106 protein-coding genes, 1 tRNA gene and 1 pseudogene (1 of these 108 running past the window's edge) are annotated in these 115343 nt (G+C 57.2%); 62 read left to right on the top strand and 46 right to left on the bottom strand.

Features of this window, described 5'->3' with window-relative positions; all coding sequences use genetic code 11:
* From bglA to ATO67_RS11295, 3 genes are all read left to right on the top strand, one after another.
* On the top strand, positions 1-1385 hold the 3' portion of the coding sequence (bglA, locus tag ATO67_RS11305; protein WP_067648589.1) for a beta-galactosidase BglA. Its footprint begins 292 nt before the window's first position; 1385 of the gene's 1677 nt are visible here — the last part of the coding sequence; the start codon falls outside the window, past its left edge; it ends in the stop codon at positions 1383-1385.
* 21 nt (positions 1386-1406) lie between these two features.
* Positions 1407-2495, top strand: coding sequence for an ABC transporter ATP-binding protein (locus tag ATO67_RS11300; RefSeq protein WP_067648586.1), 1089 nt, complete (start codon positions 1407-1409; stop codon positions 2493-2495).
* A 301-nt stretch (positions 2496-2796) separates the two neighbouring features.
* Positions 2797-3153 carry a hypothetical protein gene (locus ATO67_RS11295; RefSeq protein WP_067649062.1) on the top strand — a complete coding sequence of 119 codons (357 nt, stop codon included), beginning with the start codon at positions 2797-2799 and terminating at the stop codon, positions 3151-3153.
* Between the two features lie 9 nt (positions 3154-3162).
* Here ATO67_RS11295 and ATO67_RS11290 read toward each other — a convergent pair whose 3' ends face one another.
* From ATO67_RS11290 to ATO67_RS11265, 6 genes are all read right to left on the bottom strand, one after another.
* A complete protein-coding gene (locus ATO67_RS11290) occupies positions 3163-3528 on the bottom strand; it encodes a nuclear transport factor 2 family protein (protein WP_067649059.1) in 366 nt (121 codons plus the stop codon).
* An 8-nt stretch (positions 3529-3536) separates the two neighbouring features.
* The gene (edd, locus tag ATO67_RS11285; protein WP_067648583.1) at positions 3537-5357 is read right to left on the bottom strand and encodes a phosphogluconate dehydratase; all 1821 of its coding nucleotides are present in this window, start codon (positions 5355-5357) and stop codon (positions 3537-3539) included.
* A gap of 110 nt (positions 5358-5467) precedes the next feature.
* Positions 5468-6166, bottom strand: a complete 699-nt coding sequence (gene pgl, locus ATO67_RS11280; RefSeq protein WP_067648580.1) for a 6-phosphogluconolactonase — start codon at positions 6164-6166, stop codon at positions 5468-5470.
* Positions 6167-6178: 12 nt separating this feature from the next.
* Positions 6179-7654: a glucose-6-phosphate dehydrogenase gene (gene zwf / locus ATO67_RS11275; RefSeq protein ID WP_067648577.1), complete on the bottom strand. Its 1476-nt coding sequence runs from the start codon at positions 7652-7654 to the stop codon at positions 6179-6181.
* A gap of 148 nt (positions 7655-7802) precedes the next feature.
* Positions 7803-9089, bottom strand: coding sequence for an NAD(P)/FAD-dependent oxidoreductase (locus ATO67_RS11270; protein ID WP_067648574.1), 1287 nt, complete (start codon positions 9087-9089; stop codon positions 7803-7805).
* A 10-nt stretch (positions 9090-9099) separates the two neighbouring features.
* Positions 9100-10536 carry a glutamine synthetase family protein gene (locus tag ATO67_RS11265; protein ID WP_067648571.1) on the bottom strand — a complete coding sequence of 479 codons (1437 nt, stop codon included), beginning with the start codon at positions 10534-10536 and terminating at the stop codon, positions 9100-9102.
* 128 nt (positions 10537-10664) lie between these two features.
* Between ATO67_RS11265 and ATO67_RS11260 the strand changes: the two genes are divergently transcribed.
* Together ATO67_RS11260 and ATO67_RS23715 are read left to right on the top strand one after the other, a co-directional pair.
* On the top strand, positions 10665-11849 hold the full coding sequence (locus ATO67_RS11260) for a BaiN/RdsA family NAD(P)/FAD-dependent oxidoreductase (protein ID WP_067648568.1): 1185 nt from the start codon (positions 10665-10667) through the stop codon (positions 11847-11849).
* Positions 11850-11991: 142 nt separating this feature from the next.
* A complete protein-coding gene (locus tag ATO67_RS23715) occupies positions 11992-12123 on the top strand; it encodes a hypothetical protein (RefSeq protein WP_280940022.1) in 132 nt (43 codons plus the stop codon).
* A gap of 59 nt (positions 12124-12182) precedes the next feature.
* Here ATO67_RS23715 and ATO67_RS11255 read toward each other — a convergent pair whose 3' ends face one another.
* Both ATO67_RS11255 and aceA read right to left on the bottom strand, forming a co-directional pair.
* Positions 12183-12428: an SMc00767 family acetate metabolism repressor gene (locus ATO67_RS11255; protein ID WP_042619072.1), complete on the bottom strand. Its 246-nt coding sequence runs from the start codon at positions 12426-12428 to the stop codon at positions 12183-12185.
* 29 nt (positions 12429-12457) lie between these two features.
* Positions 12458-13747, bottom strand: a complete 1290-nt coding sequence (aceA, locus tag ATO67_RS11250) for an isocitrate lyase (RefSeq protein WP_067648564.1) — start codon at positions 13745-13747, stop codon at positions 12458-12460.
* A gap of 237 nt (positions 13748-13984) precedes the next feature.
* On the opposite strand from aceA, the gene ATO67_RS11245 reads away from it, so the two are divergent.
* The 5 genes from ATO67_RS11245 (at position 13985) to ATO67_RS11225 (ending at position 19605) form a co-directional block, all read left to right on the top strand.
* Complete coding sequence (locus ATO67_RS11245) at positions 13985-15403, top strand: helix-turn-helix domain-containing protein (RefSeq protein WP_067648561.1); 1419 nt, start codon at positions 13985-13987, stop codon at positions 15401-15403.
* A 133-nt stretch (positions 15404-15536) separates the two neighbouring features.
* On the top strand, positions 15537-16634 hold the full coding sequence (locus ATO67_RS11240) for a polyamine ABC transporter substrate-binding protein (protein WP_067648558.1): 1098 nt from the start codon (positions 15537-15539) through the stop codon (positions 16632-16634).
* Between the two features lie 76 nt (positions 16635-16710).
* Positions 16711-17868, top strand: coding sequence for an ABC transporter ATP-binding protein (locus ATO67_RS11235; protein WP_067648555.1), 1158 nt, complete (start codon positions 16711-16713; stop codon positions 17866-17868).
* Between the two features lie 13 nt (positions 17869-17881).
* Positions 17882-18790, top strand: a complete 909-nt coding sequence (locus ATO67_RS11230; protein ID WP_067648552.1) for an ABC transporter permease subunit — start codon at positions 17882-17884, stop codon at positions 18788-18790.
* 2 nt (positions 18791-18792) lie between these two features.
* The gene (locus tag ATO67_RS11225; RefSeq protein WP_067648549.1) at positions 18793-19605 is read left to right on the top strand and encodes an ABC transporter permease; all 813 of its coding nucleotides are present in this window, start codon (positions 18793-18795) and stop codon (positions 19603-19605) included.
* A 206-nt stretch (positions 19606-19811) separates the two neighbouring features.
* On the opposite strand, the gene ATO67_RS11220 is transcribed toward ATO67_RS11225, so the two are convergent.
* Positions 19812-21416, bottom strand: coding sequence for an ABC transporter permease (locus ATO67_RS11220; RefSeq protein ID WP_082760247.1), 1605 nt, complete (start codon positions 21414-21416; stop codon positions 19812-19814).
* A 192-nt stretch (positions 21417-21608) separates the two neighbouring features.
* Complete coding sequence (locus tag ATO67_RS11215) at positions 21609-25253, bottom strand: ATP-binding protein (protein WP_067648547.1); 3645 nt, start codon at positions 25251-25253, stop codon at positions 21609-21611.
* 398 nt (positions 25254-25651) lie between these two features.
* On the opposite strand from ATO67_RS11215, the gene ATO67_RS11210 reads away from it, so the two are divergent.
* The 3 genes from ATO67_RS11210 to ATO67_RS11200 all read left to right on the top strand — a co-directional run bounded on the left by ATO67_RS11210 (position 25652) and on the right by ATO67_RS11200 (position 28183).
* Positions 25652-25728 (top strand) — tRNA-His (locus ATO67_RS11210).
* 198 nt (positions 25729-25926) lie between these two features.
* Entirely contained in the window at positions 25927-27456 is a 1530-nt protein-coding gene (locus ATO67_RS11205; protein WP_245303960.1) for a Ppx/GppA phosphatase family protein, read from the top strand.
* 1 nt (position 27457) lies between these two features.
* Positions 27458-28183, top strand: coding sequence for an RlmE family RNA methyltransferase (locus ATO67_RS11200; protein WP_067648541.1), 726 nt, complete (start codon positions 27458-27460; stop codon positions 28181-28183).
* 48 nt (positions 28184-28231) lie between these two features.
* Here ATO67_RS11200 and ATO67_RS11195 read toward each other — a convergent pair whose 3' ends face one another.
* The gene (locus ATO67_RS11195) at positions 28232-29629 is read right to left on the bottom strand and encodes a DHA2 family efflux MFS transporter permease subunit (protein ID WP_067648537.1); all 1398 of its coding nucleotides are present in this window, start codon (positions 29627-29629) and stop codon (positions 28232-28234) included.
* A 214-nt stretch (positions 29630-29843) separates the two neighbouring features.
* Here ATO67_RS11195 and ATO67_RS11190 point away from each other — a divergent pair, with 214 nt between their 5' ends.
* The 4 genes from ATO67_RS11190 to ATO67_RS11175 all read left to right on the top strand — a co-directional run bounded on the left by ATO67_RS11190 (position 29844) and on the right by ATO67_RS11175 (position 34006).
* Positions 29844-30827, top strand: a complete 984-nt coding sequence (locus tag ATO67_RS11190; RefSeq protein ID WP_106404944.1) for an MBL fold metallo-hydrolase — start codon at positions 29844-29846, stop codon at positions 30825-30827.
* Between the two features lie 174 nt (positions 30828-31001).
* Positions 31002-32507, top strand: coding sequence for an IMP dehydrogenase (guaB, locus tag ATO67_RS11185; RefSeq protein ID WP_067648534.1), 1506 nt, complete (start codon positions 31002-31004; stop codon positions 32505-32507).
* A gap of 88 nt (positions 32508-32595) precedes the next feature.
* Positions 32596-33021, top strand: a complete 426-nt coding sequence (locus ATO67_RS11180) for an MAPEG family protein (RefSeq protein ID WP_103087501.1) — start codon at positions 32596-32598, stop codon at positions 33019-33021.
* A 106-nt stretch (positions 33022-33127) separates the two neighbouring features.
* On the top strand, positions 33128-34006 hold the full coding sequence (locus tag ATO67_RS11175; protein WP_067648531.1) for a dienelactone hydrolase family protein: 879 nt from the start codon (positions 33128-33130) through the stop codon (positions 34004-34006).
* A gap of 43 nt (positions 34007-34049) precedes the next feature.
* Here the strand turns inward: ATO67_RS11175 and ATO67_RS11170 are convergent, their stop codons facing one another.
* Complete coding sequence (locus ATO67_RS11170; protein ID WP_067649047.1) at positions 34050-35000, bottom strand: LysR substrate-binding domain-containing protein; 951 nt, start codon at positions 34998-35000, stop codon at positions 34050-34052.
* Between the two features lie 193 nt (positions 35001-35193).
* On the opposite strand from ATO67_RS11170, the gene ATO67_RS11165 reads away from it, so the two are divergent.
* Positions 35194-35475: a YjiS-like domain-containing protein gene (locus ATO67_RS11165; RefSeq protein WP_067648528.1), complete on the top strand. Its 282-nt coding sequence runs from the start codon at positions 35194-35196 to the stop codon at positions 35473-35475.
* 103 nt (positions 35476-35578) lie between these two features.
* On the opposite strand, the gene ATO67_RS11160 is transcribed toward ATO67_RS11165, so the two are convergent.
* The 6 genes from ATO67_RS11160 to ATO67_RS11135 form a co-directional block, all read right to left on the bottom strand.
* A complete protein-coding gene (locus ATO67_RS11160) occupies positions 35579-36952 on the bottom strand; it encodes a glutamate--cysteine ligase (RefSeq protein ID WP_067648525.1) in 1374 nt (457 codons plus the stop codon).
* A 140-nt stretch (positions 36953-37092) separates the two neighbouring features.
* Positions 37093-37830 carry a 16S rRNA (uracil(1498)-N(3))-methyltransferase gene (locus ATO67_RS11155; protein WP_067648522.1) on the bottom strand — a complete coding sequence of 246 codons (738 nt, stop codon included), beginning with the start codon at positions 37828-37830 and terminating at the stop codon, positions 37093-37095.
* Positions 37831-37870: 40 nt separating this feature from the next.
* Positions 37871-39379, bottom strand: coding sequence for an inorganic phosphate transporter (locus tag ATO67_RS11150; protein WP_245303959.1), 1509 nt, complete (start codon positions 39377-39379; stop codon positions 37871-37873).
* A 63-nt stretch (positions 39380-39442) separates the two neighbouring features.
* A complete protein-coding gene (locus ATO67_RS11145) occupies positions 39443-39907 on the bottom strand; it encodes an NUDIX hydrolase (RefSeq protein WP_067648519.1) in 465 nt (154 codons plus the stop codon).
* Positions 39908-40152: 245 nt separating this feature from the next.
* Positions 40153-40893 carry an HAD-IIB family hydrolase gene (locus ATO67_RS11140; protein ID WP_067648516.1) on the bottom strand — a complete coding sequence of 247 codons (741 nt, stop codon included), beginning with the start codon at positions 40891-40893 and terminating at the stop codon, positions 40153-40155.
* Positions 40890-42227 carry a glycosyltransferase family 4 protein gene (locus tag ATO67_RS11135; protein ID WP_067648513.1) on the bottom strand — a complete coding sequence of 446 codons (1338 nt, stop codon included), beginning with the start codon at positions 42225-42227 and terminating at the stop codon, positions 40890-40892. The genes ATO67_RS11140 and ATO67_RS11135 overlap by 4 nt, the downstream gene beginning before the upstream one ends.
* Positions 42228-42437: 210 nt before the next feature.
* Here ATO67_RS11135 and ATO67_RS11130 point away from each other — a divergent pair, with 210 nt between their 5' ends.
* The 3 genes from ATO67_RS11130 (at position 42438) to glcF (ending at position 46589) form a co-directional block, all read left to right on the top strand.
* A complete protein-coding gene (locus ATO67_RS11130) occupies positions 42438-43877 on the top strand; it encodes an FAD-linked oxidase C-terminal domain-containing protein (RefSeq protein ID WP_067648510.1) in 1440 nt (479 codons plus the stop codon).
* 5 nt (positions 43878-43882) lie between these two features.
* Positions 43883-45076: an FAD-binding protein gene (locus ATO67_RS11125; RefSeq protein WP_067649042.1), complete on the top strand. Its 1194-nt coding sequence runs from the start codon at positions 43883-43885 to the stop codon at positions 45074-45076.
* A 205-nt stretch (positions 45077-45281) separates the two neighbouring features.
* Positions 45282-46589 carry a glycolate oxidase subunit GlcF gene (glcF, locus tag ATO67_RS11120; protein ID WP_067648508.1) on the top strand — a complete coding sequence of 436 codons (1308 nt, stop codon included), beginning with the start codon at positions 45282-45284 and terminating at the stop codon, positions 46587-46589.
* Between the two features lie 181 nt (positions 46590-46770).
* Here glcF and ATO67_RS11115 read toward each other — a convergent pair whose 3' ends face one another.
* Positions 46771-47481: a L,D-transpeptidase gene (locus tag ATO67_RS11115; protein ID WP_067648505.1), complete on the bottom strand. Its 711-nt coding sequence runs from the start codon at positions 47479-47481 to the stop codon at positions 46771-46773.
* Between the two features lie 189 nt (positions 47482-47670).
* On the opposite strand from ATO67_RS11115, the gene ATO67_RS11110 reads away from it, so the two are divergent.
* Together ATO67_RS11110 and ATO67_RS11105 are read left to right on the top strand one after the other, a co-directional pair.
* A complete protein-coding gene (locus ATO67_RS11110) occupies positions 47671-48300 on the top strand; it encodes a DNA-3-methyladenine glycosylase I (RefSeq protein ID WP_067648502.1) in 630 nt (209 codons plus the stop codon).
* The gene (locus ATO67_RS11105) at positions 48297-48740 is read left to right on the top strand and encodes a hypothetical protein (RefSeq protein ID WP_067648499.1); all 444 of its coding nucleotides are present in this window, start codon (positions 48297-48299) and stop codon (positions 48738-48740) included. Before ATO67_RS11110 ends, ATO67_RS11105 begins: the two co-directional genes overlap by 4 nt.
* Positions 48741-48761: 21 nt before the next feature.
* On the opposite strand, the gene copM is transcribed toward ATO67_RS11105, so the two are convergent.
* Genes copM through relB form a run of 5 tightly spaced genes read right to left on the bottom strand, consistent with a single transcriptional unit; the run spans position 48762 to position 50832 of the window.
* Positions 48762-49133, bottom strand: coding sequence for a CopM family metallochaperone (copM, locus tag ATO67_RS11100; RefSeq protein ID WP_067648496.1), 372 nt, complete (start codon positions 49131-49133; stop codon positions 48762-48764).
* 56 nt (positions 49134-49189) lie between these two features.
* Positions 49190-49555: a hypothetical protein gene (locus ATO67_RS23100; RefSeq protein ID WP_103087489.1), complete on the bottom strand. Its 366-nt coding sequence runs from the start codon at positions 49553-49555 to the stop codon at positions 49190-49192.
* A 41-nt stretch (positions 49556-49596) separates the two neighbouring features.
* On the bottom strand, positions 49597-50361 hold the full coding sequence (locus ATO67_RS11090) for a hypothetical protein (protein ID WP_067648490.1): 765 nt from the start codon (positions 50359-50361) through the stop codon (positions 49597-49599).
* Positions 50358-50621, bottom strand: coding sequence for a type II toxin-antitoxin system RelE family toxin (locus ATO67_RS11085; protein ID WP_067648487.1), 264 nt, complete (start codon positions 50619-50621; stop codon positions 50358-50360). Before ATO67_RS11085 ends, ATO67_RS11090 begins: the two co-directional genes overlap by 4 nt.
* Entirely contained in the window at positions 50605-50832 is a 228-nt protein-coding gene (gene relB / locus ATO67_RS11080; protein ID WP_067648484.1) for a type II toxin-antitoxin system RelB family antitoxin, read from the bottom strand. The genes ATO67_RS11085 and relB overlap by 17 nt, the downstream gene beginning before the upstream one ends.
* A 155-nt stretch (positions 50833-50987) precedes the next feature.
* Between relB and ATO67_RS11075 the strand changes: the two genes are divergently transcribed.
* The gene (locus ATO67_RS11075) at positions 50988-52649 is read left to right on the top strand and encodes a histidine--tRNA ligase (protein WP_067648481.1); all 1662 of its coding nucleotides are present in this window, start codon (positions 50988-50990) and stop codon (positions 52647-52649) included.
* A 17-nt stretch (positions 52650-52666) separates the two neighbouring features.
* Here the strand turns inward: ATO67_RS11075 and ATO67_RS23460 are convergent.
* Positions 52667-52824 (bottom strand): annotated as a pseudogene (locus ATO67_RS23460) (bifunctional diaminohydroxyphosphoribosylaminopyrimidine deaminase/5-amino-6-(5-phosphoribosylamino)uracil reductase RibD); the annotation flags it as partial.
* A gap of 26 nt (positions 52825-52850) precedes the next feature.
* Here ATO67_RS23460 and ATO67_RS11070 point away from each other — a divergent pair.
* The 3 genes from ATO67_RS11070 to ATO67_RS11060 are packed head-to-tail and all read left to right on the top strand — an operon-like array spanning position 52851 to position 55135.
* Positions 52851-53972 carry an ATP phosphoribosyltransferase regulatory subunit gene (locus ATO67_RS11070; protein WP_067648478.1) on the top strand — a complete coding sequence of 374 codons (1122 nt, stop codon included), beginning with the start codon at positions 52851-52853 and terminating at the stop codon, positions 53970-53972.
* Positions 53969-54664 carry an ATP phosphoribosyltransferase gene (hisG, locus tag ATO67_RS11065; protein WP_067648475.1) on the top strand — a complete coding sequence of 232 codons (696 nt, stop codon included), beginning with the start codon at positions 53969-53971 and terminating at the stop codon, positions 54662-54664. The genes ATO67_RS11070 and hisG overlap by 4 nt, the downstream gene beginning before the upstream one ends.
* A 57-nt stretch (positions 54665-54721) precedes the next feature.
* Entirely contained in the window at positions 54722-55135 is a 414-nt protein-coding gene (locus ATO67_RS11060; RefSeq protein ID WP_067649039.1) for a GFA family protein, read from the top strand.
* Between the two features lie 52 nt (positions 55136-55187).
* On the opposite strand, the gene ATO67_RS11055 is transcribed toward ATO67_RS11060, so the two are convergent.
* From ATO67_RS11055 to groES, 3 genes are all read right to left on the bottom strand, one after another.
* Positions 55188-55634 carry a DoxX family protein gene (locus tag ATO67_RS11055; RefSeq protein WP_067648472.1) on the bottom strand — a complete coding sequence of 149 codons (447 nt, stop codon included), beginning with the start codon at positions 55632-55634 and terminating at the stop codon, positions 55188-55190.
* Between the two features lie 203 nt (positions 55635-55837).
* Complete coding sequence (groL, locus tag ATO67_RS11050; protein ID WP_067648469.1) at positions 55838-57472, bottom strand: chaperonin GroEL; 1635 nt, start codon at positions 57470-57472, stop codon at positions 55838-55840.
* A gap of 64 nt (positions 57473-57536) precedes the next feature.
* Positions 57537-57833, bottom strand: a complete 297-nt coding sequence (gene groES / locus ATO67_RS11045; protein ID WP_045229730.1) for a co-chaperone GroES — start codon at positions 57831-57833, stop codon at positions 57537-57539.
* Positions 57834-58005: 172 nt separating this feature from the next.
* Here groES and chrA point away from each other — a divergent pair, with 172 nt between their 5' ends.
* The 5 genes from chrA to ATO67_RS11020 all read left to right on the top strand — a co-directional run bounded on the left by chrA (position 58006) and on the right by ATO67_RS11020 (position 65253).
* The gene (gene chrA / locus ATO67_RS11040) at positions 58006-59334 is read left to right on the top strand and encodes a chromate efflux transporter (protein WP_067648466.1); all 1329 of its coding nucleotides are present in this window, start codon (positions 58006-58008) and stop codon (positions 59332-59334) included.
* Between the two features lie 89 nt (positions 59335-59423).
* Positions 59424-60272 carry a TIGR01459 family HAD-type hydrolase gene (locus ATO67_RS11035; protein WP_067648464.1) on the top strand — a complete coding sequence of 283 codons (849 nt, stop codon included), beginning with the start codon at positions 59424-59426 and terminating at the stop codon, positions 60270-60272.
* A gap of 28 nt (positions 60273-60300) precedes the next feature.
* Complete coding sequence (locus tag ATO67_RS11030) at positions 60301-61281, top strand: bifunctional riboflavin kinase/FAD synthetase (RefSeq protein WP_067648457.1); 981 nt, start codon at positions 60301-60303, stop codon at positions 61279-61281.
* Positions 61282-61533: 252 nt separating this feature from the next.
* Positions 61534-64500: an isoleucine--tRNA ligase gene (gene ileS, locus ATO67_RS11025; protein WP_067649035.1), complete on the top strand. Its 2967-nt coding sequence runs from the start codon at positions 61534-61536 to the stop codon at positions 64498-64500.
* Positions 64501-64626: 126 nt separating this feature from the next.
* Entirely contained in the window at positions 64627-65253 is a 627-nt protein-coding gene (locus ATO67_RS11020; RefSeq protein ID WP_245303969.1) for a hypothetical protein, read from the top strand.
* 182 nt (positions 65254-65435) lie between these two features.
* Here ATO67_RS11020 and ATO67_RS11015 read toward each other — a convergent pair whose 3' ends face one another.
* On the bottom strand, positions 65436-65891 hold the full coding sequence (locus ATO67_RS11015; RefSeq protein ID WP_067648456.1) for a nucleoside deaminase: 456 nt from the start codon (positions 65889-65891) through the stop codon (positions 65436-65438).
* Between the two features lie 72 nt (positions 65892-65963).
* Here ATO67_RS11015 and ATO67_RS11010 point away from each other — a divergent pair, with 72 nt between their 5' ends.
* The 10 genes from ATO67_RS11010 (at position 65964) to ATO67_RS10965 (ending at position 76237) form a co-directional block, all read left to right on the top strand.
* Positions 65964-68015, top strand: coding sequence for a pseudouridine synthase (locus tag ATO67_RS11010; RefSeq protein WP_067648452.1), 2052 nt, complete (start codon positions 65964-65966; stop codon positions 68013-68015).
* The gene (rsmD, locus tag ATO67_RS11005) at positions 67996-68553 is read left to right on the top strand and encodes a 16S rRNA (guanine(966)-N(2))-methyltransferase RsmD (RefSeq protein ID WP_067648449.1); all 558 of its coding nucleotides are present in this window, start codon (positions 67996-67998) and stop codon (positions 68551-68553) included. Before ATO67_RS11010 ends, rsmD begins: the two co-directional genes overlap by 20 nt.
* Positions 68554-68730: 177 nt before the next feature.
* Complete coding sequence (locus ATO67_RS11000; RefSeq protein WP_067649029.1) at positions 68731-69591, top strand: patatin-like phospholipase family protein; 861 nt, start codon at positions 68731-68733, stop codon at positions 69589-69591.
* A gap of 90 nt (positions 69592-69681) precedes the next feature.
* Entirely contained in the window at positions 69682-71028 is a 1347-nt protein-coding gene (locus ATO67_RS10995) for a TldD/PmbA family protein (protein ID WP_067648438.1), read from the top strand.
* Positions 71029-71109: 81 nt separating this feature from the next.
* Positions 71110-71913, top strand: a complete 804-nt coding sequence (locus ATO67_RS10990) for a 3'(2'),5'-bisphosphate nucleotidase CysQ (protein WP_067648435.1) — start codon at positions 71110-71112, stop codon at positions 71911-71913.
* Positions 71914-72090: 177 nt separating this feature from the next.
* Complete coding sequence (locus ATO67_RS10985; RefSeq protein ID WP_067648433.1) at positions 72091-72327, top strand: DUF4170 domain-containing protein; 237 nt, start codon at positions 72091-72093, stop codon at positions 72325-72327.
* A 304-nt stretch (positions 72328-72631) separates the two neighbouring features.
* Entirely contained in the window at positions 72632-73948 is a 1317-nt protein-coding gene (gene waaA / locus ATO67_RS10980) for a lipid IV(A) 3-deoxy-D-manno-octulosonic acid transferase (RefSeq protein ID WP_067648431.1), read from the top strand.
* Between the two features lie 2 nt (positions 73949-73950).
* Positions 73951-74691 carry an HAD family hydrolase gene (locus ATO67_RS10975; RefSeq protein ID WP_106404943.1) on the top strand — a complete coding sequence of 247 codons (741 nt, stop codon included), beginning with the start codon at positions 73951-73953 and terminating at the stop codon, positions 74689-74691.
* Between the two features lie 101 nt (positions 74692-74792).
* Positions 74793-75815: a tetraacyldisaccharide 4'-kinase gene (lpxK, locus tag ATO67_RS10970; protein WP_067648422.1), complete on the top strand. Its 1023-nt coding sequence runs from the start codon at positions 74793-74795 to the stop codon at positions 75813-75815.
* A 98-nt stretch (positions 75816-75913) separates the two neighbouring features.
* Positions 75914-76237 carry a hypothetical protein gene (locus tag ATO67_RS10965; protein ID WP_067648420.1) on the top strand — a complete coding sequence of 108 codons (324 nt, stop codon included), beginning with the start codon at positions 75914-75916 and terminating at the stop codon, positions 76235-76237.
* Positions 76238-76286: 49 nt separating this feature from the next.
* Here the strand turns inward: ATO67_RS10965 and ATO67_RS10960 are convergent, their stop codons facing one another.
* The 3 genes from ATO67_RS10960 to mutL form a co-directional block, all read right to left on the bottom strand.
* The gene (locus tag ATO67_RS10960; protein WP_067649026.1) at positions 76287-76784 is read right to left on the bottom strand and encodes a YciE/YciF ferroxidase family protein; all 498 of its coding nucleotides are present in this window, start codon (positions 76782-76784) and stop codon (positions 76287-76289) included.
* A gap of 128 nt (positions 76785-76912) precedes the next feature.
* Positions 76913-77149 (bottom strand): DUF2093 domain-containing protein, encoded by a 237-nt coding sequence (locus ATO67_RS10955; protein WP_067648418.1) that lies wholly within the window; start codon positions 77147-77149, stop codon positions 76913-76915.
* 74 nt (positions 77150-77223) lie between these two features.
* Positions 77224-79041, bottom strand: coding sequence for a DNA mismatch repair endonuclease MutL (gene mutL, locus ATO67_RS10950; RefSeq protein ID WP_067648416.1), 1818 nt, complete (start codon positions 79039-79041; stop codon positions 77224-77226).
* A 334-nt stretch (positions 79042-79375) separates the two neighbouring features.
* On the opposite strand from mutL, the gene ATO67_RS10945 reads away from it, so the two are divergent.
* The gene (locus ATO67_RS10945) at positions 79376-81040 is read left to right on the top strand and encodes a response regulator (protein WP_067648414.1); all 1665 of its coding nucleotides are present in this window, start codon (positions 79376-79378) and stop codon (positions 81038-81040) included.
* A 140-nt stretch (positions 81041-81180) separates the two neighbouring features.
* Positions 81181-82542, top strand: a complete 1362-nt coding sequence (locus ATO67_RS10940; RefSeq protein WP_067649023.1) for a putative bifunctional diguanylate cyclase/phosphodiesterase — start codon at positions 81181-81183, stop codon at positions 82540-82542.
* Positions 82543-82630: 88 nt separating this feature from the next.
* Here the strand turns inward: ATO67_RS10940 and ATO67_RS10935 are convergent, their stop codons facing one another.
* Genes ATO67_RS10935 through ATO67_RS10920 form a run of 4 tightly spaced genes read right to left on the bottom strand, consistent with a single transcriptional unit; the run spans position 82631 to position 85853 of the window.
* Complete coding sequence (locus ATO67_RS10935) at positions 82631-83518, bottom strand: SMP-30/gluconolactonase/LRE family protein (protein ID WP_067648411.1); 888 nt, start codon at positions 83516-83518, stop codon at positions 82631-82633.
* A 3-nt stretch (positions 83519-83521) separates the two neighbouring features.
* Positions 83522-84151 carry a 2-dehydro-3-deoxy-6-phosphogalactonate aldolase gene (locus ATO67_RS10930; protein ID WP_067648408.1) on the bottom strand — a complete coding sequence of 210 codons (630 nt, stop codon included), beginning with the start codon at positions 84149-84151 and terminating at the stop codon, positions 83522-83524.
* An 11-nt stretch (positions 84152-84162) separates the two neighbouring features.
* The gene (locus tag ATO67_RS10925) at positions 84163-85080 is read right to left on the bottom strand and encodes a 2-dehydro-3-deoxygalactonokinase (protein ID WP_067648404.1); all 918 of its coding nucleotides are present in this window, start codon (positions 85078-85080) and stop codon (positions 84163-84165) included.
* Positions 85080-85853 carry an SDR family NAD(P)-dependent oxidoreductase gene (locus tag ATO67_RS10920; protein ID WP_067648402.1) on the bottom strand — a complete coding sequence of 258 codons (774 nt, stop codon included), beginning with the start codon at positions 85851-85853 and terminating at the stop codon, positions 85080-85082. The genes ATO67_RS10925 and ATO67_RS10920 overlap by 1 nt, the downstream gene beginning before the upstream one ends.
* Before the next feature lie 115 nt (positions 85854-85968).
* On the opposite strand from ATO67_RS10920, the gene ATO67_RS10915 reads away from it, so the two are divergent.
* The 13 genes from ATO67_RS10915 to ATO67_RS10855 all read left to right on the top strand — a co-directional run bounded on the left by ATO67_RS10915 (position 85969) and on the right by ATO67_RS10855 (position 100140).
* Positions 85969-86757 carry an IclR family transcriptional regulator gene (locus ATO67_RS10915; RefSeq protein ID WP_067648399.1) on the top strand — a complete coding sequence of 263 codons (789 nt, stop codon included), beginning with the start codon at positions 85969-85971 and terminating at the stop codon, positions 86755-86757.
* 174 nt (positions 86758-86931) lie between these two features.
* On the top strand, positions 86932-87672 hold the full coding sequence (locus ATO67_RS10910; RefSeq protein WP_067648396.1) for a helix-turn-helix transcriptional regulator: 741 nt from the start codon (positions 86932-86934) through the stop codon (positions 87670-87672).
* Between the two features lie 77 nt (positions 87673-87749).
* Positions 87750-88973, top strand: coding sequence for an ABC transporter substrate-binding protein (locus ATO67_RS10905; RefSeq protein ID WP_067648393.1), 1224 nt, complete (start codon positions 87750-87752; stop codon positions 88971-88973).
* A 102-nt stretch (positions 88974-89075) separates the two neighbouring features.
* A complete protein-coding gene (locus ATO67_RS10900) occupies positions 89076-90197 on the top strand; it encodes an Mrp/NBP35 family ATP-binding protein (RefSeq protein ID WP_067649020.1) in 1122 nt (373 codons plus the stop codon).
* A 402-nt stretch (positions 90198-90599) separates the two neighbouring features.
* On the top strand, positions 90600-91577 hold the full coding sequence (gene corA / locus ATO67_RS10895; protein WP_067648389.1) for a magnesium/cobalt transporter CorA: 978 nt from the start codon (positions 90600-90602) through the stop codon (positions 91575-91577).
* 93 nt (positions 91578-91670) lie between these two features.
* Positions 91671-93509 carry a potassium transporter Kup gene (locus ATO67_RS10890; RefSeq protein WP_245303968.1) on the top strand — a complete coding sequence of 613 codons (1839 nt, stop codon included), beginning with the start codon at positions 91671-91673 and terminating at the stop codon, positions 93507-93509.
* 149 nt (positions 93510-93658) lie between these two features.
* Positions 93659-94828 (top strand): cell wall hydrolase, encoded by a 1170-nt coding sequence (locus ATO67_RS10885; RefSeq protein ID WP_067648383.1) that lies wholly within the window; start codon positions 93659-93661, stop codon positions 94826-94828.
* 270 nt (positions 94829-95098) lie between these two features.
* Entirely contained in the window at positions 95099-95464 is a 366-nt protein-coding gene (locus tag ATO67_RS10880) for an AtpZ/AtpI family protein (RefSeq protein ID WP_067648380.1), read from the top strand.
* A 67-nt stretch (positions 95465-95531) separates the two neighbouring features.
* Complete coding sequence (locus tag ATO67_RS10875) at positions 95532-96281, top strand: F0F1 ATP synthase subunit A (RefSeq protein ID WP_067648377.1); 750 nt, start codon at positions 95532-95534, stop codon at positions 96279-96281.
* Between the two features lie 70 nt (positions 96282-96351).
* Positions 96352-96579, top strand: coding sequence for a F0F1 ATP synthase subunit C (locus ATO67_RS10870; RefSeq protein WP_027673924.1), 228 nt, complete (start codon positions 96352-96354; stop codon positions 96577-96579).
* A 78-nt stretch (positions 96580-96657) separates the two neighbouring features.
* Positions 96658-97296, top strand: a complete 639-nt coding sequence (locus ATO67_RS10865; protein ID WP_067648374.1) for a F0F1 ATP synthase subunit B — start codon at positions 96658-96660, stop codon at positions 97294-97296.
* Position 97297: 1 nt separating this feature from the next.
* On the top strand, positions 97298-97783 hold the full coding sequence (locus ATO67_RS10860) for a F0F1 ATP synthase subunit B (RefSeq protein WP_067648371.1): 486 nt from the start codon (positions 97298-97300) through the stop codon (positions 97781-97783).
* 524 nt (positions 97784-98307) lie between these two features.
* Positions 98308-100140: a HAMP domain-containing methyl-accepting chemotaxis protein gene (locus ATO67_RS10855; RefSeq protein WP_067648368.1), complete on the top strand. Its 1833-nt coding sequence runs from the start codon at positions 98308-98310 to the stop codon at positions 100138-100140.
* Here the strand turns inward: ATO67_RS10855 and ATO67_RS10850 are convergent.
* Positions 100137-100799 (bottom strand): ribonuclease HII, encoded by a 663-nt coding sequence (locus ATO67_RS10850; protein WP_067648366.1) that lies wholly within the window; start codon positions 100797-100799, stop codon positions 100137-100139. The two genes, ATO67_RS10855 and ATO67_RS10850, sit on opposite strands and share 4 nt — an antisense overlap.
* A gap of 287 nt (positions 100800-101086) precedes the next feature.
* Positions 101087-102244: a PA0069 family radical SAM protein gene (locus ATO67_RS10845; protein ID WP_067648364.1), complete on the bottom strand. Its 1158-nt coding sequence runs from the start codon at positions 102242-102244 to the stop codon at positions 101087-101089.
* 202 nt (positions 102245-102446) lie between these two features.
* Here ATO67_RS10845 and ATO67_RS10840 point away from each other — a divergent pair, with 202 nt between their 5' ends.
* On the top strand, positions 102447-102965 hold the full coding sequence (locus tag ATO67_RS10840) for a glycosyltransferase family protein (protein ID WP_067648361.1): 519 nt from the start codon (positions 102447-102449) through the stop codon (positions 102963-102965).
* On the opposite strand, the gene moaB is transcribed toward ATO67_RS10840, so the two are convergent.
* From moaB to ATO67_RS10820, 4 genes are all read right to left on the bottom strand, one after another.
* The gene (gene moaB / locus ATO67_RS10835; protein WP_067648356.1) at positions 102966-103511 is read right to left on the bottom strand and encodes a molybdenum cofactor biosynthesis protein B; all 546 of its coding nucleotides are present in this window, start codon (positions 103509-103511) and stop codon (positions 102966-102968) included. It lies immediately after the preceding gene.
* Positions 103508-104398: a 4-(cytidine 5'-diphospho)-2-C-methyl-D-erythritol kinase gene (locus ATO67_RS10830; RefSeq protein ID WP_067648353.1), complete on the bottom strand. Its 891-nt coding sequence runs from the start codon at positions 104396-104398 to the stop codon at positions 103508-103510. The genes moaB and ATO67_RS10830 overlap by 4 nt, the downstream gene beginning before the upstream one ends.
* 6 nt (positions 104399-104404) lie before the next feature.
* Positions 104405-106243, bottom strand: a complete 1839-nt coding sequence (locus ATO67_RS10825; RefSeq protein WP_067649017.1) for a tetratricopeptide repeat protein — start codon at positions 106241-106243, stop codon at positions 104405-104407.
* Positions 106244-106505: 262 nt separating this feature from the next.
* Positions 106506-107522: a polyprenyl synthetase family protein gene (locus tag ATO67_RS10820; RefSeq protein ID WP_067649014.1), complete on the bottom strand. Its 1017-nt coding sequence runs from the start codon at positions 107520-107522 to the stop codon at positions 106506-106508.
* A 116-nt stretch (positions 107523-107638) separates the two neighbouring features.
* Between ATO67_RS10820 and ATO67_RS10815 the strand changes: the two genes are divergently transcribed.
* The 4 genes from ATO67_RS10815 to ATO67_RS10800 all read left to right on the top strand — a co-directional run bounded on the left by ATO67_RS10815 (position 107639) and on the right by ATO67_RS10800 (position 109843).
* A complete protein-coding gene (locus ATO67_RS10815) occupies positions 107639-107869 on the top strand; it encodes a putative signal transducing protein (RefSeq protein ID WP_067648352.1) in 231 nt (76 codons plus the stop codon).
* Positions 107870-107875: 6 nt separating this feature from the next.
* Complete coding sequence (locus tag ATO67_RS10810) at positions 107876-108670, top strand: tRNA1(Val) (adenine(37)-N6)-methyltransferase (protein ID WP_067648349.1); 795 nt, start codon at positions 107876-107878, stop codon at positions 108668-108670.
* A gap of 106 nt (positions 108671-108776) precedes the next feature.
* Complete coding sequence (locus ATO67_RS10805) at positions 108777-109634, top strand: S49 family peptidase (RefSeq protein WP_067648347.1); 858 nt, start codon at positions 108777-108779, stop codon at positions 109632-109634.
* 14 nt (positions 109635-109648) lie between these two features.
* Positions 109649-109843, top strand: coding sequence for a hypothetical protein (locus tag ATO67_RS10800; RefSeq protein WP_067648344.1), 195 nt, complete (start codon positions 109649-109651; stop codon positions 109841-109843).
* Positions 109844-109862: 19 nt separating this feature from the next.
* Here ATO67_RS10800 and ATO67_RS10795 read toward each other — a convergent pair whose 3' ends face one another.
* From ATO67_RS10795 to ATO67_RS10780, 4 genes are all read right to left on the bottom strand, one after another.
* Entirely contained in the window at positions 109863-111779 is a 1917-nt protein-coding gene (locus tag ATO67_RS10795; protein WP_067648341.1) for a DUF2207 domain-containing protein, read from the bottom strand.
* 20 nt (positions 111780-111799) lie between these two features.
* Positions 111800-113062, bottom strand: coding sequence for a 3-phosphoshikimate 1-carboxyvinyltransferase (gene aroA / locus ATO67_RS10790; RefSeq protein WP_067648338.1), 1263 nt, complete (start codon positions 113060-113062; stop codon positions 111800-111802).
* A 42-nt stretch (positions 113063-113104) separates the two neighbouring features.
* The gene (locus ATO67_RS10785; protein WP_067648336.1) at positions 113105-113656 is read right to left on the bottom strand and encodes a LemA family protein; all 552 of its coding nucleotides are present in this window, start codon (positions 113654-113656) and stop codon (positions 113105-113107) included.
* A gap of 85 nt (positions 113657-113741) precedes the next feature.
* Positions 113742-114698 carry a glycine--tRNA ligase subunit alpha gene (locus tag ATO67_RS10780; protein ID WP_067649011.1) on the bottom strand — a complete coding sequence of 319 codons (957 nt, stop codon included), beginning with the start codon at positions 114696-114698 and terminating at the stop codon, positions 113742-113744.
* Between the last annotated feature and the right edge of the window lie 645 nt (positions 114699-115343).

Here is a 115343-nt window from a genome sequence, read left to right as displayed (position 1 = left end):
TCGATGGCTTGATTGCCGAAGCGCATCGCCTCGGCATCCGCGTCATGATCGACCTCGTCCTGTCGCACACGTCCGACCAGCATCCATGGTTCGTGCAGAGCCGCTCGAGCCGCCAGAACCCCAAGGGTGATTGGTATGTGTGGAGCGACGGCAAGCCGGATGGCACGCCGCCCAACAATTGGCTGTCCATCTTCGGTGGTTCCGGCTGGCAGTGGGATCCGACGCGTATGCAATATTACATGCACAACTTCCTCACCTCACAGCCGGATCTCAACCTGCACAATGAAGACGTGCAGCAGGAGTTGCTGAACATCACCCGCTTCTGGCTGGAGCGCGGTGTCGATGGCTTCCGTCTGGATACCATCAACTTCTATTTCCACGACAAGGAACTGCGCAACAACCCGGCGCTCGCACCGGAGCGCCGCAATGCGTCCACCGCGCCTGCTGTGAACCCCTATAATTTTCAGGAACACATCTACGACAAGAACCGCCCTGAGAATATCGAGTTTCTGAAACGCTTCCGCGCAGTATTGGATGAATTCCCTGATATTGCCGCAGTCGGTGAAGTCGGCGACAGCCAGCGTGGTCTCGAAATTGTCGGTGAATATACCTCCGGCGATGACAAGATGCAGATGTGCTACGCTTTCGAGTTTCTGGCACCTGACGCCTTGACGCCGCAACGCGTGGCCGATGTGCAGGCGGATTTCGCCAAAGCGGCGCCCGAGGGTTGGGCCTGCTGGGCCTTCTCCAACCACGATGTCACCAGGCATGTCAGCCGCTGGGGCGATGTGGTGGAAGACAAGGACGCTTTTGCCAAGGTTCTCTCGGCCCTTCTGATGACGCAGCGCGGTTCTGTCTGCATCTATGAAGGCGAAGAGCTTGGCCTGACGGAAGCCGATATCGCTTTTGAAGATTTGCAGGACCCCTACGGCATCCAGTTCTGGCCGGAATTCAAGGGCCGTGACGGCTGCCGCACGCCGATGGTGTGGGATGCGGGCCATGCGCAGGCAGGCTTTTCCACATCTGACAAGACGTGGCTTCCCATTCCGACCGAGCACAAGCAGCGCGCCGTCAGCGCCCAGCAGGGCGATGAAACCTCCGTGCTGGAACATTACCGCCGCTTCCTCGCCTTTCGAAAGATCCATCCGGCCTTTGCCAAGGGCGGCATAAAGTTCCAGCCTGTAGAGGGCACCGTTTCCAGCTACACGCGCACGCTTGGCAATGAAACCGTGTTGTGCCTCTTCAACCTTTCAGCAGAGCCGTCCCACGCGACATTGCCGGACGGTGATTGGGAGGTTCTAGACGGCCACGGCTTTACGTCAGAGTTGAGTGGCAATGAGGTCAAGTTACCGGCTTGGGGCGCTTTTTTCGCCCGTTACGCCTGAAAATACAGGGAGGAACACCACATGACTGGCGTTATTCTGAAGGATATCCGCAAAGCCTACGGGCAGGTCAAAGTCCTGCACGGTATCGACTTGGATATAAAGCAAGGTGAGTTCATCGTGTTCGTCGGCCCCTCCGGCTGCGGCAAGTCCACGTTGCTGCGCATGATTGCCGGTCTCGAGGAGATCACCGGCGGTGAGATGTATATCGACGGCCAACTGGTCAACGAAATCCCGCCCTCACGGCGCGGCATCGCCATGGTGTTCCAGTCCTACGCGCTCTATCCGCATATGACGGTTTACGACAACATGGCTTTCGGCATGAAGATCGCCAAGGAAAACAAGCAGGAAATTGACCGTCGTGTGCGCGCCGCTGCCGATATTCTGCAACTGACGCAATATCTGGAACGCCTGCCGAAGGCACTCTCCGGCGGTCAGCGCCAGCGCGTTGCCATCGGCCGTGCCATTTGCCGAAACCCCAAGGTCTTCCTGTTCGATGAACCCTTGTCGAACCTCGATGCCGCGCTTCGTGTCGCCACCCGTATCGAGATCGCCAAGCTCGGTGAACAGATGGCCGATACGACCATGATCTACGTCACGCACGATCAGGTCGAGGCTATGACACTGGCCGACCGCATTGTCGTGCTGAACGGCGGTCGTGTCGAGCAGGTCGGTGCACCGCTGGACCTTTACGAGAACCCCGGCAATCTCTTCGTTGCCAAATTCATCGGCTCACCGGCCATGAATATCATTGCAGCCACGGTCAAGGCAACGGGCGCGCATACGGCCATCGAACTTGTTGGCGGCAAGACGCTGTCCGTCGATATAGCAACCCCGTCGGGAGAAGAGGGCAAGGCCGCATCCTTCGGCGTGCGTCCGGAAGACCTTGCTGTTGTCACCGGTGACGACTATCTTTTCGAGGGCAAGGTTTCCATCGTGGAGGCGTTGGGCGAAGTCACCCTGCTGTATCTTGAAGCGCCCGCAGGACAGGACCCGATTATCGTCAAAATCCCTGGAATCGCTCAGGCCAAAAAAGGTCAGATTTTGCGCTTCTCCGCACCGTCCCAAAAGCTGCATCTCTTTGACGCTGAAGGCCAGACTTACCGCCGCTAGAAGGGTCTTTGCAACGGTTTATTAAACATAAAAAGAAGCCGTTCAGCTGTGTCATAATTATTTCACATGCTCTAAAATGATTTTAGATCAATAGTTTGGCGTGAGTGCGGGTATGCTGGTGGTGAGTGGGCGTTGTTATCCACAGCCAGAATTGGCATGTGTTTCATATCGAAACGCAGAGATGAATTCTTAATGACTTCTGGCTAGTCTTTATCAATGAAAAATAACAAAGAGGATTGCGGCAGTGAACGCCCGGGCGGACATCGGTAAACCCACCTATCTCAGCAAGGAAGAATCTTTCATGTATGACCGCGAGGCGCGGTTCAAGATGGAAGATACGATGAATGCCGCACGCATCGAATATACCGAAAAAGCCGTCATGAACATGGCCTCGCGCCGGTGCGATGTCCTCAAAATTTCCCAGTCCGAAGCCGTACTGGCGCTTCTGACGCAATATAATCTGCCGAGACAATTTTATCTCGATATTCCAGACGCACGTATTACCAAGATTGGTTGCGTACTGATGAAGGTCAATCCGAACAACACCATTCAGGTCCGATTCCTGCATATCCTTAGCAAGAAGGACATGGATCGCATTTTCGTGTTCAGCACCCACCCGAAACACCGCGACCGCAAGCTCGATATCAGGGCCTGGTAGGCTGGAACGTCAGCTGTACAATCTGGCAGTGCCGATCTTGAACCACGCCTTGGCGATTTTGCCATCCACTATCTCATAGACGCAGATAACGTCCAGCTCTCCTGGTCCATCAGGGAAAGTGCGCGTTACCGTTTCGTGGTCAACCACAGTGTTGCCCAGCACGATGCGGTGCAGCAGCTTGCCGTGCAGATTTGGCTCCCTAAAGCGCTCTATATGTCTGTCACGTATTTCCTCAGCGCTCTTGGCGACGAGTTGATCTGGAAAGACGTAATATTGGCAATCGCTTGCCCACCACGGCATGAAGGCATCGATATCGCGAGCGTTATACGCCTCCAACTGCATCTGGACAGGGTAGGCTGCGTCCTGCGGATTCATGTCCAAACTCAATTCGAAAAGACGCTTGCGCCATGGTCAGCCGCTCCGACGCTGCGGCGGAAAGGCGCGAACAGCTCGCGGCCCATGCCCCATTCATTTTCGGATAGATCTGCCGTTGCGGGTGCGCGGGCCGCAAGCTCCGTGGCCGATACCAGCACCTGAATCGTGCCGGTGATCGCATCGAGCCTGATGATATCGCCGTCCTGAATGCGAGAAATCGGACCGCAATCGACTGCCTCCGGCGTCATATGGATGGCAGCAGGCACCTTGCCGGATGCGCCGGACATGCGGCCGTCTGTGACCAAAGCCACCTTGAAGCCACGGTCCTGCAACACGCCAAGCGGTGGTGTGAGTTGGTGTAGTTCAGGCATGCCATTGGCCTTAGGTCCCTGAAAACGAACCACAGCTACGAAGTCGCGGTTCAGCTTGCCTTCCTTGAAGGCAGTCTGGAGGCTTTGCTGATCGTGGAAAATGATCGCAGGCGCTTCGATGATGTGGCGCTCAGGCTTCACGGCAGAAATCTTGATGACGGCCTTGCCGAGATTGCCGGTCAGCATCTTCAGGCCGCCGGTGGGCTGGAACGGCGTTTCGACGCTGGCCAGAACCTTTGGATCATGGCTTACCTCCGGCGAGGATGTGCGGGCCACGGCACCGTTTTCATCCAGTGTCGGCTCAATCGTATAGGCCTCTAGCCCATGCCCGAACACGGTGCGCACATCATCATGCACGAAGCCCTGTTTCAGAAGTTGTTTGATGAGGAAGCCCATGCCACCAGCTGCGTGGAAGTGGTTTACGTCTGCCAGACCGTTCGGGTAGACCCGCGCCAGAAGCGGCACCACATCCGAAAGATCAGAAATATCCTGCCATGTCAGCACGATGCCGGCTGCCCGCGCCATGGCGATGAGGTGCAGCGTGTGGTTGGTGGAGCCGCCTGTGGCATGCAGACCGACGACGCCGTTGACCACGGAACGTTCATCGATCATCTCGCCCGCAGGCGTAAACTCGTTGCCCTGCGCAGTAATTGCCAGCGCCCGCTTCGTCGCTTCACGCGTCATCGCATCGCGAAGCGGCGTGTTGGGATTGATGAAGGACGACCCGGGCATATGGAAGCCCATGATTTCCATCAGCATCTGGTTGGAATTGGCAGTGCCGTAGAAGGTGCATGTGCCGGGGCCGTGGTAGGATTTGGATTCGGCTTCCAGCAACTCGGCGCGCCCGACCTTGCCTTCGGCGTAAAGCTGGCGAATGCGCGACTTCTCGTCATTCGGCAGGCCAGAGGTCATCGGTCCGGCTGGAATGAAGATGGATGGCAGATGGCCGAAGGAAAGAGCCGCAATCACCAGACCCGGCACGATCTTGTCGCAAACGCCGAGAAAGACAGCTGCATCGAACATATTGTGCGACAGGCCGATGCCTGCCGCCATGGCAATCGCATCACGCGAAAACAGCGACAGCTCCATGCCGGGCTGGCCCTGCGTCACGCCATCACACATGGCTGGAACGGCACCCGCAACCTGCGCAATGCCGCCCGCTTGCTTGGCCGCATCCCGGATCATGGCCGGGTAAACCTCAAAGGGCTGATGGGCTGAGAGCATGTCGTTATAGGCAGTTATGATGCCGAGATTGCCGACCCGATCGCCGGCAAGGATATCCTTGTCGGCGGGGGAACAGACCGCAAATCCGTGCGCCAGATTGGCGCAGGACAGGACGGAACGATGTACGCCCTTGGTGACCTGAAGCCGAAGCCTTTCGAGATAAATCTCGCGGTAAGGTTTCGAGCGCTCGACGATACGGGCCGTGATAGCCTGAATACGAGGGTCGGCAGCCATGGGCGTTATCCTGTCCTTCTGAAGACCATCGGCCGGGAGCTTGGGAACGTCGGCCGGTGATCATGTTGCTGTTTCAAGCGCTGGGCGCGGCTCCCGCAAAGCGGAGAAGCCTATGGCGCCCAGTAGATATGCACGGGTGATTCCGCACGGTTAAGAACGGCCCGGACGGGCATGTCCTCTTCGTCCAGATCGGACTTGGCCTTTTCAAGCGTTTCCTTCTTCACGGCACCTTCGATGTGCAGCACCAGAAAACGGGCATCGTGAAGCGCGGAGAGATTAAACGTCAGCCGTTCTTCGCCAGCCGTTTCGGCCGCCATCGGCAGCACTGCGCGTTCTTCATCCAGATCGAGTGCTTCTTCGAGATTGTCACCACCGGGGAAGAACGAGGCGGTATGACCGTCCGTGCCCATGCCGAGGATGACGACATCGAAGGGATCGCAGATCGCTTCCGTCTTAACGGTCGCCAGCGTCGCAGCGTCATCAGGCGTTGCGAAAAACTGATAGAGCGGCACGAAATAGGCATAAGTCGCTGCGTTCTGCAGCAGGTGGTCGACCACCAGCTTATGGTTGGAACGGTCGCTTTCCGGCGGTACGAAACGCTCGTCCACCAGCGTTACGCTGATGTTCTTCCAGTCCAGTTCATGTTTGGAAAGTGCCTGAAAGAAAAGCTTTGGCGTTGAGCCGCCAGAAACGGCGATACTTGCCGTCCCCCGCTCTGCAACACCCCGTTCAAGGCGTTCTGCAACATTTTTTGCAAGCGTTTCCGCCAGCTCGGCGCCATTTGCGAAGATATGCTCCTGTCCAATCATCTGCATATCCCCTTAATCGGCTTCGTGCCATGTGCGGCCATCGCGTTCGATCAAAGCAATAGAGCCGCTTGGTCCCCATGTGCCGGACGTGTAACCCTGAACGCCCTGGCTCACGGTTTCCCAGCTTTTAAGGATAGGATCGACCCATTTCCATGCCGCTTCGACTTCGTCGCGGCGCATGAACAGGGCCTGATTGGAGCGGATGGTATCCATCAACAGTCGTTCATACGCATCGGGGCTGCGCACATTAAAGGCTTGTGCAAAGCTCATATCAAGCGAAACCTGACGCAGGCGCATGCCGCCTGGACCCGGGTCCTTGATGAGAAGCGACTGTTTGACGCCTTCATCCGGTTGCAAGCGAATGACCAGCTTGTTGGCTTCGACCTTGCCCGCCGCATCATCGAAGATCGAATGCGGGATCTGCTTGAAGGTAACGACGATCTCGGACACGCGGGTCGCAAGACGCTTACCGGTGCGGATGTAGAAGGGCACACCAGACCAGCGCCAGTTGGCGATTTCCGCCTTGATGGCAACAAAGGTCTCGGTGTTGGAAACGCCACCTTCCAGCTCTTCCAGATAGCCCTTGACCGGGCCGCCAGCGGACGCACCGGCGCGGTACTGGCCGCGCACTGTCAGCTTTTCGACATTGGACTGGTCGATCAGCTTCAGCGAACGCAGAACCTTTACCTTCTCGTCACGCACGGCTTCCGCATCCATGGAGGAGGGGGGTTCCATAGCCACAAGGCATAGCAGCTGGAGAATGTGGTTCTGCACCATGTCACGCAGCGCACCGGCCTTGTCGTAATAACCGGCACGGCCTTCGAGACCGACGGATTCGGCAACGGTGATCTGCACATGGTCGATATGCGCGGAGTTCCACAGCGGTTCGTAAAGTGCATTGGCAAAGCGCAGCACCATCAGGTTCTGCACGGTTTCCTTGCCGAGATAGTGGTCGATACGGAAGATCTGCTCTTCCTTGAAGACGTTACCCAGCGTGTCGTTGAGCTCCAGCGCAGAGGCCAGATCACGGCCAATCGGCTTTTCCACGACGATGCGGGTGGATTTGGTAATCAGCTTGTGGTCGCGAATCTTGAAGGCAATATCGCCAAAGATGCCAGGCGCAACGGCGAGATAAAAGGCCCGAATGCGGTCCTTGCCTTCGTCCAGCAGCTTTTTCAGCTTATCCCAACCATCGTCGGATTTCGCATCGACAGGGATATAATAAAGGCGGGCGCAGAACTTCGCGACCTGCGCGTCGTCGTACTCACCCTTTTTCAGATGCTCTTTCAGAGCATCCTGCGCGAATTTGCGGTATTCTTCATGGGTCATGACCGAGCGCGACGCACCAATAATGCGGGTCGGTTCTGTCAGCTGGTTTTCGACCTGACGGTGGTAAAGTGCAGGCAAAAGCTTGCGCTCGGCCAGATCGCCAGTGCCGCCGAAGACGACGCAATCGAAGGGCTCTACTGGAATGATTTGACTGCTCATACCGATTCTCTCGATCTTTCCGTGTTGAAGGCATCCATAATCTAATCGATTTAAAAATGCCAGACATGTTGTAAAAAATTATGAATTTTGCTTATAAGGCATTGTTTTTTCTAACCTTAAGCATGGCTGCCTATGGTCGTCAGTCTCATTAGAACCTGTCTCGTAAAGCATACCATGAAAGTGCAAGGAAAAGCAGTGGCGCACGCAATGCCATGCCGCCAGGAAACGATGGTACGTCCAGAGACGAAAACTGCTCCAGTGCCTTGTCCCGGTTGACAACCATATCCGCATAAAGTTTGCCGCAATAGTTGGACAGCATCACACCATGACCGGAATAACCGCCAATGGACATGACGCCCGCCATCACTTCACGCACGAAGGGCTGGCGGTTGAGCGTAATGCCGACAGACCCACCCCAGGCATGGGTCATCTCGATGTTTTCCAAAGCGGGATAAATTTCCGCGATCTGCTTGCGGATGTGTTTGGAAATGTCACGCGGCGAATCCGCCGTATAGGCCTCACGCCCGCCAAACAGCAATCGGTTATCAGGCGTCTTGCGGAAATAGCGCACCACGAAACGGCTGTCGGCAACCGCTTCCTTCCCGGGAATGATGTTCGGAAAATCGTCCAGCGGCACGGTCGCGCCGATGAAGGAGCGGATCGGCATCACATGCGCCGCCGTTACCGGCTCCAGATTGCCGATATGGGCATTGGTGGCGATCAGCACGCGGTCAGCCGTGATGGTGCCGGAAGACGTTTCGATCAGCGTCTTGCCACCCGTTTGGCGGATGGATTTGGCGGGCGTCATCTCGAAGATTTGTGCGCCTGCCGCTTGTGCAGCTTTTGCCAGACCGACGATGAGCTTCAGCGGCTGGATGTGGCCGGTGCCGGTGTCGCGAACGCCGAAATGGTAATGATCTGAACCCAACCGTTCCGCTGTTTCAGCTTTTTCCATGAAGGAGACGTGGCTGTAACCGTAGCGGCTTGTCATGGCTTCGACGCTTTTGCGATAGTCTTTTTCGTAAGACGCCTTGTGCAGCACATTCAATTGGCCCGGCAGGAACTCCATGTCGATGTCATGTTCGCGGGCGAAATCCAGCACATAGTGCTTGGCACGTTCCGCGATATCGAACAGCGTCTTGGAGCGCTCCAAGCCTATGTCCTTTTCCAGATCATCCGGCCATGCGCGCTGGCCGGTTCCGAATTGTCCGCCATTGCGACCGGATGCGCCATCGCCGAAACGATAACCTTCGACAAGCGCGACCGAAACGCCAGCCTTTGCAAGATTATAGGCCGCCTGCAAACCGGTGAAGCCGCCGCCGATCACGGCTACGTCCACCGTGCGCGAACCATCCATTGCGGCATATTCGGGCCGCTCGCTCAGACTGTCCTGATACCAGGACATGCCGGGCGCAATCGGGCTTTGCCATGTCATGTGCAAACCCTCATACGTTCAACAGCAGGAATTCCCGCTCCCACGGGCTGATCACCTGCATGAAGGTCTCGAATTCGCCACGCTTTAATCCGGCGTAGAGGCCAACGAATTCATGCCCGAAAACACGCTCCAGCTGCGGCTCGCCTTCTAGCAGAGCCACTGCTTCCAAAAGCCCGCGTGGCAACTCGATTGAGCCTTCGTTTGCCGTCTCATAGGTCGGCTCAGTCGGTTCGATATTGTTGACGATTCCAAGCCAGCCGCAGGCCAGTGAGGCCGCAATCGCCAGATATGGGTTGGCGTCTGAACTCGGCAGACGGTTTTCCACACGCCGCGCCGAAGGGCCGGAGATCGGCACGCGAAACGCCGTCGTGCGATTATCGTAACCCCAGGCATTGTTGACCGGGCAAGCCATGTCAGGCGTCAGGCGGCGGTAGGAATTGACGTAAGGCGCCAGCATAACCAACGCATTCGGCACATAACGCTGCATGCCGCCGACGAAGGCGAAGAATTCCTTGGACGGGCTGCCATCCTTGTTGGAAAACACATTGTCGCCGGTCTCGATATCCACCACCGACTGGTGAATATGCATGGCCGAACCTGGCATGCCCTGCATGGGCTTGGCCATGAAGGTGGCATAGATGCCATGCTTCAACGCCGCTTCGCGGATCGTGCGCTTGAACAGGAACACCTGATCGGCAAGCTCGATGGGATCGCCGTGGCGCAGGTTGATTTCCAGCTGCGCCGGACCTTCTTCGTGTATGAGGGTATCGATCTCCAGACCCTGCTTTTCCGAGAAGTGGTAGATATCGTCGATCAGCTCGTCGAATTCATTGATACCGGCAATCGAATAGCTCTGCCCACCGACGATGGAGCGGCCCGAGCGGCCCTTTGGCGGATGCAACGGGTAATCCGGGTCGTCATTCATGGCGACGAGATAGAACTCGATTTCCGGGGCGACGACCGGTTTCCAGCCTTTTTCCTTGTAAAGGTCGAGCACGTTTCTGAGCACGTTGCGTGGCGTGTAGGGAACGAAATTGCCTTCCTGATCCACGACATCGCAGATGACCTGCGCGGTGGGATCGCTTTCCCACGGCACGACGCAGAGCGTGGAAAGATCGGGCACCAGCTTCAGGTCGCTATCGCGTGGCTCATAACGGAAGTTCGCAGTTTCGTCGGGGTATTCGCCAGAAATCGTATGACGGTAGAGCGCGGACGGCAGTGCCAGCGATGTATCGCCGGTGAATTTGGATGTCGGCATCATCTTGCCGCGAGGAACGCCCGCAAGATCCGGGGTGATGCATTCGATGTCTTCGATGCCGCGAGCCTTGAGCCACTGTGCGGCCTCACGCCATGTGGAGCAACCGCGTGTCGGAGAGACATCAACTTGTATTTTCTTCGCCATGTTTGCCGGTTTTTTCGGATGGAGCATGGTTTTCTTGGGAGGCATAAATCACCGGCTTTGTGTTTCGATTGACACTATCATAGCCAGACTTTGTCATTTGGCAAAAGGGGGGGCGCCATTGACAACGGACCTGACTTCTAAAAGAGGAAGTACACCGAAACTAGGGAAACTCCATGACGGAAAAATGTAACGTGCTGATTTTGGGGGCGGGGGCCGCTGGCATGATGTGTGCCATACGCGCCGGTCAGCGCGGCCGTTCCGTCATTATCCTCGATCACGCCAAGGCGCCGGGCGAAAAAATCCGCATTTCCGGCGGCGGGCGCTGTAATTTCACCAATGTGCATGCGGCCCCGAAAAACTATCTCTCCAACAATCCCCATTTCGCCAAGTCGGCGCTGGCCCGTTACACGCCACGCGATTTCATCGTCCTTGTCGAAAAGCACCGCATTGCGTTTCACGAAAAGACGCTCGGCCAATTGTTCTGCGATGACAGCGCCAAGGATATCATCCGCATGTTGCTGGCCGAAATGCAGGCCGTTGGTGCAAAACTCAAATTGCAAACGGACATTACGTTGGTGGAAGCCATTCCAACCGGCGGCTTCCGCGTATCGACTTCCGCGGACGTCATCGAGGCTGACAGTCTGGTTTTGGCCACCGGTGGAAAGTCCATTCCCAAAATGGGCGCGACCGGCTTTGCCTACCGCATTGCCGAGCAATTCGGCCTCGGCATTATCGAAACCCGCCCGGGCCTCGTGCCGCTGACGCTCGAACCGACGCAGTTGGAAAAGCTGTCCGCGCTGTCCGGCATCGCCGTTCCAGCTGAAATTTCCCACGGCAAGACATCGTTCAATGAAGCGCTGCTCTTCACCCACAGAGGATTGAGCGGCCCGTCGATCCTGCAAATCTCATCCTACTGGCGCGAGGGTGACGAGGTTCGCCTCAAGATGGAGCCCGATCTGGATATTCTTGGCCATCTGAAGGCGGCAAAAAAGACCAACGGCCGCCAGTCTCCCCAAACCGCGCTTGGCGAAATCCTGCCGAAGCGTCTGGCACAGCATGTGGTGGAGCGGGCAGGCGTTACCGGCAATCTCGGCGACATGTCGGATAAGACACTGTCTACGCTGACCGCCGCCGTTCAGGAATGGTCCATAAAGCCCTCCGGTTCCGAAGGATACCGCACAGCCGAAGTCACGCTCGGCGGCGTGGACACGACCGATCTCGACTCCAAATCCATGCAGGCGAAAACCATCCCCGGCCTTTATTTCATAGGCGAATGCGTGGATGTGACAGGCTGGCTCGGCGGCTATAATTTCCAATGGGCATGGGCATCCGGCCACGCTGCCGGGGAATCTGTTTGAACCCTCGACATCTTAATGCCTTATTAAGAGCCGCGGAGTCATGCTGATCGAATGCCAGCACAACGTAAGTTGATACATGATGTCCAGCTGGACGCCGGAACCCGGCATCGATCGGTTATGTTTCTCGTTCAGGAAGCCGCTCATGATGATGTCCAAAAAACGCCCCCGCGCCATCGCGATCGCTCGCACCGCCAATGACAACGCCGTTTACGCCTTCCGCCTGAGCCTGATTTCGGCTGGCGCTATTGCTGCGTTTCTGGTGCTGCTGTTCTAATATTCCCGTTCCGCCATACCGGATAAAGCCCGGCATGACGGATGTTTGATGGGCAGCTCTTAAGCCGCCGCCTTGCCCTGTGCGACGATAACAGGGATCAGCAAATCTCCCCAGTTCCCGTCACCGCCGTGGTGGCGGGCGGAGCGGACGAGTTCGACCGAGACACCGGCCTCGACGGCGTTCATGACCGCCTGGTTGAGACGGTGCAAGTCATTGGCCAGCATGCGGATGGCGCTTTGCTGATCCTGGCTCATAGATGAGGATTGCTCCTCGCTGCGTTCTTTAACTCTTGAAATCGAAGCCATTGTTTTTCCTCCGTTCAATGGGTTGTTTCTTATTCCGCAGCAGGGCGGAACTGGTCGTGTTCGGTCGATTCCTTCATCGCCGTGGTGGATGAAGTGCCACCCGAAATGGCGACGGAGACCGCATCGAAATAGCCGGTGCCAACTTCGCGCTGGTGCTTGGTGGCAGTGTAGCCGTTGATCTCGGCGGCGAATTCCGCTTCCTGAAGCTCCGAATAGGCGGCCATCTGCCGGTCCTTGTAGCCGCGTGCCAGTTCGAACATGCCGTAGTTGAGTTGGTGGAACCCGGCAAGGGTGATGAACTGGAACTTGTAGCCCATGGCACCCAGTTCGCGCTGGAACTTGGCAATTGTTGCGTCATCAAGATGTTTCTTCCAGTTGAAGGACGGCGAGCAATTATAGGCGAGCTTCTTACCCGGATGCACCTTGTGTACACCCTCTGCAAACCTTTTCGCCTGCTCCAGATCCGGCTTGGATGTCTCGCACCAGATAAGATCGCAGTATGGCGCATAGGCATTGGCGCGGGCGATGCAGGGTTCCAGTCCATTCTTCACCTGATAGAAGCCCTCGACCGTGCGTCCGGCATCGTAATCCACGAAGGGCTGGTCGCGCTCATCGATGTCAGAGGTCAGAAGCTTGGCGGCTTCCGCATCCGTGCGGGCGATGACCAGTGTCGGCGTTCCCATGACGTCTGCGGCAAGACGCGCCGCTGTCAGGTTGCGGATGTGAGCGGCTGTCGGGATCAGAACCTTCCCACCCAGATGGCCGCACTTCTTTTCAGACGCCAGTTGGTCTTCGTAATGAACGCCCGCAGCCCCCGCCTCGATAAAGGCTTTCATGATCTCAAAGGCGTTGAGCGGGCCACCGAAACCGGCTTCCGCATCGGCAACGATGGGTGCAAACCATGTATCGACGGACAGGCCCTTGCCTTCGGCGGTTTCGATCTGGTCGGCGCGCTGCAAGGTCTTGTTGATGCGTTTTGCCAGTTCCGGTGCTGCATTGGCCGGGTATAGCGATTGGTCCGGGTACATCGAAGATGCGGTGTTGGCATCCGCCGCAACCTGCCAGCCGGACAGATAGATCGCCTTCAGACCGGCCCGAACCATCTGCATGGCCTGATTGCCGGAGAGCGCTCCTAGAGCGTTGATATAGCTCTCTTCATTGATGAGCTTCCACAACCGGTTCGCGCCCATTTCTGCCAGCGAGTGCCGGATGATGACGGAGCCACGCAGTTTTTCCACATCGGCTGCCGTATAGGTGCGCTCGATACCATCGAACCGACCCTGTGGCGCGTTTGGAACCAGTTTGTAAAAATCAGTCATGTCTCTCTCCCGTATCAGAAATGCAAATCCTTCCACACATCTATACTACAATATGATGTGTGCTCCGATGTGACTGAATTTACAGTTTCGATGATTTTTATGCCAGATAAAAAGGAAAATCAGTGACTTGAAAGAGGTCATGCTGTATCGTCTTTGACAGGGTGGAGTTGTAAAACTGTAAATTTTGTAAAAGAAGAACACGCCGTATTTTGTATGGATTTTGTAAAGGGAGGAGATTTGGTGGAGGCCAAGATATTTGCAGGGCCGCGGGTGCGGCGCGTACGCAACGGGTTGGGTCTGACGCAGACGGCCATGGCCGATGCGCTGTCGATCTCGCCATCCTATCTCAATCTCATCGAGCGCAACCAGCGTCCGCTCACTGTGCAACTGCTGCTGAAGCTCAGCTCCGTCTATAAGATCGATCTGGATGACTTGCAGGGCGAAAGCGGGGGCATTGCCAGCCAGTTGCGCGAAGTGTTTGCCGATCCGCTGCTGGCGGGCGAGGTGCCTTCGGGGCAGGAGCTAGTCGAGGTGGCGGAAGCGGCACCCAATGCGGCAAGCGGCATCACCAAGCTTTATCGGGCCTATAAGGAACAGGCGCAGCGCCTGAGCGATCTATCAGACCTTCTGGCACGGGAAGGGCATCAAACCACGCTATCCTCCGCGCGCCTGCCGATTGATGAAGTGCGGGAAATCTTTGAGCGGCGGCCCGCCCATTTTGCTCAGCTTGATTTGGCGGCTGAAGGGTTTCATGCCGTCCTCAAGCCGGGCGATGATCTGGCGCAGGCGCTGAAAAGCTGGCTTCAGAAAAACCACGGCATCGTCGTGCGCTCCATGCCCGTTCACGCCATGCCCAACCTTCGCAGACGTTATGACCGCCATTCCATGCGGCTGTTTCTCTCCGAACGCCTGTCCCCGCAGGATCAGTTGAGGGAAATGGCAATGGAAGCCTGTCTTCTGGCGCTGACGGAGGAAATCGGCACGGAATTGCAAGCCCTTGCACTGTCGGGTGAGGAGGCAAAGCGCATCGCCCGCTTCGAGCTTGCCCGCTATGCCGCCCATGCGCTGATGATGCCCTATGGCGCATATCTGGCCGCCGCCCAGCGTGCGCGATATGACATCGATATCCTTCGCGGGCGTTTCAATGTGTCCTTCGAGCAGGCGGCCAACCGTCTCGTCACGCTGGTGCGTCCCGGTGTTTCAGGTATTCCGTTTTTCCTGATGGAAATCGATAGCGCCGGAAACCGCTTTCGCAAGGCGGGCGCTCAAGGATTTCCGCAGGCGAAGTTTGGCGGGCTGTGTGTGAAGCTCAACGTTCACGCCGCCTTTTCCCAGCCGGGGCAGGTGCTGGCCGAACAGGTGGAGATGCCGGATGGCGGCGCTTATCTCACCATCGCTCGCTCTCTGGATGGGCCACAGGCGGGTTTCGGAGAACGCATTCGCCGCACCGCTGTCATGGTGGCCTGCGATGCGGCGATGGCAAAGGAAACTGTCTATGGTGATGTGGTGGGCATCAAGGCGGGCAGCATTGCCATCGGCCCATCCTGTCGGCTGTGTGAGCGGCAAGGCTGTCTTTCGCGGGCGGAGGCACCGCTGACGCGTCCGCTGGGGCTGGATGAAATGGTAACGGGTCTCAGCGTTTTCGATTTTCAGTAGTGGCTTTCAACACAATTGTTTGAAATTGCCGCGCCGCACATTTCCCGCTTGCCGACACAACTTTTCCTTTCTAGTCTCTGGCAAAACAAGGGGATCACGCGTCTTCCCACAGCGCGTTCAAACAGGAGATATCATGAAACATCGTTCGCTTCGTTTCAGCCTCGCCGTCGCCGCAGCCGTTCTTGGTGCTGGCACCGCCTTTGCGCAGGAAAAGGTCGTCCACGTCTATAACTGGTCCGACTATATCGATCCCGCCCTTCTGGAAGAATTCACCAAGGAAACCGGCATCAAGGTCGTGTATGACGTGTATGACGGTAACGAGGTTCTGGAAACCAAGCTGCTGGCTGGCAATTCTGGTTATGATGTGGTCGCGCCGACATCGCCGTTCCTGGCACGTCAGATTCAGGCTGGCGTCTACCAGAAGCTGGACAAGTCCAAGCTACCGAACCTCAAGAACATGTGGCCGGAAATCACCACGCGCCTTTCGCAATATGACCCGGGCAATGAATATGCCGTCAACTACATGTGGGGCACCACCGGTATCGGCTACAACGTGGCGAAGATCAAAGCTGCCCTGGGTGACGTGAAAGTCGATAGCTGGGATATTCTCTTCAAGCCGGAGAATGCAGCCAAGCTGAAGTCCTGCGGCATCAACATCCTCGACGCGTCCGACGAAACCTTCGCTATTGCCATGAACTACATCGGCAAGAACCCGGATAGCAAGGAAACCGCTGATCTGGAAGCAGGCGGCGATGTTTACAAGGCGATCCGTCCTTCGGTGAAGACGTTCAATTCGTCTGCCTATATCGATGAACTCGCCAATGGCGATAGCTGCATCACCATCGGCTGGTCCGGCGATATTCTTCAGGCAAAGTCCCGCGCCGAAGAAGCCAAAAATGGCGTTGAAGTGAACTACGTCATTCCGAAGGAAGGCACCTATATCTGGATGGATTCCTTTGCCATTCCGGCAGACGCCAAGAATGTCGATGCCGCACATGCCTTCATCAATTTCATGATGAAGCCTGATGTTGCCGCCAAGGCGTCCGACTATGTGCAATATGCCAACGGCAATCTGGCCTCGCAACCACTGATGGACGAAGCCGTCTCCAAGAATCCGGGCGTTTACCCGGATGCCGAAACGATGAAGAAGCTCTTCACTATTTCGCCCTATGGACCGAAGGAGCAGCGCGTTCTCAACCGCGTTTGGACCCAGATAAAAACCGGCAGCTGACCGGATTTTCACAAGGGGCAGGTGGAAACGCCTGCCCCTTTCTCATTCGGCCTCTTCTTCAATAATGGGACAGTTCATGGCGAAATCTCTTGGCCCGGTTAAACGCAAATTCTCCCCCTGGACAGATCCGGCGTCGGCTCCGTTCATTCGCTTCGAGAATGTCACCAAGAGATTTGGCGATTTCGTCGCCGTCGATAATCTGACGCTGGATATATATGAGCGGGAGTTCTTCTCGCTGCTCGGGCCATCCGGCTGCGGCAAGACAACGCTGATGCGCATGCTGGCCGGTTTCGAGGAGCCGACGGAGGGGCGCATTCTGTTGCAGGGCAAGGACATCTCGGGCGTGCCGCCGTACAAGCGGCCCACCAACATGATGTTTCAGTCCTATGCGCTTTTCCCCCACATGTCGGTGGAAAAGAACATTGCCTTTGGCTTGGAACAGGATGGCTTGCCCAAGGCGGAGATCAGGACCCGTGTCGAAGAACTGCTGCAGATGGTCAAGCTGGAGCAGTTTGCCAAACGCAAGCCCAACCAGCTATCCGGCGGTCAGCGTCAGCGTGTGGCGCTTGCCCGGTCCCTCGCCAAACGTCCCAAAGTTCTGCTGCTGGATGAGCCGCTAGGCGCATTGGACAAGAAGCTGCGCGAGGAAACGCAGTTCGAACTGATGGACATTCAGACGAAGCTCGGTCTGACGTTTCTCATCGTCACCCACGATCAGGAAGAGGCGATGACGGTTTCTGACCGCATCGCCGTCATGGACAAGGGCATGGTCGTACAGGTGGCGACGCCTGCGGAAATCTATGAAGCGCCCAACAGTCGCTACGTCGCGGATTTCATTGGCGACATCAATATTTTTGAGGCGGAGATCACATCCAACACAGCGGCAGACGGCAAACCCTCAACGGTGCTGTTAGATTGCGACGGATTGAAAGTGGCGGTGGAGCAGGATTGCGCAACGATTGCCGGTAACAAGGTGGTCTTCGCTGTCCGCCCGGAAAAGGTCCGCATTTCCTTAGATCAGCCGGACGATACCTCGATCAACGTCGCACACGGCGAAGTCTGGGACATCGGCTATCTCGGCGACTTCTCGGTCTTCATCGTTCAGATGGCGGATGGCAGAACCATGCGCGCAGCGCAAGCCAATGTGTCACGCCTCGTAGATCGGCCCATCACTTTCGGGGATATGGTCTGGTTGAACTGGAAAGCCGATTCCGGTCTGGTTCTCACACGCTGAGGGAGTGTTGAACATGGCGATTTCGTCTCCTGAAAACCGGCAAAGCCCTATGCGTTGGCTGGTGGTTGCGGTGCCTTATATCTGGCTGGCGCTGTTTTTCGCGGCACCCTTTCTGATCATCGTCAAGATTTCGCTGTCCGATACCGCTATCGCAATGCCGCCATACGTGCCTGTGTTCGATGGTTTCAGTCGGATTGGCGACTTCTTTTCTCAGTTGGACTTCGAGAACTATATCTTCCTCACAGAAGATCCGCTTTACGTCGAAGCCTATCTGTCTTCCCTGCGCATAGCAGCAATCTCTACAGGTCTGCTGCTGCTGATCGGTTATCCCATGGCGCTGGCCATGGCGCGTGCGCCCAGCACCATTCGCCCGACGCTGGTCATGCTGGTTATTCTTCCGTTCTGGACTTCGTTTCTGATCCGCGTTTACGCTTGGATCGGGATTTTGAAGCCGGAGGGGCTGCTGACGGTGCTTTTTCAGACCATTGGCATTCTTGGGCCTGACCAGCAGGTCAACATCTTCCGTACAGATACGTCCGTCTTCATCGGCATGGTTTATTCCTATCTGCCCTTCATGGTGCTGCCGCTCTATGCCGCTTTGGAAAAACTGGATGCCACATTGCTTGAAGCAGCAGCCGATCTCGGTTGCCCGCCGTGGAAAGCCTTCTGGAAAATCACCTTCCCGCTGTCGCTGCCGGGCGTCATCGCTGGCTCGATGATCTGCTTCATTCCCATCACCGGTGAATTCGTCATCCCAGATCTTCTGGGCGGTGCGCAGACGCTGATGATCGGCAAGACGCTCTGGACGGAGTTCTTCGGCAACCGAGACTGGCCCTTGGCTTCCGCCGTCGCGGTGTTGCTGCTACTGGTGCTTGTCGTGCCCATTGCCATCTTCCAGAACCAGCAGAAGAAGGTGGCATAGCCATGAAGCGTGGAAAATTCGACACGACCATTCTCACGCTGTGCTTCGCGTTTCTCTATATTCCGATTATCATTCTGGTGGTTTATTCCTTCAATGCGTCGAAGCTCGTCACTGTCTGGGGCGGTTTTTCACTGCACTGGTACAGCTCCCTTTGGTCCAACGAGGGCCTGATGGATGCTGCGTGGATCACGGTGAGGGTAGCCTTGTTGAGCGCTACCATCGGCACAATTCTCGGCACGCTGGCAGCCTTGTCGCTGACGCGCTTTACCCGCTTTCCGGGGCGCATGCTGTTTTCCGGCATGATTTATGCGCCGCTGGTTATGCCAGAAGTCATCACTGGCCTGTCACTGCTGCTCCTGTTCGTGTCCATCGGTGTTGACCGCGGTTTCTGGACGGTGGTCATAGCCCACACCACCTTCACCATGTGCTACGTAGCGATCGTTGTGCAATCACGCCTGCTGACCTTTGATCGCAGTCTGGAGGAGGCAGCACTTGATCTCGGTTGCCCACCGGTCAAGACGTTCTTCCGCATCACCCTGCCGCTTATCCTGCCGGGCGTGGTTGCGGGCTGGATGCTGGCTTTTTCACTGTCGCTGGACGATCTCGTCATTGCCAGCTTCGCCACCGGGCCCGGGGCAACAACGCTGCCGATCAAGATCTATTCGCAGGTTCGCCTTGGCGTAACGCCCGAGATCAACGCCATCTGCACCATTCTGATTGCGCTGGTCACGGTCGGCGTCATCTGTGCTTCCATCGCATCCAAGCGAACCGAATTGCAGCGCATGCGCGATGAACACGCGGCTGCCAAGGGCTGATCGATATCGGGTGGGGTCACTGCGCCGAAATCAACGGTATCGATTAGGATTTATCGCCCCTAAATGGTGTCGTGCCGCCTTAACTGTTTATTAAACGGCACTGCTTCACATATATCTCAACGTGAGTGCACTCAATGAGAGGGTGACTGGGCCGGTGGCCAAAGACATGATGTTGTTATTCCTACTCTCGTTATAAGCACAAACTTTCAAGGCAGCTTCGGCTGCCTTTTTTCTTGAGCGTGGTCATGGTCGAGAGATCGCGACACGAGCAGGACAGGAATAAGCCCTGCCAAGATAATGATCAGGGCGGGAATGGAGGCATCCTGCACCTTGGAGCGTGAAGCGTCCTCATAGACCAGTGTTGCAAGCGTGTTGAAATTGAAAGGACGCAGCATGATAGTGGCGGGCAGTTCCTTCAGCGATTCGATGAAGACCAGCAATGCTGCGGTAACCGCTGCCGGGCGAATATTCGGCAACAGCACGTTGACCAGTGTCTGAAGGCGGTTACGTCCAAGCGTTCTCGCTGCCATGTCCAGATGTGGCGACAATTTCTGAAAACCTGCGTCGATTGTCCCTTCTGACAGCGTCATGAACCGCACGCTGTGGGCGTAGACAATGGCAAATGCAGTTCCAGAAAGCAGCAGCCCGGTCGAGTAGTTGAGATGAAGCCGCAGAAATCCGTCCAGCGCGTTGTCGAAGGCTGATAGCGGCAATAGCACACCAATGGCCAGCACCGTGCCGGGTATTCCGTAACCAAGCGAGCCGATGCGGCTGATGGAGCGCGATGCGGACGAGGCGTTGGCCCGTTGCACATAAGCGAAAATGAAACCGCAGACGAGCGTTATGAGTGCTGCCGACATCGACACTTCCAGACTGTGCGCCAACGCCTTGAGCAGTTTGGTATCAGACAGCGCGTCGATGCGTTTGAAGGCGTAACCCCCAAGCACCAAGACCGGAATCGCGAAACCAGACAGGATAGGCAGCAAGCAGAATGCCGTTGCGGCCCATCCACGCCCGGCCGGCAGTTGCTTCAGCCCAAAGCGCTGCGTCATGGCCGTGGATTTGGCGGCGGTGAAACGTTGTCGGCTGCGCGACTTTCGCTCGATGATGATGAGAGCGGCGACGATGATCACCAGCACAGAAGCGATCTGCGTTGCGCCCGCCAGATTGCCGCGATTGAGCCAGGTTTCGTAGATGGCAAACGTCAGTGTGCGAACGCCGAGATATTCGACTGCACCAATGTCGTTCAAGGTTTCCATCATGACGAGAGCAAGGCCAATGATGATGGCAGGTCTGGCCATTGGCAATTGCACGGAAAGGAATATTCGCAAAGAACCGGCGCCCAGTGTTCTCGCAGCTTCGGTTGCAAAGCGTCCCTGTAGCCCAAAAGCCGCTCTGACGGACAGGTAGACATAGGGGTAGAGAACGGAACTCAAGACCAGCACCGCACCACCCAGCGAGCGGACATCCGGGAACCAGTAATCATGCACCGTATGATAGCCGAAGAGGGTGCGAACAGCAGTTTGAACCGGCCCCGTGAAATCGAGAAATTCGCCAAAAGCATAGGCTGCCAGATAGGACGGAATGGCAAGCGGCAGTACCAGCGCAAAAGCCAGGAGGCGGCGCAGAGGGAATTGAAAAGTGCTCACCAGCCATGCCGTGAGGATGCCAAAACATGCGGTCATCAATCCGGTCAGGCCTATAAGCATCACAGTCTGCTCGCCCGCACGTGGCAAGACGTTGACCAGAAGATGACGCCAGCCATCCGTTCCACCGGTGGCAGCGATACAGAAAATCGCAATCAGGGGCATGGCAACTGCGCAAGCCAGCAAAACTGTCCAGATGGAAAGTCCCGAAGGCCTCGATCCGGGGACGATCCAGGCGGCGTCAGAGTTTTGGGGCAGCGGCAATGCTCTATCCTTCCGTCATCGGCGGGACCGATGCGTAGATCGAAAATCTCCAAGGGCGATTATGCCCTTGGACATTGCTAATCCCGGAAGTGTTCAGTTCGCAAGCACGCGCTGCGAAGGGAAGCTGATTTCCACCAGCGTTCCCTCATTCGGTGCCGACGTGATGGAGAAATTGGCACGGTTGGCATCCACCATCGCCTTGGTCAACGGCAGGCCCAGGCCCGTGCCATCGCCGCGGACACGGTTGCTGGAAGCGGAAACCTGTCGGAACGGCTTCATCGCCTGTTCCAGTTCCGCGCGGTTCATGCCGATGCCTGTGTCTCTGATACGCAGGACCACGCTACCATTGGCCTCATAAGCCGTGGACACCACAATCTGTCCGCCTGATGGCGTGAACTTGATGGCATTCGACAGAATGTTGAGCATGATCTGCTTGATCGAGCGAAGATCGGCAACGATCTGTGGCACCGATTGCGACAGCGCCGTGCGCACGATGACGCGCTGATTGTTCGCCTGCGGCTGCACGATGGATACCGCTTCCGCGATCGTATCGTTCAAGGCAACCGCCCTGAAATCGACATCCATCTGTCCTGCTTCGATTTTCGAAATATCCAGGAGATCGTTGACGATATCCAGCACGTGGCGACCAGAGCGCACAATGTCGTTGGAATATTCAATGTAACGCGTATGTCCGATCGGCCCGAAGCGCTCCGTGGCCATGATGTCGCCAAAGCCAATAATGGCATTGAGTGGCGTGCGAATCTCATGGCTGACGCGTGCCAGGAAATCCGTCTTGTGCGCATTTGCCGTTTCTGCCGCGCGCTTGGCGTTACGCAAATCCTCTTCGGTCCGCTTCCACTGGGTGATGTCGCGGATGACGGCACAATATCCATTGGAGGACTTCAGTTTGCCGATGGTCATGAACAGAGGCAGAAAACCGCCCGAGGCCTCACGGCCAATCACTTCGCGGCCATCATTGAGAACGCTTGCTACGCCATTATTGGCAAGACCAGAGAGGTAATCCAGCACGGCCCGCTGGCTTTCATGGGCGAAGAGCGTAACGAAGGGCTTGGCGGATATCTCGTCATTGTCATAATTGAAAAGCGCACTGGCCGAACGGTTCAATGAGCGGATGGAACCGTCTTCGGCAAGCAGCACAACACCGTCTGTCGCCGTTTCCAAGATGGAATGCAGCTCCTCGACCTGTCCTTGGAGCGCGCCGAGTTCGATATCCGTTTCGTTCTGCGCAATGTCCGTCTGCATATTTTCATTGGCGGGCAGGGGGCTCGCGATGCTCTCAGCGGTGGGGATCAGCGACAGCATCAATGCGCCAGCCTCGTCCCAGCGAACGGATTGCAGCCTTGCCTTGACAGGGATCAGCTCGTTCTCGAAACTGACAGCAACCATGCCGCCGGACCGTTCAGAAACAGTGTCGAGTTCATCGCGTTGCAACAGCGCATCAAGACCGCCGACTTCCGCCAACTCGTCCACCGTCGCATAGCCGGTAAGCCTCAGAAACTCGGGATTGGCATGGATCAGCCGGTCACCACTATGGATCAGAAGTGCAACCGGCATCTGGTCAAGCGTTTCTGCATTCAACGTGGCGTTTGCACGAGGCGCCTCGGAAATCGCTTCAGCCAAGCTTTCACTGTCGGCTATGCGAACCGGATTTTGCGGCGCCACGAAACTTACGACTTCATCGCCACGTGTATAATCGGCAAAATCATCGTCGTCTTCTGTCGCGAAAATCGCGGGTTGGCTGTCTTCGACAGCGAGTTCTTCCGGCGCAGACGTCGGTTCATCCAAAGCCTCAGGCGCAGGGGCAATGTCGGCCATCTCCAGCGTATCCGCCTCTTCGGTTTCTTTCGTCTCGACCGTATCCGCCACGACAGGTTTTAGAGCGCGCGCAATCTCCTGGAATGCCGCCTGCTCGCTGGCGCTCAGCTGGTCCCTGCCTTTGCTGCGGCGGTCTTCAAGCTGTACCACCTTGTCGGAATGACGCCGGTTTGGCGTTTCGGTGATCTTCAGAACCGGGACTTCGGTTTCAGGCGGAGCGTAACTGGTGGTCTCGTCCAGCTGCCCCCTGTCGTCCTCTGCAACGTTTTCGTTCATCGCTTCCGGAATAACGGACGGCGAAACCTCGGCGTTGGCTTCCTCTTGGTCTGGAAGCACCAACAGCGCTTTTTCATCGACATGCGCCTCTTCGTCCGTCTCCAACGCCGCGTGCGGTTCACCTGCCAGTGTCAGGCCAACGGCATTCGGATCTTCCGCCGCATCGGCAATGCGCACGATGCCGAAGCCGCGGAAACCATCGAATTCGCGTGAGCGCGTATAGGTCGGCAACGCGGCCAGATCAATCGGCACGGTCAGCGATGTGCCTTCGACCGGCCAGTGAATGGTCTTGCCGGACCACGTATCACGCCGGTTCAAAAGCTCAGCAATCTTTCCATCCGGGTCAAGGCTGAACAATGCTGCAAGGTCGGCAAAGCTCATGCCTTCGACATTGGCAGCTTTCGGTCCGACCGCTTCGGCAAATTCATGCGAAATGGAGCTGAAGCGACCGGCGGCATCGATCTTCCAGACGAAACGAGAGGCGCGCCGATTCGGATCGAAAACAAAAGACTTGTCTTCACCAGCGGTTGTGGTTGCCTGTTCGACCTGTTCGACCTGTTCGACCTGTTCGACCTGTTCGACCTGTTCGACCTGTTCGACCTGCTCGATCTCGATGGGTGAAGGCTGTGTAACCAAGGGCAGCGCGGGTTCTGTCTCGGCCTGCTGCGCCTCCGGCTCGTCAAGGACGATCTCGTCCTGATCTTCCGCTGGTACCTGCTCATCTTCTTTTTCAGGCTGAACGTCAGGAAGCGTGGCTGCTTCGGAAACGATGTCAATATCGTCGCTCTCGTTCTGCGGTTCAACAACCTCTTCTATGTCCGCAATCGACTCGAGTACGGTGGTAAATTCCTGACGCTCCGTTTCTACGTGATCGTCTTGTGCAGTCGCAACGGGATGACTGATCTCCGGCTGGGGTTCCGTCTTTGCCTGGGTAAACTCTGCGGATGGATCGAGAGTGCCGATCATAGTTTCTACGACAAAAAGCAGGTTCAATTCAGGCTCTTGCGACAATTGCCCGGCAGCGGCTGGCAGATAGCCCTTGCCCGCAGGCACTGGTCTCTTGACCAGTTTTCCCGGCTGCGTCGACGCCATCGAAATAAGCGTTCTTGTCGTCACCGGAGTTATACCGAGAGCCGCAAAACCTGGCGATGCCGCCAAAACCCTACTGTCGGCATCCAGCACAGCCATGTGAATATCAGGGTCGTCAAAACCCTCGATCATGCGGCGGGAGCGTTCTTCCAGGGAGGGCATTGTCTGATCGACAGGCGCCGTGAACAAAATAGCCGGCTGGCCCGGTTCGGCTTCGATGATCTCAGCGGTCGCGACAATCGACACGCTTTTGAAGCCGGAATGAATGCGAATTGTAAATTGGGCGCTGTCACCGGTTTTCGTCAGGCGCGTAACCGTCGCAGAGAGCTGCCGAAAGGTTACATCCCGTTGTTTTGGCCCGCGTTCCAGAAAGTCGTAGATCATCGGCGTACCGAACAAAGCCGCACCACGACCGTTGGCCCAGAGCACGCTTTTGAGGTCCATCGAGAACAGCGCCATGGCTTCGCCGCGACCGAAATGGTCTCGAACGCGCTCATGTACTGCTATGTCTATAAATGGATATTGAACGGCGGGCATGTGGGGACCTATTCTGGGCACGACCTGACCTCAAACAACCGCAAGACCTCATCATGAGGTGCCATACAGCCTGCATCGGCTCGATGTTAACAGAATCTTAAATAACTTCACAGGGTGGATAGGTCCATCATCTGCGGCAGGAAATGCCAATTACAGTTAATTTACCAAGCGCCCGAGCAAGATCTGCGCATACCATCGAATGTGGGTTGATCAGCTGCTTTTTGCAATCGTCAATGTCTGTTTGCGCACCTCAATCCCAAGACTTTTTGCCGATCACCGTCGCCTGGGAAAACCCTCTTGCTTTCCAAAGCTTTTTTCGCAAAAATTACCGAAGGACTTGCAAAACGGAAAAACTCCCCGTATGTGAGCCCCCGTGACGCCGACATGGCGTTTGATGTGCGGTTGTAGCTCAGTTGGTTAGAGCGCAGGTTTGTGGATCCTGAGGTCGCTGGTTCGATTCCAGCCAACCGTACCATTTTACACTTATTCTCCAGTTGTTTACCGTTGATCCTTGCGCCGCAGATGTTGCTATGGGGCGTGTATTTACGCGCGCTTTCTTCGTCTTCAAAAACTGGTTGGCTAAAATGTCGGGCGCTGGTATGATTGCGTCAACGTAACTTATGGACGCCAGCAGCATCGCTTTCAGCTTTCGCGCGGCGGAATGGATAAAACAGTGACTGACCCCGGCAACGGCACAACGCCGTCGGAATCAGGGGCGTCGGCGGTGGAAAAAGGGGATGCGAAGCGTTCCCGTCGTGGCAAGAGCAGGCGTAACGGGAAGCCCCGCAACGCTGCTTCTCCGTCACATCTACGCAGTGCCGATTCCCCACCAGATTCCTCATCCATTGGTAGTGTTGAGCCAGATGCGGAGCCGCGCAAGCGCAAGCGCCGCAGGCGTTCTCGCGGGCAGGGCGGCGGTCAGGCTGCACCCGCCGTCAGTGCAAAAATCGAACAGGGAACGCACACGCCGCCATCTCAGGGCAAGCGTAGCGCCCGTGGTGGGAAGCGTAACCATCGTGGACCACAAGGTCGCCCGCTGGTCCCGACACATGCGCCCAAGCCTGCTGCGAGACAAAATGGTGCGGCGTCGCCTGCACATCCGCCTCTCACAGCCGATCAGAGGAGCCATGTTCACGCGCGAGCGCAAACGCCTTATCGGGATTCAGGCTTTGATGGCAGCGCAGACATGTATGCCGCGCTCGATCTCGGCACCAACAATTGCCGACTGCTGATTGCCCAGCCGACGCGCCCTGGCCAATTTCGCGTCGTGGATGCTTTTTCGCGCATCGTGCGCCTTGGGGAAGGGCTGGTGTCAACCGGTCGTCTCTCTGATGATGCGATGGACCGTGCGGTCGAGGCCCTTCGGGTTTGTGCCGCCAAACTTTCGGGGCGCACCATACGCCGCATGCGCTTGATCGCGACAGAAGCCTGCCGCGCGGCTGTTAACGGCGAAGAGTTTCTGGAGCGTGTGACACGCGAAACAGGTCTCGAACTCGAAATCATCAGCCGCGAGACCGAAGCCCGTCTGGCCGTCTCTGGCTGCGCATCGCTTGTCGGTCGTGAAGCGCGTTCGGTCGTGTTGTTCGATATCGGCGGAGGCTCTTCGGAGATCGCCGTCATTCACGTGGGCGAAAATCGTTCCAACCGGCTGGCCAACCACATCACCCACTGGACATCGCTTCCGGTCGGCGTGGTGACGCTGTCTGAACGGCATGGCGGGCGTGACGTGACGCCCGCGGTGTTTGCAGCGATGGTGGGCGAAGTCGAAGGCCTGCTGGATGGCTTTCATTGCCCGCCTCTGGGTGAGATCGCTACTGAGGATTTTCATCTGATCGGCACATCGGGGACGGTGACGACACTTGCCGGCGTGCATCTCGACCTCCCCCGTTACGACCGCAGAAAAGTCGATGGCCTTTGGCTTTCGGATGATGAAGTCACTGCCATGCAGGACAAGTTGCTGGCCTGGGATTTTGCAGGGCGTGCAGCGAACGCCTGCATCGGGCCGGATCGCGCCGATCTGGTGCTTGCGGGTTGCGCCATTCTGGAAGCCATTCGCAAGCGCTGGCCGTCACGGCGCATGCGGGTTGCCGATAGGGGGCTTCGCGAAGGGCTTTTGACGGATATGATGGCAGATGATGGCGCATGGCGTCGCACACGAATTCGCCGGGCACAGATGCAAGGCAAACCGGAACGGAAAGTTTGATATGACCAAGGCGCCCATTAGTACCAACCGTACCGGACGCAAGATCGGCCAGAAGGTAAAGAAGGCAAAGTTGAAGCCGTCTTCGCGCCGCTGGATCGAGCGTCACATCAACGACCCCTATGTGCAGCGCGCGAAGCTGGAGGGCTACCGTGCCCGCGCGGCGTTCAAGCTGCTGGAAATCAATGACAAACATCAGATTTTGAAGGATGCGCGCCGCATCATCGATCTGGGTGCTGCACCGGGAAGCTGGTCGCAGATTGCCGCCAAGGTCACAGACTCGACCGAAGACGATATCCGCGTTGCGGCCATCGACTTCCTTGAGATCGAGGCTATTCCCGGCGTCAAGATTCTCCACCTCGATTTCCTCGATCCCACCGCACCTGACCTTCTGATCAAGTCTGTCGGTGGGACACCGGATCTGGTCCTGTCGGATATGGCAGCGCCCACGACCGGTCACCAGAAAACCGACCATATCCGCACGATGCATCTGTGCGAGGTCGCAGCGGATTTTGCCGTGCAGGTGCTGGCCGAAGGTGGCCACTTCCTGGCCAAGACCTTCCAGGGTGGTACGGAAAAAGCGCTGCTTGATATGCTGAAGCAAAACTTCAAGCAGGTCATCCACATAAAACCGGCTTCATCGCGCTCGGAATCGGTGGAAATGTTCTTGCTTGCCAAACACTTCAAGGGCCGCAAGCCGGTTGAACCCGTTGCTTCAGACATCGAATAAGACAGGTGGAACGGAATAGAATTTTTTGCTGAATACTACGCAAATATTCTATTCCGCCGGTTGCGAAGCCTTGCCACGATGGCCGGAAACCGCTGCTCCAGCACTTCGATCCATGGCAATCAGCGGCAAGATGGCGATGAGCGATACCGCGGCCACGACCGTAAACGCCGTGTGGAAATCAGACAGCTGCAAATGTGCCCCGGACATGTAGCTGCTGACTTCGAGGATGGTGGCTGCAAATGCCACACCCAAGGCTAGGCTGATCTGCTGAAGCACTGAAGCCATCGACGTCGCCTGGCTGGCTTGGGAGTCCTCGATGTCCGAATAGCCGAGCGCATTGGCGCCGGTGAAGAAGAATGAACGGGCAAAACCCGCTGTCACCAGGCAAATCATGATCAGCGGGTAAGGCGTATCCGGAGTGAAAAGCGCGTTGGCTGCCGTGGTAAAGGCACCCACGATGCCGGCACCAATCAATATACTTCTAAAGCCGGTCGCCGCAAAAACCCGACGCGCCATGAATTTGGTGGTGATGGCGCCAATGGCGCCCGCAAAGGTGATCATGCCGGATTGAAACGGATTTAATCCGAAGCCGATCTGCAGCATCAGCGGCATGAGGAAGGGAATGGCACCTGTTGAAATACGAAAGATCGTTCCGCTAACCGATGCCGCGCGGAACGTTGCATTGCGAAAAATCTTGAAGTCGAGGATGGGCGCTGGATGGCGTTTTGCGTGATGCCAGTACCAGAAACCGCAGATGAAACCGACGATGGTCGCCGCGATGCCGACAATGGGTGGCAGGGCGGGCAGGCTGACCACCGAGACGCCGAAGACGACGCCCGATGCGGCAACGCCCGAAAGGATGAAGCCCTTCGTATCCATCGGTGGCGGATTGGTGGTCTCGATCTCCGGTAGAAAGATCGTCGCAAGCCATATGCCGATAACGCCGATCGGCACATTGATGAGGAAAATCCAGTGCCACGAGAAATAGGTCGTGATGAAGCCACCGATGGGCGGGCCGGTCAGTGGTCCCACTAGGCCGGGAATCGTTAAGAGAGCCATGGCGGAGACGAGTTCGGTACGCTTCGTCGTTCGCAAAAGAACAAGCCTGCCCACCGGCGTCATCATCGCGCCGCCCATGCCTTGCAGGAAGCGCGAGACGACGAATTCGACCACGGACGAAGACACCGCACAGCAGATCGAGCCGATAACGAAAATGGCAATGGCAATACGGAAGATTTTCTTTGCGCCGAATTTATCGGCCATCCAGCCGCTGATGGGAATGAAGATCGCCAGCGCCACCATGTAGGAGGTGAGTGCCAGCTTCAACGTGATCGGGCCGACATTCAGGTCGGCGGCAATCGCGGGCAGGGATGTCGCGATGACGGTTGAATCCATCTGCTCCATGAAGAGGGCGACAGCGAGTATCAGCGGAATGATGCGGTTCATGTGGTGATTGCGGCGGGCCGCATCCTGAGAAAGTCGATAAGTCCTAACTACGCCCGTGCGCGCAGTTTGCCAACTAAACATTCGGCAAGTTTACGCTTTCCATCACGTCTGTGTGAGATCGATTTTTTCTACACATTCTCGGCACTTTACCGGTGATACTGCGTTCGGGTGTAGGACAATAATGCTGGAGGATTTCATGAGCAGTTTTTTGAAGATGAATAGGCGCAGTTTATTTGTGACTGCGGGGATGGGCGCCATTGCGGCACCTTTCGTCCTGCGCGGCACTGCATTTGCACAGTCAACCCAGCCACAAACATCCATGAAGGTCGATCACGCCATGCCACCAGAAACAAACCGCTTCAAACTTGGAAAATTCGAGGTTCTGGTCGTCAAGGACGGTTCGCGACCGTCTGGCAAGCCGAATGAAACATTTGGCATGAACCAGAGCGCCGAGACGGTTGGTGAATTGCTCGACAAGAATTTTCTGCCGAAAGACCAGTTCGTCAACAGCTTTTCGCCTGTGTTGATCAACACAGGCTCGGACCTCGTGCTGTTCGATACAGGCTTTGGTGAGAGCGGTCGCGAAGCCGGTAACGGTCGCCTGCTCGAAGGTCTAGCCTCTGCCGGTTACAAGTCGGAAGACGTAACCGTGGTCGTGCTGACGCATATGCACGGAGACCACATCGGCGGCTTGATGGAAAAGGGCGCTCCTGCCTTTTCCAAGGCCCGTTATGTCATGGGCCAGGTGGAGTATGATTTCTGGACGGACGCCAAACGGGTCGGCACACCTGCGGAAGGCGGCCAAAAAGGCGTACTTGCCAATGTGAAGCCGCTCGCCGAAAAGGCAACCTTCATCGGAGACGGCGCAACCGTCGTATCAGGCATTACCAGCGCTGCCGCATTCGGCCATTCTCCGGGTCATATGACATTCCACGTCGAATCGGAAGGAAAACAACTGGTTCTGACAGCCGATACCGCCAACCACTTCGTGCTGTCGCTTCAGCGCCCGGACTGGGAAGTGAAATTCGACATGGACAAGGCCGCTGCTGCCGCCAGCCGCAAGAAGGTGTTCGACATGATCGCGACCGACCGCGTGGCCTTTCTCGGTTATCACATGCCGTTCCCGGCCGTTGGCTATGCCGAGAAGCAGAGTGAGGGTTATCGTTTCGTGCCGAAGTCGTACCAGTTCGACATTTGACACTGCTGCATAGCTGCAACAACAAGACCCGGAACGCGTTTCCGGGTTTTTTCTATTCCCTTCCTGTCATGAACGTGTTACCAGCCCTCGCCAACTTCCAAGCAATCCTTTGCAGGGCCGCCGGTGGACTTTTCCTTCCGGGACGGCTTGCATTTTCAATACAGGAATTTGGCCATGGCACGTATTATTCAGACTCCTACCGGTCTTGACGCTCTGACATTCGATGATGTGCTGCTTCAGCCCGGGCACTCCGAAGTCATGCCGGGTCAGACCAATATCGCCACACGCATTGCCCGCGATATCGAACTGAACCTGCCAATCCTTTCATCTGCGATGGATACGGTCACCGAAGGTCGTCTTGCCATTGCCATGGCGCAGGCGGGTGGCATCGGCGTCATCCACCGCAATCTTTCGCCGGTCGAACAGGCCGAAGAAGTCCGTCAGGTCAAGAAGTTCGAAAGCGGAATGGTCGTCAACCCTGTCACGATCGGCCCGGATGCCACGCTTGCCGAAGCGCAGGCGCTGATGAAGACCTACAGCATTTCCGGCATTCCGGTTGTCGAAAATGGCGGTTCCGGAGGTCATAAGTCGGGACGTCTGGTGGGCATTCTCACAAACCGTGACGTACGTTTTGCGTCTGATCCCAGCCAGAAGATTTACGAACTGATGACCCGCGAAAATCTCGTGACGGTCAAGGAAAGCAGCGTTGATCAGCAGGAAGCCCGCCGCCTGTTGCACAAGCACCGCATTGAAAAGCTGGTGGTTGTCGATGCCGCTGGAAATTGCGTTGGCCTCATCACCGTCAAGGACATCGAAAAGTCGCAGCTTAACCCCAACGCGACGAAGGATGCGCAGGGCCGTCTTCGTGCCGCCGCCGCCATCAGCGTGGGTGCCGATGCCATCGAGCGCGCAGAGCGTCTGATTGCAGCCGGTGTCGATCTCCTGGTGGTGGACACCGCCCACGGCCATTCACAGCGCGTTCTCGATGCCGTCACGCAGGTCAAGAAGATGTCGAACTCGGTTCGCATCATCGCAGGCAATGTCGCAACGGCTGATGGCACCAAGGCGTTGATCGATGCCGGTGCAGATGCCGTCAAGGTTGGTATCGGTCCCGGTTCGATCTGCACCACACGCATCGTGGCCGGTGTGGGCGTTCCGCAGCTTGCGGCTATCATGTCTGCGGTTGAAGCCGCCCGTGATGCCGATATTCCGGTCATCGCAGACGGTGGCATCAAGTTCTCTGGCGACTTCGCTAAGGCTATCGCTGCGGGTGCATCTGCCGTGATGATCGGCTCGTTGCTGGCAGGCACGGATGAAAGCCCGGGCGAGGTGTTCCTCTACCAGGGTCGCTCCTTCAAGGCGTACCGCGGCATGGGTTCCGTCGGTGCCATGGCACGCGGCTCGGCAGACCGTTATTTCCAGGCGGAGGTGCGCGACACGCTGAAGCTGGTGCCTGAAGGCATTGAAGGTCAGGTGCCCTATAAGGGCCCGGTATCCGGCGTTCTTCACCAACTCGCTGGCGGCCTGAAGGCTGCGATGGGCTACGTCGGCGGCGGCACGATCCCGGAATTCCAGGAGCGCGCGACCTTCGTTCGCATTTCGGGCGCTGGCCTGCGTGAAAGCCACGCCCATGATGTGACGATCACCCGCGAAAGCCCGAACTATCCCGGCGCAGTTTGATCTTTCGTCCAGACAGGTAACATGGCAATACATGGACGCTCTCCGAACACCACGTTCGGAGAGCGTTTTGTTGAAAGGAAGCACGACGATGTCACCGACGACCGCAATGTTCTGGCCCATGATCGCCCACGCGTTTCTGGTCTTTGGTCTCTATGTCCTGCTTTTCATTCGTCGGAAGAAATTTACCTTCACGAACAAGGATGCTTTCAAGCGCTTTCGTGATGCGGGCGAAGAGGCGCAGCAAAGCCTGCTGGTCAACAAGAACATCGCCAACCAGTTCGAAATGCCCATGCTGTTTCATGCGGTGTGTCTGCTTCTCTACATCACCGATGCCGACAATATCGCCACCATTATCCTTGCCTGGATATTCGTGGTTGGCCGTTACGCGCATTCCTATGTGCATGTGACCAGCAACAGGCTGCGTTACCGCGCCCCTGCCTTTGCCATTAGTTTCGCAGCGCTTGTGCTGATGTGGGGCTGGATGATCGTGTGGCTGGCGCTGGAAAACGGCTGACCTCTAGGTCGGGATCGCGAAAAGTTGTTTCGCTGAAATCCGCGTCCTGCATCGCTTTTCCGCACTTTGCGTTATTGTTCAACGCAGCGTCCACATGGAGAGCATGATGACAGACAAGCCGGATATCACACAGGCGATGATCGATGCCTATGATGAGTATACGCATCTCAGCCTCGACCGCCGCAAATTCATGGAAAAACTGACGTTGCTGGCCGGGTCGGGTGCCGCCGCCGCCGCGATAGCGCCGATGCTGGGTGCCACCGCTGCGCAGGCCGCTATCGTTGCCGAAAAAGACGACCGTCTGATTACGGAGGATGTTACCTATCCCGGCGCAAACGGCGAAATGAAGGGCTATCTCGTCGCGCCGAAGGATGTCGCGAAACCCTTTGGTTCGGTCATCGTCATTCACGAAAACCGGGGTCTCAACGCCCATATTCGTGACGTCGCCCGCCGGGCGGCGCTTGAAGGTTTCGTGGCGCTTGCACCCGATTTTCTATCATCGCAAGGCGGTACGCCAGCAGATGAGGAGAAGGCACGCCAGATGTTTTCCGGCATGGACATGGCGGCAACCGTTGCCGATGCGGAAGCCACGCGTGTGTGGCTGACGAAACGCGATGGTTCAAACACCAAGGTCGGCGCCGTCGGGTTCTGCTGGGGCGGCGGTCTGGTCAACCGCTTTGCAACGAAATCCCAAGGGTTGAACGCAGGCGTCGCCTATTACGGTGCGCAGCCGCCGGGCGACGATGTGCCCGCCATCAAAGCCCCACTGCTGATGCATTATGGCGGTCTGGACGAGCGTATCAATGCTGGCATAGGTGCGTATCGCAACGCTCTGGAAGCCAACGGCAAGTCGTTTGAAATCTTCGTCTATGACGGCGTCAACCATGCCTTCAACAACGATACATCGAGCGCCCGTTACGACAAGGCCGCCGCAGACCTCGCTTGGGGGCGGACGATTGAGTTCTTTCGCAAGAATTTGGGGTAATCGTCACCGGTGAGGGCCAGTCTATTCCGCTCCGGCGACTACCTCACCATCCCGGTGCCAGTTGTCCTGTCCGCACCCGCGCAAGCCTTGGAAACGCCTTGATATCCTCGTCCAGTTCATCGGGCGGGGATGCCAGCGATATGTTGTCGAGGCAGGCGGTGATGTGATCGGTGATGGCGTTGATGAGCGACGGCGAAAGGCCGGGGCGCTTCATCAGGCCGATCTGCACGGGGGGCAGGGGCGGGAAGCCATCTGCCGATGTCAGCACCTTCATGCCTGTCCGCAGCGTCGATTCCGGCAGAACCGAGACAGCCATCCCGGCCAGAACGGCTGCGGCGATGACGGTGGATGACCAACTGGTGAACAGAACCTGATAGTCACGGCCATCGGCATCCAGCGCCGAAGTGGCCAGTTGGCGCCACAGGCAATCTCGACGTCCTACCGCCAGCGGTACAGGCACGTCGTCGCGCAGCGGATGGTTGGCGGACGCCACCCAGCAGAGCGGTTCGGTGCGCACAATGTCGGACGCGCGCGCACGAGGATTATGAGTAACGAGAGCGATATCCAGCTCTCCACGTGCCATTTTTTCCGCAAGGCTGACTGATGGTTCACAGACGATGTAGAGCTCGACATTCGGATGCGTCTTGGCAAACCTGCCAATGATCTCAGGCATATACCGGTCGGCATAATCGTCGGGCGTGCCGATGCGCAGCGTACCTTCCAGCCGGTTGTCGTCGAAGGCGGCGACGGCTTCGTTGTTGAGACGGATAATGCGGCGGGCATAATGCATCAGCTTTTCGCCCTCTGCCGTCAGCCTGTTGCCACGTCCATCCTTGGCAAAAAGCTGCTTTCCCAATCGCTCCTCAAGACGCCGCATCTGCATGGAAACAGCAGATTGCGTCTTGAAAACCCGGTCTGCGGCCTTGGTGAAGCTGCCAGCGTCAATGATGGCGATAAATGTGTGTAGCTGGTCGATGTCGAGAGGTGCGGACATGGGCAGAACATCCATAAGAATGATTGATGGCTCACATTAGAAACATTCGTTGGACTGATCAATGGTCTTGCGACATTTTGACGCCAGAAGCAGCAAATAACCAATTTGTCACCCGTCAGGTGGCCAGACCGGCGGCCTTCACGCATGGGTGTGGAGGCGGTGCCTCATCGTGCCTAAATGAAGGGATAGTGTCATGCGCACGGCAGAACGGAAGATGGAACTGGGTTTGATCGCACCACGGACGGCGACCTTTGAACAGGTTGCGACGGGCGTGAGCAAAGGTTTCGTGACGTTTCTACGCCGCATTTCCAATCGCCTCGCTGCCAATCGCCTTGTTGAGATGGATGACCATCAACTTGCCGACATTGGTTTGACGCGCCGCGATTTGAAGACTGCCCTCGACACAGGCATCATGGAAGATCCGACGACCCGGCTTGCGCGCATGGCCAGAGTGGCTGCAGCGAAGGCGTTGTAAGCGTCCGCAAGCCTTAAATCATTTCCCCGCAGGGTGATTTGCCAATAAACCCTGCCTTTGCCCGGTGTCTGCCCTCAAGCTGCACCGGGCTTTTTTATGCGCCTTAGTATTGATATTCGTCGAAAACCGGCAGAACCGACTTGCCCCAGCGGCCGTTGTAAAGCGCCAGCAAATCCTCTGCCATGGTGGCCTTCTTCGCCAGAACTTCATCCAGCGGGTTGAGGAACACGCTTTCGTCCTGCCCGTCATCGTTCAGACGTTTGCGATTGCGCAAGCCATCGCGGGCGATCGATACGGTTTCGCGGGCGATATCCATCAGTCCGTGGCCAGCCACCATGGCCTTAAGCCCCAAAGCCGGAACCGTGTCACGCATGGCGATGACATCTTCGACGGTCCAGTTCTTCGTCAATTCGTCAGCAGCGCTCAGCGCTGCGTCATCATAGAGAAGCCCCACCCAGAAAGCAGGCAGAGCACAGATGCGGCGCCATGGGCCGCCGTCCGCGCCACGCATTTCCAGAAAACGCTTCATGCGAACGTCAGGGAACAGCGTGGAAAGATGGTTCGTCCAGTCGCCCAGGTTGGGCTCCCAATCGGCAATCTGGCCTTTCAGCGCGCCGTTCATGAACTGGCGGAAGGTGATGTCGGTACAATCGCGATATTTATCATTGCGAACGATGAAATACATCGGCGCATCCAGCGCCCATTCCACATAATCCTTGAACCCGAAATCAGGCTCGAAGGTAAACGGCAACACGCCCGAGCGACGATTGTCGGTATCGCGCCAGATATCGCCACGCCAGGAAAGAAGTCCGTTCGGCTTTCCCTCTGTGAAGGGCGAGGAGGCAAACAGGGCCGTCGCCAGCGATTGCAGCTTCATCGAAACGCGCATCTTGCGGCGCATGTCGTCTTCCGACGAAAAGTCGAGATTAACCTGGATCGTGCAGGTGCGGTACATCATATCGAGACCCTGTGTGCCGACCTTGGGCATGTAGCGGGTCATGATCGCGTAGCGCGATTTCGGCATCTGCGGCGTCTCTTCATAGGTCCACAGCGGGCTGCCGCCAATGCCCAGAAAGCGAATGCCCATGGGTTCTGCGACTTCGCGCAGGGTCGCCAGATGCCGGTTGGATTCCTTACAGGTTTCATGCAGGTTTTCGAGCGGCGCGCCAGAAAGCTCGAACTGTCCGCCGGGCTCAATGGATATGGCGCCCATGCCGCTCTGTTCGCTGAGACCGATGACGTTACCCTCGTCGATGATCGGTTCCCAGCCCAGTTTTTCCTGCATGCCCTTCAGCAGAGCGGAAATGCTGGCATCGCCAAAATAGGGAACCGGCGAGTTGTCTTCCCGGAAGAAGGCAAACTTTTCGTGCTCGGTGCCAATGCGGAATTTCTCAACGGGTTTGCATCCACCCGCCAGATAGTCGGTCAAATCCTGTACGGAGGAAATGGAAGTCTGGTCGGTGGTATCGCGGGCCATGGAGTTACCTTATGGTCGATGTTTGGCTTTTTGGCTTGTTGAATTCGCTGATAGGGCGCGGCACTGGCTTAGGCAAATGAATTTCTTTCAAGCATGGCCAAAGGCAATTGTTTTGCTCCATCGCCGTGCTTCGCAGACCTCTAGTTCCAATCACCCAGAGTTGCCTGAATAACGGCAAGCGCAGCAACGGCCGCTGTATCGGCCCGCAGAATACGCGGCCCCAGTGGAATGGGTGTGACAGCCGCGTGGTCACGCAGCAATTGGCGTTCCTCGTCCGAAAAGCCACCTTCCGGGCCTACCAGAAGGGCGATCTGCTTTTCCTCGATACGGCTCAGTATCGGCAAAGGGTTTTGACCTTCGTCACCTTCGTCGCAGTAAATGATACGCCGCGAGGCATCCCAACTGTCAAGCAAATCCCTGAGCTTTATAGGCTCCAGAACCTGCGGGATGGCCAGAATGCCGCACTGTTCAGCGGCTTCGGTGACGTTGGCCCGCAGCTTGTCGAGACTGGTGATTTTGCCCTGAACATGCTGCGTCATGACCGGTTGGAGGACGCCCGCGCCCATTTCAACCGCCTTTTGCACCAGATAATCCATGCGCCCGGTTTTAAGAGGCGCAAACAGATAGTGCAGATCCGGCGTTTGAGGTTGTGCTCTCGTCTGTTCGGTGGCGGTTAGCAGGATTTTTTTGCGGGTGGGAAAGGAAAGTGTGGTTCTCCACTCACCGTCGCGCCCGTTGAACACGAGAATTTCCGCGCCATCAGTCATGCGCAAAACATTGGCGAGATAGTTATACTGGTCGCTGGTGGCCTCGACAGCTTCACCCGATTTGAGGGGCTGGCTGACGAAAAGCCGTTGCATTCGAAAATTGGCGCGCATGTTGCTCTTTGATTTTGGGTTGGATCGTCGTCACTCAAGCCTAGATAAACAGAATATACATAATTCCATAGAGTGCTGCCGCCAGCGCGGCGCTGGTGGGAACGGTAATAATCCAGGCAGCGACGATTGTCATGAAGTGCGAACGGCGCACCAGGTAGCGACGGCGCACCTCGGAGGAGTTTTCATCGTCCTCATTGCTTGTCTGGTTGACAACGTCGCTTTCAGCGCGGGCGGCATCAACGCGTGTCCGGGAGCGATGCGTGTACCATTCACGGAAGAAGCCAACGCCGAAGACGGCGCCAATAGCGGTGTGAGTCGTGCTGACCGGTATTCCCAACCGTGACGCCACCAGCACGGTGAGCGCAGTGGAAACCGACACGCAAAAGGCGCGCATCGGATTGAGCTTAGTGATCTGTTCTCCGACCAGCCGGATGAGGCGTGGACCGAACAGCAAGATGCCGCAGGACAGGCCGAAGGCGCCGATCAACATCACCCATTCCGGTGCACGAGCGGTATCGCCGACGAATTGACCCTGAGTGGCACGCACAATCGCCACGACGGGGCCGATGGCATTGGAGACATCATTGGCGCCGTGGGCGAAAGACATCAATCCGGCGGCCAGAATGAGAGGCCACTGAAACATCTTGCGCAGCGACTGATTGCGATTTTCCAGCCCTTCCGATTGTTTGCGGATGAGCGGAACGCAGAGACGCCAATTGAGAAGGCCAATAGCCAAACCCAGCAGACTTGCGGTGCCAAGTGAGACGAACACGATATTGTGAAGGCCGACCCATATGAGATAGGCTGTGAAAACGCCACTCATGACGCCAATCAGAACCGGAACCCACAACCGTGCTGCTTCGATCTTGTCGTCGCGGTAGATGATGAATTCCTTGATGAAAGCAAGAAAAACAACGGCGAAAAAGGCGCTAATGAAGGGCGTTACCATCCAGGCCAGCGCGATTTTTGACAGGGAAAACCAGTCGACCGCGCCGAACCCATAGGCTGCTGTTCCGGCACCCGCGACGCCGCCGACAATCGTATGGGTGGTCGAAACCGGTGCCTTGACGATGTTCGACAGGTTCACCAGCAGACCCGCGGTGATCAATGCGGCCAGCATGGCTAGCGTGAAGATTGCGGTATCAGGAATGGTTTCGACGCTGATAATGCCGCGCGAAATGGTTTCCACCACGTTGCCGCCGGTGATCAACGCCCCCAGCACTTCGCAGACAGCGGCCATTATCAGTGCAGCGCCGATCGGTAGGGCTTTGGCACCAACAGCCGGACCGACATTGTTGGCCACATCCTTAGCGCCGATGTTCAGGGCCATGTAGGCACCGATAATCGCCGCAGCCACGACGATAACCGCGCCCGGTGTGCCGCCGACAAAGGCATTCGCCAGCAAGGCGGCCATGATCAGAAAAAGCAGACCGATGCCGGGTGCCGTCAAACGGTCTGTGATGTGGAACGTCGCCTCCTCGACACGCGTAACCCGATCCAGATCCTTATCCAGTGTCGGCTTCATGCGGTTGGAAGGTGGTCGCACCATCGATCTGCTTTCATCTGCGGCTTTAGCCGCGTGTGCAGGCGTTGGAGCGGCGTTGTCTGGGTCTTACAAATTGACGTCTTTTTGAATGGGTCGCTTTTGAGTTTGCGCCATTTGCTTGTCGAAGGAAAGGAAAAGTTCTTTCAATTCGGGCTCATTGACGCGACGCGATGCTTCCTCTGCAGTCACCCATTCAAGTGTCCGACTTTCGCGTTCTGGAAAGTTTTTCACGAGATCGACAACCTCGAGCAGATGTACCTGCACACGGCAGACCACTTTCACGCCATTGCGCAGTTTCTTGTCGTAATCGAAAAAGCCGAAATGGTCCTTTTCAACGTTGCCGCGAACACCAGCCTCCTCGAAAGCTTCCTGTGCGGCAACGGCATGTGCCTTCTTGCCGTTCATCGGCCAGCCCTTGGGAATGACCCAGCGGCCGGTGTCCCGGCTCGTCAGCAGCAAAACTTCCAGCGCACCCTTTTTCCTGCGATAGCAAAGCGCCGCATATTGCTGGCGCGGTGGGCGGCGCAGCATCAAGCAGACGTCAGTTGCCAATCGGGTGAGCACGTTCAATGAGTTTATGTCCTTCAAATGCAATTTGTTATGTACGAAAAATCTAATGTTATGACCAGATTGGTCACGCCATATCGCCGCACAATAATATGGGATGATTCGTTCGATTGTCCGGCTGTTCGTGACCAAGGTCAATAAGCTCACAGCCAAAGCGACAGTATATTTGATGTTCAACACATAATATTATGTGATCAAAATCGACGTCTTTACAAAGACAGCCAATGTCTCAAGCCCGACATGACCCCATCTGCCTCCGCGTCTGGCGCGCAGAAGACATGGTCCTTGTCCACGGCCAACCCCTTCAATTCCGGCAAGGCATTTGACACGACGATACCCCGAACACCTGGCAATTCAAACATGGCGCGATCATTGCCCGTATCCCCGGCGACGACGACTTCATCGAGACCGATGTCGAGATGAATGCACAACCATTGGATGGCAGCACCCTTGTCGGCGGCGCGCGGGAGAATATCCAGATCGCGATTGCTGGAATAGACGATGCGGGCATCGATTTCGTTATCGACGAGGCGCCGTTCGATATCGGATATGTCGGCACCGCTTGCATCGTGGAGATACCAGCTAGACTTCAGATCATGTTGATATCGCGCAGGCTGAACGCTTGCGCCGGACACGGACGACATCACCGATACGATTTTATGTGTGTCGAATGCCTGTCCGAGAGACGCCGCGTAGGCCTGTTTTAGCGATGGCTGATCGTGGCCGGAAAGAAGCGTGCCCACGCCGCCGATAACGTAGTCGGGGTTCGGGAGAGGCACATCCTCCATCAATTCGAACTGGTCATCAAGAAGGCGTCCGCTGTTGAAAACCAGCAGCGGACGGGTTTCTTGTGGCAAGGATTGCCAGAAATCACGGAAGCGGGCCGTCGCGTCGTTGTTGCCAACGACGGTCCCATCAAGATCGGTTGAGAAAAGACGAATCGGTTTCAATCGCCATCATTCCATGGTTCGGCCCAATCGGCTTCTTCCAGTACAGGCATCATTGTACGCCCTTCGACCAAGGCAAGAAGCTGTTGCGCAATGCCGGTCCAGGTAAACAGGCTGCGTGCCTTGTGTGCGCCCATCCGCGACAGCCGACCGTAAAGGCGGTCATGCTTGAATGGCTTCATCATGGTGATGCCGAGATCTTCCTTGTCAAACGGGTCGGCAAACAGGGCGTGTCGCCCGTAACTGATGGCGCGGAACAGTCCGCCATGAATAGTGACCACCGTTGGCGTACCGCTTGCCATCGCCTCGATAGCCGTCATGCCGAAGGGCTCGTAACGGCTGGACAGCACAAACAGATCCGCTGCACGGTAGATATCCGGCAGGTCTTCGTCTTCCACGTAACCGGAAAAGACGACCTTATCGTCCAGTTTGAGGGATTTTACCCGATCCTTCAGCTGGTTGAGGATATTTGTTTCCTGCTCGTCCATGTTCTCGCCGCCAACAGCTAGGTGAAGACGGGCCTCAGGCTCTCTTTCCGCCAGCACCGAGAAACCATCGATCAACAGGTCGTAGCCCTTGTTCGTCGCGAGGCGCCCCAGGGCAAGAACCGTCTTACCTTCAAATCCGAAGCGCTGACGCAGCATCTGCCGCGATCCCTCGGACACCGGGAAGAACCGGTTGTCATCGTAACCAGGCGGAATCATGTGGATGTGCTTGCGCTTCAGGCCGTAGTCTTCGATCAGTACGTCCAGTTGCACCGGCGTGGTTGCAATCACCATGTCGCAGCTGCGATAGACGATCAGCTCATGCTGGATGCGTTCCTTGAAATTGAACTCCAACTCGAACGTATCCGTCTTTTCCGGGTAGTCAGTCTCCATCTGACGTTTTTTCCAGATGCCGATGGAATGTGGCGTGTGCAGATGCGGAATTTTCAATGCTTCCGAAAGACGCTGGCCTGCGACACCCGCGTCCCAGTAGTGACTGTTGATGAATGTATAATTGAGATCATTCTTCTTGATGAAACGAAGTGCATTTTCACACCACTCCATCATATGGCGATGCAGATATTCTTTCGGGATGAAGTTCTTGCCACCGCAAGGAATTCGAACGACCCGCACGCGATCATCAACGTCATCGATTTCCGGCTGGTCCTCGAAGCGGCGCGTGTAGAGATCGACGGTGTATCCGAGTTGGCCGAGTTTGCGCGCCAGTTCCAGCACGTAAACGACTTGTCCTCCGGTGTCAGCGGCGCCCAATGGCGGCTGTGCGGCTACGTAGCCATGTGTCGATATGAGTGCTATCCGTGGATAGCGTTCAGTTTCGCTCGTGGTAATCATAGCGTCCCATCGTAATAAAAATTTCCAGGCAACCTAGGGGAAAGTGCGCTTTGCGGAAAAAGTTCCATTAAAAAGAGATAAAATTACTCACGGGCGTCGCAGTTGTGGCACTTATTGTAGGGCCGATGTTTTTCAAGCTCGCTTGCGTCCATTGGCGAAATATTCGTAACATCATGGCCTGCATCGCAGGAGGAGGCGTGTGGAGCAATCATGTCGCAAGCCATAGAGTTTTTGAAACCCCGCCTGTCGGTTCTTGAAAACAGGGCAAGGATCGTGGCCGACCTTGCCGATCTGCTGCCGCCGGAATGTTTTGTCCACGAGTTGCGAGAGCTCGTGCCATTCGAAACGGATGCTTTCGTTTCTTACCGAAAAGTGCCGCTGGCCGTCGCGCTGCCGAAGACGACGGCACAGGCTTCCGCCGTCATGAAATATTGCCATCGTTACGGCATTCCCATCGTGCCGCGCGGGGCGGGCACATCTCTGTCCGGCGGTGCTATTCCGCAGGAGGATGCGGTGGTGATCGGCCTTTCGAAGATGGCACAGATTCTCGAGATGGATTTCTTCAACCGCACCGCCACCGTGCAGGCAGGTGTCACCAATCTGTCGATCTCTGATGTCGCAGGCTCGCAAGGGTTTTTCTATGCGCCTGACCCAAGCTCCCAACTGGCTTGCACCATCGGCGGCAATATCGGCATGAATTCCGGCGGGGCACATTGCCTGAAATATGGTGTAACCACCAACAATCTGCTCGGCGTAAAGATGGTTCTGGTGGATGGCACGGTGCTGGAAATCGGCGGCAAGCATCTGGACGCGGGCGGTTACGACCTGCTCGGCCTCGTCTGCGGTTCGGAAGGCCAGCTTGGCATCGTGACCGAAGCCACGGTGCGACTGATTGCCAAGCCGGAAGGCGCGCGGCCGGTTCTGTTCGGTTTCGAAACCTCCGAGGAGGCAGGCTCCTGCGTTGCCGATATTATCGGCTCGGGCATCATTCCCGTCGCCATCGAGTTCATGGACAAGCCGGCCATCGAGATTTGCGAGGCCTTTGCCAAGGCCGGATATCCGCTGGATGTAGGCGCATTGCTGATTGTCGAGGTGGAGGGGTCGGAAGACGAGATGGACGCCATGCTGACCGACATCGTTGCCATCGCTCGAAAACATGGCGTCAAAACCGTGCGTGAATGTCAGTCCGCCATGGAAGCCGCCGCCATCTGGAAAGGCCGCAAATCCGCATTCGGTGCGACAGGTCGCATCTCGGATTATATCTGTATGGACGGCACGGTCCCGCTCAGCCAACTGTCCTATGTGTTGAAAAAGACCAGCGAAATTGTCGATAGCCTCGGGCTTCGTGTCGCCAATGTTTTCCACGCGGGCGATGGCAACATGCACCCGCTCATCCTCTTCAACGCCAACGACCCAGAAGAGGCCGCGAAAGCTGAAGAGGCGGGCAATCAAATCCTGCGGCTCTGCGTCGATGCGGGTGGTTGCCTGACCGGAGAACATGGCGTCGGCATCGAAAAGCGCGACCTGATGCGCCACCAGTATTCAGATGCCGATCTGAACCAGCAAATGGCGGTGCGCGCTGCCTTCGATGAAGACTGGATACTCAATCCCTCCAAGGTCTTCCCGCTGGACGGACGGCCTGCGACATGAACGACATGCATCTGCCTAAAACCGAGACTGAAGCTGCCGATATCATTCGCGATCACGCGGATGCCCGCCGGGCGTTGGCAATCTTTGGCGGCAATACGCGCTCCGGCTTCGGCAATCGCGTTGCGGCTGAAGCGGCGCTCTCCTCTCGATCAATCAGCGGCATCGTGGCCTATAACCCCGCTGAAATGGTCATGACGGTGAAAGCCGGAACGCCGGTGGTTGAGGTGGAGGCGGCGCTGTCTGCTGCCAACCAGATGATGGCATTCGAACCCATGGACCACCGCGCCGTGATGGGTACTGTGGGTGAGCCGACAATTGGCGGCGTTTTTGCCGCCAATATCTCCGGCCCGCGCCGTTACGTGGCAGGTGCTGCGCGCGACAGCCTGCTCGGCATCCGCTTCGTCAATGGTCGGGGCGAGGCCATAAAAGCGGGCGGACGGGTGATGAAGAATGTCACCGGGCTCGATCTGGTCAAGCTGTTGGCGGGCTCTTATGGAACGCTCGGTTTTTTGACGGAAGTCACCTTCCGCATCCTGCCGGTTCCGCCTGCACAAACCACGCTCGTTATATCCGGCCTCGAAGACGAGGCCGCTACCCATGCCATGGCCGCCGCCATGGCGACCAGCGTCGAGGTCTCCGGTGCCGCGCATCTGCCGGAGAGCGTGAAATCCCGGTTTCTCAACGGATCGCTGCCCGATGGCGCAGCCACCGTGCTGCGGCTGGAAGGGCTCGGTGCTTCGGTTGAGGCGCGGTCGCAGAAACTGCAAACGATCCTGTCAGCACTTGGCGCTTCGGTGTTTCTCGGTGAGGACGAAAGCAAGGCGCTGTGGCAGCAAATCCGCGATGTGACGCCCTACGCGGCCAATCCGGCAAAACCGCTCTGGCGAGTCTCGGTCGCCCCCTCCCAAGGCCACAAGCTGGTGGCAGCGCTGCGGCTGGAAGCGGGCATCGATGCGTTCTACGATTGGCAGGGTGGCTTGGTCTGGATGCAGATGGACGCTCAGCCGGAAGCGGAGCTTTTGCGGCACTACGTCAAAGCGGTCGGTGGTGGTCATGCCACATTAATACGCTCGGAAGTCCGGGAGGTCATTGCGGCGTTTGAGCCACTCTCGCCGGTGGAAGCTGTGCTTTCTGGGCGGGTTAGGGGGAAGCTTGATCCGGCGGGGATTTTTAATCCGGGGAAGATGGGAATATCATGATGGTCGAATTCGTGGCTCACCCCCCTCTGTCCTGCCGGACATCTCCCCCACAAGAAGGGAGATCGATTTGCGGTGACCTTCTGCCCATCTCTGACGCCGAAGGTGAAGCGACGTCCTTGCGCCCAGCCGATCTCCCCACCTGTGGGGGAGATGTCCGGCAGGCCAGAGGGGGGCGCATCCGCACCCACGCCCGAGGTCTCCACTAATGCAAACCTCCTTCACGCCTCAGCAACTCGCCGATCCAAACGTCGCCGAATCCGAGAAAATCCTGCGCAAATGCGTGCATTGCGGTTTCTGCACGGCCACCTGTCCCACCTATGTGACGTTGGGCAATGAGCTGGATAGCCCGCGCGGACGCATCTATCTCATCAAGGATATGCTGGAAAACGACCGCCCGGCGGATGCGCAAGTGGTGACGCATATCGACCGCTGCCTGTCCTGTCTGGCCTGCGTGACCACCTGTCCCTCGGGCGTCGACTATATGCATCTGGTCGACCACGCCCGCATTCACATCGAAAACACCTACCGGCGGCCGCTGATGGATCGGCTCATCCGCGATCTGCTGGCCTTGGTGCTGCCCTATCCGAAACGGTTTCGAGTAGCTCTCAAGCTCGCCCGCCTCGGTCAGCCATTTGCGCCATTGCTTCACAAGATCAAAACACTGAAACCTTTGGCATCAATGCTAGATTTGGCACCGAAAACCACTCCGGCACCGTCGGCCTTTGCCAATCCCAGCACCCAAGTCCCTCAAGTCGAAAAACGTGGACGTGTCGCGATCCTCACAGGGTGCGCCCAACCCGTGCTCGATCCTGGTATCAACGACGCAACGATCCGGCTTCTCACCCGGCTTGGCGTCGAGGTGGTGCTGCCGGAAGGGGAGGGCTGTTGCGGGGCGCTGGTGCACCATATGGGTCGGGAAGAGCAGGCGCTAGCGTCGGCGCGGCACAATGTCGATGTGTGGATGCGCGAGATCGACAAGGGTGGTCTGGATGCCATCATCATCACCGCATCGGGCTGTGGCACCACCATCAAGGATTATGCCCATATGCTACGGCTGGATGCCACCTACGCAGAAAAAGCGCGGACTGTTTCCGGGCTGGCGAAGGATATCACCGAATATCTGGGCGGACTTGATCTGCCGTCTCTGGAGCGAAATGGTCTGACGGTGGCCTATCATTCCGCCTGTTCCATGCAGCATGGTCAGAAGATCACGACCGTGCCGAAACTTCTGCTGAAGGCGGCAGGTTTTACAGTGCGTGATCCGGCAGAGGGGCATCTCTGTTGCGGCTCGGCTGGAACTTACAACATTCTCCAGCCGGAAATTTCGGCGGAGTTGAAGGCGCGTAAGGTCAGGAATATCGAGGCGACAAAGGCCGATATCATAGCCACCGGCAATATCGGCTGCATGACGCAGATCGCAAGTGGCACGGCGATGCCAATTCTCCACACGATCGAATTGCTGGATTGGGCTTATGGCGGTAGCAGGCCAAAGAAAATCGCGATGACGCAATAAAAAACGGGCGGTCTGATCACCGCCCGTCTCTCATCGGTTGGCACTCGTAAAAGTGCTTGCCGCCCCCTGGCGTCCCCCGCCAAAAGTATATGGCCGGACCTTAGATCATTCATTCAAGCCAGCAAGCACGTTCGGGCCTGATTGCAACTCTTCGGCGTGAAGATTTATATTAGCGTTGCTATCAGATCACAATCACACGCGTGCCGACATTCACGCGCTCGTAAAGATCGGTCACATCTTCATTGCGCATGCGGATGCAACCGGAGGAATTGTTGCTGCCGATGGTCCATGGCTGGTTGGTGCCGTGAATGCGGTAAAGCGTGGAACCGAGATACATGGCGCGCGCGCCCATCGGGTTTTGCGGTCCGCCTTCCATGAAGGCCGGCAGGTAATGGCCCTTTGCGGCTTCGCGGGTGATCATTTCCTGCGGCGGCGTCCAGCTCGGCCACTCGTTCTTACGTGTAATCGTATGCGTACCGGCCCATTCGAAGCCCGGCTTGCCGACGCCAACGCCGTAACGCCGCGCCTTTCCGTTTGCCATGACGAGATAAAGAAGGCGGTTTGGCGTATCGATGACGATTGTACCCGGTGCTTCCTTGCCCTGGTACTGTACCATCTGCGGCAGGAATTGCGGGGGCGTCCGCATATTTGGCGTATTTGGTCTTACGGCCACGGCTCGTGCACGCGGCTGTTGAAACAGCGAGGGACGAACGGGCCGCTGCGGGTAGACAACCGGGCGAACCTGAGCACCACCAAGCTGCATGACCCAAGGCGCCGTCAAATCGGGGCTGACGACAACAGGCGGGCGCTCCCGGTATCGATCATTGGCAAGCGCTGGCATGGACATCGCGGAGACAAAGCTCAGCGCGAGAAAAACGGATTTCATCGACATCGGGTGAACTCTCTACATGACACCGGAACATGACAGTCACGTTCGCACCTCCGCGACAGCGAATGGTAAATGGCAGTTCATGAAAAGCCGCGATTTGGCCGAAAGCTTTTAATAAGGTTAGCACACGGTTTTGAAACAGGGTGAATCAATGGTAATCACCGGCAGACGACGAAAAAAGGCATTGACGCCATGAGTGAAACCGGACTTTCGACAGGCGACGACGGCGTTATCCGCTGCTCCTGGCAACAGGGGCTGACGGATTACGCGCTGTATCACGATGAGGAATGGGGTCGTCCGGTCAAGGATGACACGCGCCTGTTCGAAAAGATTTGCCTGGAGGGTTTCCAGTCCGGCCTGTCATGGCTGACGGTGCTGAGAAAGCGCGAGGCGTTTCGCGCCGCATTCTGCGGTTTCGATTTCGATAAGGTTGCTCAATTTGGAGAGGCCGATATCGAGCGCTGTGTGACAGATAAGGGCATCATCCGCCATCGCGGCAAAATCGTTTCCACCATCAACAACGCCCGCCGTGCCATCGAAATGCGCGACGAGTTCGGCTCGCTCGCCCGTTATTTCTGGAGCTTCGAACCGAAGGAAAACGAACGTCCGCTGGTCTTCGATTACGCGACGCTGCGCGCCAATCCGATCACGCCAGCCTCTACGCGCCTGTCGAAAGACCTGAAAAAGCGCGGCTGGACATTTGTCGGGCCCACAACGATTTACGCATTCATGCAGGCCATGGGCATGGTCAATGACCACATCGAGGGTTGCCATTGCCGCCCGCGCATTGAAACGCGAAGGCTGGAGTTTTCACGCCCGTGACCAGATTTTCAAACATTCTTCTGGCGTCTCTTCTCACCCTATCGGCGGTGGCTCCCGCCCATGCGGAAAGCCGCAATGTCGATGGCATCTGGCTGGATGATGGCGAGACTTTGAAGCCCGCCGCCATGCCCGCATCCGGCCCGCTGGTACTGAACGGCTGGACGAGGCAGGGCAGGGGCGATGTCTACCGCCTCAAGGTCAAGGCGGGTGAGACGCTGAACGTCACACTCGCCAGCCGTAGCGAATTCGTGGTGATGGCCATTTTCGATTTCGCCAAGCCGGAAGACGACGCGATCTTCTTCAGCGATGCGGGTAAGAACACGGCGGTGCTGACGCCGAAGGCGGATACGGAATGGCTGATCCGCCCCATCCTCGTGCTCAGCTCATCCCGTCGCGGCCTTGGCGCAAACTACGCCATTACAGTGGAGAAGCAGCCATAAGCTGCCTCTCCTGTTAAAACGTTATTGACCCTTGGACGCCAGCCACGCTTTCATGGTGGCAATTTCGGTTTCCTGGGCTTTGATCACCTCTTCGGCCAGCTTGCGGATTTCAGGGTCCTTGCCATACTGCAACTGTACCCTTGCCATATCGATGGCACCTTGATGATGCGGGATCATTCCCCGCACGAAATCCACATCGGCATCGCCGGTATAGTTTTCAGACATATCGCCATGCATTTTCTTGCTGGCCTCTCGATAGGCCTTGGTGGAGGCGCTTTCGCTTGCCTCGCTCTTGGTCACATGGCCCGTGTGAGCGCCGTGGTCTTGCGCATGTGCTGATGTCAGAAATGCACTGAAGAGAGCCATGGTGATGGAAATGGTTTTCATAGACATGGATTATCCTTCCTCTGTCTTGCAGAATTTTGATGGATTGTCGCAAAACTCGCCTTTCAGGCGCGGGGAGGTGGCACGGGTGGTGCCAGACCATTGCTCAGAAAAGCCTGTTGCAGGTCAGGGATGGGATAAGGGTCAAGAGCGCGCCCTTTTTCCGCGAAGTTCAGCTCGGGGATCAGTACGAGACAGGCTGCACAATGGGGCGCGTGGATCATGGTGCCCCGGTGCGGGCAGGGATCGGCGCTTTCAGTGCTTTCAGACCCGGCCACGGGTATGCTGTGATCGCCATGATCAGCTTCGTTTCCGGCTGAGACATGGATTTGTGCTGTCACGGGCACGGACATCGCCAGCCCTGCCTGCAAGGGCATCGCGCTTTGCAGAATACAGGCCATAAACATCAATGTGCGGATGATGAAGCGCATGTCGCGGAGCTTAGCCCCTTAAACCGGACAGGAAAATGGCTTTATGTCAGTTCGCTGGCCACAACTTTGTGAATGATCTGGTAATCGCGGCTCTCCTCGCCAAATGGCGCCACCGGCCAGTCCCAACCTCGGGCGATTTTGGGAACCGCCACGCCATGCAGCAAATCTTCCTGCTGGCGTATGCTGCCGTTTCTGTCGATAACCTCAAACGACCTGTCGGTGATAAGGCATGCCTTGCAGGGAAGGCCCGATAACCCATCCAGATGCGCGTGGACGAGGCGCGGCAGCGTATCATCAGGCATTCCATTGTCAGGTTGTTTTTCCAGCCGGTTGCGAACGCCGGTGCCGATCTGCGACAGAAGATTGGCCGAGATGACGAGGTCTAGATACGGGACCAGCCGCAGGAATGCCAAGGGTTCCGGCTGTCGTCCCGCCTCCAGATCGGCATAGCCTGAGAGGTCTCGATGGTTCAGAACGACCGTTCTGCTGTGGCGCGCGTAAAGCCTGGCGCGGATGCTGGCCAGATGCACCAGATCAACCAGAACCACGGTATCGAATGCCCCGGCCAACTGTTGAAGCGGCACGTCCCGCAACAAGCCAGAGCCCAACACGACGGCGGTGCGTCTCTGCTTTAGCTTGTTGACGGTGGAGAGGATGAAGCGTTTGCTTTTCTCCTCATGTTCCGCCCACGCTTTTTTACAGCGGTTCGCCCGCGCCCAGAGATTGATGGAATAGCGCACATGGGGCCGAAATTCCGGCGGCGTCTTCGCATAGGTCGCGGCGTAATTGATGGCTTCGAGGATCATGGTTCAGCGATGGACTTCTCGGGCAGGTGGCCGATTTCGATGACGAGTATAGACTGCTTTTGATCTTGGATGTCGCAAATGAGCCGCAAGCCGCGTTCCCGATATCGCCAGTAGGTGCCGAGATTTGTGCCGATTTTGCGCGGGTCGTCTAACACCGCCACCTGCTCATGTAAAAACGAGCGGATGTGATGGCGAAGACTTGGATCGATGTCTCCGACTTTTGTCTGGAAATCCGAGTGGTACTCAATTTTCCAGGTCACGCCACATCGCCTCTGCGCTTACCATCTTCGATTCACCACGCTGAATTCGGCGCGTCGCCTCTTCTGCCAGATACAAATCCTCCATATCCTCAATGTGCTTTTCGATCGCCTCGCGGATATAATAGGCGGATGTTCGGCCCGTGCGCTCGGATAGCGCTTTCAGGCGGTCGAATGTTTCGTCAGGCAGGCGGATGGCGGTTTGTTTGCTCATGGCTGTGTTGTCCCCGTAGGCGATTGGGATGCGTGTATCCCAGATAGCACAGCTTCCGTTGCTGCGCTAGCAAAACCAGCGCCTGCGGCCTTGCCGCACAGGGCTTCATCCTCTAATACGGCGGCTTGAATTTCAAGAATACCGGATCGGCAATCATGAGCGAAAAACAGAAGAAGCCTCAGAAACTGAAAGCCCGCCTGCCGCGCGGCTTCACGGACCGTTCGGCTGCCGATATCCATGCCACCAATGAAATGATCGAGAAAATCCGTGGCGTTTACGAACTCTACGGTTTCGACCCCATTGAAACGCCGCTGTTCGAATATACCGATGCACTCGGCAAGTTCCTGCCCGATAGCGACCGCCCCAATGAAGGCGTGTTTTCGCTGACCGATGACGACGACCAGTGGATGAGCCTGCGCTACGACCTCACCGCACCGCTCGCCCGCCATGTCGCTGAAAACTTCAACGAGATACAGCTACCATACCGCACCTATCGCGCCGGCTATGTCTTCCGCAACGAAAAGCCCGGCCCCGGCCGCTTCCGCCAGTTCATGCAGTTCGATGCCGATACCATTGGAGCGTTCGGCGTTCAGGCCGATGCTGAAATGTGCATGATGATGGCGGATACGCTGGAAGCTCTGGGCATCAAGCGCGGCGATTACGTGATCCGCGTGAACAACCGAGCATTATTGGATTCTGTTCTAGCCGCTAGAGGCGTGAACGAGTCGCAGAAGGTCAACGTTCTCAGAAGCTTGGATAAGTTTGATAAGTTCGGTTGGGATGGTGTTTTTCAGCTGCTTACTTCCGGCCGTAAAGATGAAAGCGGTGATTTCACAAAAGGCGCCGGACTATCGAGCGATCAAGCTAAAGCATTATACAGGCTCTTCGCAAATCCTGTCGTTGATAGTCGAGATGACGAACCACTTAGAATTACAATCGGCCAAGAGACAGTTAGTTGGCCGAAATCACGGAGAGAATTCTTCTCCGATTTCCGTCGGGACGGAAAGCCCATATTAGATGATGAACAGGTCCAGTCAGGCGCGTTCGATTGGCTGATGCCCATTATGATGCTTTTATCTGATCCTATTGACGGCACTGACGTCGATTTTAGCCCCCTAATTGCGTTGTTCGATATTAGTGGACTTGTTAGCTCCGCTGGCTACGGCAATGATCGAATCAAGATTGATCTGTCCTGCGTCCGAGGCCTCGAATACTACACCGGCCCCGTCTACGAAGCTGAACTCACCTTCGACGTTACCAACGAAAAGGGCGAAAAGGTCGTCTTCGGTTCTGTCGGCGGCGGTGGTCGTTATGATGGTCTGGTGTCGCGCTTCATGGGTCAGCCAGTTCCGGCAACTGGCTTCTCCATCGGCGTTTCGCGCCTGATGACGGCGCTGAAGAATCTCGGCAAGCTTGGCCAGACAAAGCCGCTCGCGCCCGTCCTCGTCACCGTCATGGATGGTGATGTGGAGAGCATGGGGCGTTATCAGCGCTTCACGCAGGCGCTGCGCAATGAAGGCATTCGTGCTGAAATGTACCAGGGCAACTGGAAGAAATTCGGCAACCAACTGAAATATGCCGACCGCATGGACGCGCCGCTGGCGATCATTCAGGGCAGCGACGAGCGTGCCGCCGGGATTGTGCAGATCAAGGATTTGATCGAAGGCAAGCGTCTGTCCGGCGAAATCGAGGACAACGCCGCATGGCGCGAGGCCCGCGTGGCGCAGGAAACGGTGCCGGAAGCGGAACTGGTTGCCAAGGTGAAAGAGATTCTGGCGGCTCAGGCCGAGGATCGGCTGCGGGCGCAAGGCAATTAAGCCGATGAGCCTAGCCCGCCCCCCTCTGCCCTGCCGGGCATCTCCCCCACAGGTGGGGAGATTGAATCGCGGTAACCTCTCGCCCATCGGTAACGCTGCGGGAAGAGCGGGGGCTAAGCGTCTTGCCGATCTCCCTCCTTGTGGGGGAGATGCCCGGCAGGGCAGAGGGGGGTATGTCACTCGCCGTACAGGAGCCATCTCATGCCCATGATAGACATGCCGGATTTTGCCGGTGAGCTTCTGGATGAATTCCGTGCGCGCCGCACCAGCCGCGTCAACACACCGGTCATCCAGCCCGCAGAACCGTTTCTGGATATGGCTGGGGAAGACCTGCGTCGCCGGATTTTCCTGACGGAGAGCGAAACGGGAGCAAGCCTGTGCCTGCGCCCTGAATTCACCATTCCGGTCTGCCTGCGTCACATCGAAACCGCAACAGGCACACCGAAACGTTATTCCTATCTGGGTGAAGTGTTCCGCCAGCGTCGCGAAGGTGCAAACGAGTTCTATCAGGCTGGGATCGAGGATTTGGGCGATACGGATATCGCCGCCGCCGATGCTCGCGCCGTTAGCGATGCTATCGGAATTCTGACCCGCCTTCTTCCGGGACGCAAGTTAACTGTGACGCTGGGCGATCAGCAGGTGTTCGAAGCCGTTGTGGCAGCCCTCGGTCTGCCGCTCGGCTGGCAGAAGCGGCTGGTGCAGGCGTTTGGCGATATCGCGCAACTGGAAGCGCTGCTGCAAAGCCTCGTCAGCCCCAAGCCGATGACAGGACTTGACGCGCGCGTTGCGGGCCTGCTGGCCACGGGTGAGGAAAAGGTGCTGGTCGACTATATCGACAGTGTCATGGAAGACACCGGCTATTCCACCAATGCCAGCCGCTCCCCGCAAGAAATCGCCCGCCGTCTGCGCGAAAAGCTGGCGCTGGCCGCCACGCGCCTGCCGGATGAAAGTTTCGAGCTGCTAAAGCAGTTTCTGAGCCTCCAGGCACCGCTGTCGCAGGCATCGCAGACGCTTGCCGAGTTTGCCGACAAGGCCAAGCTGAAATTGCAGGCCGCATTGTCTGCCTTCGACGCCCGCGTTGCAGCGCTTGCCAATGGTGGTGTCGATCTGGATACGATCACCTATGGCGCAGCCTTCGGGCGTCCGCTGGATTACTACACCGGTCTGGTGTTCGAAGTGAGCGTGCAAGGTGAGGGGGCAGTGCTGGCAGGTGGCGGTCGGTTCGACCGGCTGATGACGTTGCTCGGCGCAAAAGACAAAATCCCGGCGGTCGGTTTTTCACTCTGGCTGGATCGTATCGAAGCCGTGAGGGCCAAACCATGACCATCACCATTGCCTTGCCCTCCAAGGGTCGCATGAAGGAAGACGCCTCCGCCATTCTGGAGCGCGCAGGGCTGAAGGTCGTTGCCATCGGCAATGACCGCTCCTATCGCGGCCGTATCGAAGGGCGCGACGATATCGAGATCGCCTATCTCTCGGCCTCCGAAATCGCCCGCGAGATCGGCAACGGCACCGTGGATTTCGGCGTCACCGGCGAAGACCTCGTGCGTGAAGATTTGAGTGATGTGGATAAGCGCGTCGAGTTCTGCGCCCGCCTCGGTTTTGGCCATGCCGATGTCGTCGTGGCCGTGCCTGAGATATGGCTGGATGTGGACAGCATGGCCGATCTGGGCGATGTCGCCGCCGAATTTCGCGCCCGCCACGGACGCCGCCTTGCCATCGCCACGAAATACTGGCGGCTGACGCAACAGTTCTTCTCCCGCCAGCACGGTATCCAGCTTTACCGCATTGTCGAAAGCCTTGGCGCGACAGAAGGTGCACCGGCGGCAGGGCAGGCGGATATCATCGTTGATATCACCTCCACAGGCTCGACGCTCAAGGCAAACCACCTGAAAATCCTGACCGATGGCATCATTCTGCGCTCGGAAGCCTGCTTCGTGCGGGCGCGAAAGCCAGAACATGAGGGTGACGCGGTAGTACAAGACATCATCGCGCGCGTTCAATCCGCCGTCTAATCCTTGGTTTATTCAGGGGCTGCTTTATGATGGTCTCCTTGGAGAAGGAGTGTCATGATGCATATTACAGGCCAGTGCCAGTGCGGCCATATCCAGTTTGAGGCAGAAGCCGATCCCAATCGCGTTGGCATTTGCCATTGTACGGATTGCCAGCGGCTGACCGGCTCGCCCTTTCGGGTCACGCTGCTGGTCAAACGCTCCGACCTTAAAATCGGGAATCATCAGCCGAAGGTCTATCGGAAAACCGGCGATAACGGCCGCCCGCGCAACCAGCATTTTTGCCCGGAGTGCGGTTCGCCTCTGTTCACCAGCGGCGAGGGTGATGAGGCAAAGGAATGGGGCATTCGCTGGGGCAGCATCAATGAGCGCAACGCGCTGGTCCCCAAGGCGCAGATATGGACCCGTTCCGCCGTGGATTGGTTAGCCGATATCGAGCATCTACCGGGTTACGAAAAAGACTACACGGGATGAAAAAAGGCCGCCGGAGCAATCCAGCGGCCTTTTTTACGAATTGAAGATCAGTTTATGCGCGAGCGAGGCTGAGGCCACGGCGGGCGTCGAGCGAGTAAGCGCCTGCGCCGAAAGTTGCGAGCAGGATGTAAGCACCGGCAAGCGTGATGTTCTTCATCAGCATGATGCCGTTCAGCGTGTTGATCCAGCCGAGAGCCGCATCCGGCCAGCCTGGAACAACAACCGTGCCGCTGTGGAAAACGAGACCGGTGAAGACGCAGAAGACGGCAAGCGCCCAAGCGGCAACCTTGGTCTGGAAGCCAACGAGGATGGCAAGACCGGCGACCAGCTCAAACGCGCCTGCAAGATAGGCCAGAGCTGTCGCCGCGGGCAAACCAGCGCCGGTGATCATACCGGCAGTGCCCGCAGGATCGGTCAGTTTGCCGAAGCCCGAGAGAATGAAGATGAAGGAAAGAAGGATGCGTGCAATGAGCACGAGTGCGTTCTGGCTGCTGGACATGGAAGTCTCCAAAGATGGTGCCGGATGGCATGAATGTATGCCCGACATATGCGCCAAATTGCCGCCTCGGAATAGATGAACAAGTAGAGACTAATTGTTCACTATTTGAAGACAGTGAGCGTTTTCATCATTGCTTGTAAAGCCACAACAAAAAAAGGCGGCCCGTGAGGACCGCCTTTCCGTATTTCAGAAGATAGGACTTCTTAGAAGTCCATACCGCCCATTCCGCCGCCAGGCATCTGTGGCATTGCCGATTCCTTCTTAGGAAGTTCAGCAATCATGGCTTCTGTCGTGATCAGCAGGGAAGCAACCGAAGCTGCGTTCTGCAAAGCTGTACGAACAACCTTGACCGGGTCAACGATACCCATGGTGATCATGTCGCCATATTCAGAAGTCTGGGCGTTGTAGCCGTAGTTCTCTTCGTTCTTGTCGAGAATCTTGCCAACAACGATGGAAGCTTCGTCACCAGCGTTTTCAGCAATCTGGCGAACCAGCGACTGAAGAGCGCGGCGAACGATGTTGATGCCAGCTTCCTGGTCGTCGTTTGCACCCTTTACGGTGATCTTCGTGGAAGAGCGCAGAAGAGCAGTACCGCCGCCAGCGACGATGCCTTCCTGAACAGCAGCGCGCGTCGCATTGAGAGCGTCGTCGATGCGGTCCTTCTTTTCCTTCACTTCGATTTCCGTGGAGCCGCCAACGCGGATAACGGCAACACCGCCAGCGAGCTTGGCAAGACGTTCCTGCAGCTTTTCGCGGTCGTAATCGGAAGATGTTTCTTCGATCTGGGCCTTGATCTGCGCAACGCGGCCTTCGATGTCGGACTTCTGGCCCGAACCGTCAACGATCGTTGTGTTTTCTTTGGTGATCGAAACTTTCTTCGCCTTGCCGAGCATGTCGAGCGTGACGTTTTCAAGCTTGATGCCGATATCTTCGGAGATAACGGTACCGCCGGTCAGGATCGCGATGTCTTCGAGCATTGCCTTGCGGCGATCGCCGAAGCCAGGAGCCTTGACGGCAGCAATCTTCAGGCCGCCACGCAGCTTGTTGACGACGAGCGTTGCAAGAGCTTCGCCTTCGACGTCTTCAGCGATGATGACGAGTGGCTTGCCGGTCTGAACGACAGCTTCGAGAACAGGCAGCATGGCCTGAAGGTTCGAAAGCTTCTTCTCGTGGAGAAGAATATAAGCGTCTTCCAGGTCAGCAACCATCTTTTCAGGGTTGGTGACGAAGTAAGGCGACAGGTAACCGCGGTCGAACTGCATGCCTTCAACGACTTCAAGTTCGGTTTCGGCGGTCTTGGCTTCTTCAACCGTGATGACGCCTTCGTTGCCAACCTTCTGCATGGCTTCAGCAATGTCGAGACCGACCTGCTTGTCGCCGTTTGCAGAGATCGTACCAACCTGTGCAACTTCTTCCGATGTGGAGATCTTCTTGGCCTTGGCCTGAAGGTCCTTCACAACTTCGGTCACTGCGAGGTCGATACCGCGCTTAAGGTCCATCGGGTTCATGCCGGCTGCAACAGCCTTGTTGCCTTCGCGAACGATGGCCTGTGCAAGAACGGTCGCAGTCGTGGTGCCGTCACCGGCGATGTCGTTGGTCTTCGAAGCAACTTCGCGGACCATCTGTGCGCCCATGTTTTCGAACTTGTCTTCAAGTTCGATTTCCTTGGCGACAGAAACGCCGTCCTTGGTGATGCGAGGTGCGCCGAAGGACTTGTCGATGATGACGTTACGGCCCTTAGGACCAAGCGTTACCTTCACTGCGTCTGCGAGAATATCGACGCCACGGAGCATCTTTTCGCGCGCTGTGCGGCCGAATTTAATTTCTTTAGCTGCCATTGTAGCAAACTCCCGGGCTCATTGCCCATTGGTTGTCATGGAAAAGTGAGAAGAACCGGCCAGATCAGCCGATAACGCCCATGATGTCGGATTCCTTCATGATCAGAAGGTCTTCGCCGTCGAGCTTGACTTCGGTGCCGGACCACTTGCCGAACAGAACGCGGTCGCCAGCCTTGACGTCCAAAGGAACGAGCTTGCCGCTATCATCGCGAGCGCCAGTGCCAACAGCGACGATTTCGCCTTCCTGTGGCTTTTCCTTGGCGGTATCAGGAATGATGATGCCGCCCTTTGTCTTTGCTTCAGACTCGACGCGACGTACAACGACGCGGTCATGCAGCGGACGGAATGTTGTGCTTGTCATTAGTCTAATCCCTCGATCAAATGACCTGAACGAACCTCACAAAAAGGTCCGAGTGATGATTGTTAGCACTCCCTGTTGTGGAGTGCCAGCGAGACGGAGATAAGCAGGCTATGGGACTGAGTCAAGGACGGACTGTCGGAAAAATTTCATGTAAAATGGTTACTACCACCGCATGACAGAATTTTTACACAACGATATTTCCCCGCCACCCCCTTCCTTTTGGGAGATGACCGCCGTGTTCGGTCGCATCGGCCTGCTGAGTTTCGGCGGCCCTGCCGGACAGATCGGCCTGATGCACCGTGTGCTGGTGGACGAGAAGGGCTGGCTGACCGAAGAACGGTTCCTCCATGCCCTGAATTACTGCATGCTTTTGCCGGGACCGGAGGCCCAGCAATTGGCAACCTATTCCGGCTGGTTGCTGCATGGCAGGCGGGGTGGCATCGTCGCCGGTACGCTGTTCATTCTGCCGGGATTCCTGGTCATCGTCGCGCTGGCGTCAGCCTATGCGCTTTATCAGGATACGCACTGGTTGCCGGCACTTCTGTCCGGCTTGAAAGCGGGTGTTCTGGCCATTGTCCTGGAGGCATTGCTGCGGGTTGCCAAAAGGGCATTGACCAACCGGTCGCTGGTCGTCATCGCGGCTGCGGCCTTTATCGCCTTGTTTTTCTTCGGCATCCCCTTTCCGCTCGTTATTCTCGCGGCCGGGATTATCGGCTTTGCCAAGGGCAGGGGAAGTGCGCTTTCGCCACTGGAAAAAGGTGGGGAGATGACAGCAACGCCATCATGGAAACGGCTGGTTCTAGGCCTCCTGTTCGGTGTCGTGATCTGGCAATTGCCGCTGCTGCTGCTGTGGGTGATGACAGGACCCGGCACGCTCGTCGATCTGCAGATATTTTTTTCCAAAATGGCTGTGGTGACGTTCGGCGGTGCCTATGCGGTGTTGGCCTATGTTGCGCAGGTGGCGGTGGATACGCATGGCTGGATGATGCCGGGCGAGATGCTTGATGGCTTGGCGCTGGCAGAAGCGACACCGGGTCCGCTGGTGCTGGTGCTGTCTTACATCGGGTTTCTTGCCGCCTTCCGCCATCCCGGATTGTTCGACCCGATGACATCGGGCATTTTGGGTGCCAGCGTTGCGGCATGGGCAACCTTCGTGCCGAGCTTCATATTTATTTTCGCAGGCGCGCCCTATATGGAGAAACTGCGCCACAACCGCCTTTTGTCGGCAGCGCTTGCGGCCATTACTGCGGCGGTTGTCGGGGTCATTCTCAACCTGTCCGTCTGGTTCGGCCTTCACGTGCTCTTTGCCGAAGTCGAACGAATTCCGCTTCTGCCCGCGGTCAATCTCCATGTGTCGTGGCCAGCCTGGCAGACGCTTGATCTGTTTTCGCTTTGCCTGTTCATCGTCTCGGCCACCACGCTTTTCCGGCTGAAACTGGGCATGCTGCCGGTTTTGGGATTGTGTATCACGGCGGGTTTCGTGAGGCTCTGGCTGACATAACCGGGCCGGAGTCCTGCTTTTTCGCTTGCCATCGCCATCCCGCTTTGCGATGTCACAGCGTGAATTCACGGAACGCTTGGAATTATTAAATGGCCCATCGCATTGCCACGCTTGGCGACATCACCGCTCAGTTCGACGTTATTCTGTCTGATGTGTGGGGGGTGTTGCACAATGGTGTGTCTGTTTTTCCGGACGCCGCTATTGCACTGGAAGCGGCGCGCAAGGCGGGCAAGACTGTGGTGCTCATCACCAATTCACCGCGCCCGGCACCCGGCGTCATTACGCAATTGCGGGCTTTCGGCATTTCCGATAGCGCCTATGACCGTATCGTCACATCTGGCGATGTAACGCGCGGTCTGATCGCCGTTGGGCCGAAGAAAATCTTTCTCCTCGGCCCCGAGCGCGATCTGCCGTTGCTGGAAGGTCTGGATGTCGAGGTCGCCGCAGAAGCAGAAGCGACGGCCGTTGTCTGCACCGGCTTTTTCGATGACGAAACCGAAACGCCGGAAGACTACACGGATATGCTCAAGGGCTTCATTGCTCGTTCCGTGCCGATGATCTGCGCCAACCCGGATCTGGTGGTTGAGCGCGGTGAGCGCATCATTCCCTGCGCCGGTGCCATGGCCGCCTATTATGAGCAGCTTGGTGGTGAAGTGCGCATCGCCGGCAAACCGCATGCACCGATCTACGAGGCCTGCATGGCTGCGGCCAAAGAGGTGCGCGGCGAATTTGCAAAAGACCGCGTGCTGGCCATCGGCGATGGCATGCCGACGGATGTGAAGGGTGCCATCAATGCGGGCCTCCAGCTTCTGTATATCAGCGGCGGCATTCACGCGGCGGAATATACGCTGAACGGTGAAACCGACGAGTCGCTGATGAATGCCTATCTGAAAGGCCAGAACGCAGCCCCCGGCTGGTGGATGCCGCGTCTTGCCTAATTGTGTGGCATCGGAATAGAGTCTGCCCATGACCGTGTTTCATCGCAATGAAAAGAAGGAGCAGCTGCCCGAAAACCTGAAGGGCGGCGTCATCGCCATTGGCAATTTCGATGGCGTGCATCGCGGCCACCGCGCGGTGCTGGACCATGCGCTGGAGCTTGCCGCATCCCGCAATGCTCCCGCCCTGGTGCTGACATTCGAGCCGCATCCGCGCACAGTCTTTCGCCCCGAAACGCCGGTTTTCCGCCTCACCCCTGCGTCCGTCAAGGCGCGAGTTCTGGAAGCGGAAGGGTTCAACTCCGTCATCGAATATCCTTTCGACCGGGATTTCTCGCAGCGCTCTGCGGAAGATTTCGTCAAATCCATTCTGGTCGACTGGCTGGGTGCAAGTGCCGTCGTCACCGGCGTCGATTTCCACTTCGGCAAGGCACGCGAAGGTGGCCCGGCCTATCTGATGGCGGCAGGCAAACGGCACGGCTTCGATGTCATGCTGATCGATTCCTTCCGCGATGAGGGTGCCGAAATCGTCTCCTCCAGCCGCATCCGGGAATTGCTGGCGCAGGGCGATGTCGCCGGTGCCGCCGGTCTGCTGGGGTATCGTTACACCGTCGAAGCGGAAGTGATCGGCGGGCAGAAACTCGGCCGCACGCTGGGTTACCCCACCGCCAACATGGCGCTACCGCCGGAAACGGAACTGAAACCCGGCATCTACGCCGTGCGGTTCCGCCGCGCAGACGGATCGCTCCATGATGGCGTTGCCAGCTTCGGCTATCGCCCGACGGTGACAGAGGATGGCGCAGCCCTTCTCGAAACCTTCCTCTTTGATTTTTCCGGCGATCTCTATGGCGAGATTTGCTCTGTGTCTTTCTTCGGCCATCTGCGCGACGAGCTGAAATTCGACGGGCTGGAAGCTCTGGTCGCCCAGATCAAGCGAGACGAGGAAGAGGCGAGGGCTCTGCTCTTGGGGGTAACGCCGCTCGGAGAACTGGATGCACGTATCGCATTTTAAGCGCGTGGACGCTTGTGTGGCATCTATTCCCTTTTCAAACGCTGAAAAAACACATAAACAGACGGCCATGCACCAATTTCGGTCGACGTTCATATCCCGAATTATTGGCCCGGCCTTTCGCGCGCAGTAAGCAGCCGAAAGGTCCGGGATTTCGGCGCTTGCCTTGAGCGCCTTCCGCTTTAGCCCTCTTGCACTCAAGACGGCGTGACCCTGAGATTGTTCTCATTCGGGGCGCCGCATAACGGTATGATCATGAACGACACCGCACAAACACCAGACTATTCCAAGACGCTTTACCTGCCGCAGACGGATTTTCCGATGCGCGCCGGTCTGCCGCAAAAAGAGCCTGAAACCGTTGCCCGCTGGCAGCAGATGGGCCTTTACAAGAAGCTGCGTGCGTCCGCCGCTGGCCGCGAAAAATTCGTGCTGCATGATGGCCCCCCCTATGCCAATGGCAATATCCACATCGGCCATGCGCTGAACAAGATCCTTAAAGACGTCATCACCCGTTCGTTCCAGATGCGCGGTTTCGACGCCAATTACGTTCCCGGCTGGGATTGCCACGGCCTTCCCATCGAGTGGAAGATCGAGGAAGCCTACCGCGCCAAGGGCAAGAACAAGGACGAGGTCCCGATCAACGAATTCCGTCAGGAATGCCGCGAATTCGCCGCAGGTTGGATCGAGAAGCAATCGGCTGAGTTCAAGCGTCTGGGCATCGAAGGCGATTTCGAAAACCCCTACACGACCATGAACTTCCACGCGGAAGCGCGTATCGCTGGCGAGTTGCTGAAGATCGCCAAGAGCGGCCAGCTTTATCGCGGCTCCAAGCCGGTCATGTGGTCGGTTGTCGAGCGCACTGCTCTGGCTGAGGCCGAGGTAGAGTATGCGGATGTCGAGAGCGACATGATCTGGGTGAAGTTCCCGGTGGTGGTCGTGGAAGGCGCGGCGAAGGCAGAATGGTTGTCCGATACGAACGCAAAAATGCCTTTTGTCAACGCTTTAAATGACCTTGAACGTGCCTCCGTCGTCATCTGGACAACAACCCCGTGGACCATCCCCGGCAACCGCGCCATCTCCTTCTCCTCGCGCTTCCCTTACGGTTTGTTCGAAGTGGAAACGGCTGAGAACGACTTCGGCCCGCAGCCGGGTGAAAAGCTGATCTTCGCAACAAAGCTGGCTGACGAAGCCGCCAAGAAGGCGAAGCTGACCTTCAAGTTCGTTCGCCCCGTTACGCCGGAAGAACTCGGCGCGATCACTTGCGCCCATCCTTTGGCTCACCTCGGCTACGATTTCGCGGTTCCGCTTCTCGATGGCGATCACGTCACCGATGATGCCGGTACGGGCTTCGTGCACACCGCACCAAGCCATGGTCGTGAAGACTTTGACGCATGGACGTCCAAGGCTCGTGAGATCGAAGCGCGTGGCATCTCGTCCAAGATCCCGTTCCCGGTTGGCGACGATGGTTTCTACACCGAAGACGCCCCCGGTTTTGGCCCATCTGCCGAAGGTGGCGCTGCGCGTGTGATGGACGACAACGGCAAGAAGGGTGACGCAAACGAGCGTGTCATCAAGGCGCTGATTGCGGCCAACAACCTGTTTGCCCGTGGCCGTCTTAAGCACAGCTATCCGCATAGCTGGCGCTCCAAGAAGCCGGTCATCTTCCGCAATACGCCGCAATGGTTTGTCTATATGGACAAGGAATTGGGCGATGGCACCACGCTGCGCTCGCGCTCGCTTTCCGCCATCGATGACACCCGTTTCGTGCCAGCCGCTGGTCAAAACCGCCTGCGCGCCATGATCGAGAACCGCCCGGATTGGGTGCTGTCGCGCCAGCGCGCATGGGGCGTACCGATCGCGGTATTCGCTGATGAGCATGGCGAAGTTTTGCTGGACGAGGCCGTTAACGCCCGCATTCTGGAGGCCTTCGAGGCCGAAGGTGCGGATGCTTGGTTTGCGGATGGTGCCAAGGAACGCTTCCTCGGCAACGACCACGATCACGCCAAGTGGCATCAGGTGCGCGATATCCTCGACGTCTGGTTCGACTCGGGCTGCACGCACACCTTCACGCTGGAAGATCGCTCGGACCTGAAATGGCCTGCCGACGTCTATCTGGAAGGCTCCGACCAGCATCGCGGCTGGTTCCATTCGTCGCTGCTGGAAAGCTGCGCGACGCGCGGTCGTGCGCCTTACAACGCGGTCGTCACCCATGGTTTCACCATGGATGAGCAGGGCCGCAAGCAGTCCAAGTCGCTCGGCAATGTCGTGGCACCGCAGGATGTGATGAAGGAATCCGGCGCCGATATCCTGCGTCTCTGGGTCATGACCACGGATTATTGGGAAGACCAGCGTCTGGGCAAGGCCATCATCCAGACCAACATCGACGCCTACCGCAAGCTGCGCAACACCATCCGCTGGATGCTGGGCACGCTGGCGCATGACAAGGGCGAAGACATCGCTTACGCTGATTTGCCCGAGCTGGAACAGCTGGTGCTGCACCGCCTGTCCGAGCTGGATCAGGTCGTGCGTGATGGTTACGACGCCTTCGACTTCAAGAAGATCACCCGTGCGCTGATCGATTTCGCCAATGTCGAGCTGTCGGCCTTCTACTTCGATATCCGTAAGGATGCGCTCTATTGCGATGCCCCGTCGTCGCTGAAGCGCCGTGCATCTCTATCGGTCATCGCCAAGCTGTTCGATTGCCTCGTCACATGGCTGGCACCGATGCTGCCCTTCACCACGGAAGAGGCATGGCTTTCGCGTTACTCGGATGCGGAATCCGTGCATCTCGTGCAGTTCCCGGGTGTGCCTGCGGAATGGAAGAACGAGGCCTTGGAAGCCAAGTGGGACAAGATACGCAAGGTGCGCACCGTCGTCACCGGCGCTCTGGAAGTCGAGCGTCGCGAAAAGCGCATCGGTTCTTCGCTGGAAGCAGCGCCTGTCGTGCATGTTGCCGATCCGGAACTGCTGGCAGCGCTCGAGGGTCAGGATTTCGCTGAAATCTGCATCACCTCGGCTATCTCGGTCGTCTCGGGTGAAGGCCCGGCAGATGCCTTCCGTTTGGGCGAGGTCCAGAAGGTGTCGGTCGAGCAGAAGCTGGCCGAGGGACGCAAATGCGCGCGTTCCTGGCGGATCACCGCCGATGTTGGTTCGGACGCTGCGTTTCCCGACGTCTCGGCGCGTGATGCCGCAGCACTGCGGGAACTGGGCGTTGCCGTCTAAGAAAAGTGCCGGGTGAATTGCACTTTGAGCGTTCATCCGGTAAACCTGCCTGAAAATGGCCGGATTTTAGCACCAATGCGGGCTGACGGTCGTCTGGACGGCTTGGGCGGAAGGGTTTCCATGAGCATGACGCAGAGTTTTCGCATGTACGGCACGATTGCGGGCACAGTCACTGTTTGCCTTGCGCTTGGCGCATGCACCAGCCCGACTTACGGCACGGGAAAGACGTCTGCCGAACAGTTGGTAGACGACCTTGGCAACGCGACGTCGATCACGGGCGACCAGAGCAAGCGTAACCTGAAATACAATCCGCGCCCCGGCCTTGTCGTGCCTGCCAAAGTGCGCGCCGATCAGTTGACCCAGCCGCAGCAGAGTCTCGCCAACCGCGAAACCAACCCGCAATGGCCGGAAACACCGGAAGAAGCGCGTGAGCGTCTGCGCGAGGAGGCCGACGCCAACCGGGACAACCCGAACTATCGTTCGCCACTTCTGGCCGGTAACGGCACCAACGGTCAGATGACCGAAACCCAGAAGTGGGAAGCCTTCCGCAAGGCCAAGGCTGATGCGAAGGGCGGATCGATCGTCAACAACAACCAGCGTAAATTCCTCACCGACCCGCCGGTCGAATATCGCAGTGTCTCACAGGACCAACTGACGGACCTCGGCGAGCCGGAAGCGAAGAAGGAAAAAGAGCGCAAGAAGAATGCAGCCATGGCTGGCACCGGCAAGAACTGGTGGAACCCGTTCCAGTAAGGGTTAGTTGTTGGCAGCGGCGAATTTATCGCCGGGCGGGAGTGCTTCTTGGAAGCCCATGCTCCAACCTCCGTTATCCTCGGGCTTGACCCGAGGATCTAACGAACCCCGACATCCAACATGGTATATCCTCGGATCAAGCCCGAGGATGACGTCGCATCTGGGGTCAGCGACACACAGTGTCACTCCCCACGCTTCCCCTGAAAAAAACCGCGTAAAATCTCGGCGCTCTCCATCTCCGCCATTCCTGAATAAACCTCCGGCGCATGGTGGCAGGTTGGCTGATTGAAAAATCTCACACCGCTTTCCACTGCGCCGCCCTTAGGGTCGTTCGCGCCATAATATAGGCGGCGGATGCGGGCGAAGGATATGGCGGCGGCGCACATGGTACAGGGTTCCAGCGTGACGTAGAGGTCCGCGCCTGTCAGCCTTTCCTGCCCCAGTTCCTCGCAGGCCATGCGAATGACGGCGATTTCGGCATGGGCGGTTACATCGTTCAATTCGCGGGTTCGGTTGCCGGAACGGGCGATGACGCGGCCATCCAGCACCAGCACTGCACCGATGGGTACCTCGTCACGGAAGCTCGCCGCTTGCGCTTCGGCAAGCGCCAGGTCCATGAAATGCGTCGTTTCCGCCATTGTTCGTGCAATTTCCTCTTAACCAGTGCCGCGTGACCTGATAGGACACGCCAAACAACAGGCAAACAACAAATGACATTCAAAGACAAGCCGAAGCGCGCTGGGGCCAAGACATTCGACCGGGATAGCAAGCCGAAGTCCTCCGGCAAGCCGGATTCGGTGCGCGAGAAAAAGCCGTTCGTGGCAAAAACGGAGAGTGCTGTCGCGGAAACCGCAGCGGCAAAACCCGAGCGCATTTCCAAGATCATCGCCCGAGCAGGCGTGGCCTCGCGCCGCGACGTCGAGCGGATGATCATGGAAGGTCGCGTTTCGCTGAATGGCGTGAAGCTGGACAGCCCGGTCGTGAACGCCACCCTGGATGACAAGATCGAGGTCGATGGCGAAGCAATCCGTGGTGCAGAGCGCACGCGCCTGTGGCTCTACCACAAGCCTTCAGGTCTGGTGACGACCAACTCCGATCCGGAGGGACGTGCTACCGTATTCGACAACCTGCCGAAGGAGCTTCCCCGCGTCCTCTCCATCGGGCGTCTGGATATCAACACCGAAGGCCTGCTGCTGCTGACCAATGACGGCGGCCTCTCGCGTGTTCTCGAACTGCCGACAACTGGCTGGCTGCGTCGCTACCGCGTTCGCGCCCATGGTGAGGTTGATCAGGCCGCACTCGACAAGCTGAAAGAGGGCATTGCCGTCGATGGCGTACTCTACGGCGCAATCGATGCGACGCTGGACCGCACGCAAGGCCGCAACGTCTGGATCACCATGGGTCTTCGCGAAGGCAAGAACCGAGAGATCAAGAACGTGCTCGGCGCGCTCGGCCTTGAGGTTAACCGCCTTATCCGTATTTCTTACGGTCCTTTCCAGCTAGGCGATCTGCCGGAAAGCCAGGTCGTGGAAGTGCGTGGTCGCATGTTGCGTGACCAGTTGGGTCCACGCCTTATCGAAGCGGCTGGCGCCAATTTCGATGCACCGATCTATGACGCGGTTGTTGACGAAGACGAAGCTCCGGCTCCGCGTCCCGTCAAGTCCGAATGGTCCAAGCGTGGAGATGCGGAACAAAATCCACGCACGCCACGATTTGATGACAAGCGCGACGCGCCTCGCGAACGCGCTCCCGGCCGGCCTGACGCAAAACGAGGTGCCAAGCCTTTCGCCAAGGGTCGTGATGAAGGTCAGGAAGATCGTGGTCCCAAGCGTCCACCGATGGGCAGCAACCGCACCGCCAATGTTTGGATGGCGCCGGGCGCGAGGCCAACCCGCGACGGCAAGGAACGCAAGTCTTACCGGGACGAAGCTGAAACCGTTTTCAAACCGTCAGCAGAAGCCGATGCCCGCCGCGCGATCGTCAGACACAAGGATGTCGATGGCGAATGGATCCGCGCCGACAAGCCCGCGCAGGATGAAAGCCGTGGACGCGGCAAGGGCGGCGACCGTGGTGACCGCGGCGGCAAATCCTTTGGTGATCGTCCAGCGCGTGGTGGCGAGCGCAGCGACCGTCCATTCGGTGACCGCAAGCCGCGTGAAGGTGGCGACCGTGCAGAACGTCCCCGTGGCGAACGATCGTTCGGGGATCGCCCGGACCGTGGTGGCAAACCCTTTGGTGATCGTCCAGCCCGTGGCGGCGAACGCAGTGATCGCCCTTACGGTGATCGCAAGCCGCGTGAAGGTGGCGATCGCGCAGAGCGTCCTCGTGGTGAACGGTCCTTCGGAGATCGTCCGGACCGGGGTGCCAAACCCTTTGGTGACCGCCCCGCGCGTCCAGAAAGATCATTTGGCGACCGCCCGGCTCGCAGCGGTGAACGCAGCGAACGCCCCTACGGCGACCGCAAGCCAAGGCAGGACGGAGATCGTCCTCGCGCTGAGCGTCCTTTCGGTGACAAGCCCCGTGGCGCAAAACCGTTTGGCGATAAGCCTCGCGAAGGCAGACCTTCCGGCGGCAAGCCGGGTGGCTTTGCTGGCAAGCCAGCGTTCGGCAAGCCGCGCGGCGAGCGCTCCGAGGGCGGCTTTTCGGGCAAGGGACCGGGCGGTGGTAAAGGCCCGGATCGCAATGGACCCGGGGGCAAAGGCCCAGGTGGTAAACCTTCTGGAGGCAAGGGAATGACGCGTAATGCGGATCGTAGGCGGTGAGTTTCGCGGCCGGTCACTGGCCGCTCCGAAATCGAATGCAATCAGGCCGACTATCGATCGTACGCGTGAAAGCCTCTTCAATATCTTGAGCCATGCCTATCCGGAAAGTCTGGATGGGACGCGGATTCTCGATGTGTTTGCCGGAACCGGCGCGGTGGGGCTCGAAGCTCTGTCACGCGGTTGTCGGGTTGCACTCTTCGTCGAAAACGGCGTCGAGGGCAGGGGCCTCTTGTGGGAAAACATCGATGCTCTCGGCCTGCACGGTCGCGCGCGCATTCTGCGCCGCGATGCCACCAAGCTCGGCAGCGTCAATAATATCGAACCCTTCGATATGTTGTTTGCAGACCCACCCTATGCACAAGGGCAGGGCGAAAAGGCCTTTGTAGCGGCGCATCTCGGCGGCTGGCTTGTGCCGGGGGCTCTGGCCATTCTTGAAGAGCGGGCCGATGTTCTCGTTACCGTCGATCCGGCGTTCAAGCTGATGGAAAGCCGCACGTTCGGCGATTCCATCATGCATTTTTACCGTTACGAACCTTGATATGTCTTTACAGGTCGTGATGCACGACGTTGCACTCGTGCGTCACTCTCCTGTCGTCTTTGTGTCATAGAGCGGGAAGCGAAATGACTTGAAGGAGAGGCCGCGCCCGTGGCTGAAAAGAAAAAGAAACTCTCTAGCAAAAAGCGCAAACGCGAAGAAGCTGCCAGAGAAGCCCGCGTGAGAGAAGTGCGCGATCCGACATTTGCGCTGGCCCTGGGTGGCGGTGGCGCACGCGGCATCTGCCATATCAATATCGTTGAAGCGCTGGATGAGCTCGGTATTCGTCCGACAGCCATTGCGGGTTCTTCCATCGGCTCCATCATCGGTGCCGGCATGGCCGCAGGCATGAGCGGCCGCGACATCAGAGAATACACACTGGAACTGATGGGCAAAAAGGGCAGCGTCGCCAACAAGCTCTGGAGCCTCGGGCCCGCTTCCATGCGCCACGCCGTCTTCGGCTTTCGCCTGGGGCAATTCAATCTGGAGCTCGTTCTCGATGCTCTCCTGCCATCGGCCATGCCAAAGACTTTCGAAGGGCTGAAAATCCCTCTGAAGGTAACAGCCACGGATTATTACGCGCAGTCGGAGGTCATCGTTGAAAGCGGAGATTTGCGTCAGGCGCTGGCAGCCTCTTCCGCCATTCCCGCCCTTTTCATGCCCATTCGCATGAACGACCGCATCATGATCGATGGCGGCATTTTCAATCCGGTCCCCTATGATCATCTGCTGGATAAGGCGGATATCGTGATCGCGGTAGACGTGGTCGGCGGGCCGGAAGGTGATGGCACGACTATGCCAAGCCGTTTTGAGAGCCTGTTTGGCGCCAGTCAGTTGATGATGCAGTCCGTCATCTCGTTGAAATTGCGTATGCACCCGCCGCATATTTTCCTGCGGCCGCCGGTCAACCGTTTCAAAGTGCTGGATTTCCGCAAGGCACACGAGGTGCTGGCCGAATCCCAGGTCAGCAAAGACGATCTGAAGCGCCAGATCGAGATGCAGGTAGAGCTTTATCATCGCGGCCACGGCGTGGACGCGTAAGCATTTCGCTCAATTACCGGTGAAATGCCGCTTTGGCCTTGATGCGGCAGGTGCGCCGCAATAAATGAAGGTCAACGAAAGGCCTAGCCCATGTCCTCAGATATCGATTCCTCCAAGCTTCTCGAGCGCGCCAGCGAACTGGTCGATCTGGCCCGCCGCGCTGGTGCCGATGAGGCCGACGCCGTCATCGTGCGCTCGCGCTCGCAATCCGTCGGCGTTCGGCTTGGCAAGGTGGAAAGCACGGAATCTTCCGAAAGCGATGATTTTTCGCTGCGCGTCTTCGTCGGCAAGCGCGTCGCTAGCGTCTCGGCCAATCCCGGTTTCGACCTGAAGACACTGGCGGAACGTGCGGTGGCTATGGCCAAGGTGTCGCCGGAAGACCCCTATGCCTGCCTTGCGGATAGCAATCGGTTGGCAAATTCATACGATGATCTGGAATTGTTTGACCCGACAGAGGTTTCTTCGGACCAGTTGCGCGAGGCCGCGCTTGCGGCAGAAGAAGCGGCACTGGCTGTAAGGGGTGTCAGCAATTCATCCGGCGCTGGTGCATCCAGCGGCATGGGCGGTCTGGTTCTGGTCACATCGCACGGCTTTTCCGGGAGCTATATGGGCAGCCGCTTCGGCCGCTCCGTCAGCGTCATCGCCGGTGAAGGCACCAAGATGGAGCGCGACTACGATTATGATAGCCGCCTTTATTTCGCCGATCTCGACAAACCTGAAGACATCGGACGCCGCGCGGGTGAGAGAGCAGTCAAACGCATCAACCCCCGGCAGGTCGATACTGGCAGCAATGTGACCGTGGTGTTCGATCCACGCATCGCCCGCGGCTTCGTCGGCGGCATTGCAGGTGCCATCAACGGTGCATCCGTTGCACGCAAGACCAGCTTCCTGCGCGACAAGATGGGCCAGCAGGTGTTGAAAAAAGGCCTTGTTATCACCGACGATCCGCAGATCGTACGCGGCGCGTCATCTCGTCCTTTTGATGGTGAAGGCGTGCGCGGTGAAAAGCTTGTCATGATCGAGGACGGTGTTTTGAAGCACTGGTTCCTTTCCACCTCCACGGCGCGTGAAATCCGCCTGGAAACCAACGGTCGCGGCGTGCGCGGTGGCACCTCCGTATCTCCGTCTTCCACCAATCTGTCGCTGGAGCCGGGCGATATCTCGCCGGAAGATCTGATCGCCCAGATCGGTGCTGGTTTTTACGTGACCGAACTCATCGGCCATGGTGCCAATCTGTTGACGGGCGAATATAGCTGTGGGGCAAGCGGTTTCTGGATCGAGAATGGCGAAAAGGCCTTCCCTGTTTCCGAGGTCACGATTGCGTCCAACCTCAAGGATATGTTTATGCGGATCACACCTGCAAACGACATCGACCGCAAATATGGTGTCGCCGCACCGACGCTTGCCATCGAAGGCATGACGATAGCGGGACGCTGATAGCGCCATTCATCGGTTGCCTTCGGGGCGAGGGACGGTGCATGTTGATGCACTGGAAACCGCGTAGTGAACGACGATAATATGACAAATGTTACGGGAGCCGATTGGGGCTCCGATCTCGACCTCATTCTGGATGCCGCTCGCGAGGCTGGTCGCGTCGCCATGCAGTTTTTCCGCAAAGACCCGGAGGTCTGGTGGAAGAAGGGCCATTCGCCGGTCAGCGCTGCCGACTACGCCGCCAACGAAGCGCTGGAGACCATCCTTCGCAAGGCGCGACCTAGCTACGGATGGCTCTCGGAGGAAACCGACGATGATGCGGACCGGCTATCAACCGAGACGCTGTTCGTCGTTGATCCGATTGACGGAACCCGGGCCTTTATCGGAGGCAAGGACACATGGTGCGTCAGCGTTGCCGTCGTCCATCGTGGCAGGCCGGTTGCCGGCGCTCTCGTCGCTCCCGCCTTTAATGAGGAATTTGCCGCCGTTGTCTCCGGGCCGGCAACGAAGAATGGTAAGATACTCTCTGTCTCGGATGCAAACAACGGTGAGATCAAGCTTGCGGCACCAGAAGATGTGATCGCACAGCTTCCTGCACATTTGAAATCTCGGGTCCACCGCATTCCGCATGTGCCGTCGCTTGCCTATCGGCTCGCCATGGTTTCGGATGGCCGTATTGATGGCACCTTGGTCAAAGCCCATTCTCATGACTGGGACCTGGCGGCAGCTGACCTGATTTTGGAGCGCGCCGGTGGTCAGCTTCTGGACCTTGACGGAACTCCGCTGACCTATAATCGTCACGATGTCAGCCACCCCGAATTGTGCGCTGCAGCAAATCATTTGCTGCCGGACCTGCTGGAGCGGTTGAAGTCACCAGCCAGAGGTTGATTTTCACGGGAAAATCCCGCAGATGGAGGCCTCACAGAATGGGACTGCGAAAGACGATCCGGGTTTGTCGCGTTAGGTCCCGATCCAGGTTTGACGAAGGTCAGGGAGTTGGTGGCTCAACAAGAGCTGCATGCGTCTGGTCTCAGGGCTTTGAACGATGAGAAGGAAGAGAACACTATGACCGTAGCGGGCAACGAAAAACAGCTTCTGCACCTTGTATTCGGCGGCGAACTGGAAAATCTTCAGGATGTACAGTTCCGCGATTTGAAGGCGCTCGACATCGTCGGCATCTTTCCAGACTATGCAACGGCATTGACGGCATGGAAGTCTAAGGCACAACAGACTGTGGATAACGCACATATGCGTTATTTTATAGTGCATATGCACCGCTTGCTTGATCCACAGAACAAATAATCGCTGGTTTCCTACTTCATTTGTACTATCCTCGATGCATATGAGGTTGTGTGATTCTGCGGGGACGCGCACAACTCGTCTGGCCACACCATCAATTTTTCGTTGGCCTTTCTGCTTGAGACAAAAAAGACGCATTTTAATAAGAAGTAGGCTTCACGCCATCGAGCCAGGGAATGTGGCGCTGTCCTTGGACTATTGATGCTCAAACGAACGACAGGACGAAGCTGCAATTCATTGAGAACGCAGCGTTCTTGTATCGATCACAGGGGAACACATTGCGCGCACTGATCAAAGGCAGCATGTCATGAATAGCCGGATCGCACGTTTCGCTCTTTCAGGTTACAGAATTGCCGGCGTTGCCGCATATCCTTTTGCCCGACCCTACCTCATGTATCGCGCCACCAAAGGCAAGGAAGACAAGCGGCGCCGCATGGAACGCTTCGGCCATGCCAGCGCGGATCGCCCGCGTGGTCCTTTGGTCTGGTTCCATGCGGCAAGTGTTGGTGAAACGCTCGCTCTCGTTCCGCTTATCCGCGAAATTCGCAAACGCGACATTCACGTTCTCCTGACGACGGGGACGGTGACATCGGCAGAACTGAGCCGCACGCGTTTGGGTGATGACGTCATTCACCAATATGTGCCGCTCGACATCAAGATTTCCATCAACCGTTTCCTGAGTTACTGGGCGCCGGATGCGGCGATTACTGCTGAGTCCGAGATTTGGCCTGTCACGATGATGGAACTCGAGCGTAGGCATATCCCGCAGATACGTGTCAATGCGCGCCTGTCCGATCGTTCCTTTGGTCGCTGGCAACGCCACTCCGAATTTGCCGAAGCGCTGTTCAGCAAGCTGGCTCTGGTGGTGGCGCAGTCCGATGTCGATGCGGAGCGCTTCCGTGATCTCGGTTCATGGCCAGTCGTCGTGTCGGGTAATCTCAAGGGTGACACCGACCCGCCGCCCTGTGATGCAGCTCTGCTGGATACCTATCGTCGCCAGATCGGCAATCGCAAGACTTGGGCCGCAATCTCGACATTCGATGGTGAAGAGAAGGCGGCGGGAACCGTTCACAACGCCATCAAGTCGCGCGACGGGCAACTGACGTTGATCGTGCCGCGCCACCCGGAACGGGCTGATGATATCGAGGCCATGCTCAAGGGCATGAACCTGACCGTTGCGCGCAGAAGCCGCAACGATGTCATCACACCGCAAACGGATATCTTCCTTGGCGACAGCATTGGTGAGATGGGGCTGTATCTGCGGCTGACGGAACTGGCTTTCGTCGGGAGATCGCTGACGGCGGAAGGCGGTCAGAACCCGCTGGAACCGGCGATGTTGGGCTGCGCCGTTCTGTCGGGCGCACATGTTCAAAACTTCCGCGAAGCCTATCAAAAGCTGCTGCGGTCCGGCGGCGGGCGTATTATCCGCGACGTGGAAATGCTGGCCAAGGCGGTGCATTACCTGCTGGTCAACGATAACGAGCGATACAAGATGATCGATGCCGGCGGCAAGGTGATCCAGGACATGCGCGGCGCACTGTCTTCCACGGTGAAGGCGCTGGAACCCTACATCAACCCGTTGACGGTAACGGCGAAGCTGCAGCCACGCAGTGCGGTTGGTTGATCGTGGATACCAAGTCCGCTGCAAGATCGGCTGCTGAAATTTCAGCAATTCTGTTCGACAAGGACGGGACATTGATCGGCTATGATGCGAGCTGGGGTCCGGTCAACCGTGAGCTTGCGGCGATTGCTGCAAAGGGTGATCCCGAACTGGCGGACCGACTTTTGCTTGCCTGCGGGATGGACCCCGTTACCGGTCACGTCAAACCCGACAGCCTGCTTGCCGCCGGAAATACGGTACAGATTGCCGAAGGATTGTTGGCTGCGGGTTCTTCCTGCGACCTTGCGGACCTGACGCAACGTCTAGACCGATTGTTCACAGATGCGGCTGGAAATTCAGTTGCTGTAACCGATCTCAAAGCCTTCTTCGCCCGGCTCAAGAGCCGGGGCTACAAGCTCGGCATCGCGTCGAGCGACAACGAGGCCTCTATTCGCGAAACAGCAAAACGCTTTGGTTTTGAACAGAATCTCGATTTCGTGGCAGGCTATGATAGCGGTCATGGCACCAAGCCGCAGCCGGGCATGGTGCTGGGTTTTTGCGCAGCCACAGGTCTGCCGCCGCATCGTGTGGCCGTGGTGGGCGATAACAATCACGATCTGCACATGGCCGCCAATGCTGGTGCCGGTTTGCGGGTTGCCGTGTTGACGGGGACCGGCTCGAAAGAGAGCCTTGCCGCAGATTCGGATTACTGTTTTGACGATATCACCGGTCTCGAAGACCTGTTGCCACTGAAGGCAGGCGGTTAACGCGCCAATTCAGTCTATGCGACGCTGTCTTTTGCAGAATCCTTACCTTTCTGCGAGATAGCTGCTGATACCACATTGGCAAAGCGGGAGTTTGGAGACTGATGGTTTCAGAAGCGCCGCCATTCTGGTGGGAACAGCCCGGCTGGCAAGCATGGGCTCTGTCGCCGTTTTCTTTTCTGTATGGCAAGGTTGCCGGACGGCAGATGCGAACGTCGAAACGTGCATCTGTGTCGGTCCCCGTCATCTGCATCGGCAATTTTACCGTGGGTGGCGCAGGCAAGACACCAACGGCTATCGCCATCGCAAAGGCTGCAATCGCCAAAGGTCTGAAACCCGGTTTCCTCAGCCGTGGCTACGGTGGAACGCTGGATGTCACGACGCTTGTCGATGCCAGCCACCACCGTTCGGTCGATGTCGGCGACGAGCCGCTTTTGCTGGCACGAGAGGCAACGACCGTGATTTCGAGAAAGCGTGTCGACGGTGCACACAGGCTGGTCGCAGAAGGCGTTGACCTCATCATCATGGATGACGGCTTTCAAAGCGCCAGACTGACGCTGGATTATGCCCTTGTCGTCATTGATACCCAGCGCGGCGTCGGTAACGGCCGCCTGGTTCCGGGCGGCCCCGTTCGCGCGCCGATGGCTGAACAGATGCGTCAGCTCTCGGCCATTCTGAAGGTCGGTAATGGGCAGGCGGCAGATGCCATCGTGCGAACCGCATCGCGCGCCGGAAAGCCTGTTTTCGTCTCCTCCATTCAGCCCCGGCCGCAGCCGGATTTTGCCGGTAAACGGGTGCTGGCCTATGCGGGAATTGCCGACCCGAACAAGTTTTATCGCACGGTCGAAGAGCTGGGAGGCGAGGTTGTCGTAAAGCGATCTTTCCCGGACCATCATCATTTCAGCGATGAAGACGTCCAGAACGTCATGAATGATGCGGCCAAATTCGATCTGTTGCCGGTGACGACAGCCAAAGATGCGGTGCGCCTGACCGGCCATCACGGCGCCAGTGCTTCATTGCTTTCAAAAAGTCTGGTCATCGAAATCGACATGATTTTCGATGATCCGACCGCACCGGGCTTGATGATCGATACTGCAATCGAAAATTACCGTCGCCGTAGACTTTGACGCATATGTCCGGTTTTTGAACTCACCGAGGAACAATCGCGGCTCGCAGCGCTTCTCTTTATGACGTGTTCAAATTTGGACTGTGTGAGGAGAAAACGATGGCGCAAGACAAGGTCGAGAAGAAAGTATTCACACCGCGTGAAAGTCGGCAGGGCTTTCGCGGCAGCCCGGTGCTTGTCATTCTGGTGATAAGCCTTCTGCTTGCAGGTGCGGTATGGATCGTTGCTGAAACATGGGGAGAATCGACGGCGCCTGCGACATCGGAAGTCGCGCCAGCGCCGGGTCCCGGTACCCCTGTAACAACGCCAAACCCGGGCGCGCAAGGCACGAATACCTTCGATAACAACACGCCATCAGGCGCGACACCGCCGACAGAGGGTACGGACAAAAACCCGAATTCCACGAACACCACGACCCCATAACGAAAAAAGCCGGGCAAAATGCCCGGCTTTCTTTAGCTTTTAAAGAAGGTCAAGCAGCCTTTTGAGCCGCCGCGTTCACCGAAGCAGTGGCCAGCTTCGTCAGCGCTTCATCAGTTGTGGACTCTTCATTCAGTGTTGCGTCGAGAAGCGGTACGACCTTTGTGTGTCCAAGCTTTTCGGCCCAGGCCTTCAAGGTGCCATAACGGGTGATTTCGTAGTGTTCGACAGCCTGTGCTGAAGAAATCAGGCCCGCATCGAGGGCGGCGGTACCCTTGTAGTCTTCGATGATTTCTTCACCCTCGGCGATGATGCCTTGAATGGCTTCACAGGTTTTGCCCTGAGCGCGCTTGCCGATCAGCTCGAAAACGTCCTGAAGCCGCTCGATGTGCCCCTGGGTTTCTTCCTTGTGCTTCTCGAATGCCGCTTTCAGCTTTTGGTCGGTTGCTGCACGCGCCATCTTGGGCAGCGCTTTCAGCACCTGACGCTCGGCGTAGTAGATGTCTTTCAGCGTATCGTAAAAAAGATCGTCGAGTGTTTTCTCGGCCATGGTCATCTCCCATTGAAAATCGTGCTTTTGCATCACACTCCGGGCTAACCAGCGCCGGATGCGATCGTTCCTGCTCGATTGCGCACAACTTCAATTAATTTTGGAAATGTGTTTTCGGGACCGAGACGTCAAGCGCCGCGTTTTTGATTTGGCAGGGCGCCCGCCCGTTTTTCTGCCTCGAGCGATGCAGCTGCATCGGCGTATGGCTCCTGGCGGACCACGCTCCAGTAACGCAGTTCGTCGATTGGAATATGTTTGCCGGACATGGCGCAGGTGACATATGAACCGGTCTGCACGATGCGAATATCGCCATCGAGGTAATCGATCTTGGCCTCGCGATTGCTGCCGCCTTCAAATCTGTTCATCTGTATTGTCTCCTGACGCCCGGTCTTTTTAGCTTTGCCGCAGCGAGAATACCAGCCGCGATACCGGGAATATCTCAACTTCTGCCGAACAGCTTTTCGATGTCCGCAAGCTTCAGTTCGATATAGGTCGGGCGTCCGTGGTTGCACTGGCCGGACCCCGGCGTATTTTCCATCTGCCGCAACAACGCGTTCATCTCTTCGGGCCGCATGCGTCTGCCTGCGCGCACGGAACCGTGACAGGCCATCGTCGCCGCGACATATTCCAGCTTGCTGGCAAGGCTGCCCGCCGTATCCCACTCGGCGATTTCATCGGCGAGTTGTCGCACCAGCCCCTGCACATTGACTTCACCAAGCATCGCAGGCGTTTCGCGCACGGCAACGGCACCCGGCCCGAAGCGCTCAAGGGCAAGCCCCATGCTGTCAAAGCCGCTTGCATGCTGCATCAGCCGGTCGCAATCTTCTTCCGGCAGATCAATGATTTCAGGAATGAGCAAAACCTGTGAAGCGGGGCGTTTGGCGTGAAGACCCTTGCGAATTTCCTCGAACACCAGACGCTCGTGCGCCGCGTGCTGGTCCACGATCACAAGCCCGTCTTCCGTCTGGGCAACGATATAGTTGGCATGCACCTGCGCCCGTGCCGCACCCAGCGGATAGCGCGACGCTTCTGTCACCGTCGTCGTGTTCTCAGCCATGTCGCTATGATCCGCACGCGCCGTCGGCATGGTGATGTCGGTAAAGCGCGATTGTGCGGTTTCGTGCAGAGACAGGCCGTGTGAAACGGAAAGGGGACGGGACGGAGAGTTGGCTGGCGACCATGCCTGCGATGAAAAGGGCCGCACCGCCGATGGGCTGTATCCTGGACGAAACGCATTCATCATCTGCGCCGCCCCGGTGGTTGCGGCCCGGTCTCCCTCCCGCGCCAAGGCCTGACGCACAGCGCCGACGATCAGCCCGCGCACCAGTCCGGGGTCGCGAAAGCGAACATCGGACTTTGCCGGGTGTACGTTCACATCCACAAGTGCGGGGTCGAGCTGCAAAGCCAGAACTGCAATCGGGTAACGGCCGTGCGGTATGGTCTCGGCATAGGCACCGCGAATGGCGGAAAGCAGCAGCTTGTCCTGCACCGGGCGCCCGTTCACAAACATATATTGATGCGCTGAGTTACCGCGATTGAAGGTCGGCAAACCCGCAAACCCGGTCAGTGTCACATCTTCGCGCTCGGCATAGATCTCGATTGCATTGTCCTTGAAATCGGCTCCAAGAATTTGTGCCATTCGCGCCAGGTGGTCGTCACCCGTTGCCGGGAACTCCAGTGTCGAGCGGTCCGTGCCTGAGAGAACGAAGCGGATATGCGGAAACGCAATCGCCATCCGCTTGACGATTTCGGTAATGGCTGCCGCCTCTGCCTTTTCTGTCTTCAGGAATTTCAAACGAGCGGGCGTGGCGAAGAAAAGGTCGCGGACTTCAACGATGGTGCCGGTGTTTGAAGGGGCGGGCCGAACAGGTGAAACCTTGCCGCCTGCCACCGAAATAATCGCACCCTCGGACGCGCCCTGCTGACGGCTGGTAATCGTCAGTTTTGCCACTGAACCGATGGAGGGCAGGGCCTCACCCCGAAAACCCAAAGTACGGATATCGTCCAGCGCTATCGAAATCTTCGATGTGCAATGCCTGCGGATTGCCAGTTCCAGATCATCAGGCGACATTCCGCTGCCATTATCCGCAATCCGCACAAGCCCTTTGCCACCGCCGGCAGTCGCGATCTCGATGCGTGTCGCGCCGGCGTCGATGGCGTTTTCGATCAGTTCCTTGGCAGCACTCGAGGGGCGCTCGATAACCTCGCCTGCGGCAATCTGATTGATGAGGGTTTCGGAAAGCTGTTTGATGGACATGACGCTATTTTCGTGGATTCGCCCGTCTTGTGAAAGGGAAATCAGACGGATTGGCGAAGATGCACTGGTTGTCCCGCTAAATATTTCTGCGAAACAACGTTAAGCGCCTCTTAAGGGAAAGCTTCTAGGGTGCAACCAGCTTGAAATGAGTGCAGCATCTATTTCCCTTCGGCTATGCCAAGGGTGTGTGACGGAAAGTCGGGGCCGTCGCATTATCGTGAAAAGTCTGCTTCGAGCTCTAGCCCGCATGTCCGATCGTTTTAGCCATTTCCGGTGGTCATTGGCCAATTTTGTGAGTGTACTTCGCCTTGGGACGTGCGTGTGAGGATTTGCGATGAAAGGTGAGGCGGCGGTTTACGCAGACATTCACACTGCCATGCTTGACGCTGTTTGCGATACGATATCCTCCGCATTGATCATCTATGACCGCGACGATCATATCGTTTTTATCAATAATCGCCTTCTTCATTATCTACCTGTCTGTGAAACCAAGCTAAAGGTCGGCACCCGGCTTCGGGACTTTTTGGCGGCTGTCTACGATGGTCGAAGGAAAATCGACAGCGACTCCTTGCCGCGTGGTGTGGAGCGTGAAGACTGGATCGCCGAACAACTCTCATCACACTGGAAAGAGCGTTCCGAAACGGTTGAGCCGCGTGCCGGTGGCAGATGGCTGCGCCTCGTCAAAAGACGCTTCCCGTCGGGTATGGGGATTTGCGTCATCACGGACATTTCAGAGCAGAAGCAGCGCGAAGACCAGTGGCGTTCCGATATCGAGCGGGTGCAACTGACCGAAGAAATTCTGGATACGCTGCCGCTTTCGATCTTTGTCAAGGATCGTAACACCACCTACGTCGCCGTCAACAAGGCCGGTTGCACGCTGCTGGAAACGTCTGCCGATCTCATTCTAGGGCGCACCGTTTTTGATATCCACGCCGACCCGCTGGCTTCGCGGATCGACACGATGGATCGTCATGTTCTCGAAACGGGCAACCCGGCGATTTTGCCCGAACGGGTTACGCGTCTGACAGGTGAGGAAGTCCTTGTGATCACGAGAAAGCAGCGGGTGGGTAAGCCCGGTCGCTATTTCCTCGTGACCACGATGGATGACGTTACGACCTTTGCAACGGCCGAAGCCGATGGCAAGAGCGTCATTCGCGGGCTGGAACATATGGCGTTCACGCCGTCGTCCTATCTGGAGGACGAACATCACCAGTCCTTACAGATATTGAAGGGTCGCAGTATTCTCCTTGTCACGCCCAACGCCCATCTGGGAGAGCTGGCACACAGGAAAATGGTCACCGTCGGTGTTGATTGCGCGGTCGCGGCCAGCCACGCTGAAATGAAAGCCTTCATGGAATTTGCCGCGTCGGCCAGCGTGCGGATCGATCTGGTTATTGTCGACGTGCAACTGGACATCGCCTGTCTGGACTTGCCGCAGAGCTATGGCTTGGATGCCATGACTGTCGATGATTTCCAGTTGGAAAGTTCGCTGATCAACCAGATCACCCGTCATTTCCGCTTTCATGATCACGCGCTGCCCTTGGCATTGGCGGATGAAAGCCCCGAGATTTCCACCGGAAGCGCGCCGACCCCTCTGGGCAGGGCCGTGCTGGATGTGCTCGTGGTGGAAGACAACAATATCAACCAGATTGTTTTTGCACAAATCCTCGAAAGTCTGGGGCTGAGCTACAAAATCGCTACCACCGGCAAGCAGGCATTGCAGCTTTTCGAACAGGAAAAACCGTCCTTCGTTCTGATGGACACGACGCTGCCGGATTTTGACGGTTTCGAAGCAACCCGTCGCTTGCGCAAGATGATGGTAGCGGCCCCCAACCCCACGCCGATCATCGGCGTCATATCGCTGGCCTTCGAGGGTGACAGGCAAGCCTGTCTGGATGCCGGTATGGACGACATGTTGTTGAAGCCTGTTAGCCCCGACATGGTGGAAATGCTGTTCAAGCGGCACATGCCGCACAGCCAAGATCGCATTCGCGGTTGACCGACGTCATAACCCCCGCGAGGGACGCAATTCCAGTGAAAATCGATGGCTATTTCGCAGACTTTAGCGATAGTGGTTTCTTAAGAGAAAAACCGCATTGTCATCGAAACTTCCCACAATCCTTGGGTCAGGATGCGCGCATGAAATTGCTAGAGCCGGATGCGCCGCAGGTAAGCCAGCATGAGTTGCAGGCTATGGCTTACAGCGATCCGCTGACGGGACTGGGAAACCGTTACAGGCTCCGCGACAAGATCCGCATGTTGGCCGCAGAACGGGCCAGTGACCCGGCGCCGTTCACGATCGGTGTTGCGAATATCGACGGTTTCAAGCCAATCAACGATCTTTTCGGTGTCGAAGCCGGGGATGAAATTCTCTGTCAGGTTGCCCATCGCCTCAAGGCTTGCGTGCCGGATGGTGCCGTGGTCACCCGTCACGATGGCGATGAATTCGCATTCGTATTGCCGCTCGTCTTCGAGCGCTCCGGCGCTGAACGCATTGGCTACATGATCAAGGATGTTTTGTCTGCGCCTTATGATCTGGGTGACCGGAACGTGCGGCTGTCCTCCTCCTTCGGCTTTGCAATCTACCCCTTTGCGGGCGAAGAATTCGAAGATTTGCTGAAGAGCGCGGAAACCGCTCTTTATCGTTCGAAGCGTCGCGGCAGCGGTCAGATCACCGTTTATTCGCGTGAAATTGCGCAGGAGATGAAACGCGCGACGCAGCTTGAACAGGCTTTGAGAAACGCTATCATCACGGATGCCGTCGACGTGCATTTCCAGCCGATCGTCCGTCTGAGCGATGCCACGGTTCTAGGCTTTGAAGCGTTGGCCCGGTGGAACGATCCGGATCTCGGTTTCGTATCACCTGCCGTGTTCGTGCCGCTGGCGGAAGAACGCGGCTTCATCGATGCTCTCTCGGAAACGCTGTTGCGAAAAGCCGCACAGACGGCACTCTCCTGGCCGCGAGAGCTGTTCCTGTCCTTCAATCTGTCGTCGGCGCAATTGATGGACCCGACTACGGCTGAGAACATCCTGTCTATCCTGCGGCGCGTCGGCCTCGATCCTCGCCGTGTGGAACTGGAAATTACCGAAACGGCGGTCATGACATCGGCCGATACCGCCCAGCGCATCATTAGTGAACTTCAGCAGGCGGGCGTGCGCATTTCTCTGGATGACTTCGGTACCGGTCAATCAAGCCTGGGCCGTCTGAGAGACTTTTCCTTCGACAAGGTCAAGATAGACCGCGCCTTCGTCTCCCGCATCAGCACGGACCGTCCCTCAGAACACATCATCAAGGCTATCGTTGCGATGTGCGACGGGCTGGATCTTGAGGTCGTTGCAGAAGGCATCGAGGATAAGACGGAAGCCGAGAAATTGCGCAACCTCGGTTGCGCCATGGGGCAGGGCTATTTCTACGGCCGCCCGGTTGATGCAGCCGCCACCCATCGTTATCTTCAGGAAAATTATCGCGACATGTCAGCCTCTGGCCGCGAATTCGGATAGGAAGTTCGTAGGCTCTTCCAGAGAACCCAAACCTCTCCTCCATCATCCCCGGGACAAGCCCGAGGATGATGATACTGAGGCGCGCATATTAAGCCTTGTAGGCTGCATCCAGTACGCCATTGACCTCGATACCGAGGTCGAAAGTCGCACCGTAAAGTGGATTGGCTTTGATCGTCGCTTCGTCCAGACCTTCGCAAGCAGACGTCACGGCCAGACGGTTGGCCTTCGCGCCAAAAAAGACCGGGCATGTGGCCTGCTTTGCTGGCACCTGATATCGGTCGAGATGCGTCCCGGTTGATGAATAGCGATCGACCGCACCCTTGCCCCAGCGGGCGTTCCAGATATGGCCATCAGCATCGCAGATCGCGCCGTCCATGCCGCCGTCCTGTCCTGCCTGATCGATCAGCACCGTAGCCGGGCCGTTCGGAAGGCCGGTCGTGGGATCGAGAGGAAGGCTCATGAGCCGGTTCACTTTCGTGTCGACATAATATCCCGTCGCGCCATCGGGTGAAAAGCAGATGGCGTTGGAAATGCTGATGTCGTCGAAAAGCTTTGTCACCACGCCCTTGGCCACGTGATAGATTGCGCCCGCACCGGTTTCGGCCTTTTTGCCCATGGTGCTGATCCACAATGCGCCGCTCTGGTGAACACGTCCGTCATTGGAGCGGTTGCCGGGCTTGCCGGGTTCGAAATCGGAATGCAGGAACAGGTCGCCCGTTGCCCGGTCGCGGATGAACAGACCCTCGTCGGAAGCCAGCAATTGGCGTTTCTCATCGATCCGCGCCACGACGCTTGCCATGAAAGGCAGGGCATGCACCGTTTTTTTACCGGTTGCGTGGTCGAGTTCGTGAAGCTCTTTTCCCAGAATATTGAGCCAGAACAGTGAGTTGGTTATCGGGTCGAAGCTTGGACCTTCGCCGAGCAGCATCGGTGTGGGATCAAGCACCGTTCCTGCAAATTCATGGATATCAGTCATGGTTCAAGCTCCTATCGCAGCGTCGTAGGCTTTGATGGTCACGAGCGCGCGCTCGCGCACATCTGCCGCCGTCATGCCAGGTTTATAGAGGCTTGTCCCAAGGCCGAAAGCGGTCATGCCGATGCTGGTATAATCGCCGAAATTCTTGTCGGAAACGCCGCCAACCGCCGCAACCAGCGTATCCTTAGGCAAAATGGCGCGGATCGCGTTGATGCCGGATGGCCCCAGAACACTTGCCGGGAAGAATTTCAGGCCGGTTGCCCCGGCTTTCAAAGCCAGCAGCGCTTCCGTTGGCGTCAGTACGCCGGGCATCGTGACCATGCCCTTTTCCCGCGCAGCCGTGATGACCTCGACATCGACATTGGGGCTGACCATCAGTTTGCCGCCGGCCGCATCAAGCTTTGCGACATCGTCCACCGTCAGCACCGTGCCGGCCCCGATCAGCGCATCCGCAGGCGCAAGCTTTGCCGCGATTTCGATGGAGCGAAACGCATCCGGTGAGTTGAGCGGGATTTCAATGGCCCGCAGGCCGCTTTCCAGGAGGGCCGTTACGACACCCTCGGTTTCTTCCGGCCTGATGCCGCGAAGAATGGCGACAAGCGGATAGGTCATGGGTGGGAAGGGAATACGCATTAGAAGTCTCCTCAGTGCCAGATGGCGTTGGCGGCTGCAACAAGCCCGCGGCGAACGGCTTCATCCGCATCAATTGTTATGAATTCGATAGATAGTGCAGCGAACGCTGCCTTGTAGAGTTCGCCCAACGCGCCTGACGCGATCAGCACGACTTTGGCATCCCTCGGCGCAGTGGAATGGGCGCCAGCAATCTCCAGGCCGATCATGGTGCCCGATAGTTTGGCCTTCGCATCCGTGGCAGAGAGACCGTTGAGAAGCTGCCCCGATCGGACGGTGAAAAACCGGTTCGTTGCCATTTGCGGATGTTTGTAGCTGTCGGCTACGGCAGCCTGGAAGGCGGGCAAGTCGCCAGTGAAATTCGCCGCATCGGTCATGGCATGGGAAAGGATGGAATGTTTCGAGATGACGTCGAATATTTCACCGGTCATGAAAGTGGAAAAGCCTGTCACCTTCAAATCGCTGACACTCACCCATTTTGAATGGGTTCCCGGCATGCAGACAAGTTGCTGACCGGAGCTGTAATCTGCCGAAAGCGCCCCGAGAAGCTGGGTTTCTTCGCCCCGCATGACATCAGGCATATCTATCGCGCGCTGCGCAAGTCCGGGCAAAATGCGGACATCGCTGGCTTCCCCGGACACACGGACTGCGCCCTTCAATACATCGGACAAATCAGCGGGAACGTCGACATATCCTGCCTCGACCCAGCCCTGACGCGCCCCGGCCATGCCGCAGATGATGACGGGAAGGCCATCGGGTGCGGAGAGAGCGGTAAGATGTGATGTCAGCACGTTGGCAAAGCCGGTCCGCATGGCTGTGGTCATGCCTTCGGCACTGCGCCGTTCGCCGAGAATCTCGCCGGAGTTGCTCATAAGCCAGAGCCGGAAGCTGGTCGTGCCCCAGTCTACGGCAACAAATGCGGCATCGGACATTACAAAAGACCTCCATCGATGATGATTGTTTGAGCCGTCATGGCGGCAGACGCCGAAGAGGCCAGAAATATGCAGGGACCGACAATATCTTCAGCGGTCAGGACACGCTTGAGGCACTGGCGGTTCATGGTCTGAGAAATAGACGCATCCGTCAGCCACAATTCCTTCTGCCGCTCCGTCACGATCATGCCGGGCAGGATTGCGTTGACGCGAATGTTTTCCGGACCGAGCCGTCCGGCCAGGCTTTTCGTCAACCCGATGATACCGGCTTTTGCCGCAGCATAGGCGGGCAATGCCCCCATATTCAACAGATAGGAAATAGACGAAAAATTGATGATCGATGCACCTTCCGCTCGACGCAGATGCGGCAGCGCCGCTTGCGTGACGAAAAAAACCGGCTTTAGATTGACCGCGTGATTGGCATCCCAGTAGTCGCTGGTCACGGTGTCTATATCGTGCCGGTCGTCCCAGGCAGCGTTGTTCACCAGAACCTTGATGCCGCCTGTCGCTTCCGCCGCCACGGTCACCGCCTGTGCCAGTTGCGACTGGTCACGGAGGTCTGCGTGGGCATAAAACACCGGATGCCGTGTTCGCCCCGACAGCGTATCGACAAGTTTTCTGCTGGCCGCTTCATCGATGTCGATAAAGGCGACGTTCGCACCAAGCTGTGCAAAAGCAGTCACCAGAGAAGCGCCGATGCCGGAGCCGCCACCGGTGATAAGTATGCCTTGATTCTCGAATTCGGAAACTTGTGAAGAATATTCGCTCGACATGACGCCCGGCAAGGATTAAAAGTTCCATTATTTGGAACTAAGTTTCATTTGATGGAATAGTGCCCTTGCCCTCTTGGCAATGTCAAGCGCGGCAATTGCGCGCGTGGAGAATACCATGGCGTCCGCCGATCGCGAAAAGATGACCGGAACGCTTGGCAAGGCGATATCCTTGCTGGAACTTGTTGTTCTGTCGCCGCAGCCACTTCGCTTTACCGATATTCTTCAGCTGTGCGAACAACCCCGTGGCACGCTTCACCGTCAACTCGGACATCTCGTGGAGGAAGGCCTGCTGGAGCAGAAGGATGATCAGACTTACGTGGCGGGCTTGAGGCTCCTGACATTCGCGTCGCAGGCGTGGAGTGGAAATGACCTGCGCTCCATCGCAGCGCCGCATCTTCGCATTCTGCACGAAAAAACACAGGAATCCGTTCACCTAGGTGTGCTGCGCGGCGCAGAAATTGTTTATCTCGACAAGATCGACGGCAAGCATGCGGTGCGGATGTATTCGCAGATCGGTCGCGTTTCGCCCGCCTATTGCACGGGAGTTGGCAAAGCTGCCCTGTCGCTTCTGCCGGACGCAGAGCTTGATGCCGTTGCTGCAACCATGGATTTTCATGCCTACACCTCGAATACGATCCTGTCTGCAACCCGTCTCAAAACGGCGGTTGAAGATATCCGCAGCCTTGGTTTTGTTTTTGATCTGGAGGAGCATGAGACTGGGATTCAGTGCATTGCGGTGCCCATAATCGCACCCGGCCAACGGTTTTACGCGGCGATTTCAGTAACCGGTCCGGCTTATCGTTTGACGCAAGAGCGTCTTGCAAGCTGGTCCGATATTGTTTGTGAAGCTGCACAGAATATCGCATCGGATCTATTTGTTCGCCTTCCTCCAATACGTCAATAATCTAATATAATTTGGGATTTAATGACCAGTAAGAAGAGCTGATGCAAAAAAAAGTGCGATGTATGGATACAATCAACTTTTATTTGCAAAAAATGGCCCATTGATATTCATGAGTTAACAATCTTCTGATAGTTAATATTTTATTTTACGCGATCTTGTGAAGAAACAAAAACGATGTTGAACTCTGAATTTTGCAACTCTTCGCATCCTGGTGCAGAATGCGCGCGCGATGTGGAAGAGCTGAAAACCCAATTCGATATATTCCGCTTTCTGAAAAAACTAACTGAAGCCTGGGGAATGAAGGCCTTCATGGTCCTCAATATCCCCTCTCATGTGGCGCAGGAGTTGTCGCAATATACGGTCATTACCAATTGGCCCGCGGAGTTGCTGCACCAGTATGATCATGAGGGACTGCTCTCGCGCAGCAATGTGCTTCGGACGCTGAAGCAATCATCTGTGCCATTTTCGGTCGATATGGAATTCACCACGCGCGGCCACGACGACGCTACTGCCAAGAAAATTTCGGAGCTCTTTGGTCGATTTGGCATGGGCAACTCTCTATGGTGTCCGGTCCAAGACCCATCCGGTCAGAGAGGTGCTGTCTCGTTTCATGGCGAAACATTCAATCTAGAGCCAAAACGCATCGCAGAAATTGCGTTTATTGCGGCACATGTTTTCAGCCGCCTAGCTTATGTCCGCAGTCTCGATGCCCGGGTTCCGGAAACGTTGACGGATCGGGAGATAGACTGTCTGAACTGGACTGCGGCAGGCAAAACCAGCGCTGAAATTGCCGAGATTCTGACACTGTCCGAGCATACCGTTAATCATTACCTGAACCGCGCAACCAAAAAGCTCAATACAGTCAACCGCACGCAGGCGGTCGCAAGAGCCTTGCGTATTGGCATCATAAAATAGGAATATTTTCGATTTTATGATTGTTATCTACAGGGACCTAAGCAATTCTCGGGTTACTCGCGGCAGGGGAGATTCGTTTGGCGGCATCGAAACGCTTCAAGGCTGGATTTTCTCCGACGATTGATTGCGCAGTCCTTGTTGTTGCTCTCGAAAAAGGCTTCGCCACCGACGAGAGCCTTTCTCTTGAACTGGTGAGAAGACCGTCCACCGCTGACCTTTTGGCCGACTGGGAAACGATCGATCTCCAAGGCCTCCATCTGTCTGCAACCTTGCCCGTTGCCTCTGCGCTTGGGTTGCCTGATCTGCCAGCCAATCTCGTCGCGCCTTTTGTTTTGGCCACGGGCGGCGCAACCTTCGCCGTATCGCAGGTTTTGCACGACGACCTCGCCGAGCAGGGGATGAAGATACCTGATCCCGGCACCCTTGCGCGGTCTCTTGCCCGTGTAGCGGCGTCGCGGCAGACGGCGAAGCTCCAGCCATTGGTTTTCGCCGTCGAACATCGTCTGGCGGTTTCGGTGTTCGAACTGCGTTACCTGTTGGATAGCGCGCATATGCGCATCGGCCATGACGTCAACCTCGTCGTAGCTGCACCCGTCGATATGCCGAAAATGCTGGAAACGGGCGATATTGACGGGTTCTATGTCGCAGAGCCCCACGGGACATCTGCCGTTCTTCAGGGTACGGCGCGCATCGTGACGACAAAGTCCCATATCTGGCAGAACGCGCCGGAAAAGGTTTTGGCTGTGTCGCGCGATTGGGCAAGCACCCAGCCAGCGACACTGGAGGCGCTGTTACGCGCGCTTTATCGCTCTGGCGAATGGTGCGCCAGTCATGCCAATATCGAGGAACTCGCGGGTATTCTGGCTGCTCCACATTATCTGGACGTGGATGGTGATCTCATCCTGCCCGCCCTCACAGGCTTTATCTCGCATTCTCCCGCCAGGATGCTGGAACGCCCCGGCTTTTTTTCGACCAGCAATAAGGCTGCGAATTTTCCCTGGCAGAGCCAAGCGCTGTGGTTCTACAGCCAGATGTTACGGTGGAACGATTGCCCCCCGGAATTCGCCGGAGATGCGAGTGCCTATGAGGCCGCATGCGAGGCCTTTCGCCCAGACCTGTTCCGTAACGCGATGAAGCCGATCTTCGCGCCGGTTCCCGCAGCCAATATGAAGCTTGAGGGCACGTTGCAGGCGCCGGTTCACGTCGGTGCATCGCGGTCCGGCCTTGTTCTGGGGCCAGATGCCTTTTTCGACGGGCGCATCTTCGACCCCGAAAAGATAGCGCCCGGCAACGAAAACTGAGACGCGGCTGTTACCCGTTCCGACCATTTTATGCTTTACCATTGGCGAAACAGGCGCGGTTGGGTATTGAAGACCGGCGCATCGGGCGCGATGGATACCGGCATGACACAGGGCGACAAGAAGCAGATCGAGCAGGCGTTGGAAAACGTTGTCTATCCTGGCAGCGATAAAAACATTGTCGCGCTGGGCATGGTGTCGGAAATCTTCATTGCGGATGCAAAAGCCTATTTTTCCATTACCGTTCCAGCGGACAAGGCCGACGACATGGAGCCGTTGCGACTTGCAGCCGAAAAGGCAGCCCTTGGCGTACACGGCATAAAATCGGCCATGGTCGCTCTGACGGCCGATCGCAAGCCGGGCTCGGCCCCTTCGCCAAGAGCAGCGGCGGCTCCCCCGAAATCGCCGCCGCAGCCGCGCACCAAGGCAGGTGTGCCCGGTATCGGGGCGATTATCGCTGTGGCATCCGGCAAGGGCGGCGTCGGAAAATCGACGACTGCCGTCAATCTGGCGCTCGGGCTTCAGTCGCTCGGCTTGCGCGTTGGCATTCTGGATGCCGATATTTACGGACCTTCGCTGCCTCGATTGCTGAAGATTTCCGGCCGCCCGCAGCAGGGCGAGGGCCGCACCATCATGCCTATGGAAAACTATGGCCTCAAGGTCATGTCCATGGGCTTTCTGGTGGATGAAGAAGCCGCCATGATCTGGCGCGGGCCGATGGTGCAATCAGCTCTGTTGCAGATGCTGCGCGAGGTGGCCTGGGGAGAACTCGACGTGCTGGTGCTGGATATGCCGCCTGGCACAGGCGATGCGCAATTGACCATTGCCCAGCAGGTGGCGCTGGCGGGTGCCGTTATCGTATCGACCCCGCAGGATATGGCGCTGATCGATGCCCGCAAAGCCGTCACCATGTTTAACAAGGTCGAAGTGCCTATCCTGGGTGTCATCGAAAATATGAGCTATTTCATCGCGCCGGATACGGGTGCCCGCTATGATATTTTCGGCCATGGCGGCGCAAAGGCAGAGGCCGAACGTATTGATGTGCCTTTTTTGGGGGAAGTGCCACTGACCATCTCCATTCGCGAGTTGTCAGATGCCGGAACGCCAGTCGTCGTGGCAGAGCCGAATGGACCACAAGCGCAGATTTACCGTGATATTGCGCAAAGGGTATGGACCCAGGTCGGGGCTGATGTCCGCAGGCCGGCGCCTCGGATCGTGTTCGAATAATAAGCAGCTATCGATGCACGGTGCGCATAGCACTTGATCTTTCGTACGGCTTGACAGGGCCTCGCTTAGGTAGAACTCTGTCGTGAATTGCTGTTTTAACGAGAGGTGCCAAAGCGCAGCGCCCTTTGTGTTTTTCTATTAATATACTGAAATATATTGGTTTTTATCAAAAAAATTAGCATGTTTTTGTGATGGTTTCTCCAACGTGGTCCGGTGTGCTTTTTGCGGAGTGTCGCATCGGTTGGACTGGCGCTTTAAAAAAATACTCCTTGATTCTTCCGGGCATAGGGAGCATAGGCCGCGCCGTTTGATCCGCCGTCCATCCGGACGTTTGCGGAAGCCACACATGATGTGTTAGAGCAGCCTACCGGCATTTGTCGGTGTGCTGACCGGAGAAACTGATTGATCAAAGCCTATCGCTCGAATTGCGAGGCAATCAGCCTGTCGGCGGACCAATCGGTCACGCAGATTTCGGACGATATTGTCTGGATCGACCTGATCAACCCTGACAGGGCCGAAGAAACTCTCGTCGAAAAAGCGCTTGGCGTCGAGTTGCCGACCCGCGAGGATTTGAAGGACATCGAGCCGTCCAGCCGCCTCTACACGGAAGAGGGCAATGTTTTCATGACCGGTTCGCTGGTATGGAACGCAAATTCCAACGATCCCCGGCTGACGGACGTCGCCTTTATTCTGGCAGGCAACCGGCTCGTTACCATTCGTTATGCGGAACCGAAGTCCTTCAACCTCTTCACTGCTGCCATCACACGTGTGCCGCATGAAATGCGCAGCGGTGCTGCCCTTCTGTTGAAACTGCTCGAAACCATCGTGGATCGCACCGCAGAAATTCTCGAAAATTCCGTCGTTGGCATCGATACGGTCGCGGCTGGTATTTTTGGAGAGCAGGCGCGCAGCAAACGCAAGGCGCCGCGCTATCTCGAAGACAAGATCGCAGATATCTCCGCTTATCACCGGCTGATATCGAAGGTGCGTGACAGTCTGGCATCGCTGGCTCGCCTGCAATCGTTTCTACAGGCAACACCCAACGTGCAGCAGGACAAGGAAGCCAAGGAAACGGGCCGCTCCATCGGCCGCGATATTCAGTCTCTGTCTGAGCACGCCTCGTTTATCTCCGGCAATCTGACCTTTCTGCTGGATGCGGCGCTTGGCATCATCAATGTCGAGCAGAACGCAATCATCAAGATTTTCTCCATCGCGTCGGTCGTTTTTCTGCCGCCAACACTCGTGGCATCCGTTTACGGAATGAACTTTAACGTCATGCCGGAGTTGCAGTGGTCCTATGGCTATCCTCTGGCAGTCGTCGTCATGCTTGTATCGGCAATAATTCCGTTCATTTTTTTCCGCTGGAAGGGCTGGCTCTAACCGGTCAGAATCACAATGTCTCATACCTTGGATAAGGAAGACCTCGGCAAGCCGGAAGCGGATGATCACCGCCTCAAGGGCTTGTTCGCGGCCATGCTGGGCTCTATCGGTGTCGTCTATGGCGACATCGGCACCAGCCCGCTCTATGCCTTTCGCGAAGCACTGAAACCGATTTCACATGACGGCATCACCGAGGCTGAGGTCATCGGTCTCATATCGCTGATGATCTGGGCGCTGACCATCATCGTCACCATCAAGTACATCTGTTTTCTGCTTCGGGCGGATAATGATGGCGAAGGCGGCACATTGTCGCTGCTGGCGCTTTTGATGAAATCGGCTGGTAGCAAGCGCGGTGTGCTGATCATGCTGGGGCTCATCGGAGCCGCACTCTTCATGGGTGACGCCATGATCACGCCAGCGCTTTCCGTGCTGTCAGCGGTGGAGGGTCTGAAACTCGTCACGCCAGAGATGGATTCCTTTATCATCCCCATCTCCGTCGTCATTCTTGTCGGTCTGTTTGCCATCCAGTCCCATGGCACTGAAGTCGTTGCAAAGTTCTTCGGCCCCATTACAGCCGTCTGGTTTCTGGTTATGGGTCTCGTCGGATTCCTGCATATTTCGGATGACTACAGAATCCTCTATGCTTTCAATCCATACCATGCCGTCGAATTTCTGCTGGCCGAGGGGTTTTACGGCATCGTCGTTCTCGGCGCTGTCTTCCTGACGATCACCGGTGCCGAAGCCCTCTATGCGGATTTGGGGCATTTTGGCCGTAGACCCATTCAATGGGCGTGGTTCGTGCTGGTCTTTCCCGCTCTCACACTCAATTATCTCGGTCAGGGCGCGCTGGTTCTCAAAGACACGGCCGCAATGTCCAATCCGTTTTATCTGATGTTCCCGCAATGGGCGCTGCTTCCCGCCGTCATTCTGGCGACAGCCGCCACCATCATCGCCAGTCAGGCGGTTATCACAGGTGCCTTCTCGCTCGTGCGTCAGGCCATCCACCTCGGTTATCTGCCGCGGATGGAAATCCTCTTCACGTCTGAGACCAATACGGGGCAGATTTACCTGCCTTCGGTCAACACTGTTCTGTTGTTCGGCGTCGTTGCGCTGGTGTTGACGTTCAAGAGTTCGGACGCACTGGCCACCGCCTACGGCATCTCCGTGACCGGCGCGATGGTTGTTACCAGCCTGTTGTTCTTCCAATTTGCCCGCAGTCACTGGAAGTGGTCGAAGTCTCTGGCCATGCTGGTGATCTTCCCGTTCATTTCGCTTGAACTCATCTTCCTCGGTGCCAACCTGTTGAAGATCCACGATGGCGGTTACGTACCGGTGTTGTTGGCCATGGCTTTCGTCATCATCATGATGACATGGCAGCGCGGATCGAAAATCCTGTTTGCGAAAACCCGCCGCACCGACGTGCCGCTGAAAGCCTTCGTAGCCTCGGTCGAAAAGGAAAGCTCGCATGCCCCTGTGCGTATTCCCGGCACAGCCATCTTCCTCACGGGCGACCCTGAAACGGCACCTGCGGCGTTGCTGCACAATCTCAAACACAATCACGTTCTGCACGACAAGAACGTCATCCTGACGATCCGCACCGAAGACACGCCCCGTATCCACCCGGACAAGCGTTACACGATCACCAAGATCAGCGAACGTTTCGTGGTTGTCGAGCTTCACTTCGGTTTCATGGAAACCCAGAACGTCACACAGGCCTTGGGCTATCTGCGCCGCACCGGTTACAAGTTCGATATCATGTCCACGTCGTTCTATCTGGGCAGACGCAAACTGGTGCCTGACCCCAAATCCGGCATGCCGGGCTGGCAGAACCGTCTGTTCATCGCCCTTGCGGAAACCTCGGCAGACCCGTCTGATTACTTCAGACTTCCGGCCAACCGCGTGGTGGAACTCGGTTCACACGTGGTGATCTAAAACCGTCACTTTTCTGACGACACGGCTTTTTCGTTATCGCCACACGTTAACGTGAAGGCATTTGGGTCTGGCCCGTTAACCAAGCATCAAGGTTAATGAGAGATTATTCGGCTGTGTAGCAGTGTGTTGCGTTGTCCGGAGTACTGGTTTTGCGTTCAAAGAAAGTATCGCGTCGCGGGTTCTTCTTCTCGTTTGAGAAATGGACATCGCCTGTTGTCTTCGGCCTTGCCGCCTGGCTTGCCTTTCCCTCCTTCGCCGCACGCGCCGATCTGGCGTCCCTCCTGGCAGGGCTCGATGCCGGGGGTGAGCAGTGGCGAATGGTCCTGACCAATTCTCCTGCGGGTTCGGTTCACAGCGCCTCACTGGCATTCAACGACGCCGATGCGGCGCCAGCGCTCAACGGGGCAGGGATGATTACACCCGATGGCCGCAAGGTCGCCTTTGTCACGGGTAAGAACGGCAAGGAAACCACGCCGGACAGCGACCGCGTCAACCGCGCCGCCAAGAAGGGTCGCGTTGTCTCCTCGGAGGTCATGCAGCCGCCGAAAGCGTTCACTGCGGGATCGGTTCTGCAACGCACCAGCATGCTGGATGTCGAACCGATGAAGCGGAAAGATCGCACCGCTTTCGTCAAGCCGAAGAAGAGCAATGACATCGAGCTTGCCTCCTTCTATTTCCGCCGTGATGAAACCAAGACCGAGAAAAGCGTTTCGCCTATGGTGGCGGAACTGATCACCAATCGCTCCGCCGATATACTGGCAACCGCCTACGCGCCGCCAGAACCGGATTTCGCGCGCGAATCGCCCTTCGACGCTATCCTCAAAAAGCCCGACGCCGGACGCTTCGTTCCGCAGATATCTGCCGACGACCACGCCTGGGCGGCGACGCCGCTGCCAGCGGAAGTGTTTTCAGCAGCCGAGCAGCAATGCCTGGCATCCGGCATTTACTTCGAGGCGCGGGGCGAATCGGTCAAGGGTCAGGCCGCCGTCGCGCAGGTCATTCTCAACCGTGTCCGCAACCCGTCCTATCCCAAAACCATCTGCGGCGTGGTCTATCAGAACAAGGACTGGCGCAATCGCTGCCAGTTTTCCTTCGCCTGCGACAATATCAAGGACCGGATCAACTCCGAGCGTCACTGGAAAATGGCGAGAGAAGTTGCCATCGCAACCTCGGCTGGCAAGATATGGTTGAACGAAGTCGGTTCTGCCACCCACTATCATGCCGTTTACGTCCGCCCAGCCTGGGGGAAGTCCATGAAAAAGGTGGGTAGAATCGGTTTGCACGTCTTCTACCGGACCTATGGCGGTGGATGGAGCTGATATTTCGGGCTTTTTACCGGGATAAGAGTATCAAAATTGCCGATTCCACGGCCTAACGACGTCACGAATTTGCGAAAATTAGCCAAGCCTTTGTTTTCATGATGTAATTTTGTACATTGTGAACCACCTTCTGTGCCTTGACTAGCGAAGTCCCTAAAACTATGTTGCGCCCGACTTCAGAGCGGGCTGGAACATGCTCAAAGCCCTGCCGTTTACAACTCCAAAGAGTTCTGGCACGACCGGAATGGAGCAAAAAGGCAGGATTTGAAAATGACCGGCAACCGTAACGATAGTCTGGAAGAGCGCCGCAAGCACCTGGCCGATGAGTTGGCCAAGGTGAAGTCGGATGACGAGGCAGAGAGACGAAGCGAGCAGAATGCGCAGGAGAGCCGAAAAGGCTTTGCACTTGCGATCAAGCTGTCTTCAGAATTCATCTCTGCCATCATCGTTGGCGCCATGCTGGGCTATCTTCTGGACTATTTTGTGGGCACGTCACCGTGGGGGATGATCGTTCTTCTTCTTCTCGGATTTTGTGCTGGCGTATTGAACGTTCTGCGTTCTGCCGGAGTGGTGGCAAAGCCGCCGCTTCTCGAAGGTGGGCTGGGACAAGACAAGAGTGGAAAGCAGGGCGATTGATATCGCTGCTCTCCATATGAGACGTTAAAGTGTCGCCTTTCGCGGCAAAAGGTAAAGAGGGCATACGTTGGCAAACGATCCGACCCATCAGTTCATGGTTACGCCGATCATCCCGATTGAGATCGGCGGCGTCGATTTTTCGTTCACCAATGCGTCTCTGTTCATGGTCGCAACGGTCGCAGCAGCGTCCGGTTTCCTGTATTTCGCAACGTCGAACCGCGGTCTGATCCCAACCCGCATGCAGTCCGTTGCTGAAATGTCCTACGAATTCATCGCTTCGATGCTGCGCGAAGGCGCCGGCAAAAAGGGCATGGTGTTCTTTCCGTTCGTGTTCTCCTTGTTCATGTTCGTATTGACAGCCAACCTTCTCGGCATGTTCCCGTATTTCTTCACCGTCACCAGCCAGATCATCGTGACATTTGCGCTGTCGTGCCTCGTTATCGGAACCGTCGTCGTATACGGCTTCTACAAACATGGTCTGAAATTCCTCGGAATTTTTGCGCCGACGGGTGTACCGGCGGTTCTTCTGCCGCTTGTGTCGTCCATTGAAATCATTTCCTTCCTGTCGCGTCCTATCAGTCTTTCCGTTCGTCTTTTCGCGAACATGCTGGCAGGTCACATCACGTTGAAGGTTTTCTCGGGCTTCGTCGCTTCCATGGGTGCCTTGGGCGCACTTGGTATCGGTGGCGCAATCCTGCCCCTCATCATGACGGTCGCAATGACCGGTCTGGAATTTCTCGTCGCCTTCCTGCAGGCATACGTCTTCGCGGTACTGACTTGCATGTACCTGAACGACGCCGTGCATGGCGGTCACTGAGAAGTAAAGTCGCTGACCCCAAGATCGGGTGTCAAACATAGCCGCAAACAACCATTCTAAGGAGCTTAACATGGAAGCGGAAGCAGCAAAGTACATCGGCGCAGGTCTCGCATGCCTCGGCATGGCTGGTACGTCCCTCGCTCTCGGCCGTATCTTCGGCGATTTCTTGTCGGGCGCACTGCGCAACCCGTCTGCCGCTGACAGCCAGTTCGGCCGTCTGGTATTCGGCTTCGCCGTTACGGAAGCTCTGGGCATCTTCTCGCTGCTCGTGGCTCTCCTTCTCCTGTTCGCTGTCTAATATCGGCATCAGGTATGGATCACGGCTCGCAGCAGCGTGCCGTGATCCTTCGCATTTGCACTACCCCTGGAGGTGAGCATGTTCGTGACCGAGGCTTTGGCCCAGTCAGCACCGGCGACAAGTGAAACGAATACCGGAACTCCGGCTGTCGGTCAGACCGCTCCGGAAGCAACGCATACGGAAACGGGAGTGGCACATGATGCCGGTCACGGATCTCCTGTGTTCCCACCGTTCGATCAGTCCACTTACGCATCCCAGCTTCTTTGGCTGGCCATTACGTTCGGCCTTTTCTACGTGCTCATGAAAAAGGTCATCGTGCCACGTGTCGGCGGTATTCTTGAAGACCGTCACGGCCGTATCGCACAGGATCTCGATGAAGCGTCCCGGCTGAAGGCCGAAGCTGACGCTGCTATCGAAACATATGAAAAAGAACTTGCCGCTGCTCGCGCCAAGGCTGGCTCCATTGCCGCCGCCGCCCGCGATGCTGCGAAGGTCAAGGCTGATGCCGACCGTGCCGCAATCGCAGCTGAGTTGACCCAGAAGGTGAACGCTGCCGAGGCACGGATCCAGACCATCAAGCAGCAGGCATTCGCCGATGTCGGTGCCATTGCTGAAGAAACAGCAACTGCGATTGTCGATCAGTTGATCGGCACCAAGGTCACAGATGCAGATGCCAGAGCAGCCGTTGCCGCCGCATCCGCAGTGAAGGAGGTTTGATATGGCGTTTGATGCAACATTTTTCGCACTCGTCGGCCTCGTTCTCTTCTTTGTTCTGATTGCCTACCTGAAGGTGCCAGGCATGTTGGCAAGTTCGCTCGATGAGCGGGCGGGCAACATCAAGGAAGAACTGGCGGAAGCCAAGCGTCTGCGTGAAGAAGCCCAGCACCTGCTGGCCGAATATCAGCGCAAGCGCAAGGAAGCAGAAGCAGACGCAGCCAACATCATTGCGGCTGCCGAACGTGAAGCCGCAGCCCTGACGGCAGAGGCCAAGGTAAAGACGGAAGAATTCGTCGCCCGCCGCAATGCTCTGTCGGAGCAGAAGATCAAGCAAGCCGAAACCGACGCCATCAGCGCCGTTCGCTCTGCTGCTGTCGATCTTGCCATCGCCGCATCTGAAAAGCTGATCGCTGAGAAGACGACAGCCGCTACCAAAGCCGGTCTTTTCAACAACGCTGTTGGCGAGGTCAAGGCGCGTTTGAATTGATCATACGAAGCCTGACGCATTAAAGCGTCTGTCGTAGATAAGTATGAGACCCCTGCCGAGAAATCGGTGGGGGTTTTTCTCATTTGTAGCTTACGTCGAAGGAATGGATTTAAGCCCGCACTTAGATACCAGATGCAACAACTTGGTTTGGACCTCAGAGTTTGCCTGTGCGGGTAAGATAGGAAGCTATCATTTTGTATAACTTTTAACAGTGCGGAGTAGATGTGTCTGGATGATGCGAGATAAGGTTGCATATTTCCAATGATATTGACCATCAAGACAAGAAATCCACTCGATCTGGACTATTAAAACTGCACATCGTCAATTGTTCAAATATTAATAAAATTTCAACTATGATGATGGAATATATCTATCACGGTATAGTATGAAATGCCTTGATACTCGGGAAGCTTCAATTTTCCAGTTCCGGCTAACTCTCAACCGTCTGAAATATTCTGTGCATGCGAATTTTTATCCAGCAGACATTTGAAGCGGTCGGACCATTCCGCGACGGGAGATTATTCATGAAGATATCCATAGGTGTTGTTCTTGCCGGTCTGTCTGGTATCATGTTGCTCGTCGCAGGCGTGCAGGGAAGTTTTTCGATTTCCTCCCTGAACCAGATCAGATCCGGGATCGACACGATCGTCGGTGAACGTGTTCCTGCTTTCATTCTGCTCGGCAGATTGAATGGCGAAGTCGGTAATATCCGAAATGCGCAGAGCTCCATCGTCAGTTCGACGCCAGACAGCCGGGCGCAATTCGAGACGCAGATGCAAGCTGCGCGGACGGCGCTGGATGCTGAATTCCGTGAATATCAAGGGTACCTTGTAGACGAGGCAGACAAGACGCATTTTGCTACCTTCGCAGAAAAATGGAAATTGTCCGAAGCGCGCTGGAGCGAGGTTGAGGCATCCCTGAAAAGCGGGAAGCCGGAAGAAGCACGATCGAAATTTGTGGGCGAGGCCTTGGCTGCGTACAACGACGCGAAATTGGCTCTCCAGAGCGCAGTCGACGACATGGAGAGTGATGTCAGAGCTGAGGGTGATACCACAACGCAGATCTCAGAATCTGCCGTCTTGCTCAACTACATCTCGCTTGGCATTGCTCTTGCAATTGGAACATGCGCGGCTTTATTTGGAAACTTCCATCTTGCAAGACCATTGGTGCGGATGACTGATCTCATGCGGCGCCTGTCCGATGGCGATACCAACATCACCATTCCGGCCCGTGAACGTAAAGATGAGATCGGTGCAATGGCGCAAGCTGTTGAGGTATTCCGCCTTGGTGCAATCGACAACAAGCGCTTGGAAGCGCAAGCGGAAAGTGATCGTAGACAGACCGAGATTGACCGATTGGCGGCGCAGGAGAAGGCAGAGGCCGATGCGAACGAGCGACTGAGAGCGGCGACATCCGGATTGGCGGATGGGTTGAAGCGCCTGGCCGCCGGTGATCTCGCGTTTCAGATCAATGATGTCTTTGCGCCGGATTTCGAATCGCTACGACACGATTTCAACCGCTCGCTCAAGCAGTTGGGTGGCACGCTGTCTGAAATCTCGCTTTCCATCGAAACGATGAATGACGGAACACGTGAGATCGCCCATGGCTCGGTGGATCTTTCCAAACGAACAGAACAGCAAGCGGCGACGCTGGAAGAAACAGCGGCAGCTCTGGACCAGATCACCGTCAATGTCGCCAGTTCCACGAAACGGGTCCAGGAGGCCCGTGGCGCTGCCACCGAAGCCAACCGTGCCGCAAAGCTGTCAGGAGACGTGGTTGCGACCGCAGTGGATGCCATGCAGCGGATCGAGCAATCATCAGGGCAGATTTCCAACATCATTGTCGTGATCGACGAGATTGCTTTCCAGACCAATCTTCTGGCTTTGAACGCAGGTGTAGAAGCTGCGCGTGCCGGGGAGGCGGGTAAGGGCTTTGCAGTGGTCGCGCAGGAGGTTCGTGAACTGGCGCAGCGTTCGGCAAAAGCCGCCAAGGAAATCAAGGAACTGATCAGCAAGTCGTCGGTAGAAGTCGAGAATGGCGTCAGTCTCGTGCGCCAGACAGGTGATGCTCTGAAGACCATCGAAAGCCATGTGACCGTGATGAACGAACACATGGGTGCGATTGCCACCTCGGCTCAGGAGCAGGCCACAGGCCTCGCCGAGTTGAACACCGCCGTCAACCAGATGGATCAGACGACTCAGCAAAATGCTGCGATGGTCGAAGAAACGACGTCCGCTACGTCGGCTCTTGCCAGCGAAAGCGACAAGCTGCGCACATTGTTGCAAAAATTCCAACTCGCCGCGAACCCATCACAAGGCCGGGATCATGGTTCCTATGAGATGAGACGCGCCAGCTAAGCACCTGCATCTACTCTCATCGGACGAAAGCTCATCCGATGAAGCGGGCAGGGGCCGTTTGCCTCAATAGCGCGCAAATGCGCTGGCGTTCCATACCCTGCATGTGATTCGAAGCCATAGGCCGGATGTAACAATCCGGCCTTTTCCATCATCCGGTCTCTGGTAACCTTGGCGATGATCGACGCGGCAGCAATGGACACCGAGCGACCGTCGCCTTTGATGACAGCCTTTGCTGCACAGGAAAGACCGGGAGGGATATCGCGCCCATCTGCCAGCACGATGGCGGGAGCGACGTGAAGTCCCAGCACAGCCCGGCGCATCGCATCCAGGCTTGCGCGCAAGATGTTCATGCGGTCGATCAGAACAGGGCCGGACGAGGCAACTGATACGATGGAGGTTTGAAGAATTTTCTCGAACAGAACTTCCCGACGCGCTTTTGAAAGCTTCTTTGAATCATCCAGGCCATCGGGAATATTGTCGGGGTCCAGAATAACCGCGGCTGCAACAACGGGACCGGCCAGAGGGCCACGTCCCGCCTCATCCGTTCCTGCTACCGGCCATTGACCGCGCCTTTTCGCTTCAAGTTCCAGACTGAAATCCGGGCCACTATCGAGCATGTCAAAAAGTGCGGGAGAATCGGATGCTGTGCGTTGCTTCATGCGGCAGAAACTCGCACAGGCAACCGATCTCCCGCAAGCCCCCGGTCGCAGCGTGTTTGCAACAGCCAAGGGGCGGTGGCTGTTAACACGAGGTCTCATGACCTCTGAGCTCTTTCAATTGGGGCAAAAGAGCTGAACGCATGCGAAGCGGCAGATTACCGGGGGCATAACCCGTAGCGCAGGGCATAGACGCTACGGATATTCTCGCGCATCAGGCCAATGGCGTGATGCAATTTTGTCTTCACGTGTGTCGCGATCGTTCAGTCGAACGACGGCACGCCCGTGTGCTACAGAAGTGAGAGCTGCACGCCTGCACCTCCTGGCGCTATGAACAGATCGTCGCGAAGCTGAATGCCGCGTCGGATCAGGCCAAGCCTCTTGGTCGCCATCTCGAAGCGGCGGCCAATCTGCCAGGCGTAAGGACCTGCCCCCTTCATACGCTTGCCAAATTCAGCATCGTAATCCTTGCCATCCCGCATGGAACGCACCAGCGACATGACATGCTGGTAACGATGCGGGTAGTTGCGCAGCAGCCATTCCCGAAACAACGGGCTGACTTCCAGCGGCAGGCGAAGCAGGACATAAGATGCCTCGGTCGCCCCCGCTGCCTTTCCGGCCTCCAGCACCCGCTCGATTTCATGGTCGTTCAGCGCAGGAATGACGGGTGCCATCATCACCGCAGTTGGAATGCCTGCATCCGTCAGCGTCTTTATTGCCTCCAGCCGCTTGGTGGGTGTTGCCGCGCGCGGTTCCATGCTGCGCGCCAGCTTCCGGTCGAGTGTCGTCACCGATATACCGACTTTCACCAGACCCTTGGCCGCCATAGGACCCAGAATGTCGATGTCGCGGGTGATCAAGCCGGACTTGGTGACGATGGCGACAGGGTGCTCGGCCTTGGCCAACACTTCGAGGATTTGGCGCATGATGCGCCATTCCCGCTCGATCGGCTGGTAGGGGTCGGTATTGGTGCCGATGGCGATCACCCGCGCCTTGTATCCCGGCTTGGCCAGTTCCCGTTCCAGAAGCTTTGCGGCATCGGGCTTGGCAAACAGCTTGGCCTCGAAATCCAGACCTGCTGAAAGCCCCATATAGCTGTGGGTTGGCCTTGCGAAACAATAGATGCAGCCATGCTCACAGCCGCGATAGGGATTGATGGATCGGTCGAAGGGGATATCCGGCGAATCGTTGCGGGTAATGATGCTTCGCGGTTTTTCCACCTGAACCTCGGTGCGGAACTCCGGCAATTCCTCGATGATCTGCCAGCCATCGTCGACAGGCTCGTGCTGCAACGTCTCGAAACGCCCACCGGGATTGATGCCCGCACCACGCCCACGACGGCGGTCGATCTCGATCCGCAGGCCGGATGCATCGGCCAGCGCATTGGCAATATCTGGCGTGTGGCCCGGCTGGAATGCAGCCTGCCCGGAAAGCACATGTTGTCTCATCTGGATGCTCCTGACCGGTATGAACCGGCTTGGTGGATGCACCGATTCTTAAACCACGAATGAGAACAATACAAGAACAAAATGATAAAACGGGTGATAGCAATTTCTTTTGCGTTGCGGTAGAAATTTTATCGATGAAATGTTGTGGCTGCGCGGGCTTTGCTATTTTATCCATCATGAGGGATCACACGCTGATAGACATATGCTGACAGTCATCATGGAATGCCGGGATCAGGAGCCGGAGCTTGCTCATACCCTTTCCACGCTCGTTTCAGGTGCCGTGGAGGGGCTGATCAGTGACGTCATCGTGTTGGATCACGCCTCCAGCGACGGCTCGGAGCGTGTGGCCGAGGCCGCGGGCTGCCGGTTTCATACGGAATGGGACATCAGGGATATTATCGGCTCGGCACGCGGCGAGTGGATATTGATGATGGAGCCGGGCAGCCGCCCGCAAAGCGGCTGGATCGCTGACATCAGCGAATATACGGCGCTGAGCAAGATGCCGGCACGTTTTGCTCCCTCGCGCCACTACCGCCCATCGTTTCTGTCGCGTTTCATCCGGCGCAGACCGCCGCTGGAATATGGCCTGTTGCTGACCAAGCAGGAAGCGCTGTCGGTCGCCAGATCAAGCATGCCGCTCGATCATTTCCCCAAATCACAGAAAACCCGTCGGCTGAGTGCAGAGCTCATACCCTCATGGGTGCTGCGCGCGGCGCGCTAGTCACCCCTGCGCCTTGCCGCGCTTCAAGTGCTCATCCAGACGCGGCATGATTTCCACGAAATTGCAGGGCATGTGTCGGTAATCCAGCTGCGCCTTCAGGATTCCATCCCACGCATCCTTGCAGGCGCCGGGAGAGCCGGGCAGCACGAAGATGAAGGTGGAGTTGATAAGCCCAGCCGTCGCCCGCGACTGGATGGTGGACGTGTTGATCTTGTCATAGGAGATGCGGTGAAAAACGGCAGAAAAGCCGTCCATCCGTTTCTCGAACAAAGGCTCCAGCGCGTCCGGCGTCACATCCCGTCCGGTAAAACCCGTGCCGCCGGTGGTGATAACGACGTCTATCTCCTCGGACAGCGTCCAGCCCTGCACCTGTGCCTGAATGGCTGCCTTGTCATCTGCCACGATGGCGCGGTCCACCAAAAGATGACCAGCATCGGCAATGCGAGCGACGAGTGTATCGCCCGATTTGTCGTCCGCCAGCGTGCGCGTGTCGGAGACGGTCAGAACCGCAATGCCGACGGGAATAAAGGTTCGCTCAGCATTCATCTTGGCAGCCCATCTATGGTTTTTGTTGCCTGAACATACCAGCCGGGACGCTGTTGGCGAAGGCGGGCAGCGGCAGATTGCGCATTTTCCATCGTGTCGAAAAGCCCAAAACAGGTCGCACCGGAACCGGACATGCGAACCAGTTCCGCGCCGGCCTCTGACAGCAGGGTGGAAGCCTCGCCGATCTCTGTCAAAACCGCCCGCGCCGGCGGCTCGAGATCATTGCGGCTTTTGCCGATGAAGGCCATCCATGGTTCATCGCCCCGCTGCCCGAGAGGAGGATTGTTCTTGTTTGCCAGGCGCCTGAAAATCTCCGGCGTCGACACAGCCTTCAACGGATTGACGAGAACAAGGTTCAGCACGGGCATATTATCAATCATCTCGATGTCTTCGCCAATACCACGCGCCATCAGCGGTTGGCTGGCAAGGCACATCGGCACGTCTGCACCCAGTTTAAGGGCGATCTCGGCGAGTTTGGCGGGCGCTAGTGCGAGTTCCCAGTGGCGGCACAGGCCGCGCAAGGTGGCTGCCGCATCCGCCGACCCGCCGCCGATACCCGATGAAACGGGCAGGTTTTTCTCAAGATGGATGGCAACCGGCAGGCATTCCATTCCGCATGCCTGACGCAGAAGATCCCGTGCCTTCAGCACGAGGTTGTGTCCAGCATCGTCCCGGGTGAGAATGTCGGAGAAGGGGCCGGACATGGAAAACCCATCTTCTGCCGCGTCTTGAATGTGGATGACATCGCCTGCCTCGGTGAAGGTCACCAGCGTTTCCAGCAGATGATAACCATCTGCCCGCTGACCTGTCACATGCAGAGCGAGATTGATCTTGGCGGGAGCGGCCTCTGTCGTTTTGACCGCTCCGCTAGGCTCATGCGCAGGCATAATGCATCAGGACTTCTTGTCCGGCGCTGGCGTTGGAGCCACTGGCGGCGGTGGTGCCTGCTCCTTCTTGGCGGTGTTTTCCGCTTCCTTTTCCAGCGGAGGCAGGCCGTTGGCGATCTTTTCCTTCACCTTGGCCTTGTCGACATCGTCGCTATCGCCGATGAGAGCCCGGTTCCACTGGTAAACAGCTTCGATCTTGCGGCCTACGCGCCAGTAGGCATCGCCCAGATGGTCGTTGATGGTCGGGTCTCCAGCGCGCAACTCGATAGCCCGCTCCAGCTCCGTCACCGACTCATCGAACGCGCCAAGGCGGAAATGCGCCCAGCCAAGCGAATCGACGATGTAGCCATCATTCGGACGAAGCTCCACGGCACGGCGGATCATGTCGATCCCCTCATCGAGGTTCATATTCTTGTCGACCCAGGAATAACCAAGATAGTTCAAGACCTGCGGCTGTTCAGGGTTCAGCTCCAAGGCGCGTTTGAAATTCGGCTCGGCCTTGTCCCACTGCTTCAACCGCTCATAGGCAATAGCGCGCTGGAAGAAGATGGTCCAGTCGCTCTTCTTCGGCACGGCACCGATGACTTCGACGGCCTTGTCGTAATTGGCGGCCATCGCGGCGTAGTCCTTGGCGTCTGAAAGGACCGAGCCATAGGCGAGATAGGAGCGGATATCCGTAGGGTCGGATTCTAGCAGGGATTTGAGGTGCTTGCGCGCCTCTTCCACCTTGTCGGTTTGTGCCAGCGTCAGGCCAAGCTGCAATTCGGAGATGCGGTGCATCGGCGAATCCAGCGGGACTTCGCGGTAGAACGCAATGGCACGGTCCGGCTGCTTCTGAGCTTCGGCAAGTCCGCCCAGCAGAATCAGCGTATCGGCGCTTTTCGGGTCCAGCGCACGAGATGTCTGGAGATAGAGCGTCACGATTTCTTCCGCACCTTCGCGGTTCAGCGCACCGGCAATGGAAAACATCACAGAAGCCGCGCCTTCGGTTGCGGTCTCGACCTGCTGAAGCGGCTTTTCACCCTTTTCAATGCTCTGGCGCAACGCCTTCAGCGGCGCATAATTTGGCGCGAATGTATCGCCAACGGCAATGGTGTCGAGCGCCTTCTGCTTGTTGCCAGCTTTGGCTTCCAGCCGCGCCAGCGCCATCACGGCGCGCATATAGGTATCGGTCGCGGTCGCGCCACCTTCGCGGTCAGCCACGGCGTCGTTCAGGCTTTTGCGGGCGGCTTCGGTATTACCGGTAACCAGCGCGATGGCACCGGCGTGGTATTTCTGGAAGATCGAGATCCAGCCTGGTCCCTTCATCCCATTGACCAGCGCCAAGGCTTCCTTGCCTTTGCCAGCGCCGGCGCGAGCCCATGCGGTCAGCAACGTGTTGACCATGCGGTCCAGATCGTTGGGGCCGGTATATTTCAGGATTTTTTCCGCAGCGGAAAATTCCTTGTGCTTGATGGCTGCCAGCGCGCGAATAATCGTCGTGACGCGCTCCACGGACGAATCGTTCTTCAACGAATCGGCAATCTTGGCGCCAGCTTCGAAATCGCCGCTCAACAGTTGAGCGATCATCAGGCGTTGGCGGATTTCCACGTTTGCGGTGTCGAATTCCAGCGCTTTTTGGTAAAGCGTGATGGCGGTGGCAAAATCCTGATCCACATCCGCTGTGCGCGCTGCCAGAAACGCGCCGGAGAAGGTGTTGACCTTTGCGGGATCGAAAATGACGGCTTCCTGTACCTTTTCGTCAGGCTTGGTCTCGGCAAAGGCGGCGGTCGGGCCAGCACTGATTGAGAGAGCGGCAATAAAAGCCGCGCCGCAGAAAAGACGAAATGCTGGTTTGCGCCGCATGAAGGAACCTTTGCTTTTGTGCATATGCACCGAAATTTCCGCTGCTGCCTTACAGTTCGGCGCACGCAGATGCACCTTGACCCTGTAATGCTTGAACTGGATTGTACTGTCCGAACCGAAAACGATTCAGGCGATGACGCACCACGTCACGATAGAATGGCTTTTTTGAAGCAAGCCCGCAAGAAATTCTGCTTGTTATTTCGGACTCGTGAGATGTCGGCATCACGAAACGCTTAGGTGGTTTCGCGATGAATGGAAGCCTTCAGTTCACCCGGTCGATGCAGAAGTCGATCACTTCCATCAGTGCGTTTTTCCAGGGGCTTTGCGGCAATGGGGCAAGCGCGTCACGGGCAATGGTGCCATAATGGTTGGCGCGGGTGATAGTGTCCGCAAGGCCATTATATTTCCGGATGAGGCCAAGCGCCGTCTCCAGATTTTCATCGGTGCTATCGCCGTTTTCAATCGCCCGCTTCCAGAATGCGCGCTCCTCCACCGTGCCGCGCCGGTAGGAGAGAATAACGGGAAGCGTGATCTTGCCTTCACGGAAATCATCGCCGGTGTTCTTGCCCAGATCGGCCGATTTACCGCCATAATCCAACACATCGTCCACCAGTTGGAAGGCGAGACCGAGATTCATGCCGTAGGATTTCAGCGCGCTGCGGGTAGCCTTGTCGGTTTTGGCAACGATGGGGCCTACTTCGGCAGCAGCAGCGAAAAGCGCTGCCGTCTTGGCGCGAATGACCTGAAGGTAATCGTCTTCGGTCGTTTCCATGTTCTTGGCGACGGACAGCTGAAGAACTTCGCCCTCTGCAATCACCGATGCCGCCGTGGACAGCACATCCAGCGCATCCAGCGAACCCACTTCCACCATCATGCGGAATGCCTGACCGAGAAGAAAGTCACCCACCAGAACGCTGGCCTGATTGCCCCAGATGGTGCGGGCCGTGGATTTACCGCGGCGCAGATCGCTTTCATCAACAACATCGTCATGCAGCAGGGTGGCGGTGTGCATGAACTCCACACTGGTCGCCAGCTTGATGTGATGGTCGCCCTTGTAATCGAACATGGCGGCGGATGCGAGGGTCAGCATGGGGCGCAGGCGCTTTCCACCTGATGAAATCAGGTGGTTGGCCACTTCGGGTATCATCTGGACATCTGAACCGGCCTTGGAGAGAATAAGCTGGTTCACTCTTTCCATGTCAGGACGTGTCAGGTCGACAAGCGGCTTGACGGATGCGAGTTTGTTTTTGCTTTCTTCAAGCGGTATGACGACGCCCAACGGTCCGGACTCCTGTTCACTATCGGGGCCGACAATAGAAAGCGTCGATGGAAGCGGCAAGGGGCGAATTGCCTCACACCCTTCAAAAAGATGGGATTTAACGTGGAAACTGACCTATGCGTGAGCTGATCCGTACAAACGATGCTGTTCTTCTGTCCTTCTCGGAGAGCCTCATGAAAGACGCTGGCATCCACTGCCTCATTGCCGATCAGGGAATGAGCATTCTGGAAGGTTCTCTCGGGCTTCTTCCGCGCCGTTTGCTGGTGGAGGAAGATCGGGGCGACGAGGCACGCCAAATTCTGACCGATGCCGGACTTGCCGACGAGCTTCGCGACGACGAGGCTTGAAAACCCATGGCAGCCACCGTTTCCGAAACAGTCGATGCGTTTCATCGCGGCCGCTTCCAGATTTTGCAGCCAAAGGGCAGGGGACACAGGGCTGGTATGGACGCCATGCTGTTGGCCTCTCTGGTCGCCGATGAAACCCCGTGCCGCGTGGCCGATCTGGGTGCGGGTGCCGGTGCCGCAGGCATGGCGGTGGCCTCTCGTCTGGAAAAGGCTGATGTTACCCTGTTCGAGTTTTCGTCGGAAATGGTCGATTTTGCGCATCGAAGCCTGCTGCTTGCTGCAAATGCGGCGTTAGCAAATCGTATCCGCGTCAAACAGGCAGACGTTACCCTGCGAGCCGATGCCCGCAGGGAGGCGGGGCTGCTGGACAACCATTTCCACCACGTCATCATGAACCCGCCCTATAACGACGCAAGCGACCGTAAAACGCCCGACGTATTGAAGGCCGCAGCCCATGCCATGACGGACGATCTGTTCGAAAATTGGCTGAGAACCGCCGCGGCCATCCTGGTTCCAGGCGGCCAACTTTCCCTCATCGCCCGCCCCCAATCCATAGCCGATATCATCACCGCCTGTGGTCGCCGCTTCGGCGGCCTTGAAATTACCCTCATCCACCCAAGATCAGGCGAAGACGCGGTACGAATGCTCGTCACAGCCATCAAAGGCTCTCGCGCAAGGCTTACATTTCGCGCGCCGCTGACCATGCATGCCGATGACAGCCACGCGTTTTTGCAGGCGGTAGATGATTTGAGCAATGGGCGTTTTGGCTATCGGCGCAATGATGCGCGGAATCGGACCTAGGGGAAACGGCCAACCACCACCTCACCAAATTATCACCGCCCCGGCCCATTGTCTTTGCCCCAGCCATACCCACATCGGTTCACATAGGAATGACGATGAGGATAAAATGGCCGGATTTTTGAAACGACTGGTGCCGAAGCGGTTTCGCAAGACGGAGCTGATTATTCCCGTGGTGCGTATGCACGGGGCGATCATGGCAGGCGGCAGTCAATTTCGTCCGGCGCTCAATCTCGCCTCATACGCTCCCTTGCTGGACAAGGCTTTCGGCATGAAGGAAGCGCCCGTCGTCGCCATCACGCTGAATTCTCCCGGCGGCTCCCCGGTCCAGTCGCGGATGATCTACAATCGCATTCGCCAGTTGGCCGAAGAAAAGAACAAGAAAGTTCTGATTTTCGTAGAGGACGTTGCGGCATCCGGCGGTTACATGATTGCGCTGGCGGGCGATGAGATCATTGCCGACCCGACCTCCATCGTCGGCTCCATCGGGGTCGTCTCGGGCGGCTTCGGTTTTCCTGAAATGTTGAAGAAGATCGGTGTCGAACGACGCGTCTATACAGCAGGCCAGAACAAGGCGATCCTCGATCCCTTCCAGCCGGAAAAAGAAGGCGATATCGAATATCTGAAGTCGCTCCAGCTCGAAATCCATAATGTTTTCATCGATATGGTCAAGCTGCGCCGTGGCTCGAAGCTGAAGGACGATCCGGCGCTCTTCTCCGGCCTGTTCTGGACGGGCATGCGTGGCCTTGATCTCGGGCTCATCGATGGTCTGGGCGATATGCGCGATGTGCTGCGCCGTCGTTATGGCGACAAGGTCAAGCTTCAACTGGTCAGCGGCGCGCGCAATTTCGTCGGCAAGAAACTGCCGGGCGTCGATCTTCACGCACAGTCAATCGCTGCATCCGCCGCTTCGGGGCTTGCGGAGGTGGCGGAAGAAAAGGCATTGTGGGCGCGTTACGGATTTTGATGGACAAACGATAGATGGCCCAATTGATAACGCTCGCCCTGCTCATGTTCGGGGCGATCATTCTTTACAAACGTTTCGTCGGCGATGCGCGGAAACTGTCGGAGAAAACCAAACGACAGGAAAAAGAACGCGAAACAGGTGCCACCGGTACGCTGATCAAAGATCCGACGACCGGTGAATACCGCGTCAAGAAGGAAGACGAGGTCTGACCAGACCTCAAGTGGCTGTTCACCAGCCGCCCCCTCCACCACCACCGCCACCAGACCCCGACGAACCGCCGCCACCGGAAAAGCTTGACGAAGACGAGCTCACCGGTGCCGGTATCGTCGAGGCGATGGTCGATGCCATGGTTGAGGAGAAGCCGCCGATGCGGGTTCCGAAATTGCTGTAGTTACCGCTGTACCAGCCGGGCGAATATTCTCCCGCTTGAGCACTCGCCAGCCACGTCTCGAATGTCTCGCTCCACGGTTTTTCGACGCCTAGCGCGACAGCGTAGGGCAGCAGTTTCTCGAAATGTTGCGGAGACATGGCGGGCGCATCCTGCATGTTCATCCGGTCTTTTTCGGCAACGGTTAGATAGAGGCGTAGCCCTTCGATCCCATCCATCAGCTTGCGCCCCAGCGGTGTCGGAGCACCCATGAGGAACAGGAAAAGTACGTTGATAAGAACGATCAGGCCGATAGCCGCGACCGCCAGAGATCCGGAATCATGGGTGTGGTCGAGAAACACCGATGCCAGAAGGCCTGCAATCATGGTAAAACCGATAAAGCCTGCAACGGCCATGAAGAAAATACTGCCGATACGCGACAGTAGGGATTTACCGCTTTTGCGCATCTTTCCGAAGATCGTTGCGCCAATGGCAAAAAACACCGCCGTCATCACCAGCGTGATGACGCCACCAATCTCGTTCTCATCGAAATTACCGGTGATCAGCGCAGCCAGTATGATCGTGATGCTCAGCATCAACCCGCCGACGATGTAGGCGAAATTGCTGCGATAATATTTGCCGCGATGTTCCTTTTCGATGGCCGCGCGAAAGTCGTCGCCCGCCTTCTGAACCTTCACGCCATTCGCCTTGTTGATGGTCAGGCTATCGCCCGGCGCGCCGATGGAGGACAGCAGCGTGCGCTGGCCAACGGGCAGGCTGTCCTCGATCTTTTTGTCGGTGCGGCGGATGACGATGGATGTCTCCAAATCCTCCAGCACCACATAGCCTTTGACAGCAAGATCGAGCGCAGTGGCCGAAATCGCCGTCCAGCCCGCGCCGGAAAAGCCTCTGTTGTCGATATAGTTGACCAGCGCTGGGGATACGCCCTCCGGCGGGTCCCAGCGCGGCACGATGAGGCCTTCAGCCGGGTCGCGGCCAACCGCTGCCCAGGCATTGTAATAATAGGCGATGACGACGAGCAGGCCGATGCCGGAAATCAGCAGACCCAGATGGTCCTGCAACCACCAACTCCGTTCCTGCGCAGCCGTCGGCGCGTCGATGACACCCTTCGGCAGCTTCACCGCAATCGTCATGCCTTCGCCCTGATAGAAGGGGCGCGTCGAGGCGAAGAACACCTCGTTGCCCTCGGTCATGATGCGGGCATCCTTGCCCGTCGCGCCGAGCTTTCCGGTAAAGACGGCGGTGTCGGTCGGCGTCATGTTTTCAGGCAGGGAAATGGTGGCCGAGATGTCGCGCATCGGAAACTGCCAGCCATTGCCGGTCACGTTCCAGGTCAGCTCGTCATAACCATCGAAATAGCGGATCTGCCGGTCAGTGGTGTAGGTGATCTGGAAAACATGATCGCCATCGGCCAAAAAGCGGTCGGCATTGCCGGTATAGATGCGGATGCCGCCATCGATGCTTTCGGTGCGCCAGTCCTCGGGCGAACCATCCCGCTCCACGGATAAAACACCGAAGCCGACCTTGGTGCGGCTGCCGTTCTTGTCCAGCGCATAAAGCGGAAAATCACGGAAAATGCCGCGCTTGATCCGGTCGCCTTCGGAGCGGGCCGTGATCGTTTCCGTGACTGTCAGCTGGCCGCTTTTGGCGACATCCACCACGGAGTGATAGGAGCTGATGAACTCTTCGGCCGCAGCGGGAAGAGCCGCCAGCATGAAGACGAAAAGTGCGAGACATCTTGCCGCAATGGTCTTCACGGTCGGCCCTTTCTGGCGTTTCAGTCCTGTCCGGTTTCGTTGTATTCCACACCCAGTGAACCAAGAGCTTTCCAGTAACCGGGATAGGTCTTGCCCACGCAAACAGGGTTCTGAATGGCGATGCCACCAGTTTTCAGGCCCGCCAGCGCAAAGCTCATGGCAATGCGGTGGTCGTGGAACGTGTCGATCGAGGCAGACACTGTCTGTCCCGCCAGTGCCGGATCGGCATGCACGATCAGATCGTCGCCGTCTTCTTCCGCCAGCCCTTCGCGGATACCATTGAGGCCGAGAGACAGCGCCCGGATACGGTCGCACTCCTTCACCCGCAGATTGGCAATGCCCACGAAACGCACCGGCGTGGTGTTGTAAGCGGCCAGCACCGCAATCGTCGGAATGGCATCCTGCATCTGGCTGCCATCGATCTCGGCAGGCAGGTTGGGAAACTGCGCCATCACGGCATAGGCCTTGGCATCCGGCTGTGTGAAGGCATCCGCAGGTGTGCCTATATCGATCTGGCCGCCCGTCAGCAGCTCCGCGCCCCAAAGATAGGTGGCGGCGGAGGCATCCGGCTCGATGTGGAAATCCGTGGCCTTGTAGCCTGTCGGATGCACGCGCCAGATGGCGTTGCTCACCCGCTCCACCGTCGCGCCGAAGGCTTCCATGGCCGACACGGTCAGGTCGATATAACCCTTCGCGCCAATATCCTCACCCGCCAGAATGATGTCCAGCGGCTTTGCTCCGCAGGGTGCGGCCATCAGAAGGGCCGAGACATACTGGCTAGAAAGATTGGCGTCGATGGTGACGCTGTCCCTGGTGAAACCCTGTCCGTTGCCCTTCACCGTCACCGGCGGGCAGCCCGTTGCCGCGTCCGCGTCGATGCCGAGTGCGTTCAGCGCCTCCACCAGCGGCTGGATCGGCCGCTTGCGCATATGCTCGTCACCATCGACAACAACAGTGCCATCAACCGAGGCAACCGCTGCCGTCAGAAACCGCGTGGCGGTACCTGCATTGCCAAGGAAAAGCGGCTTGGCCGGTGCCGTCAACACGCCCCTGCTTTCCACCACGAAGCTCGTCGCATCCGGCTCGGTCACATCAACGCCCATGGCGCGCAGCGCTTCCGCCATATACAGCGTGTCGTCGCTTTTCAGCGCGCCGGTCAGCGTGCTTTTACCCTTGGCGAGACCGGCCAGCAGCAACACGCGGTTGGTGATGGATTTGGAACCGGGCGGCTCCACCTTGCCGGAAAGAGGATGGTTTGGCGGGGTGATGGTCAGTTCGATCATGGTTCTATCAATTTCTCCCAGCAAAAATGCTGGTTCTCGACATCAGAATTTAACAGTGGGAACGGCGCGGTCCGCTTCGTTGGTGATCTCGAAAAACGGCGCTTTGGTAAAGCCGAAATTGCGCGCCACGAGGTTGGAGGGAAAGCTCTCCACCTTGACGTTCAGATCACGCGCCGAACCGTTATAATAGCGGCGAGACATCTGGATTTCGCCTTCGATGGTTTCCAGCGATGCCTGCAATTCCAGAAAACCCTGATTGGCCTTGAGATCGGGATAGGCTTCCGCCAGCGCAAACAACTTGCCCAGCGCCTGGCTCAAAAGCCCTTCCGCCTGCGCACGCCCCTCGACATCACCCGCTGGCACGGCTTGAGCGCGGTTGCGCATGGCAACAACTTCCTCAAACGTGCTTCTCTCGTGGGCTGCGTAGCCCTTCACGGTTTCGATGAGGTTGGGAATAAGGTCGGCGCGGCGCTTCAACTGCACGTCGATGCCCGACCATGCCTCTTCCTTCATCTGCCGCGCGGTGACGAGACCGTTATAGATGAAGACGACATAGATGGCGATTGCCGCGATAATTGCCAGTGCGATATACATGTCCCAGTCCCCCTCATGAAACCTTATGGTCTGGCCGAACGATAGTCGTTCCGGCCCGCCATGTCATCGCCTGTCAAACAACACGTCAGGCCGCGTTTTTATTCCAGTTCGCACCGCCCGCATCCGTCATCAGAAAGGCCTCGCCGCAAGCCTTGGACAGTGTGCGAACGCGCAGGATATAGCTCTGTCGCTCGGTCACGGAAGTCACGCCGCGCGCGTCCAGCAGGTTGAAAACATGGGATGCCTTGATGCATTGGTCATAGGCCGGAAACACGCATTTGTGCAGGACATGATTGGCGTTCTCCCCGGGCGCACCTGCGTCCAGCAGCGCCTTGCATTCCTTTTCCGCATCGATGAAGTGGCGGTGAAGCATGGCGGTGTCGGCATATTCGAAGTTGTGACGCGAATATTCCTGTTCGGCCTGTAGAAAAACATCGCCATAGGAAATCTTCTCGTCGCCCTCGCGACCGTTGTAATTCAGGTCGTAGACATTATCCACGCCCTGCACATACATGGCCAGCCGCTCGAGACCATAGGTCAACTCACCCGCAACAGGGGAGCATTCGATGCCGCAGACCTGCTGGAAATAGGTGAACTGCGACACTTCCATGCCGTCGCACCAGCACTCCCAGCCCAGACCCCAGGCGCCCAGCGTCGGGCTTTCCCAGTCGTCTTCCACAAAGCGCACATCGTGCAGCAGCGGGTCGAGACCGATGGCCTTCAGCGAGCCGAGATAGAGTTCCTGCAAATTGGAAGGGTTGGGCTTCAGAATGACCTGATACTGGTAATAATGCTGCAACCGGTTCGGGTTCTCGCCATAGCGACCGTCGGATGGACGGCGCGATGGCTGCACATAGGCGGCCTTCCACGGCTTCGGTCCCAGCGCCCGCAATGTGGTGGCCGGGTGAAACGTACCCGCGCCCACTTCCATGTCATACGGCTGCAAAACCGCGCAGCCCTTGTCGGCCCAGTAATTGTGCAGCGTCAGAATCAGCGCCTGAAAGGAACGCTTCGGGTTCATATGGTCTGGAACGTCGGTCATTGCAGTCATCACGGCCATCGATTGTTGTCGGTAAGTGCCCACTTACTCTGGATGCGGACAGGTGCCACGGGGAAGGGTTGCGGGTCAAGAACTTCTGTGTGGGTGAGGGTGCGGCGGATGCTTCGAGGGCGCCGCGCACCACTTCAGCATGAGGTCGGCGTATGCCGCTCACCCCCCCTCTGTCCTGCCGGACATCTCCCCCTCAGGTGGGGAGATCGGTAAAAGGCACGCTCACTGCTCCAATCGTAGCCGTCAGAGGGATGCACCGGCAAAACATGCTGTCGTCCCCGCCGCACCCTTCAAGATGTCCGGTGAGCCTGCCCCCAGCCAATCTCCCCACCTGAGGGGGAGATGCCCGGCAGGGCAGAGGGGGGTGAGCGGCACATTCGAACACCCAAAACAAAAATACTTCCCAACCAAATCAATCCCTTAACCGAAATCCCGCAAAAACATCAAAATCCTCCCGCAGTTTTCTCCACCTCCCGCGAATCACCCGCACAATCACCCCGTTCCGCCCTCGGATACACCGCAAGGCGTTGCGGCGAGGCGGGACCGGCGCTGGTGATAAGGAGGTTACGCATCCTCTCTGTCACCGGGGTCCGGCAGCAATCCCCCCGGCGGCAACGGGAGGAGGAGGACACCGGT

Origin of the sequence: Agrobacterium bohemicum (assembly GCF_001562555.1) — a bacterium.
GTDB lineage: Bacteria > Pseudomonadota > Alphaproteobacteria > Rhizobiales > Rhizobiaceae > Agrobacterium > Agrobacterium bohemicum.
Note: the sequence above shows the minus strand (reverse complement) of the source record. Positions and strands in the feature narration are given on the sequence as shown.

Coding starts and splice junctions, on each gene's coding strand:
- ATO67_RS10965 (WP_067648420.1), top strand. CDS start 75,914: ATGGCGCAAGACAAGGTCGAGAAGAAAGTATTCACACCGCGTGAAAGT.
- ATO67_RS10855 (WP_067648368.1), top strand. CDS start 98,308: ATGAAGATATCCATAGGTGTTGTTCTTGCCGGTCTGTCTGGTATCATG.
- ATO67_RS11125 (WP_067649042.1), top strand. CDS start 43,883: ATGCATCTGCCTAAAACCGAGACTGAAGCTGCCGATATCATTCGCGAT.
- ATO67_RS11260 (WP_067648568.1), top strand. CDS start 10,665: ATGACGGAAAAATGTAACGTGCTGATTTTGGGGGCGGGGGCCGCTGGC.
- ATO67_RS10940 (WP_067649023.1), top strand. CDS start 81,181: ATGAAATTGCTAGAGCCGGATGCGCCGCAGGTAAGCCAGCATGAGTTG.
- ATO67_RS10935 (WP_067648411.1), bottom strand. CDS start 83,518: ATGACTGATATCCATGAATTTGCAGGAACGGTGCTTGATCCCACACCG.
- ATO67_RS10910 (WP_067648396.1), top strand. CDS start 86,932: ATGTTGAACTCTGAATTTTGCAACTCTTCGCATCCTGGTGCAGAATGC.
- ATO67_RS11155 (WP_067648522.1), bottom strand. CDS start 37,830: ATGCGCGCCAATTTTCGAATGCAACGGCTTTTCGTCAGCCAGCCCCTC.
- waaA (WP_067648431.1), top strand. CDS start 72,632: ATGAATAGCCGGATCGCACGTTTCGCTCTTTCAGGTTACAGAATTGCC.
- ATO67_RS10920 (WP_067648402.1), bottom strand. CDS start 85,853: ATGTCGAGCGAATATTCTTCACAAGTTTCCGAATTCGAGAATCAAGGC.
- ATO67_RS10955 (WP_067648418.1), bottom strand. CDS start 77,149: ATGAACAGATTTGAAGGCGGCAGCAATCGCGAGGCCAAGATCGATTAC.
- ATO67_RS10785 (WP_067648336.1), bottom strand. CDS start 113,656: ATGTATATCGCACTGGCAATTATCGCGGCAATCGCCATCTATGTCGTC.
- ATO67_RS11055 (WP_067648472.1), bottom strand. CDS start 55,634: ATGTCCAGCAGCCAGAACGCACTCGTGCTCATTGCACGCATCCTTCTT.
- ATO67_RS10990 (WP_067648435.1), top strand. CDS start 71,110: ATGACAAATGTTACGGGAGCCGATTGGGGCTCCGATCTCGACCTCATT.
- ATO67_RS11165 (WP_067648528.1), top strand. CDS start 35,194: ATGCGCACGGCAGAACGGAAGATGGAACTGGGTTTGATCGCACCACGG.
- ATO67_RS10850 (WP_067648366.1), bottom strand. CDS start 100,799: ATGAAGCAACGCACAGCATCCGATTCTCCCGCACTTTTTGACATGCTC.
- zwf (WP_067648577.1), bottom strand. CDS start 7,654: ATGAGCAGTCAAATCATTCCAGTAGAGCCCTTCGATTGCGTCGTCTTC.
- ATO67_RS11255 (WP_042619072.1), bottom strand. CDS start 12,428: ATGGCTTCGATTTCAAGAGTTAAAGAACGCAGCGAGGAGCAATCCTCA.
- ATO67_RS11010 (WP_067648452.1), top strand. CDS start 65,964: ATGACATTCAAAGACAAGCCGAAGCGCGCTGGGGCCAAGACATTCGAC.
- ATO67_RS11035 (WP_067648464.1), top strand. CDS start 59,424: ATGGCCCATCGCATTGCCACGCTTGGCGACATCACCGCTCAGTTCGAC.
- aroA (WP_067648338.1), bottom strand. CDS start 113,062: ATGATCGAACTGACCATCACCCCGCCAAACCATCCTCTTTCCGGCAAG.
- aceA (WP_067648564.1), bottom strand. CDS start 13,747: ATGACTGATTTTTACAAACTGGTTCCAAACGCGCCACAGGGTCGGTTC.
- ATO67_RS11295 (WP_067649062.1), top strand. CDS start 2,797: ATGTATGACCGCGAGGCGCGGTTCAAGATGGAAGATACGATGAATGCC.
- ATO67_RS11020 (WP_245303969.1), top strand. CDS start 64,627: ATGACGCAGAGTTTTCGCATGTACGGCACGATTGCGGGCACAGTCACT.
- ATO67_RS11150 (WP_245303959.1), bottom strand. CDS start 39,379: ATGGTGCGACCACCTTCCAACCGCATGAAGCCGACACTGGATAAGGAT.
- ATO67_RS11175 (WP_067648531.1), top strand. CDS start 33,128: ATGACAGACAAGCCGGATATCACACAGGCGATGATCGATGCCTATGAT.
- ATO67_RS10865 (WP_067648374.1), top strand. CDS start 96,658: ATGTTCGTGACCGAGGCTTTGGCCCAGTCAGCACCGGCGACAAGTGAA.
- ATO67_RS10930 (WP_067648408.1), bottom strand. CDS start 84,151: ATGCGTATTCCCTTCCCACCCATGACCTATCCGCTTGTCGCCATTCTT.
- ATO67_RS11225 (WP_067648549.1), top strand. CDS start 18,793: ATGAAGCGTGGAAAATTCGACACGACCATTCTCACGCTGTGCTTCGCG.
- mutL (WP_067648416.1), bottom strand. CDS start 79,041: ATGTCCATCAAACAGCTTTCCGAAACCCTCATCAATCAGATTGCCGCA.
- ATO67_RS11090 (WP_067648490.1), bottom strand. CDS start 50,361: ATGATCCTCGAAGCCATCAATTACGCCGCGACCTATGCGAAGACGCCG.
- lpxK (WP_067648422.1), top strand. CDS start 74,793: ATGGTTTCAGAAGCGCCGCCATTCTGGTGGGAACAGCCCGGCTGGCAA.
- ATO67_RS10880 (WP_067648380.1), top strand. CDS start 95,099: ATGACCGGCAACCGTAACGATAGTCTGGAAGAGCGCCGCAAGCACCTG.
- ATO67_RS11265 (WP_067648571.1), bottom strand. CDS start 10,536: ATGCCTCCCAAGAAAACCATGCTCCATCCGAAAAAACCGGCAAACATG.
- moaB (WP_067648356.1), bottom strand. CDS start 103,511: ATGAATGCTGAGCGAACCTTTATTCCCGTCGGCATTGCGGTTCTGACC.
- ATO67_RS10925 (WP_067648404.1), bottom strand. CDS start 85,080: ATGTCCGATGCCGCATTTGTTGCCGTAGACTGGGGCACGACCAGCTTC.
- ATO67_RS10870 (WP_027673924.1), top strand. CDS start 96,352: ATGGAAGCGGAAGCAGCAAAGTACATCGGCGCAGGTCTCGCATGCCTC.
- ATO67_RS11030 (WP_067648457.1), top strand. CDS start 60,301: ATGACCGTGTTTCATCGCAATGAAAAGAAGGAGCAGCTGCCCGAAAAC.
- groL (WP_067648469.1), bottom strand. CDS start 57,472: ATGGCAGCTAAAGAAATTAAATTCGGCCGCACAGCGCGCGAAAAGATG.
- chrA (WP_067648466.1), top strand. CDS start 58,006: ATGACAGAATTTTTACACAACGATATTTCCCCGCCACCCCCTTCCTTT.
- ATO67_RS10860 (WP_067648371.1), top strand. CDS start 97,298: ATGGCGTTTGATGCAACATTTTTCGCACTCGTCGGCCTCGTTCTCTTC.
- edd (WP_067648583.1), bottom strand. CDS start 5,357: ATGGCTGCCGACCCTCGTATTCAGGCTATCACGGCCCGTATCGTCGAG.
- ATO67_RS11015 (WP_067648456.1), bottom strand. CDS start 65,891: ATGGCGGAAACGACGCATTTCATGGACCTGGCGCTTGCCGAAGCGCAA.
- hisG (WP_067648475.1), top strand. CDS start 53,969: ATGACCATCACCATTGCCTTGCCCTCCAAGGGTCGCATGAAGGAAGAC.
- ATO67_RS11195 (WP_067648537.1), bottom strand. CDS start 29,629: ATGAACCGCATCATTCCGCTGATACTCGCTGTCGCCCTCTTCATGGAG.
- relB (WP_067648484.1), bottom strand. CDS start 50,832: ATGAGCAAACAAACCGCCATCCGCCTGCCTGACGAAACATTCGACCGC.
- copM (WP_067648496.1), bottom strand. CDS start 49,133: ATGTCTATGAAAACCATTTCCATCACCATGGCTCTCTTCAGTGCATTT.
- ATO67_RS10900 (WP_067649020.1), top strand. CDS start 89,076: ATGACACAGGGCGACAAGAAGCAGATCGAGCAGGCGTTGGAAAACGTT.
- ATO67_RS10995 (WP_067648438.1), top strand. CDS start 69,682: ATGTCCTCAGATATCGATTCCTCCAAGCTTCTCGAGCGCGCCAGCGAA.
- ATO67_RS10840 (WP_067648361.1), top strand. CDS start 102,447: ATGCTGACAGTCATCATGGAATGCCGGGATCAGGAGCCGGAGCTTGCT.
- ATO67_RS10830 (WP_067648353.1), bottom strand. CDS start 104,398: ATGCCTGCGCATGAGCCTAGCGGAGCGGTCAAAACGACAGAGGCCGCT.
- ATO67_RS11060 (WP_067649039.1), top strand. CDS start 54,722: ATGCATATTACAGGCCAGTGCCAGTGCGGCCATATCCAGTTTGAGGCA.
- ATO67_RS11190 (WP_106404944.1), top strand. CDS start 29,844: ATGAATAGGCGCAGTTTATTTGTGACTGCGGGGATGGGCGCCATTGCG.
- ATO67_RS11135 (WP_067648513.1), bottom strand. CDS start 42,227: ATGATTACCACGAGCGAAACTGAACGCTATCCACGGATAGCACTCATA.
- ATO67_RS11115 (WP_067648505.1), bottom strand. CDS start 47,481: ATGTCGATGAAATCCGTTTTTCTCGCGCTGAGCTTTGTCTCCGCGATG.
- ATO67_RS10800 (WP_067648344.1), top strand. CDS start 109,649: ATGGCCCAATTGATAACGCTCGCCCTGCTCATGTTCGGGGCGATCATT.
- ATO67_RS10805 (WP_067648347.1), top strand. CDS start 108,777: ATGGCCGGATTTTTGAAACGACTGGTGCCGAAGCGGTTTCGCAAGACG.
- ATO67_RS11180 (WP_103087501.1), top strand. CDS start 32,596: ATGTCACCGACGACCGCAATGTTCTGGCCCATGATCGCCCACGCGTTT.
- ATO67_RS10890 (WP_245303968.1), top strand. CDS start 91,671: ATGCTGGGCTCTATCGGTGTCGTCTATGGCGACATCGGCACCAGCCCG.
- pgl (WP_067648580.1), bottom strand. CDS start 6,166: ATGATTGGACAGGAGCATATCTTCGCAAATGGCGCCGAGCTGGCGGAA.
- ATO67_RS11215 (WP_067648547.1), bottom strand. CDS start 25,253: ATGCCCGCCGTTCAATATCCATTTATAGACATAGCAGTACATGAGCGC.
- ATO67_RS10945 (WP_067648414.1), top strand. CDS start 79,376: ATGAAAGGTGAGGCGGCGGTTTACGCAGACATTCACACTGCCATGCTT.
- ATO67_RS11110 (WP_067648502.1), top strand. CDS start 47,671: ATGAGTGAAACCGGACTTTCGACAGGCGACGACGGCGTTATCCGCTGC.
- guaB (WP_067648534.1), top strand. CDS start 31,002: ATGGCACGTATTATTCAGACTCCTACCGGTCTTGACGCTCTGACATTC.
- ATO67_RS10810 (WP_067648349.1), top strand. CDS start 107,876: ATGGCAGCCACCGTTTCCGAAACAGTCGATGCGTTTCATCGCGGCCGC.
- ATO67_RS10985 (WP_067648433.1), top strand. CDS start 72,091: ATGACCGTAGCGGGCAACGAAAAACAGCTTCTGCACCTTGTATTCGGC.
- ATO67_RS23100 (WP_103087489.1), bottom strand. CDS start 49,555: ATGCGCTTCATCATCCGCACATTGATGTTTATGGCCTGTATTCTGCAA.
- ATO67_RS11130 (WP_067648510.1), top strand. CDS start 42,438: ATGTCGCAAGCCATAGAGTTTTTGAAACCCCGCCTGTCGGTTCTTGAA.
- ATO67_RS10915 (WP_067648399.1), top strand. CDS start 85,969: ATGGCGTCCGCCGATCGCGAAAAGATGACCGGAACGCTTGGCAAGGCG.
- ATO67_RS10815 (WP_067648352.1), top strand. CDS start 107,639: ATGCGTGAGCTGATCCGTACAAACGATGCTGTTCTTCTGTCCTTCTCG.
- ATO67_RS10845 (WP_067648364.1), bottom strand. CDS start 102,244: ATGAGACAACATGTGCTTTCCGGGCAGGCTGCATTCCAGCCGGGCCAC.
- ATO67_RS23715 (WP_280940022.1), top strand. CDS start 11,992: ATGATGATGTCCAAAAAACGCCCCCGCGCCATCGCGATCGCTCGCACC.
- ATO67_RS11070 (WP_067648478.1), top strand. CDS start 52,851: ATGCCCATGATAGACATGCCGGATTTTGCCGGTGAGCTTCTGGATGAA.
- rsmD (WP_067648449.1), top strand. CDS start 67,996: ATGCGGATCGTAGGCGGTGAGTTTCGCGGCCGGTCACTGGCCGCTCCG.
- ATO67_RS10960 (WP_067649026.1), bottom strand. CDS start 76,784: ATGGCCGAGAAAACACTCGACGATCTTTTTTACGATACGCTGAAAGAC.
- ileS (WP_067649035.1), top strand. CDS start 61,534: ATGAACGACACCGCACAAACACCAGACTATTCCAAGACGCTTTACCTG.
- glcF (WP_067648508.1), top strand. CDS start 45,282: ATGCAAACCTCCTTCACGCCTCAGCAACTCGCCGATCCAAACGTCGCC.
- ATO67_RS10825 (WP_067649017.1), bottom strand. CDS start 106,243: ATGCGGCGCAAACCAGCATTTCGTCTTTTCTGCGGCGCGGCTTTTATT.
- ATO67_RS11290 (WP_067649059.1), bottom strand. CDS start 3,528: ATGAATCCGCAGGACGCAGCCTACCCTGTCCAGATGCAGTTGGAGGCG.
- ATO67_RS11300 (WP_067648586.1), top strand. CDS start 1,407: ATGACTGGCGTTATTCTGAAGGATATCCGCAAAGCCTACGGGCAGGTC.
- ATO67_RS11200 (WP_067648541.1), top strand. CDS start 27,458: ATGACCAAGGCGCCCATTAGTACCAACCGTACCGGACGCAAGATCGGC.
- ATO67_RS11230 (WP_067648552.1), top strand. CDS start 17,882: ATGGCGATTTCGTCTCCTGAAAACCGGCAAAGCCCTATGCGTTGGCTG.
- ATO67_RS11220 (WP_082760247.1), bottom strand. CDS start 21,416: ATGCCCCTGATTGCGATTTTCTGTATCGCTGCCACCGGTGGAACGGAT.
- ATO67_RS11170 (WP_067649047.1), bottom strand. CDS start 35,000: ATGTCCGCACCTCTCGACATCGACCAGCTACACACATTTATCGCCATC.
- ATO67_RS11240 (WP_067648558.1), top strand. CDS start 15,537: ATGAAACATCGTTCGCTTCGTTTCAGCCTCGCCGTCGCCGCAGCCGTT.
- ATO67_RS11235 (WP_067648555.1), top strand. CDS start 16,711: ATGGCGAAATCTCTTGGCCCGGTTAAACGCAAATTCTCCCCCTGGACA.
- ATO67_RS11145 (WP_067648519.1), bottom strand. CDS start 39,907: ATGCTGCGCCGCCCACCGCGCCAGCAATATGCGGCGCTTTGCTATCGC.
- ATO67_RS10780 (WP_067649011.1), bottom strand. CDS start 114,698: ATGACCGACGTTCCAGACCATATGAACCCGAAGCGTTCCTTTCAGGCG.
- ATO67_RS11270 (WP_067648574.1), bottom strand. CDS start 9,089: ATGACATGGCAAAGCCCGATTGCGCCCGGCATGTCCTGGTATCAGGAC.
- groES (WP_045229730.1), bottom strand. CDS start 57,833: ATGACAAGCACAACATTCCGTCCGCTGCATGACCGCGTCGTTGTACGT.
- ATO67_RS11160 (WP_067648525.1), bottom strand. CDS start 36,952: ATGGCCCGCGATACCACCGACCAGACTTCCATTTCCTCCGTACAGGAT.
- ATO67_RS11075 (WP_067648481.1), top strand. CDS start 50,988: ATGAGCGAAAAACAGAAGAAGCCTCAGAAACTGAAAGCCCGCCTGCCG.